The organism is Paenibacillus baimaensis, assembly GCF_025567575.1.
In genome coordinates this window covers 1-115,343 of record NZ_JAOQIO010000116.1, presented here as the reverse complement: position 1 = coordinate 115,343, position 115,343 = coordinate 1, and the positions used below count along the sequence as shown (strand labels likewise).

The following is a 115,343-nucleotide window of genomic DNA, read 5'->3' as shown; positions in this document are numbered from 1 at the left end:
GATCAAAGCCGCGAATACGAGCACATTTTTGGTCCACTGTTTAGGCCGCATTAACGTAAAGAACATCCCGAGAAACGGTTTGTTCACCTCTTCCTTAAGCTTAATATCTGCTTTGGTAGGCGCCATAACTGAATTCTCCTTTGTTCGTTCAAGATAAGCGAATACAATCGCATTCGTTCTGAAATTCATTATAACGAACAAATATTCTGTTATAAAGAACGGTATTATGGAGTTTTGTGGAGTATATCGGCGAAATAACTAGGATATTGTTCTTTAAACCGAACTAATCCAAGTTCAAACATTTTTATTTTCGATAAATTTGCGTTATAATCCATTTTAATGTTCGTTATTAAGAATAATGGGTAATGGTACTTGTTGTCACCACAAGGTAAGCTGGTCAAAAAGGAACTAAGGAGGAATCATAAATATGTGTGGTATTGTCGGATATATAGGAAACAGGGACTCACAGCTTATATTGCTCGAAGGTTTGAAAAAATTGGAGTATCGTGGTTATGACTCTGCGGGAGTTGCTGTACAAACTGCTCAGGGTCTTCATATTCGTAAAGCTAAAGGCAAAGTTTGCGAGCTGGAATCACGGCTCGCAGACTACCCATTGACTGGTTACGCTGGGATAGGCCACACACGTTGGGCAACACACGGCAAGCCCTCGGATACGAACTCTCACCCACATGCAGATAACGAAAAGAAAATATCGGTTGTACACAACGGTATTATTGAGAATCATATGGTTCTAAAAGAAGAGCTCGAGCAGCTTGGTCACCACTTCCTATCGGAAACGGACACAGAAGTCATCTGCCACCTCATTGCCCATTACTATAAAGACAACTTGATCCAAGCCGTGCAGCAAGCGGTAGCCCGAATTAAAGGTGCTTACGCCATTGTCGTGTTATCTGAGCATGAGCCAGATAAATTGATTGCCGTTCGCTTGGCAAGTCCTTTGATTATTGGTGTAGGCGAGGGTGAGAATTTTATCGGCTCGGACATACCGGCTATCTTGGAGCATACGCGGAATGTATATGTATTGGGTGATGGAGAAATGGCTGTGCTTTCACGGGAAAGCGTTGAATTAATGACATTGGAAGGGAACTTTATCGCCAAGCAGCTGCTTTATATCGACTGGGACATTTTGATGGCAGAAAAAAATGGTTATGATCATTTTATGTTAAAAGAAATTGAGGAACAGCCTCGTGCATATCGGGACACACTTCGTGGGCGGATTGATGAGGATAGCCAAAGTATAACACTGCCCGATATGATGATGAATCCTGAACATATTCGTGAAATTAAACATATTCAGATTGTTGCCTGCGGAACCGCCTACCACGCAGCATGTGTCGGTAAATCCATTATCGAACGGATGACACGAATCCCCGTCGAGATCGATGTAGCTTCTGAATATCGGTACCGTCAGCCCATTATTCAGGAACATACACTCGTCATCGCTGTCAGTCAATCCGGAGAAACCGCCGATACGTTAGCGGCAATTCGCGAGGCCAAGCTGAGCGGTGCCCGGGTACTGGCGATTACCAACGTTGTTGGCAGTTCAGTAGCGCGAGAAGCCGACCATCTGTTAATGACATGGGCAGGGCCCGAAATCGCAGTAGCTTCTACAAAAGCTTACACCTCCCAACTAATAGCCTTCTATTTACTGGCATTGTACATAGGTCAAAGCATTGGCTCTATGGACCTGGCTGCACGCGCGCAACTGCTGACACAAATCAAAGAGCTTCCGGATCAGGTGCAAAATATGCTTGGGCATATGACACAGATTGAACAGATAGCCGAACACATTGCAGGTTACCATGATCTTTATTTCATCGGTCGCGGACTCGATTATACGATAGCCATGGAAGCCTCACTGAAACTAAAAGAAATATCTTACATTCATTCAGAGGCTTATCCAGCCGGTGAGCTGAAGCACGGGTCACTGGCCTTAATTGAAGATGGAACGCCGGTCATTGCGCTGGCTACGCAGGAAGTTGTGCTTGAGAAAACCATCAGTAATATTCGAGAGGTCAAGGCACGCGGCGCTTATGTGATCGGGGTCGCTTTCGAAGGTAATATGGAGCTTGCCCAGGCAGCTGATGAAGTCATTTATGTGCCTCGTACAGATGCTCTGCTAGCACCGGCTATTGCCATTATTCCTTTACAGCTGCTTGCTTATTATGCAGCCTTGGCTCGGGGCAATGATGTCGATAAACCAAGAAATTTAGCCAAAAGCGTTACCGTCGAATAGGTGATGTGATAAAGCTGACTGAATAACTAGCGGAAGGAGATGCCTGGATGCTCACGAATTCATTGCAACCCATGATTGTGATAACATCGATACTCGGATTACTCATTATGGTAATGCTTGTTATCTTGTTCACATTACGTGCAAGGAGCCTTTCCTTAGACCAGCAAACCGCTGCATGTTTGCTCCAACATCAGGAGTATTTCCAATATCTCAGCATCAATATGGACAGCCCGGAGGCATTATTACCTCCACCCGGTAAGCTTACCATCAATGAACTCAAAGCCATACAACAAAAACTATTGGAATGGATCGAGGTGCTTGAGGGTTCACACCGCGATAAGCTAAGTGAATTATGCGAGCAAATGGGGCTTGTCGAGCTAAATCGCAATCGTCTGCATAGCCATATACACTGGGAACGCATAGATGCCGTATATCATCTTGGTGTTATGCGAGCCAAAACATGTACAAGCGAGTTGCTTTCCCTTCTGGAACGCGAAACGGATGAATCCACTGCTTTTGTGATCGGCCGCGCGGCTGCCAAATGCGCACAGCAGCCAGGTGAATTGCGCAAGCTCATATTGAGACTAGTCAAGCATCACCCGCAGAGCCAGCATTTGATCATGGATATCATAGGTTCATCCACCTTGGATCCAATCCCTGTCTTTCTGGAAATGCTGCTGACTCAGGAGGAAGACCTGATCATCGTTGCTTTGGTCGGACTTTCTGGGCGTAATGTACCTGAGGCCATTCCTTATCTGAACAGCCTTGTCCAATCGGAGCACAAAGAGGTACGTGTTAAAGCCTCCAAGCTGCTGCTCCAGTACACTCATTTGCTGCTACCGGATCAGCTTCTTGCTTTTATGCAGCATTCGGATTGGGAGATCCGGGTTGCAGCAGTAAAAGTCGCAGGCCAGCAGCCTGTTGGCGATTTCACAGATATGTTGAAACACGCCATGTTGGATTCCGAGTGGTGGGTACGTCATCACGCTATTGCAAGCTTGTCCAAGCTGGGTATGAACGGTTTCCAAGCCATGTGTGAAGCTGCTATGGCTGCTGATGAAGAGCTGCATCGTGATATGGCCAGAGCTGCCATACATGAACATATGGAATCGGCGGAGTCTTTGGCCGCCCAAGACATCAGGCAGCTTCTATATTTCAATGAATGTTCCCACCTGTATGAAAAAATGTTCAATGCGTCTTATGTTGACCGCAATGTGACACAACTGCGAATCAGTTCGTAGAAAGGAGAACGAGATGAGAGCTTTTTTACTAGAATATGGGCTGTTCGCCACCTTCCTGATCGCAGGTTCCAGCTTATTGTATTTTTTGATTATGGCACTTTCATCACAGCGGATGCGGACACAGATCAAAAGCACGATGTATTCACGATTTCGCGAATTATCAGGCTCAGAGCATGTACCACCTGTTTCCATTCTCGTCCCTTCCTACAATGAGGAACTGACCATCATTGATAATGTCCGTTCCTTGATGGCACTGGAATTCCCCCAATACGAAGTCGTCGTTATTAACGATGGCTCTCAGGATAGCACCCTGCAGGTGCTGGTGGATGAATTTCAGCTCACAAGGATCCGTCCAAGCTCCATCCGCAGCCTTGTGCAATCGAAGTCTATAGAAGAAATTTATCACAATCCGCAGTACCCCAAGCTGGTCGTCATCAACAAACAGAACGGTGGCAAGGCCGACGCGCTTAATGCCGGTATCAATGTAGCCCAATATCCATTGGTTGCTACCATAGATGCTGATTCGATGCTAGAAAAGGATGCGCTGATCCGTTTGGTCCAGCTGTATATGGAAAATCCGGAGCAGCACATCGCTATTGGAGGAAATGTGAGGATTGCGAATGGCAGTACGATACAGGGTGGGCGTGTGACCAAACATCGCTTATCCCGTAAATCATTGCCGGCTATGCAATATGTAGAATATATGAGAGCCTTCCTTGGAGGACGCATCGGCTGGAGTGCCTTAAACGGTCTGTTGATCGTATCAGGAGCTTTTGGTTTATTTCGTAAAGACTATTTGGTTGAAGTCGGTGGATATGAGGCGGATTGTCCGGGTGAAGACATGAATATCGTCATGAAGCTGCACCGTTATATGCTTCAGCAAGGGCTGCCTTACCGGATTCTTTTTTGCCCTGATGCGGTGTGCTGGACACAGGCACCGGATACGTTAAGCATACTTGGATCACAGCGAAAGCGCTGGATTCGAGGTAATTTGTGGAATGTTATTCATTTTAGAGCGATGCTGTTCGTGCCCAAATATAAAATCATCGGATGGCTAGCCCTGCCCTACACCATCTTGTACGAAACGTTAAGTCCGTTTATTAAGCTCTCAGGCTTGGTCGCACTACTTGCTTATGTGGTGATGAATATGACGCAATGGCCGATTTTGTTAGCTTTTATATTGATCAATCTGCTTATCAGTCTGTTGTTCACGACCGGGTCGCTCATCATCGAGGAAATTGCTTTTAAACGCAGCACACAAACCACTGACATTTGGAAAATCATTGGGTATTCGATGCTGATGACTATCGGTTATGACCAAATGAATGCACTGTGGAAGCTGCAGGGTCATGCAGACTTCCTGCGCCGTAATAACAGCTGGGGCACCATGGTACGTCGCAGCTGGAAAGAGGATGTCACTGAGAAGCCCCTACCTCAGACGCAGCTATCACCAGGACAATCGTCCAAAGCGACTGTTATGTAACCTATATGCCCAACCATAATCAAAAGGAGTGTTCCCATTATGAATATGTCAGCTATCATCCATAACGATTTATCTTACCATCTATATGAGCAGGTCACCGAGCAGCTGCCAGCTTCCGGGCAGGCCAAATGCGGTCTCATCCTCGCACATATCAGTAATCCAGGATTGATCGAGATGCAGGATTTGGAGACACGAATCAGTATGGAGGATACGACGCTTAACATCCTAATGAGCTATGAACCCAGGGAATCACTTCTCGTTGTTGTATTACCCGGGCAACCTCTCGCCCATACACACTTCCTTTCCCTGTCCATCAAGGATATCTTACAGCAGTCAGGCCTCTTGACCGGACCTATAACCGCAGCCAGCTTTCCTGAAAGTGCAGTGCTGAATGCACCCGCAATGTCAGAAATGATCGCTATGACCAATAATCAGGATACGGTAGATCGCGAAATCCGTGTATTTCATCGTCATATTCAAGTCGAGACCGCATCCTCTATTGTTATGATTGATCAAAATACCGATCTGCTCGATTTCCTGTCAGCACGACTTAGTCACCGAGGCTATGATGTTCGCCCAGCTCAGGACGGTATGGAAGGTCTCCAATTAATTAATGAAACGCCACCAGACCTGGTGATTACAGAACTCAATCTACCCGCACTTGACGGTTATCAGTTAATTCATCGAATTCGCCAATCTCGCACATTAAAAAACCAATGCAAAATCATGGTGCTTACCGATCTCGGACTCGAGCAGGAGTTCAGCAAATGCTTTGACCTGGGAGTCTCAGATATCCTTACAAAGCCATTTTCCCCCATTGAGCTGGAGGCCCGAATTCACCGGCTGCTAGCATAATGAGTTAAAGGAGCACACCCGATATGGATGCGAAAACAACCGTATACGCCAAATGGCTGATCCGTATACTCATAGGACTTGTTGTGAGTTACCTCATCTGGCATTATTGGCCCGCCAAAAAAGTGGAGACTGTTCTGGCCGCCGACGGAACTCACTTAAAATTCCGTACACAGCAGGATCATATCGAACTGTATGATCAGCAAGCCTGGACCCCCTTCTTTGTCAAAGGGGTTAATCTGGGTGCTGCCCTCCCAGGATACGACCCCGGGGATCTTCCAATCACGAAGGATCACTATCTGCGATGGTTCGCCCAGATTCAGGACATGGGTGCGAATACAATCCGGGTGTATACGATTCTGAAGCCAGTCTTCTACGATGCACTGGTCGAATACAATCAACAGCATGCCGAGAAACCACTCTATTTCATACAAGGAATATGGACCCCGGAAGAAGAGCTGATTGAAAAGAAGGATGCCTATATCGAACAAATCTACAATCGTTTTAAAAGTGAGATCACTGATGCTGTTGGGGCGGTGTATGGAAGCATTGATATCCCTGAGCACTTTGGGCAAGCCAGTGGCATTTATCGGTCCAATGCAGGTCCTTACCTGCTGGGCTGGCATATCGGGACCGAGTGGGACCCGGCAATGGTGAAAAATACGAATGAACAACATAAGGATAAAAAAGATTTTATCGGTACTTACCTGTCTGCCAAGCCTCAAGCAAATCCATTCGAGAACTGGCTGGCAGAAATGCTGGATCATCTTGCCAATGCGGAAGCTCCATTCGGTTGGAAACACCCACTTGCTTTTACGAATTGGGTAACGACCGATCCGCTGACCCACCCTGGTGAGGTTCTGATCGAAGAGGATATGGTCAGTGTGGATGCGACACATCTTCAGGTCAAGGACTGGGCGGCCGGTTACTTTGCCACTTTTCATGCTTATCCGTATTACCCCGATTTCTTTCGATTGGATGATACGCTGCAGGATGTTCGTGAAGCAGATGGTACGGCTAATACCTACAAAAGCTATCTCCGTAAGCTGAAAGCCTATCATGCAGGCATGCCCGTTATCATTAGCGAATTCGGTGTCCCCTCTTCCATGGGTGTTGCCCATCTTGGATCGATGGGGCGCGACCAAGGCGGTCATGACGAACAGGAGCAAGGCCAAATTGACGCCTCTTTGCTGCAGGATATTTATAGTGAAGGCATGGCGGGAGCAGCGGTATTTTCCTGGCAGGATGAATGGTTTAAACGCACCTGGAACACGATGCATTTTGAAATTCCAGCGACTCGGCGTAAGCTATGGCACAATGTATTGACTAATGAGCAGCATTTTGGACTGCTCGCCATGCTGTCCTCCAAGGATGGTCCGCTTATTATCGATGGCGCCACCCGTGATTGGGATGCGTTGAAATCGTCAGACAAGCAGAAGCTGGATATATCCTATCCCGGCTTGAAAGAAATCACGATGACACATGACGAAGCGTATGTCTATATTAATGCCAAATTGGAGCAGCCATTTGATCCAGAGCGAGAGCTATTATACCTTGGCGTAGATACACTGCCTGGAGGAAACAAACATGCCAAAGAGCTAGGCGATAAAACGCTCGATGAAGGCTTGGAAGCATTGATTGTATTAGGTAAGGACGGCGAGTCCGATGTGCGGATCGCATCTAATTATGATATGCATACTCGGGTATATGGAAAGCAATATGGGATGAAGGCTTGGACACCGGAGGAATTCGTTGACGATTCGGGGGTATTTAATACTTGGAAGCTGGCAGTTGGTCTGGAATTCAGTCCTCCTGATTCCAAGAAATACGGTCCTTTTGAAGAGGTTTCTGTTGGGGCATTACGACGCGGCACTACGAATCCAGATTCGCCACAATATAATTCGTTATCCATGTGGCAAGCACAAGGAGATACGATTGAGGTCAGAATTCCCTGGATGCTGCTTGGCTTCACGGACCCTAGCTCACTGCAGGTCATCAGCTACGAGGATAAGGAGAAAAGGTTGTTTGCACAGCCTACAGAGGGTATTCGTCTTGTTCCATGGATTGTCAATCGTGCTACAGGCAAGATTACCGGTTTGGAAGGCACCAGAAGCTATCCGGTTTCCCAACTGCCGATTTACAGTTGGAAACCCTGGGATCAAGTGACTTATGTCGAACGTGTCAAGCAAAGCTATAAGCTGATGCAGCAAGCCTATCAATCGTTAGGTCAAAAGTAAGTGCTAGTGCTGCACCGTATCCTTATTGCTGATTATCTTTACGCCATTTATTGTATTGTAGAAACTCCAGAAACTGCTCTTTGCTAATTCCCGATGCCATAGCTTCTCGCACGAGCTTCAGCCACTCCTCATCAAGTTCCTCTTGGGGAGTGGTTTTATTATGCAAGAACGTTTCCATGGGAACCTCAAGTACAGCGCAAATCTTCTCAAGAAATTGAATGGATGGGTTGGATTGGATATCCCTTTCAATTGAACTCAGATAGGACTTTGCAACACCTGCCCTATCAGCTAACTCGGTTAACGAGTATCCTTTTTCCAGACGTAATTGCTTGACTCTTTTGCCTAACATCGCAGCTACTCCCCTATCTACTGACTGAAACGCTTTTAATTATTTTACCATATTTCCCCCACTCTGTAGCTGTGTGGACAAAAAAAATAACACAGCAAGCGATAAACGCTTCGTGTTAACAAGGTAGGTATGGACTTGGCTTTTCCTAATGCTCATCTGGCTTTACGTTTATTTTGTTTCTGTAATTGTCGGATACAAAGTAACACTTCTTGTTTGGAAATACCCATGCTGCGAGCCGCGATCATGAGTTGGACCCAGTTTTCGTCGAGGCTATTCTTGAGTGCAAGTGTTGGTGAAAAAGACATTCGCCTGATCCCTCCAGATTCCTTAAACTTAACTTGGCATAAAATAGTATTCGCCGCCAGCCTTCGATTAAAGGGGGTATAAGAAGGGATCAGCCTCTCGATCTCAGTTACTTAATCAGACGAATCGTAAGAGGATAACGGTACATTTCCCCTTTATAGGCTTTGAGCGTTGCCACAATGATGAGAACCAGAGCGGCAATACCGATCAAAGGCAGCAGCACAAAGCCGATAAAAATAATGCACAAGAATCCGGCAACAGTAGAATAAATCAAGACCGATATTTGAAAATTAAGTGATTCCTGCGCATGCTCGGCTATGTAGGCTGATTGATCCTTTTTAAGCAGCCAAATGATCAGCGGGGCAAGAAAGCCTCCAACCAGGCATAACACGTGTGATAGTAACGCGATTGTTTTCTCTTCTTCCGTTAACATAAATCCGCCTCCTGCGTGTTTTATTGGATACACCTTAGCACATTTATTTAATTCCGGACTAGAGTCATTGGAACTAAACCGGCCCAGGTCCTTAACTAGTCTATTACGCTGACATGAAAAAAAGAAACGTTCATCGTTACCGATAAACGTTCCTGTTCGATCAAATATGGTCATTACGGCAAATTCGATGATCCCATCAGGAACCGATCACATTCGCGGGCAGCCTCGCGTCCTTCATTAATCGCCCATACGACCAGGCTTTGGCCGCGCCGCATATCTCCAGCCGCAAATACACCTTCTACATTGGTGGCATACTTGCCGTAATCGGCCTTGGCATTGGAGCGTGCGTCTTTTTCAACTCCCAACTGATCAAGCACCGTGGACTCTGGACCCATAAAGCCCATCGCAAGCATAACCAGTTGCGCCGGATATACCTTTTCACTGCCTGGCACTTCTACCGGTACAAACCGACCTTGCGTATCCAGCTGCCATTCGATCAGAACGGTATGCAGTTCCTTCACATGGCCGTTCTCATCACCAACAAATTTCTTCGTATTGATTAAATATTGACGCGGGTCCTGTCCCTGAAGCTGTGTGGCTTCTTCCTGACCATAATCGACTTTGAGTACCTTCGGCCATTCTGGCCAAGGATTGTTAGCAGGACGCTTTTCCGGTGATCGCGGCATGATCTCGAATTGGGTAACGCTGCGACATTTATGGCGGATTGAGGTGCCTACACAGTCTGTACCTGTATCGCCACCACCAATCACAATCACATCCTTGCCTTCTGCAGAAATAAATTGTCCATCCTGATGCCTGGAGTCGAGCAAGCTTTTCGTATTCTTGGAGAGAAATTCCATAGCAAGATGAACACCCTTCAGCTCACGGCCCTCAATGTTCAGATCACGACCTTTGGTCGCACCACCGCACAATACTATGGCATCAAACTCTTCCTTGAGCTGCGCTGCCGGAATATCCTTGCCAATCTCGGTATTGGTAATAAAGGTAATGCCTTCTGCCCGAAGCAGGTCAACCCTACGCTGCACATACTTTTTGTCCAGCTTCATATTCGGAATACCGTACATCAGGAGGCCACCAACCCGATCCGCTCTTTCGTAGACGGTTACGGTATGACCCGCTTTATTAAGTTGTGCTGCACATGCCAGTCCGGAAGGACCTGAGCCTATTACTGCCACCTTCTTGCCTGTTCGAATAATCGGAGGCTCGGGAACAACCCAGCCCTCTGCATAGCCTTTATCGATAATCGACTTTTCAATGTTCTTGATGGTGACGGGTGATCCGCTCAAGCCCACGGTACAGGAGCCTTCACAGGGAGCTGGGCAAACACGACCGGTAAATTCGGGAAAATTGTTCGTTTTATGCAAACGCTCCAACGCTTCACGCCATTCACCTTGATAGACGAGATCATTCCATTCGGGAATCAGGTTGTTGACCGGGCAGCCAGCTGCCATGCCGCTAATCAAGGTGCCTGTGTGACAAAATGGGATTCCGCAGTCCATACAACGTGCACCTTGTTTTTGCAGCTTGTCTTCCGATAACGGAACACTAAATTCGTTCCAATGACTAATGCGCAGCAATGGTGAAATCTCGCTTGGTGTTTGGCGCTCATATTCAATAAATCCGGTTGGTTTACCCATTCCCATACCTCCATATTGGATTGTGAAAGCGCTTTAAATATTAATGTGATTAAAGGGTTCATGTCATTTCAATCGAGGAGCCAAGAGCTGCCCATCCTCTGTACCCCTATCCACACAGGTGCGGTAAAGGTACAGAGGATGGAGCCGACTCGAAGCAAACCTTATTTGCAAATTACGACATGAACCCTATCAAACCTACTGATGTTAAGGATTAGTTACCGCCTACACGGGATACATCCTTCATATTTTCTTCAAACGCCACTAGCATCGCTTCCTGTTGACTTAAACCGGACCGTTTTACGCGTTCAATCGCTTCAAACATCCGTTTGTAGTCCCTCGGAATGACCTTGACGAATTTCCACACGTACTCTTCCCAGTTTTTCAGGACACGTTCAGCTACCGAGCTTCCAGTAAAGGTAGCATGACGCTGAATCATATTGCGCAGCTCCTCAGCCTCGAAGGTCTCTTCAACCTGCTCCAGATAAACCATATCCTGGTTACATTGGTCTTTGAAGGTGCCATGCTCATCAAGTACATAAGCAGTACCACCCGACATTCCTGCTGCGAAGTTACGTCCGGTTGGACCCAATACGACTACACGTCCACCCGTCATGTATTCGCAGCCGTGGTCTCCTACACCTTCAACTACTGCACGAACGCCGGAGTTCCGTACGCAGAAGCGCTCCCCTGCCATACCGCGAATATAAGCATCTCCATCGGTTGCTCCGTAGAAAGCAACATTCCCGATAATAATGTTCTCTTCCGCTGCAAAGCTCGATTGCTCGGATGGGAATACGATAACTTTACCGCCAGATAAGCCTTTGCCGACGTAGTCGTTAGCATCGCCTTCCAGCGAGAGCGTAATGCCCTTAGGTACAAAAGCTCCAAAGCTTTGACCTGCAGAGCCATTAAAATGAATGCGGATCGTATCGTTCGGCAATCCCTCACGTCCATAACGGCGCGTAACCTCACTACCCAAAATGGTACCAACAACGCGGTTTACGTTATGAATCGGAAGGATCGCATGCACGTTCTTTTTCTCTTCCAGAGCAGGCTCACAAATGCTTAACAGCTCTTTCATATCCAAAGAATTCTCAAGTCCATGATCCTGAGCCATGGAGCAGAAGCTGCCCACATCTTCGCCAACCTCTGGCTTGTGTAGTAGCGGTGTCAAGTCAACGCCCTTGGCTTTCCAATGGTCGATGGCTTGCTTCGTTTCCAGAAATTCCGTGTGACCCACCATTTCTTCAATGGTACGGAATCCAAGCTCAGCCATCAGCTCACGAGCATCCTGGGCAACAAAGTTCATGAAATTCACCACATGCTCAGGGTCCCCAGTGTATTTGGCACGAAGCCGCGGGTTCTGTGTTGCGACACCGACCGGACACGTATCCAGATGACAAACTCTCATCATAATACAGCCAAGTGCAATCAAAGGTGTCGTTGCAAATCCAAACTCTTCGGCACCGAGTAGAGCAGCAACCACAACATCACGGCCTGTCATCAGCTTACCGTCAGTTTCAACCACAATCCGACTTCTCAGATTGTTCAGCATCAGCGTTTGATGCGTTTCAGCCAGACCAAGCTCCCATGGAAGTCCTGCGTGACGAATACTTGTTTGCGGTGAAGCACCCGTTCCTCCGTCATAGCCACTGATCAATACAACATCGGCTTTACCTTTGGCTACACCGGCAGCAATCGTGCCGACACCTACCTCGGATACGAGCTTGACGCTGATTCTTGCACGCGGATTGGCATTTTTCAAATCATGAATAAGCTCAGCCAAATCCTCGATCGAATAAATATCATGATGCGGTGGCGGCGAGATCAGTCCTACGCCTGGTGTAACACCGCGAACCTCGGCTACCCATGGATAAACCTTCGTACCCGGAAGTTGGCCGCCTTCACCCGGCTTGGCGCCTTGCGCCATTTTGATCTGAATTTCATCCGCATTCACCAGGTAGTTGCTCGTTACGCCAAAACGGCCCGATGCAACCTGCTTGATCGAACTGCGGCGTGAATCGCCATTCTCGTCCGGAGTGAAGCGATCATAATGCTCTCCGCCTTCACCTGTGTTCGATCTACCGCCGATGCGGTTCATCGCAATCGCCATATCCTCATGCGTCTCTTTGGAAATCGAGCCATAGGACATCGCACCGGTTTTAAAACGTTTGAACAATGATTCTACCGACTCAACTTCATCAATAGAAATGGGTTCACGGTGCGATTTGAACGAGAACAAAGCACGAAGCGACATAAATTTCTCATCTTGACCTTGTACCAAACCTGCAAATTTTTTGTACATCTCATAATTGTTCGTTCTTACCGCCGCTTGCAGTGCATGAATCGTTTCCGGGTTGTACAGATGCTCCTCGGCATTCTTACGCCATTGCAGCTCTCCGCCTGTATCCAGTCCACGATCACGACCCTCCTGCTCGGAGTAAGCCCGTTCATGGCGTAAAATCGCTTCCTGGGCAATCGTATCAATCTGAATACCGCTCACTGGCGTATACGTCCATGTAAAATATTTATCAACCACGGATTGATCCAAGCCAACAGCTTCAAAAATTTGTGCGCCGCGGTAGCTTTGAATGGTGGAAATCCCCATTTTGGCTAATACCTTAACGACACCTTTTGTTGAAGCCTTCACGTAGTTGTACAGTGCTTTTTCGATAGTGAGATCTTTCAATTTGTTCTGGCTGGACAAATCAATCAGAGTTTCCATCGCCAGATAAGGATTAATTGCGCTCACACCGTAGCCAAGCAGCAGAGCAAAATGATGCACTTCACGCGGTTCGCCGGATTCCAGCAGCAAGCCCACTTTGGTACGCGTGCCTACGCGGATCAAGTGATGATGCAGACCCGATACAGCCAGCAAAGCAGGAATTGCAGCGTTATTCGCATCCACGCCACGGTCGGATAAAATGAACAGGTTAGCCCCATCAGCAATAGCCTCGTCGGCAGCTGTATACAAAGCTTCCATTGCTTCTTCCAGTGCTTGTGTTCCGGAAGTTGGATTGAATAAGATCGGCAACGTTACGGTTTTAAAACCATCACGCTTGATCTCACGCAATTGAGCAAGCTCAGCATTGGTCAAAATCGGTGTAGCCAAACGGATCTGACGACAGCTTTCCGGTTCCGGCTGAATCAGATTGCGTTCTGGACCTACCGTTGTACCTTGTGCCGTAATGATCTCCTCAAAGTTGGAATCGATCGGCGGGTTGGTTACTTGGGCAAACAGCTGTTTGAAGTAGCTGTACAGCAGCTGTGGTCTGTCAGAAAGAACGGCAAGCGGCGCATCATACCCCATCGATCCAAGTGGATCAACACCTGTCTTGGCCATAGGCTCAATCACTTTACGAATGTTCTCAAAGGTATAACCAAACGCTTGCTGACGCTGCAGCACGGTAGCGTGGTCCGTCTGAGGAACAACTTCGGCTTGTGGCAGCTCCTCAAGTGAAATGAGGTGCTCATCCAGCCAAGCACGGTAAGGCTGCTCAGCAACAATCCCTGCTTTAACCTCTTCATCCGGTATAATACGTCCGGCGACCGTATCGATCAACAGCATCTTGCCCGGCTGCAGACGTTCTTTGCTGGCAATCCGCTCAGGAGCAATGTTCAGTACCCCTACCTCGGAAGCAAGTACAATCAAATCGTCTTTGGTTATATAATAGCGGCCTGGACGCAATCCGTTACGATCCAGAACAGCACCGATCATGCGGCCATCCGTAAAGGAAATGGCTGCAGGCCCATCCCATGGCTCCATAAGGCAGCTATGGTATTCGTAGAAAGCCTTCTTCTCGTCGCTCATCGTCGCATGCTTGGACCATGGCTCAGGAATCATCATCATTGCTGCATGTGGCAAGGAACGACCGGAGAGCATCAAAAACTCCAACGTGTTATCAAACATTTGGGAGTCGGAGCCATCTGCATCGATAATCGGCAGAATTTTTTTGAAATCATCACCGAACAGATCGGTATCGCACATCGCCTGGCGCGCATGCATCCAGTTCACGTTACCGCGAAGTGTGTTGATTTCGCCGTTGTGGATCACATAGCGGTAAGGATGGGCGCGTTCCCAACTCGGGAAGGTATTCGTACTGAACCGGGAATGGACAAGCGCAAGCGCCGTCTCAAACTTCGGATTTTTCAACTCAAGGTAATAATTGTCCACCTGTTCAGGTGTAAGCATACCTTTGTATACAATGGTACGGTTGGACAAGCTTGCAAAATAAAAGGCCTGCTCCTGATCAAGCGCACGAACTGCATTTTCAGTCAGCTTGCGAATGACAAAAAGCTTACGCTCAAAAGCCAGTTCCTGCGACGCCTCAACTGTCGATCCAATGAAAACCTGACGAACGAACGGCTCTGCCGATACGGCGGAAACGCCTAATGATGAGTTGTCAGTAGGAACCGTTCTCCATCCGATCAGACGCTGGCCGGTTTCCTTGATTTGCGCCTCAAGCACCTGCTCACAGGCTGCACGCTGAGCTGCATCCTGTGGTAGAAAGACCATACCGACACCATATTGGCCCGGCTCCGGTAATTCAATATGTTCAAGGGCAAGCTCCGCTTTAAAAAAGCTATGTGGAATTTGCAGTAAAATACCGGCTCCATCCCCCGTATTGCTTTCACTGCCTTGGCCACCGCGGTGATCCAGATTGCAAAGCACATTCAACGCTTGACCCACAATTTCATGGGATGGCTTCCCTTTAATATTAGCTACAAAACCGATGCCGCACGCATCATGCTCAAACTGTGGGTCATAAAGACCTTGTTTGACTGGTAATCCTTTTCTGCTCATGTTGTACAACCTTTCTTCCTGTAAGATTAACTTCCATGCTTGCAAAATCATGCCGATTCTACGAACGTTATAAATGATAATATGTTTTATATTAACACCTGAGACCTAACATATCAATTTAAAAAATATCATTTTTTCGATAAAAAGCTATCTTTTTTCGCAACGATTTCACTTAATATTCGGTTTTTACTACGCTTAAACCGCTAAAAGCTAACATGAGACCCCCTAAAAGCAGGCTAAAATGCTCAAAATCGTGATCAAGCGAGCAATAAATCCTGATACATAAATTGTGCATTCAATCGCTTCTTTGTGCCTTCTACAAATGCCTATTAAATTCCAAATGATTAACGAAAGCTTCCATGTAGGCATAGACCTATACATTTATAGGGCATCCTGTGCTATGATATTGGACATATTTCAGCGGAGAGGACTGTCTATCTCAGTGGCCAAACTTTATTTTCGATACGGCACCATGAACAGCGGCAAATCTATAGAAGTATTAAGAACCGTCCATAACTATGAAGAGCAGGGCAAGAAGGTATTGCTGTTCACTCCATCCGTCGATGATCGACACGGGATCGGTACGGTAACGTCAAGAATCGGGATGCAAAAAAAGGCGATTATCATTGATGATCGCATCGATATGGTGGAGCTCGCCTCGACAGAAAAGCCAAACTGTATTTTATTGGATGAGGCACAGTTTTTAACAAAGGCTCAGGTTCAGCAATTGGCAGACATTGTGGATACGCTGGACATCCCTGTTATTGCCTACGGCCTGCGTGCCGACTTTATGGGCGTGTTATTCGAAGGCAGCTATCATCTGCTGGCGATGGCAGATAAAATTGAGGAAATCAAAACCGTCTGCTGGTTTTGCGATAAAAAAGCGATTATGAATATGCGCTGCAAGGATGGGGTTGCCCTATTCGAAGGGGAACAGATTCAAATTGGCGGTAATGAAAGCTACTTGCCTGTGTGCCGCAAATGCTATGCATCAAAACGTAAGGCAGCTCATAAGCTGTAGCAGGGATGTCCACACAAGGGGATGAGGCAGTCGGAGCGTTCGACCTGCCTGGTCCTCTTTTTTGTACAAAAAAACCGGTCTACAGGCGCCTGCATGAGCAGAGCTTACCTGTTGACCAGTTCCTTGACCTTCTTTAAGGAAAGACCAGTTTGATGAACCACGTCCATCATATTGGCATAGGGATTTTGATTCAGAAAGTTTTTTACCGTGTGTGTATCCTCGATAAATTGCTTGAAGCAATCCAGACATAACGCTTCTGCTTGTTGGAGCTGCAGCTTCCCGCAGCTGCTGCAGTTGGATAGAATCATTACATCTCACATCCTATGTCAGCTTAATCAACCCTAAACAGCTTCCTTATTATCGAATAATCATCAATCATTACCCTTCTATTCGACATAAGAAACAAAAAAACTGTTGTAGTCTCTTTGAACATGAACTTATAATAGACCATTTCGGTGATCAAGCTGATTTTATAGGGGTAGAAATGAAATAAATTGTTAAATATTGTTTTTATTTGCCTCGTAATCGACAGATTCAGCCAAAAAGTCGATCACATGCACGGCTTTTCTATGCTGGCCTTGCTCGGAACGCAAAATTCCCCACTGCATTTGCAGTAAGCAGCCCGGATTGGCGGTAACAATCGTTTGAGCCTGGGTCTGATCGACCAGCTCCATTTTATGATCAAGCACCTGTGTCGACATTTGCGGCTGTGTGAGATTGTAAATGCCCGCTGATCCACAGCACGTATCCGCACCCTGAAGCTCGTTAAGCTGTACACCGGGAATCGACTTCAACAAATCACGCGGCTGCCGATTGACCCGCATCACATTTCGCAGGTGGCATGAATCCTGATACGTTACAAGCTTCACGGGAGCATCAGGTGCAGCCGGCTTCAATACCAGTGGTCGGCCATAATCGATCAACAGCTCTGACACATCCTTCAATCGGTCCACAAAATCCTTGGCAGCGGGAACAAGTGACGCCTCCGCATGCAGCAGATGGTCATATTCCTTCAAGCTGGCACCACAGCCTCCCGCATTGCTCGCGATATAATCTACCTGGGCATGAGCAAATACATCAATATTGGTGCGGGCAAGACGACGGGCGCTCTCCGCTTCTCCGGCATGGGCATGCAGAGCACCACAGCAGGTTTGAGCCTCAGGAATCGCAACCTCAAAGCCTGCTTCGCAAAGCAGCTTGACGGTATTAATATTCGTAGAAGTAAACAATACATCCATGATACACCCGCGGAACATGCCTACGCGAGCTCGCTTGTCACCAACCTGCGGAATGACCAGAATCCGCTGTCCATTGGCTGCAGTCTCCCAGGCTGCCGGAAGTCCCAGCTTCTCCCACGCTGCAATAACGCCATCGGAGGAAGCCGGCGGCAGTATCTGCTCCATCTCCCGCATATGCCGGGGGAACAGCTTCATCACACCGCTTTTTTGCGTTAGAGTCTGCATACCGGAACGTTGGTACAGCTTAAGCAATCCGCCTACCATCCGCATACGACCATGATTCGGAAACAATCGTTCCATGAATAAGGTACGAACCGCTTTGACATGCCAAGGGAACTCGGTTTCTGTAGCTATCGATTCTCTGGCCTGCTCGATCAATTGGCCATATTTCACATCCGATGGACAGGCCGGCTCGCAAGCACGACAGCCAAGACATAGATCCATCTGCTCCTTGAACTGCTGACCTGGCTCCATGAACCCATCGGCGACCGCCTTCATCAGTGCGATCCTTCCCCGGGGCGAGGCCGCTTCAAGTCCGGTTTCATTAAAGGTCGGACAGGCAGTCTGACAGAAGCCGCAGCGCATACAATTCGTCAGCTGGTCATAATCCAAGGTGGCAATCAATTTATCCTTGAGCGCTTGTTGTGTAGTTTCCACCTTTTACCCCTCCCCATGGGTCTTTTGACCATTATGCTCGTTATGGATTGGATCGACGGCCTGCTTGGTCCCTGAGTGGGGCTCATGCGGCGTTGTATCGTCTGCTTCGTTCTTATATACAATCCGCTTACGCGTCTCGGCGAACAGCTTGCCGGGGTTGAGAATGTTGTCTGGATCAAATGCCGCCTTCAGACGTTTCATGATATCAACACCGGAAGCACCTACCTTCCATTCCAAAAAGGGTGCCTTGACCATACCGACACCATGCTCACCAGTAATCGTCCCACCCATGCCGATAGCCGCTTCAAAGATTTCCTCAAAGGCCAGCTCGACCCTGTGAAGCTCCTCCTCGTCTCGCGCATCCGTCATCGCCGTCGGATGCAAATTGCCATCGCCTGCGTGCCCGAAGGTACAAATTTGAACATCATGCTTGCTGGCGATCCGCTGTATTTCCAGCACCATATCAGCAAGCCTTGAACGCGGTACGGTGGCATCCTCGAGAATCGTCGTCGGACGCAAGCGCGACAAAGCGGCAAGTGCCGTCCGGCGGGCCTCCATAACCTTGGCACCCTCCTCAGGAGTTGCTGCAACCTTAACCTGAATCGCTCCCTGCTGCTTGCAAATGTCGGCGATTTTCAACAAATCGCGCTCGACCATGGCTTCGTCCCCATCCTGCTCAATGGCCAGAATCGCTTCTGCATCCACCGGCAATCCGATCTTGGAAAAGTCCTCAACGACGCGAATTGTCGCTTTATCCATAAATTCCAGCGTACAGGGCGTAATCCGGCTGGCTACAATTTGTGATACGGTTCGAGCTGCCGATTGAAGATCACTGAAGATCGCAATCATGGAACGTCGGAAGTCCGGCCGCGGAACAAGCTTCACGGTAGCCTCGGTCAAGATGGCCAGCGTACCACCAGAACCAACAAGCAGCCTCGTCAGATCGTAACCCGCCACATCCTTGACCAGCTTGCCACCTGTACGTAAAATCTCGCCATTGGCCAACACAGCCTCCAGGCCGATAACATAATCCTTGGTCGTTCCGTATTTCAGTCCGCGCAAGCCCCCTGCTCCCAGCGCAATATTACCGCCCATCGTACAAATAATCATGCTGCTCGGGTCTGGAGGATAAAATAAACCAGTTTCTTCGACCGCCAAATGGAATTTCTTCGTATTCAAGCCGGTTTGAAAGGTGGCGGTCAAATTGTTCTGGTCGATCTCGATCAGCTTGTTCATCCGCGTCATTACCATCACGAGACCGCCCTGCATCGGAACGGTGCCTGCGCACAGATTACTGCCTGCACCACGTCCAATTACAGGAATCCGATTGGCGGCGCATATCTTCATCACAGCCGACACCTCTGCGGTTGAAGCCGGAAATACGACGCCATCAGGCATCGCCTGGTAAAGCGGGGTTGCATCGTAGCTGTAGGAAACAAGCGTTTCATTATCATATTTGTACCAGCCTGGGCCTACAGCAGCCTTCAGCTCTTCATGTACGGATGGTGATATCATCGATATAAAGCCTCCCCGTTGCATATTGAATCGTTCTGATTTACAATCATAAATAGCAAATAATAATTAGTCAGGTCATCTGATGACTTTAATTATAAGAGGTTGCTTTTACCTGTGTCAATATCGAATTAACCTATTAATGAAAGGATCGATATTATGCTGATTCCAAAAGCTTCTGCTGTAGTCTCAGAAGCTCTACGCGAACAAATTATGAAGGGGGATTGGCTCGTTGGCTCACGGCTTCCTTCCGTTGAAAAGCTGGCTGAGCTCTTTCAGGTCGGGCGCTCCACGATCCGCGAGGCATTGGCTTCGCTGAAAGCCCAAGGCTGGGTGGACGTACGCCACGGTGGAGGTACCTTCGTGCTTAAAGATAAAGAGCCTGCCATTGGAATTTGGCAGGCTCCTGAAATTCAGGATATCAAACAGCTCAAAGCCTGGCTTGAGCTGCGTTATATACTCGAAACGGAAAGCGCAAGCCTGGCAGCTGGGCGCCGCTCGGCTGAGCAGCTCGCCTTGCTCAAACAAATCATCCAGGAGATGATGACGCTCCAGGAGGAAAACCAGCTTGATCAGGCTGACATCCGCTTTCACGTTGCGATTGCACAAGCCTCAGGAAATCCGCTGCTTGCGGGAACGCTGGAGTCATTGTTTTCTTCCATGGGACCCATCATGCGTGAAAGCCGACGTCTCTGGCTATTCGCCGAACAGAGTGAAGCGTCCAGACTGTCAGACGAGCATTTTCAACTGGTAGAAGCGATAGAACAAGGCTCTGCCACACTCGCCAAAAAACGTATGGCCTCCCATCTACGCAAAGTTGAGCAAACGCTGCAGCGGCTTAGCAGCAGTTGAACGAAAGCTACAACACTAGACTGTAACTCGGCTCCGCTCCAGCTCCTGCCTTGCCAGCACTAAAGAACCACTCAAACCGGCATTGTCCCCCAAAGCGGGTGGTACAATATATTGGCCGATTTTCTCAGCTGTCAGCTCTTCCTTCTGGACATAGCCGTTCAATATACTAATAACATGACGGTGGATTAACGGAAATAATTGCTTTTGCTTCATGACACCGCCGCCAAGGATGATTTTCTTAGGAGAAAGAATATAGATGAAGTTCGTCACAGCCTGCGCTAAATAATAAGCTTCGAATTCCCATACTTGCTGGTTCTCCACCAGATCAATCCCTTTGCGGCCCCAACGTTTCTCGATGGCAGGTCCTGCAGCCATACCCTCCAGACAATCACTATGGTAGGGACAAGATCCAACAAACGTATCCTCCGGATGACGCTTTACCAGAATGTGTCCCATCTCTGGATGAAGCAGGCCGTGCAGCAGCTTGCCCTCTACCACGGCTCCTGCGCCGATTCCGGTACCAATGGTCACATATACGCAGCTGTCCAGTCCTTTGGCTGCTCCCCACTCCGCTTCCCCAAGAGCTGCAGCATTCACATCAGTGTCAAATCCCATCGGCACATGAATATGCTTGCGAAGCTCGCTCAGGATCGGGTACTGACTCCAATATGGCTTCGGCGTAGTCGTAACGCTTCCGTAGGTAGCACTCTCTTTATTCAGATCAATCGGACCAAATGATCCGATTCCTATCGCTTCAACCTGCTTGTCTGCATAATAACGAATCACTTGACCCAAGGTCTCTTCCGGTGTTGTTGTCGGAAAGCTGATCCGATCCATGATTTCACCGTGCTCGTTGCCAATCCCGCAAACAAATTTAGTGCCTCCTGCTTCTATTGCTCCCAAAATCATAATCGTAGGTCTCCTCCATCAATAGCAATTAATTTGATTCTTAATATACAATAACACCTTTGTTCACATTCATTTTAGGATAATCGCCCATCACCTGTGGTATATCTGCAAGCTTGAATTTGTGGCTGATTAACGGCTCTATACTGACGATTCCCTGTTGAATAAGGGCAATGGCTTCCTCGTGTGTGTGCGGATTAATAAATGAACCTAATACACGAAGCTCCTTGGCAAAAATCGCAAACGGCGACACCTTGATTTGAGTGGCTGGTGAAGCAACGCCAAACAGCAGCACCTGACCACCTTTTCCCGCAGCTTCAAAAGCCAGCTCCATCGATTCGGGGCGTCCTACGCATTCAATAACGACATCGGCCTGGCTCTTCAACTGCTCCACAACGTCCGCAGTCGGGCTTACGACCTCGTCCGCTCCTAATGCGAGCAGTGCCGCATGCTTCTCAGCTGCAGGGTCACTGACGATGATTCGAGCTGCTCCCTGCTTCTTGACCAGCTGCAGGAACAATTGACCGATAAATCCGCCACCGATCAAGAGCACGGTATGAATCGGACGAATGTCGAGCTTCTTAAAACCATGAAGCACACAACCGAGCGGCTCAACCATAGCTCCTTCCACAAAGCTCATTGAATCGGGGAGCAGGTAACAATTGGCTGCAGGCGCTACACAATATTCACCCATCCCACCGTCTCGCGTAACACCGACTGCCTGAAGGTGATCACACAGGTTCAGCTGACCATTGCGGCAATATCGGCAGCTACCGCAGTAAATATTCGGATCAACCGATACCCGATCCCCCACTTTAAGCTGGGTGACACCTTCCCCGCATTCCGTGACTTCACCAGCAAGCTCATGTCCCAGCACGATTGGAGGTGTAACGGCTGCCGAACCCGGATTTCCGTGATAAATATGCTGGTCCGTACCGCAAATACCACAGCCTTGAACACGAATTCTAACCTCTCCGGGCATAAGCTCGGCTGGCTCCCATGCGACTACTTCAATATGATGCTTGCCTTGCAATACCGCTGCCCGCATGTCACTATCTCTCCTTTAATTTATACTTCTCAAATCTTAACAAAAAAACAACAGCCCCACAATACAAAGCAAGTCACATTGACTGCATAGTATGGTGAGGCTGGTTATTCAACGCTTTTAAGGTGTGATATTCAGATGCGGCCGCCCTCCGATATCGGTGCTTTCTTTTGAAGCATAGGAAACATTCCCATTGGAATTCACAGGTGATGTACTATAAACCCGAATTGAAAGCTTTTTGCCGCTCGTCATAGCCGCTTGCACCTGAGAGGTCACATTAATCGTAATCGGTGTGCCGCTAGTAATGGTATACGCACCAAGAACGGTGCTGGACGCTGGCTTGGTGTTCCATGTAATGGCCCCTTCTGTCCAGGTATTGTCGCTAACCAAGGCTACCTCATTCTGGATGCCGGTTGAGGCCGCAGCTGTAGGGGTGAGTGTAATCGATGCCGCCGATACGGTTCCGCTATAGCTGCCAAAATCAAATTTAAAATAACCGTCACGCTTATAGCTGGTCAAGTCATTCTTGGTATCTATGGTGACTGCAGTAGTTCCCGCCTGATTGGTTCCGGCATAGGTTCCATCACGAACCGTGGCATCATCCACAGCCGTCCATACATTCGGAAGGGTCACCCCAGTTCCATTATAGGCACCGCGGTTTGGAGCAGTCGAAGCAGATACGGTGTTCCCCCAGTAGTCCTTACCACCATTGTTGCTTATAAGCAGACCCGACCCCAGAGCAGGTGAACCCGATCCCAGCTTATAGCCATTTACTGAGTTGAGGCCTGTTCCTCCGCTGCCTGCGCCCGCCAAGAGAGGATCGGTGGTAAGCTTGTGAGCATCGGTGGGTTCACTCGCAGGATGATTGCCATAAAAGAGGTTATAATCATAAACATCATTGGCTTTTACCGTATACCCGCCACTTCCCAAATTATATACGATGTTGTTTTTGAAATAGATCGGATTGCTGCCGCTCAATCCAGTCGTAATACTCGTGCCTAAGCCTGAGCGAATATAAAAAGTGTTGTTATAAATGTTCGCGTTCAACGGTGTATAGCCGCTGTTAAACTGAAAAATTCGTGCACGATCATTTTGGCTAATATTATAGCGAACGACCATATTATCATTACGGATCGATCCGTTACCCATGACCAGGAGAAACCCGCCTTCATTGTCATGGCTGTAATTGTATTGGACCGTGCATCCAGTTAGATTATAGTCGCAATCGAAGCCTTGACCGTCATTCGTTGTTTTCGTATTATAGGCTTCATTAAATTGCATCACCGAATTGGTGCTGTTAATAGCCCATATCGCCACATTATAATGGGTGTCCCGCGCATGTACTGTGTTCACGACATTATATTGGATCAGGCCGTTAATGGATGCACGCATCACAATGCCGTCCCCGCCAATATCATTCAGTGTATTATTGCTGATGACGAGATTGGTATACGGCTCGAAATTTCCACTGCCGTCATTGTTGCCCCAGGAGCTGCCATTGCTTATACCGGTGCGGTCGGCCCTTTCCACCGTATTGCCGTCGATCAATACATCATTCCATTTCGTCCGCACAGCAGTCCCTGACACCGTAACGAAGATACCTCCGGTAACCTTGAGTTCATCCGTATTGGTACCCTTAATATCGTGAATGTACAGGTTTTTGATATAAAAATGATTATAGGTCCCCACATCGTGCGCTTCGACCTTAACCCCGTATCGATCCCCTTCCGCCGCTGCAGTATTGGTTACCTCCAGATTGTTAATTTCCCAATATTGCTGGTTGTAGAAGTAGACGGTCGCCCCGGTCAAACCATTACCGTTAAAAATCGGCTTATTCCCTGTACCGTACTTGTCTATAATAATCGGAGAGCCAGCAGAACCGGACCCCAGCGGATGCAATTGACCGGACCATGTGGAGCCTGACTTAAAAAGAATTTTATCACCCGGCTGAAAGGTCGTACCGTTGACTTGGGTCAAAGTTTTCCATGGTGCCCCCATGCTTAGACCATTGTTGCTGTCATTGCCGCCAACAGAATCTACATAATAGGTTGTATTGTTGGCATAGGTGGTAGTCGTCCAGGCGGGTATGGACACAGCGAAGGCTAACATGAGTAAGAACATCAAACCGAGCGACCCACAGAGACGAACTGCCTTGATTAACTTCATTAATCATTCTCCTCATCAATTAAAATATAAGCGCTTACAACAATCATCTGCTGCAACAACTTCTCTTATTGCATCTGGATTTGTTGATAAATTGGTTCCATCACCACCACCTTTGCTGCTTCAAGCTCCTGCTTTACTCTAGCATCGTAATTGGCGTCAATCAGACGCTGCTTTACACTATCCTTGACCTCACTGTACGGAATGTAACTGCCAGCTTTTCGCTCTCCCGGCTCTTGATAAAGCTTGCCCTTCAGCTGCTCATAAAGATTGATCAGCTCTTGTTCAGATACGGCCTCTTCTCGCTCATTCATAACGGCCTTTAATTGGATGATCATCGTTGATTGCACGTAAGTGTAGTAACCCCATTCCTCGTATTGCCGTGGACCATAAATCACACGATTGTTAGCTACAGCCTCCTGTCGCCTTTGGTTCTCCTTTGCCCATTTATCAAGAAACGAAGAATAGCTGGTATCCTCCAGCAGACCGAATTGCTGTGCCAACAACTGCTGCACCTTTACCTGTTTAATTTGCTCCAAGGCCAGCTGCTTGGCCTTTATGATAGGTACCTCCCCCTGAAAGCTCGTAGTCCAAAATGTAGAAGAGTCGTCTGCATCGAATTTTTGTTTGAAATAACTGGTAACCTGGGCCTTTACCTGGGACAAAAACAGATTGAATTCCCGTTCCTCTATGACTGCTCCATTGATATAAGCAACCGTTGGACTAGTTAAATTGGATGAATAGGTTGAATTTCCCCGTTCCGTATGCTGCCAGGAGATATAGCCAGTGCAAACAATTGCCGATACAAGGATAGCAATTGCACAAATAAGAATTCTGCCACCTGCTTGTCTCATGAGCTCCCTCCTATAGTTGTTGGCACAGAACCAAAAGACTGCCCCATCAGTAGTTGATCTACGATTGTGACAGCCCCTGGTTGGACAATGAACTTATTTAATAACATCTGTATATTGCTTCTCGATTTCGTTGGCACCCGCTGCCCTTGCTTTTTTTACATATTCATCAAAGGAATCAATCGGCTGATCGCCAGTAATGATCTTGATATAATTTTCGGTGGTCAGCTTCTGCATGTCAGCCGTGTATTTCCCTGAGGCTTCTACGCTTGGCAGGTAAGAAGGTGGCGTGCCTGTGCCCTTTACTTTGTCGGCAAGCTCATATTTGGCTTTGAAGATATCCTTTACAACCAAAGGGTTGTTCGTGTACATGCCGAAGGTACTAACGCCGCGTTGGGCCGTTTCAGTTGGATTCTTCAGCTTGGAGGCAATGGAGCCATCCTTGTTGACCGTATAATCCTTATCCTTGACTCCGTAATTGACCAGCATATAGTAGTCTTTGTCGGTCACCAGCGTATCGAGCATTTTCAGAATCGTATCCAGCTTTTTCGGGTCTTTGGCTGCATTTTTGGTAATCACCAGCGTTTCGTTGTTATAACCCCAAATATTGGCCCCAAATGCTTTTCCATCCGGCCCCTTGATTGCTTTGCCAAGCGCCCACGTTTCCCCATATTTGGCATCCGGTTTAACTTTCATAAATTCCTGGTAGACGGGTCCACCCAGGTCTCCTTCCGTAAGCGGCGGTGTCCAGTGGTAGTACATCACATTGCCCGTTACGCCAATCCGGTTGTTAATGAATGCGTGAGAGGTTGCCCAGTAGCCGCCTTTATTCTCGCCCGTGACAAATTCGGGATCAATCACACCGTCCTTATACCATTTGGCCAGCAGCTTCAAGCCTTCTTTCATTTCCGGCTGAATGGCGTCCATCAGCACTTTTTTATCCTTAACGGTATACCAGAGACCCGAGTAAGGGGTAGTGCCTTTGATAACATCCGTAGGGATCGGACCAAAAGCTCCGAGAACCGTTTGCATCGCAGTGCTCGAAAGTCCGTAGGTGTCCTTCTTGCCGTTTTTATCCGGGTCATTGTTCGTGAACTTGTAAATCGCATCCTCAAATTCGGCCAGTGTTTCCGGCACTTTGGTAATGCCTACGTTGTTCAGCCAATCCATTCGCCATACAAGACTGGTTGGATAAGTGCCATCCAGTTGGAATGCCGATAAGCCGTAGTTTTTGCCTTTATACATGCTGGAGCGGAAGGCCGAGCCTGAAGTATCGTTATCCAATATCAGCTTGTAATAATTCGGTGCCTTCTGTTTGATCATATCAACCGGAAGCTCTGCCGCTACTCCGCTGTCTACCAGCTTGGAAAGCTCAAAGCCCTTCAGTCTGAGAATGTCCGGTATTTCGCCAGAGGCCATTCGCACATTGAACACTTCACTATATTTCTGGGAATCCGCAGTCCATACATTAAGCTTGGCATTAAACCGTTTGGAGATTTCTTGCAGCACTTCCGAATTGGGATCGGGAGCTACGTCATTGATGTTATAGCCTGCCCATTCGATCGTGACAGGTGCCTCATTCTTCGGCTGTGCCGTCGCTCCTTTATCTGCAGCGGTCGGGGCTGCTGCTGGAGACGCTGCCGGGGCTGCTGTGCTGCCACCACTGCTGCATGCAGCCATCGTTCCTGCTAACAAGGCAGCGCTCACCCAACTGCCTACATGACGAACTACTTTTGGATTCATCTAAGACCCTCCTATAATGGATATGATAAGCCGTCCCGATATGAAAGTTATCTACTTCTTCAGGAACGGGGTTAACCTTTTAATGAGCCGATCATAACGCCCTTAACGAAATACTTTTGCAGGAACGGGTACACGGCCAGCAAGGGCAGCAGAGATACCATGAGCGCAGCCATTTTCATGGTGTCGGTGTTGGCATAGATCGTATTGGCAGCCTCAACAGCCTGCGGCTCGGAGCCCTCGAATAAAATCTTGCGCAGCACGAGCTGCAGTACGGCCTTACTGGAATCCTTAAGATAAATCATCGCATTAAACCATTCGTTCCAATGATAGACCATCGTCCATAAGCCGACTGTGGCAAGAATCGGAATCGATATCGGCAGGATGATCCGCGTCAAAATGATGAACTCGTTGGCACCGTCAATTCTGGCTGATTCCTGAATTTCCTCAGGGAGCGACATAAAGTAGTTGCGGATGATCAGCATCGTAAACGTGTTGATCGCTACTGGCAATACCAGCGCCCAGATGCTGTTGTACAGCCCAATGCCTTTGACAATCAAATAAGTCGGGATCAGCCCTCCACTAAAAAACATCGTGAATACCATGAAGATCGTCCAGAACTTGCGATGCACCAGATTTTTCTTCGATAAGGGATAGGCAGCCAGGATCATCAAGGTCATGGATACGACAATCCCGATGATCACCCGCAGGATCGTATTCATATATCCCGTCCAGATTTGCTGATAAGCGAGTACCTTGCGGTAGCCATCAAAGTCAAATTCCAACGGAATTAAATGAACCCCATAGCTGCTGACCACATGCGGCGGACTCATTGAAACGGTTACCACCTGCATGAAGGGGATGATCGTCATTATACTGAGCAGGATCAACGTGACATACACAATCGTATCCACGATAAAATCTTCAACTGTTCGTTTTCTTTTCTTACGTACCGTTTCCATTACTTCCGTCACCTACCATAGAGAATAGTCGTTGGTTTTCTTGGCTACATAATTCGTGAGCAATATTAGCAGGAAGGCGATGATGTTTTTGAATAGTCCGACAGTCGTCGCAAAGCTGTAATCACCCTTAACCAAACCAACCTGATACGTATACGTCGATATGACGTCTCCAACCGAGAGAACCGAAGCGTTCAACAAATTGTATACCTGGTCAAAATCATCATTGATGATACCGCCGACCGCAAAAATAAACATGATCGTAACCACAGGCATGATTGATGGCATCGTAATATTCCAGATTTTCCGCAGCCTGCCCGCCCCATCCATATCGGCTGCATCGTACAGCTCTGGATCGACGCTCGTGATAGCGGCTAAATAGATGATCGTGGACCAGCCGACCTCCTTCCAAATCGAAGAGAGCACGAGAATAGTTCGAAACCAGGTTTCGCTCGTCACGAAAAAAATCGATTTGTAGCCGAGTGACATGATGATCGCATTGATCAACCCTCGGGTCGGGGAGAGGAATTCAATCACAATGCCACCGAGAATAACCCACGAAATAAAGTGCGGCAGGTAGGTGATCGTCTGCACCGCTTTCTTGAACACAACAATCCGTACCTCATTCAGAATCAAACACAGGATGATGGGTGCAGGAAATCCAAAAATCAATTTATAAGTGCTGATGATGAGCGTATTCTTCAATACAGGCAGGAAATACAGCCCTGTGAACAGCTCCCTGAAATGATCCAGCCCGACCCATTCGCTTTCCGCAACCCCCTTGAGCGGGTAATAATTTTGAAAAGCGATCACGATTCCATATAAGGGCGCATAGTGAAAAATAAGATAATATGCGATGACCGGAATCAGCATGAAGAAAAAATATTTTTGTTTCCAGTATAGCTTGATGAAGCTTTCTTTCTTTGCCTGACGCTGCAAGCGATTGTTCAGTTCTGCTGCGGGAGCGACCGAATTGCTCTCCATGCCCATTCCTCCTGTTCCAATCTGTTGTCTGTGCCTGATGCCTTTATCGTACGTCCTGGGGTCTGCCACCGACAAGCGTCAATAACTTTACACCGGTGCTGTTTTTTTTACGTCTTTGATTGCAATAGCGCCTTGCTCCCTACTCCAGTCGTGCAGCTGTCATTTTTTTTACCTGTGCTGCTATTTTTACTTTTCACTAGCTCCCTACCTCTAGAGCCTGATATTCCAGGTTTTTTAGCTGATATAACAAAAAGCCGCGGCGACTTGCTCACCACAGCTTAAAACACTCGGATTCGATTAAAGGATTACCCACCCAGGCTATCCCGATAACTTTTGGGTGTGAAGCCAAACTTTTCTTTGAATAACTTGGCAAAATATCTCGGGCTCGTATACCCAAGCTTCTCGGCAATGTCTTTGATCGATAAATCTGATTCCCTGAGCAGACTTTCCGCATGCTTCATCTTGATCCCCGCCAAATGCTCCGAAAAATTCGACCCCATTACAGATTTATAAATCCGGCTCACATAGCTGGAATTCATATGTATGCCCTCGCTTAAGGAGGAAAGCGATATTTCATTGTAAATATTTTGTTCGATATAGGCCATAATCTGCCGTTCCAGCGCAGAGCCGGGATCGTTATTGATATCCGCTGTATGATAATCCATGATTTGCACCGCTACTTCTGACAACCAATCCGTTAAGCTTGCGACATTATCCAATTTTCTTCCATAATCCCGAATGTCGTAGCCGAGAAAACGCTCCAGATCAATGTCCATAGCGATCGCCGTAGTACGTATAACCGAAATAGCATCAAACACCGTGTTGCGGCAAAAATCAATGTGATACCTGCCAGAGACAAGTCCCTTTAGCAAAATATCGAGAATGGAACCAACCATATCTTTATTCCGGCTGCGAACCGCTGCAGACAGCTGCTCCATAATCTGCAAGCCACTGCCGAATTCCTTGCGGCTTGTTATTGCCAGTTCCTCATATACGATTAATGATTGGGCAGGCATAATAAAGGCATAATTCAAGCACTCGCAGGCTTCCGTATAGGACCGGGCAATATTGGCATAACTATGCTCATATTCCTGACCGAAGCCAAGTACATATTTCCCTTTGATCTGAGCACCAATGCTGCTGCAAATCTCCTCCTTATCGATAGCTTTGGAGTAATTCAGAATGGCCACTATGTTGCCCGCATTATCAATGGTTGAGCAGAGCCAATATTCCTCTTGGGCCTCCAGATTGTGCAGCATACTATAAGGAACGATCATTTCATTCCCAAGACCTGTACCCTCCGTATCGTAAATCTTTAAGGCCATACAGGCTGTTTTGTTTTGATGAAACTGGATGTCGAGCATCTGCTCCATGTGTTCGACCTGTGGATCATTCTGATCCATATCCCCCTGCAGGAGCCTCATAATAAATTTATCACGGATAATGGGCTTGTTAGCTTCCATCTGATGATGCAAATCATGTATGGTTTTGGACACCCGATCGATTACATTGTGAAGGAGCGTGTATTCGCTTTTCGTCCCTTTCTCCAGCTGACCTTCGGCATTTCCCAGATTGAGAATGGTCTGAATGACTCTGCGCAGTGGCTTATTCGCCCGATGCGTTACGTAGATAGACAGCAGCAAGCTTACTGTGAGCAGAATGATCGTCGTAATAATTAAATAATGAGTCAGCTGCTGTGACTTCTGATATAGTTTATCAATCGAAATAACGGAAACATATTTCCAATTATTGTATTTGGATTTTGAGTAGCTCACGACGCTTTGGACACCTTCAACTGAAGACTCAAAAGTACCATCGTCCGTTTGCAGCAGGGTTTGAATATAATCCTTTTGATTGAAATTATGGCCGATCCACTGCTTATCGCTATGAACGAGCACATTGCCTGCTTCATCGAGAATAAATAAAACTTCACCGTCTGTGGGTGAGGATTGAATCAAATTATGGATTGCACTTTCCTTAATATTAATGGCAACGACTGCTTGTCTATTGGAAATTTTATCGATTAACGGGATATTGGATAAATAAGTGATCACTGGCATATTCAAGGGCATCGATATTCGTGGGGCCAGCCAACGATTGGGCGTTTCCTGGTTCCTTAATACGTCGATCCACGCATCATCCAGACTTTTTCTGGAGCTTGCGGAATCAAGGTAAGAGTTGTACTTATCATTGATATATACATTTCCTGCTGTATACCAGACTTCAACGGACTGCAGGAAGTTCAGCTTATACGGGATATCCGTCAAATAGTTGCTGACCTCAGCGATCTTGAAGCCATTGCCGCTAATATCGTGTGTAAGTGGGTAGGCTAGAATTTCATTGCTTGGAATATCGGAGAAATAAATATTGACCAGTCTGATGACGCGATCGAGAATGGTTTCATCCACTGCGTACTTGAGCTTGTTGACATCTTGCGTGCTTTGTCTCATGATCTCCTCATTATAAGCCGTTGAAAAATAATGAATATACAGCACCTGGGGAACCAAGGAAATAATGATCACGAGCAAGATGTTGAAGATGAGGATCCGTGAATAAACTGTATTCATCTTGGCTCGTATATTAAACACGGAACACCCCCTTAGGTTATTACCTGCTAATCCGCACAAACACATACGTCTATAGGCAGCAGAAAAGGCTTAACATTATCGCATTTAAAGCGTTTACATGAAGTGGAATCATGAATACTTCCAATATATCACAAAACCGATATCCCTACATGGGCCGATAAAGAAAACCGCCTTTAATGACGGCTCCTCCTTGCGTTCCCTTAATAGTTTAACAGCGTTAAAAGCTAACAGTGTTCAACAACTGGATATCGACAGCTTATTTCATCAGCTTGCCCATTGTTTTCAACAACTCATCAATGACATCCGTATCTCCCTGCTCCAGCCGCTCGACCAGACAGCTTTTCATATGGCCCTCCAGCAAAATTTTGCCGACACCATTAAGTGCGGATTGAATCGCTGCGATCTGGTTAAGCACATCATCACAATAAGTGTCGCGCTCAATCATTCCCTTAACGCCACGAATCTGGCCCTCAATCCTGTTCAGCCTCGTTGTCAGACTGCTCTTGACCTGATCGGAATGGTGACTTTGACGTGCTCCATGGATTGTACAGCCAACTGCTTCTGTATCACCCACACCATTCCCAGCGGTCACAGATCCTTCCTGAGGCTGTTGAACGGCCTGATCATCAGGTATGTTCCCACTCATATTATTCACTTCACTTTCCACGATGCGGGTCATGCGCCCGCAGAATTGTATGTTTATTATACAATATTTCCTCATCCAGCAGCAGCAAAAAACCTTTCGCATAACGCGAAAGGCTCGATAGAGTACAAGTTTAACCAATTAATAAGCAGCTTACAGTTCAGGAATAAAAATATCGACTTCCCGCTTCAGCTCGCTTGAACGCAATATACCGTCAATAATTGCCTGATTACGAATAATTTCTGATCCTGGAATTGGAGCAGGACGGCCCTCCTGGATCGCAGTAACAAAATCGCGGATTTTCTCATAAAAAATGTTGATCTGGTGCTGCTTGACAGGAAAAGCGCTCTCCGTGTTGTGACCCAAAATATCATGAAACAGCGATACCGAAGTAATGCCGCCATCCCAAGCCCCGTTACCGGAAGGTGTGACCTTCAAGCCAGCGTCCGTACCAAGAAACAGAGTAGGTCCTAGCGTATCCATATGCATAGCCCAACCAATTTTGAAATTGACGACAAGATCTCCTTCAAAGCGGATCATCGCCATCCCGAAGTCTTCGACCTCGAACGCGCTGGCCTGCGGATGATAGTGAGGATTCGTGCCAAAATGATTGCTCGTCATCGCTGAAACTGTCAGCGGCTTCGGATACCCAAGAGCATTGAGCACCATATCGAGCGAATAACAGCCAATGTCGGCCAGTGCCCCGGCGCCAGCCAGCTGCTTGGAAATAAAGGTGCCCTTCGGCATGCCTCTGCGCCGTCCGCCGCCTGTCTGTACATAATATACGTTGCCAAGCTGTCCGGACCGAACGATATCACGGATCATTTGCATGTTCGGATCGTAGCGGGGCTGAAAGGCGATGGATAACATTTTGTCGGTCTGTTTGGACGTTTGCACCATTTCTATGGCCTGCTCCATCGTGACTGCCATCGGTTTTTCCACAAGAACGTGCTTACCTGCACGCAAAGAGTCTACGCTGATCGAGTGGTGCGAGACGTTGGGCGTACAAATACTGACTCCATCCAGCTCCAGTTCCAGCAGCTTGTTATGGTCGTCAAACGCCTTTACACCTTCCAGCTCGTGCCTCGCGATAAACTCATCAGCTTTGCCTGGAATAATATCGGCTACCCCGACAATTTCCACATCATCCATAAGCCGATAAGCCTTCAAATGCGCGCCTGCAATGTTGCCACTGCCGATAATACCAATCTTTATTGTCTGTGCCACCCTTGTCGCCTCCTGTACTTATAACCAAGCTTGTATGATTAGCCAAATTCTATCATGTTCCGGGTAGGCTTCCTACTGCGAAAAGGTGACATACCGCTTCAACATTGCGACTACACCCGATGCATTTTACGATATTGGGAGGGACTTGCCTTCATCCTCCTCGTAAACACGCGGCTTAAATAAAAACCGCTCTCATACCCGCATCGTTCAGCGATCTGCTCCAGAGTCATATCGGTTTCAAGCAGCAGCGTCTGTGCTTTCTGCATACGGAGGGTCGTCAAATAATCGATTGGGGTTGTCCCATGAGCCGCATGAAACTTCCTCGTAAATTGCACAGGGCTTAAATCCTGACTAGCACTCAGCTCTTTCAGACTGACCGGTTCGAAAGCATGCTGCTGCAGCCATCGGGTTGCTTCCACGATCTTGGGGTCCTTGTCCTGCTGCCCGCTCGTCTGTTGGGAAAAACCGCTCTCGACCACATGCTGCTGCCACAGATCGTTCAAATAATGGTCCCACAGCAGCAGCCGCTGCTCATCCGGCAAACGTGTCAATTGGTGAATGTAGTAGTAGGTGGAAGACAGCCGATTATGGTCCATATAGGTAAGCTGAACCGGCGGGGTGAAGTCAGATGTCCCCTCGCTCCTATACGATGCTGCATTGGGCAGCATCGATGGGAAAGAGTCCGTCGGCCAGCCAAGCCTTATAAAATGGAACGAAACCGGCTCCAGCACCTCCCGTTCAAACACAACACCTGGCGGGCATAGGATGGCATCGCCAAATATCGCAGTTCCAGCCGCCTCTCCGATTCGGTAACGAAAAGAGCCATTCTCGACAGCAAACATCACCCATTCCGCATAGCTGTCCTGTACGAACTGGAATTTGTCCTTCTGGTGCCAATAGGCATAGCTAATAAAATAAGGCTTCCATTCCCATAACGGTGCGTGCATACGGTTCCTCCTCTGGAATCACTTGTTCCCGTCTGGTCAGGCAGCAGCGGCTTGATTCCCGTATTATGAAATAAAGTATATGTCTGATGTATAATCCGTGCATGTTCATCGCAACTATCCGATTTTATAATGAAATTACAGATATTAACCATTATACTACTGAGGTGATCCTAATGAAAAATGAAACTGTGCAAACCGATATTACCGTCATCGGTGGCGGCCTATCGGGTGTGAATGCGGCGATCGCGGCAGCCCGCTTGGGGCAAAAGGTAGCTCTGATTCAGAACCGCCCTATGCTTGGCGGCAATTCCAGCAGTGAGGTCCGTGTCTGGGTATGTGGAGCCACTTCGCATGGCGTTAACCGCTATGCGCGCGAAACGGGCATTATGGGTGAAATGTTCGTTGAGAACCAATACCGCAATCCCGACGGCAATCCGTATTTATGGGATATGGTTGTGCTGGAATCCGTGCTGGCCGAGCCCAATATCCAGTTGTTTTTGAATACGGATGTGCATGAGGTCGAAGCGTATGGAGATGAGGACGATCGACGGATCGCTTCAGTCACAGGCTGGATGATGGGCTCTGAGCGGCGGATTCGTTTTGAAAGCGAGCTGTTTTTGGACTGCACAGGCGATGGGCTGGTAGGGTTCCTTGCCGGAGCGCAGCACCGGATCGGCCGTGAAGCCAAGGATGAATACAATGAGGATTGGGCGCCTGAGGTCGCTGACAACATCACGCTGGGCAGCACGCTATTATTTTATACCAAGGATGTCGGTCATCCGGTTCGATATGTACCACCCAGCTTTGCCAAGGATATTGCGGCCACAACGATCCCGCTTAAAAGGGTGATCCGCAGCGGCGACAACGGCTGCAGCTATTGGTGGATCGAATGGGGTGGCGAGCTGGACACCGTGCATGAGAACGAACGCATTCGCGATGAGCTGTGGTCGGTCGTATACGGTATTTGGGATTATATCAAAAACTCCGGTAAATTCGAGGCCGAGACGATGACACTGGAATGGGTCGGCTCGATTCCCGGCAAACGCGAATACCGCCGTTTTATCGGCGATTACGTGCTGAACCAGAACGATATCCTCGCGCAGCGGGAGTTCGAGGACCGAGTCGCCTTCGGCGGATGGTCAATTGATTTGCATCCTCCCGGAGGCATGTACGCGACGGAGAGCGGCTCGAAGCACCTGCATCCTGACGGCATCTATCATATCCCTTTCCGCTCGTTATACTCGGTGAATGTATCGAACCTGATGTTCGCCGGGCGCAATATCAGCGCCTCGCACGTAGCCTTTGGCACGACGCGCGTGATGGCGACATGCGCGGTCATTGGCGAGGCCGCGGGTACCGGCGCGGCCCTGGCTGTGCAGCACGGCGTGACGCCACGCGCCGTGTATGAGCGGCACCTGACGCAGCTGCAGCAAACGCTGCTGCGTCAGGATGCCTCGGTCATCGGCCTGCGCAGCAGCGATGACGAGGATCTCGCACGCCGTGCGAAGCTCACGGCGTCGAGCACACTGCGACGGCTGGCGGTCGAAGACGCCGCGGAGCCGGTGGCTCTGCAGGGCGGGGACGTCGCCCTGCTGGTGCCGGTGGCGCCAGAGCTGCAGCGGATTGAGCTGCTGCTCGACGCCGCAGCAGCAACTACGCTTGAGGTCGAGGTATGGAGCACTGGTCGTGCGGAAAATTATATCCCGCATCGACTGGAAGTAAGCGGCCTGGCTGCCCTCACACCCGGCAAGCGCCAGTGGGTCAGCATTCCACTAGCATGGAAGCCGCCGACGGCACAGCATGGCTTTATTATTGTCAAAGCCAATGAGCATGTGACGCTGTATGTATCCCATCAGCCACAAACCGGTGTGCTCTCATTCGTTAAAAATACGTCTACGACCGTATCTGCTGATTTTAGCAATCAGGATCCGGAACAACCGGTCGTATTGTGGAGTATGAAGAAGCTGGTGCGTAAGCCCTTCTGCTTCCGCATGTACCCGGATACGACCGCCTTCGAGGCCGAGCATGTAACGGATGGCTTTGTCCGAACCTATGGTGAGCCGCACATGTGGCTGTCGGAGGCTCGGGACCCGGCTGTGTCTGAGCCCGCTTCCCTTGAACTGCAGTGGCAGGAGACTGTGCAAATTAGTGAAATTCATCTCACCTTCAATGACGATGTGAATGAGGATCTGATTAATCTTCACCATCACTATACCCCGTTTCCGGTTATACCTGAGCTGGTTCGGGACTACCGTCTGGAAGCCTATGTGGAGGGGCAATGGGTCAAGGTCCATGAGGAAACAGCCAATCACAAACGCAAGCAAATCCACCGGCTGCCTACAGCGGTAAGTACCGATCAGCTGCGCCTGGTCATAGAAGCAACGAACGGGAGCCTCCACGCAGAAGTAATTGAAATACGCGTCTACGGGTAATCACAGAGTCGTAGCGGTGGCGCAATCAGCGAATCGTAACCACTGATGTGGAGGGTTCAAATAGCAACTTAGTCATCAAGTAGGCCCATACACACAAATGGCTGTCCTCCCTGCAAATAATGCCGGGGGACAGCCTTTTCTTCAATACATAGATCAGCAACCATTAGTCTAAATCACAATTGGTTCCTGACCGTATCCTTTCTCTTACTCCTCGCTCTCTGTTTCCACCTTAAACAGCTTCTCAATATATAAGGATGGCTCCTGACTAAGATCAATAAAGCCTCCCTCAACTTCAACTAACGGATTTACCGGATTTTTATCATTTAACATCACGATTTTACCGAGCTGTCCATCCGATAGTACAACCTCGCAGCCTATTAAATATATCATCAGCTTTTCCATAAAGCTGTGCACGACAAGGGGATCCATAGCCCCATAGGCATGTACCCACATGTTTCTTAATACCTCATACAAAGGCAGTTCTTCCCTGTAGGCCCTTTTCGAGGTCATCGCATGAAACACATCCGCAACAGCTACAATTTTGCTCCACGGATCCATCTCTGAGCCCTTGATTCCGAGCGGATAGCCACTGCCATCTTCCCGTTCATGGTGCTGCAAAGCGACGAGAGCAGCTCGTTCATCCACTTCCGGCTGACGCATCAAGCACGCGTAACCAAGCTCCGGATGCAGCTTCATTTGTTCATATTCCTCACTCAGCAAGCGGCCGGGCTTCTGCAAAATAGTCGGTGAAATAAACAGCTTGCCCACATCATGCAGCATCCCAGCCATTGCCAGGCGGGGGATTTCATCCTCAGGAAGTTTCATCCAGCGTCCAATCATCGCAGCCATCATCGCCACGCCCGCACTATGTCGGTACGTATAATCATCTACCCGCTGTATCGTGAGCATAAATCCGATAATTCCAAAATCCTTGGACAGGTCACAAAGCGTAGGCAGTATGGTTTGCTTGATTTTCTCGAATGGAATGTTCCCACTGTGCTCAATTTCCGAGAAAATCTGTTTGACTTCCATGACCGACTGATCCATAATCTGCTCCATCTCGTCTAATGCCGGTTCCAGATCCTCCGGGCTGAGGTGAATACAGTGTTGCGACAGCAAACGGCTTGACTTCTCATTCAGCAGTGTCGATGCGGGAAGTAGCAGGGCGCTTTGGGATGTATAGATATTTTTGTTAATTCGCCGACCCTTAAACACATCGAAAGCATTCAATTTCTTCTTAGATATGACTTTTCCCCCTCTTTAACCGTCATAGGTCAGATTAACTTTCGCACAGCGTTCACTGATTCTCTTACAGTTAAGAAGTTCGAAGCTGCCGCATGATCCAGACCTTGTCTATGGTCTGATTCTCGATCACATCTACTATATCAACACAGAAGCTATCGACACATACGCGCCCCGAATACATTTTGCGAAGCATGATCTTATCTTTCGCTTTCAATTGCGACAAGGAGCCTGTGACGCCCCCAATAATAGAAGCCGATATCATGCCGTCCGCCTCCAGTCGAGATCCTCTGCATACCGCATCATTGTGATAAAAAATAATGTTGTCTGTTGATCGGAGGTCGCTTTGCAGCACACCCTCCTTGCGGATCATAATGTCTCCTTGCGACTGCAGTGTAGAAAGATGACATTGACCGATATCAATTTTTATGTTGGTTTCCTTCATGTTATCAATTTTTTCGACGGTTTGTTTCAGATCGTAGAGCAGACTCAGCCATAACGCTTCGGACCCCTGCGAATAAACCTTGGATACATCGCTGAACATGCCCAGCTTATCCATCAAATACTGCCAGGCTTCATGATCCTGCTCCGGTACGCTATGGACATGGACAAGCAGCTTATGGATCAACTTCGGAATTTCCTTGAATTTATTATCTACCAGCAATTTGACAACTTGTCCAAAAGCAGCATTTTGACCTTTCTGCCTGACCTGATCGGTTAGCAGCTTGGCGGCTTCCATCAGTTGCACCAGTTGCACAGACAATGCCTGCGAGCCTTCCTGAATACGAACGACCTTTTCACCGCAGTAGCCTGCATACAGCTTACTTTTCACAACATTGCCTTTCACAATAATACTTCCCGTAGCGGTCAATACGGCACTGTACACACAGCCAACCACATAAATCGTACCGAGCGCTTCAATCGTCATATTTTCCGTGACATCACCATACACCATCACATCACCTGAGAAAACAATATTCCCCGTGCTTAGATTCACGTCACCCGAAACAATGTAAGCGGTTGAAATATCCAAGTACAAGGTATGGGTACCTGTTACCCGCGGCCTGCCCTCCTTCATCGCGATAAAAGTATCACCTTGCTGTTCCACGTGTTCCCTGGCTATAACGTTCACATCCTGCGGCTTGGGGGGAATCACCAATTGACGGTGCACATTGTAGCCTGTAATACCATCGACAGCCTTGATTTTTTTGGCAATAACCTGACCTTTGCGAACTGAAGGAATCTTCAGCGAGTTTCGGTAATCGATTCCACCGCCGACCTCCATGAAGCCCCTTTCTACCACTTCAGTGAAAAACAGCTCCATACGCGCATCCTCACCCGGAACGGGGTAGCTGCCCTGTGCAACGAGAACAGGCTTAAAGGTAGGCTCCTGCAGCTCCTGATATATATTCCCGATATCCAGATTGTATGAAATCGATAACTGGGAAAGCTCCTGAGTCACCTCAGCCAGTTCCAATTTGCGGATCAGCTCCCCTGCTTCCCGATCCAGCTCAAGCGTCACTTTAGAGGCCGGCTCTGTGTTTTTCAACCTAGGTTGAATGAGCTGTGTATGGCGTACAATCAGGAACACTTTCATCTGATCCTCGGATACAAGAATCTGGAACAAGGGCTCATCTTCAGCCTTCCATTCCATTCGTTCATTGCCCTTGACGGTATAAGGGCCTTCTACCAACTCACCGTCAATGATCAGGCTTATCGGATGTCTGGCTTCGATAACAGGCAGTGACCCCTTCGCCGTATCCACCTGAACATGAATGTGATCGTTGTGGACCCAAATCCAATTATGCTCGTCATTACCCCCTTCAGAAACCCTTATCGGCTTGGAGGAGGATTTATCCACTTTGGGAACCGCTGACGACGGTTGAGACAGTTTCATGATCTCAGTTTCTTTGATAGGAATGGTCATTCTCGTCTTCCTTTCCATTATCCGGATTCACAAAAAAAGACACCTTCCCCATGTAACGGGAAAGATGTCTCATATCACTAAGCTCATCCGTATTCTCCCATTTTCGGTGGCATGGCGACCATAGAAATATCTTTAGGTCCATTGCTTTGCGTCCTTGCCTTTCAGCAAGTTTGCCTTTATCGTATGTGAGTGATTGTTGCAAAAAATGTAAGAATATAGATTTTATTGATTAGAACTAAATGCCTGTAACATATGGCTAAGCCTAATTCGTAAGTACCATGAAATCGATAATTATATGACTAAATAGTAACATTCTTACATCACTTTTACAATTGATTTCTACAAGTATCGGGATTTTTTTGTCGATTTCACGCGATAAAATGGAAGTCCCTAAGAGCTCCTGTCGAATCCCTGGAAACCATTAGTGGAATTGTTCACTAATCCTCCATTCCTTCAAGCTCCTCCATCGTTGGCAGAGCAGCAAACACACCACGACGCGTTGTTGTCATGGCACCTGCTTTATTGGCAAAAGAAAAAATCGAGCGCACCTGCTCCTCGTCGTTCAAGATGGTTTCAATTTGCTCTGCAGTCGCTCCACGCTCCGCAAGCTTGAGCAGCATCGCACCGACAAAGCTGTCACCAGCGCCTGAGGGATCTACCGATTTGACACGAATACCAGGAATCGATGTCATTGCCTGGCGTGTAACCACACAGCAGCCGTATTCACCTAGTGTCACGACAATTACCTTTGCCCCCATATCCAGCAGCTGCTGGACGGCTTCCGCGGGTTCCAGACCGGTAAGGGCGGCTAAGTCCTTCTCATTGATCTTCACGATATCGGCCGTCCCGATATGGTTCCGCAGGTCCTGCCGCATCGTTTCTTCATCCGGCCATAAAATAGCACTCGAATTAGGACAGCAGCAGGTCAGACCGCCTGCTGCCTTGATTCGGCGTGCCGCTGCCAAGGCCGAGGTCTGTGAGCGCCCTTCACTCAGAGGCGCAGAACCATAATGATACACGGCAACGTCATCGAGCCAGGTTTCATCGAACTCCGCCCTCGTCAGGTTGTTACCGTTCACCCTCGTCTCTCCGTCAGAATCGAGCTTGTTTCCAGACTTATCGTCATGGTCCTCACTCCACTCCGTCCATGCCAGACTCGCCATATCCATCCCTACGAGCGCAGCCTCAACCCCGGCAGCCTCCAGCTCGCTGCGCAAATATAAACCGGACGCGTCGCTCCCGATCTTTCCTATATAACGGGAATCACCGCCGAGCTTTGCTATTGCCGCTGCCACATAAGCAGGCGTTCCTCCACTTGCGGTCTGACTACAGGACGCCACCCCATCTGATTGCTCCTGTTCCTCCAGCCTATATCCCGTCAATAACTCTCCGTAGCACACTATTTTTTTGGGTCTCAATGTAAACATACAGATGCGCACCCTCCAATATTACTTTTTTCCATAAATTAATTAGGTCTTAAGAACCTTTTGTTCATATAATCATAGCACAAATTGTTACCAAAGGTACAAGACATTCCTCTCTTCTTGATGTTCATAAATCCTCCACAAGATGAGTAGTGACCACATTGACAACCGGCTGAAACCATAGTACGATTTGGACTAACCAAAGTCACAGGTAGACCTTACCTGCATTTTCGTAAAAATAAGGGAGACCGACAGCATGCCTTATTTGCGCTTCAAAGGATTTTCCAACGAATATTTACACTCCGTCGCACCTCGTCTAATAGAAGAATTTGCCCAGCTTGTTCAAATTGACAAGAGTATGGTCAAGATCGAAACCCTGCTCACTGAAGCTATCTCGCAGGTGCCGCTCAGTCTGGAAATTCTGCTATTTCCCAGAAAGCAAGAGGTACATGACGCCGTAGCAGCCAAGTTTAATCAGATCCTGCGGGAGTCCGGCTATGAGCAGGTTCATATCTTTTTTATTTTGTTGAGTCCCTATGTTTATTATAAAAACGGTGAACCTATAGCGCATCGTCAAGCTGATGAAGATACGGAGCCTGCCTTCAAGCACAAATTAGAGCTTTCCTGAATGTCAAAACGATTGCCCCTTCCTATTCAGGAGCGGCGCAATCGTTTTTTATTCGTTTACGGATTCGCTGTTGGCAGACCTGTACCTCCAACTATTTCGCCTGCGCTTGCAGCCACAGTACAAGCTGTTGACTGGTAAAGCTCCACTGATCTGTGGCCGTTATCCCAGCAATCCCATCGCCATTCTGGGATCCATAGCTGCCAAACTGGGCATGATTGCCACCTGGGATTTCCACATACTGTGTCTGCACCGGTAAATAGGCTTTCGCCTGCTCCAGGGCTGTTCGATTCAGCACGCCGTCCTCTGAACCAAATAGCGACAATACGGGTAGCCCCGCTTCACGTAAGCTTCCTGCTTCATCAGGATACGAAGCGAGGAAAAACACCCCCTTCAGCTGTTGGTTATGCTTCACCGCATAACGTGCTGCCATCACACCGCCAAGCGAATGACCTCCTATTACAAAGGTTCGATCTGGTACCGCATCTATAATCCCGTCCGCCTTATTCGCTCCAAGCACAGCCAAATTCAGTGGCATTTTCACTATCCATGTACGTAATCCTTCCTGTGCAAGCAGCAGTGCCAGAGGTGCATAGCTTTCCGGACGAACACGTGCACCCGGGTATAGGAGCACATCCGTCTGCTTAACCATAGATGGCTCGAACTGGATCCAGCCTTTATGCTCCGTAACCGTTACCCCACTGCCACCCTTCATCGCTTCAAGTCCTGCTAACGCTGGTGGATATGGCTTCAAGTAGATGCCAACGGCTAGTACAAGCACCGCGAGCAACACCATCATGGTGGTCCATATCGCTTTTCGGGCTCCTGGCTTCATCGGCTAGCCTCAATTCATTATGTATGTTTACGTTCTATCCTTTACTTTACCCAATTCATTCGGACTTTTAGCAGACAACGCAAATAACCGGATACCTGAAGGTTCCGGGTTACGCTGCTCACACTATGCTCCTATACACGCTTGCAATTTAGCTACTGCACATACTGACCCATTTTGCCACTCCACCTGACTTACCGAACCGCTGTTGTCGCACCAGCTAGTCCAGAATACGCAGCTCTCTTGCCTTTGCGATCGCCTGAGCTCTTCGTTTGATGCCCAGCTTGCTGTAAATGTTAAACACGTGATTTTTAACTGTTCCTTCTGTCAAGCCAAAATGAACTGCGATTTCCTTGTTCGATAACCCGGAAGACAATACACGTAAAATCTCGGCTTCACGGTTTGTCAGCGAATCGATCAAGGGCTGCATGGCCGAGTGAATCGTCTCATTATAGTTATCCTCCACATCTTCCACGGCAGCAACCTCCATGCGAGGCATACCCAGCGATTCCAGATATACCATTCGAGAAAATAGCATATCGAGTACATCTAACCTATCCTCTCTGAATATACCTGATACCAGATTGTTTTCCAGATAAAGGATGTAAGGGTGCCGTTTTCCCGGATGCGGAAGTGTCATGCACAGTATGGATTGCGGCTGACTGTCACGAATGTAGGGATCGGTCATGTATGGGCTTAATGAAGCATTAGCCAGAATGACTCGCTCTGCCGTACGCACCACATAACGGATAATCGAAGCAGCAAAGTCAGCCTTCTCGGATTCATCGACTGTTTGGCTTCCCACAGCTGCCTCTATGGTAAACAGTGCCTCCTCCGCACTGCTCATACTCAGCACATACCCTTTACCCGCACCTGCATAACGGATCGCCGACTCCAGAAAACGTTCCATAAGACTGCCCTCTCCAATGCCACCCGGCCAGCCAGCTGCCTGCTTCATCACGGATTTGTCGATGTCTCTGAACAGTAAATATTCCCGTTCATCCTCGTCCAAATCGTCGACACTGTGTATATCCGACATATATTCACCACGAGCAATCCACGATTCCAGCAGCTCAGAAGAACCAGCCTTCTCGAGAGTTACCGAAACGTCGGCATAGGCAGACAGTCCTGAATAATGCTCACGAAGCTGCTTGGCCTTGGCAGTCGCGCCCCAACGTGCATAAGCAGAGTAAGCCTCGGCAAGAATCGCATCGGCAGCAGTCAATATCCCGGACACCCGGTACCAGCTGGACATCCGTTCGCAAACCAAAGCTTCTATCATCACGTTTCTTTCCTCGCGCGCAGCTGTCAGAGCTTGCTCATAGCCACTCGTCACAGCCAGCTTATTACTGCCCTTGATCCGCATGGTTTCCGCCAGAATCAGCAGGTAAGCTGCTGAACGCTGAACATCACCCTCAGTCCATTTTTTCATTGAGCGGAGCTGCTTGCCCATTTCTGTACGAATACTGCGCTGCTCATCCAAGGTCGCCTCTTCATATAGCGAAGCTAACGACAGCGACTGGTAAAAATGCTGCTTGCGAACCTGAAACAAAGTTAATTGATGGGAGTTGAATTTCGTAAGCTCTACCCAGCTCAGCGCTTCGCGATAAGCTCCATTTAAGTAGGCAATCTGTATTTTTGAGGTACAAGCATAGAAGGCCTGATTTTTCTGTGTCACATTGGTAAGATCTCCGTTCATCAGCTCATCCAGCTCCATGTGGACACCAGGCTTACCTTCCATTTCATCTATATAACTGCGTGTAATTCGCAGCAGGTTCCGTGTAACCTCGTCCAGTAGCGGCCAAGAGCTTGCTTCGTAAACCGAGACGCATGCTGACAGATCGCGCAGGTCCCCGGTATGATTGAGAATACGCAGAGATACTGAAAATCCGGCAAAAGTCAGGTCCCCTGATTCCAGACCATAACGAGCTGATTTTTCAAAATGCTCTGCGGCTTTAATGGGGTCGCGGTATTGCTCAATGAGACCTGTTGCAAAATGCAGCCGGCATTTAAAGCTCGTGTTCTCAAATTGAGCCGATAACTGAAAAGCGACATCCAGCAGTTGATAAGCAAAGCTGTAGCGATTAAGCGCTATGCCCTGGATCATTGCAAAAGCAACGAGCATAAACGTAAAAGCTTCGTTATTCCCATGCTGCAATCCATATCGAACGAATTTGGCATACAACAAAGCAGCAACCTCAGGGTTTGAAATAAAAGCGGAGGCTGCGATGGCCATGACCAGATCGGACAAAGCGCGATGCATAGGATCGGTATTGATAGGCAGCTCCTGCAGCTCTGCGCCTTTACGCTTCAAGGCCCAGAACGTTCTAATCATTTCACGTCCGATAACGGCTTTGGACGGCTTCGCGGAAATGCTCCAGCCCAGTTCTTCCAATCCTTGTAGTCCGACGGCTACAGCTTTATCTTCCTTTTTCAGATAGGCATACATGGCGACTCGGATCAAATAAATACCGGAGCGCTGCAGCGGGTCCACGGTACGATCCATCAAACGCTGGAGCAGTTCCTCCGCACGGTCAGAACGCCCACCAACGTATTCACATTCAGATAGCTCCAGCAGCAGCCTGTAAAACAATGGATCTGTTCCTGATTCATCCTCACCGAGCAGCAGCAGGCCGGTTTCCAAAAAATGCTGTGCCACCACATAAGCCGTCGTCGCCTTTGACTTCAAACCTGCCTGTAGATTATATTCAGCCAGCTTTCTTCGTTCTTCCTGGTCCTTAACCTCACTAATTCCTAAATTCAAGTGATGAATAATATCAAAAAGTGCTTGATCCTCATAACCGGGCTCGGTCTGAAGCTGCAGCATATATCCGATGTTCCTATGCAGACTAGCCCTGTCCTCTTCCGGAACTACGGCATATGCCGCTTGTTGAATCCGGTCGTGCATGAAACTGTACAATCGGTCTTCAGCCTGATCCAGCAGCGTGTCCGATTCCATAAACAACAAGCCTTCATCCAATAACGGCTGTATAATCTGATGCAGCTCCTGAAGCGGCTTGCCACTGACCAAAGCAGCTGATGATAAACGAAACCTCTGTCCCATCGCCCCTGCTATACCAAGCAAATCAATCGTATCTGGTGGTAAGGTACGGATACGAGCGCCAATAAGCTGAAGCACATCCAGATCATCAGGCAGCTCCTTAATGGCCTCTTCATTCCATGTCCAAAAGGCCTGCTCGGCATCAAAAACCAGCTTTTTCTCACGATACAGACTGTCCAACAGACGATGCAGGTATAAGGGGTTTCCGCCTGTTTTTTGATACAAAAGTTTAGCCAGTCGACGCGAACGTTCCAGTTCCCCACCCAGCACAGAGGCTACCCATAGATTGACCTGTGTGAAGGGCAGAGGCCCCATCGTGATAAACTTCAACCGTTTGGTATCTTCCATAGACTGTAACAAGAACTGCTTCAGCCATACAGCGACATGTTCTTCTCCATCCTCATTACCGATTGAATTGGATTCCACCCGATGCGTACCAATGAGCATAAAACCCTGAAGGGTGGAATCCTGCATCCACTCTCGCAGAATGTCCAGTGTAGCCGGATCAGCCCACTGCAGATCATCGAGAAACATCACAAGAGGATGTTCGGTATCAGCAAATATTTGGAGGAAAGCGGAAAATAACCAGCGGAAACGGATAACAGCTTCAGCGGGCTGCAATATCTCTACAGGAGTGAGTTCTCCCAGAAGAGGCGTAGCCTCAGGTATCAGTTCAGCAATAATGCTGGCAGACAAGCCCAGATCTGTGCCCAGCCGGCTTTTCCATGCAGTAATTTGTTCGGGAGATTCCTGCCAGATTTGCCGCACCAGACTTCGAAGTGCCTGTAGAATCGGCTCATAAGGTATATCCCGATTCATTAAATCGCATTTGCCCTCAACAAATCGCCCTCCCCAACGCATAACAGGAAGCTGCAATTGTCGAATCAATGTGGTCTTACCACTGCCTGAGCGACCTGTTACCCAGACAAATGCCGGGCTGCCGCCTTGAGTCTGCTCGTAAGCATTCCACAGCTCCGCCTCTTCCGCCTCACGTCCGAAGAGGGTCCTGGGCAGCTGAAAACGGGCTGCATCATCCGTTAAGCCGATTTTAAACGGAGGAATTCCTCCTGTCTCTTCCAATAAAGAGATACATTGCTTCAAGTCTGCCAGCAGTCCTGATGCACTCTGATAACGCTCATCCGGAGCTTTGGACAGCAGCTTCATCACGATGTCTGCGAGCGGCCCCTTAACGTCTGGACGCACGTCACCAAGCGGCTTGGGTACCATGGCCAGATGTGCATGCAGCCAATCCTCCGCTCGATCTGCTTGCAGAGGTAGGCAGCCTGCAAGCATTTCATAATAAATAACACCCAGCGCGTACAAATCACTGCGAGCATCTGGCGTCCGATTCATCCTGCCGGTTTGCTCAGGTGACAGGTACGCATACTTCAGCCTGCGCTCCTCTATAAGTGCTGCCTTATTGGAATCGTGCAGCAGCATGATTCCATCTGGACTCAAATCGCGGATGACCAATCCCTTTTTATGCATCGGCTCAACCATCTCGATCAAGGCTACAGCTGTATATATAAAAGGTTGGACATCCCATTTCATTCCTTCCAACCTATTGCGCAATATTGTGTTCTTAATATTCGTCATGGAGCCTCCCTTGTAGTCCTCACATAACCTGAACTCTCTTCAAGTCCAATTTAAATCCAACCTGTCTTTCATTTATTTTACCACCTTTTGATGCACCCTGTAACTAAAGTTATAGTCAATGTAATTGTTTCTATCATCGAATATATAATAAAATTAACCTAAAACCGATACATAACCTCCCGGTCTGCAGGGTCCTTACGGCTAGAAGCGCCGCACGCGAATTGGAACAGCAAAAAACCGTAGCTCTCTGCCTGAGTAGAGCTACGGTCTTTTGCTGTCCCGATATTTATTTTGCTTTTTGCAGGTCCTGGATCTCTTTCATTGCTTTTTCGCAATCCGATTTGGAGACACCGCTTTTCACACATTCATTAACATCGTTGCTGGATACAGTCGTTCCGCAAGCCGTTGCCATAGCAACCAACAAAGTAAGAACCATGAATTGTAATAATGATTTCTTCAACATCCTATCCATCCCCTTTTGTATAATACGCCTTAATACGCACAATATGCTGCACAAAGGCTAGTATAATGTCTAAACATGCAAAAGGAATGTAACCAAAGTACTAAAACCGTGTAAAAATAAGCATATTTCGAAAAATCTTCGATTATTTTCGATAAATTTATGCTTCTATAACTTTAGTTAGATGTGCTTTAAGAACTAGTACGATAAGATGAAAATAACTTGCAAGGGCAAGAAAAAGAACGATAAGGGAGCGAAATTAACATGAAATCAAAAACAACTGCTGGAATACTCGCGATTCTACTGGGAAGCCTTGGTGTTCACAAATTTTACTTAGGTAAAATTGGTTTAGGTGTTGTCTACATCTTGTTCTGCTGGACTGGTATTCCGGGAATCATCGGTTTGATCGAGGGTATCCTTTACCTGACTAAAACCGAAGAAGAATTTCAAAGCAAATACGTTAATGCTTAATTTGTAGGGAGTCAGGTCCCGAAGGCTTGGGTATATACATGATACGTTACATATGAAAAAAGCTTGGCCGTATGCGACGGGGCATACTTGGCCAAGCTTTTTTTGCTAATAGTGCGTGTTCAAAAAGTCGGCTTTTCAGTACCGAGAAGGTTGCAAGAAGGTAAAGAAGGAGGAGCGGAGTTTAGGCTATGCCTAAATGAGCACCGCACTTCGAGCCTGAATGCAAGATTCGATGCCGAGTAAGCAACGTGTATGACTTCGTGATCAAAAGATGACTTTTTGAACAACCTCTAATATTCAATTTCATACTATTTATTATAAGAAGTGATACACACTCGGATCTTTACCTTTTAAAACGTAGCGCTGATAGTGCTGATAATGCGCCTTGTAAAGCTGACCATTCTTTGCCGGTGAGTAGGTCAGGTAAAGCTGCTTGCGGCTAATTTCAGAGTTATTAGCGCCGCTCTGATGCGGGGTATAGGAGTGGAATATAATGATGTCACCAGGCTCGGTTTCGACAATCTGACCGGTCGACGGATCAATCTCATCGATCTCCTCCTGATTCATATTCCGCAGCTCGCCCGGCTTTGAACGAAATCGGTCATGGTAGCCAGGGAAAAGCTCCAAACCACCATTTATTGTGCTCGCTCCGTCGATCGCTACCATAACCGAAATCAAGCCATCGGGTTGAAAGCCCTGCCAATAGGCAGCATCCTGATGCATGGTATATCCATTTGCCCCGGGGAGTTTAAAAATCAATTTATCCTTGAACAGCAGCGGCTCATCCAGATAAATATCACGAATCGGGTCCAGAATGCGCTCATCCCTTACCAAGGAGGCAAAGACAGGTGACAGATCGTGCACGGGGTCCATCTTTTCAATCATGACCTTGCCGTCCGGGTAATTACGGTGTGCAACACGAATGTTCCCGTGCGTGGTATACGGCTCCAACTCGAGCAGATGATCGCATTCCGCTTGAAGTACTTGTGCCTCTTTTTCGGTAAATACATGCTTAAGTACGAGATAACCTGCTGCATTGTAGCTTTCCAACTGCTCATGGGAAAGAAAATTTAGTCGCTTTTTCATGGTCCTACCTCCGCTGTTTCAGCTTATTCGCTGATGAATGATTTTATATTATTCACGTGCCTTGTGTTATTTTTGTAAGTAGGCATCGCTCAATGCCTTCAGCACTTCTTCACCACCGGCTTTTTTCCAGTTCGCCACATACTCGTCATAAGCGCTAAGCGGCAGTGCACCCGAAATGATTTTCAGGAAATACTCCTTTTTGAGATCGGCAAGCTCCTTCGATTTTTTGTCGACGACTTCAATTGGTGGAACCAGATCGATCACATTTTCATGCTTTGAATATTTGACAACCGGTTCAAAATAAGGTGCAAAGCCCTTTTGCTCCATCCGCTGCAAGCCGAGCTCTATCGTATCGAACATGTTGTAATAGACACGAAAGCGGATTTTTTCAGCTTCTGGTGTGGCGATAAATTTGCCATCCTTTTTCGTGTAGTGCTTCCCTTCCACACCGAAGGAAATATAATCAATCAAATCCTTGTTGGTCATTTTATTCAGGAATTCAACAGCGGCTTTAGCATTTTTACTGAACTTAGGAATGATGAAATATTTGACAGTCGTCTGGCCTTTGGCCACACCGGACATTCCGTTCTTGCCCGTAGGCGGATCGATATAAATTAAGTTGGAGCTCGGGTCCTTCGTTTTTATCGCATCGCCAATGACCTTGGCATCTGCCCAACCAATGGTTGACATAGCCGCCTTACCGCTGACCAGCTTTTCCTTCACATTATCATTTTTGTTAACCAATGCTTCTTTATCCAGCAATCCTTCGTTGTACAGCTTGTTAGTGTAAGCGAGAAACTCCTTAGCTTCTGGCTCTACGGCATTGTACACAACCTTGCCATCCTTCGCCGTGTAATCGACAGCCTGACCGAAAGCACCAGCTATAACCTCAAGACTGGACAAATCCCCTCCACCCTGCGCCAACGCACCTGCATAAGGAACTGCATCCGGCTTTTTCTCCTTAACTGTCTTCAGCATGTTGTAGAACTCATCTAGTGTCTTCGGTTCTTTGATGCCTAATGTATCAAGCCAATCTTTCCGGGCAAGCAATCCTTTAGTGCCCACTCCGAAATTAACAGTACGTACCGCGTAAATCTTCCCTTTGTAGGAAGCTGATTTCCATTGATCCGGTGTCAGTGTGGCTTTGACATCTTTACCGACTTCATCAAGCAGTGGATCGAGCGGTGTTAACAGTCCCTGCTGCAAGAAGCTGCCGAATGTCGCCTTATCGTTAAGAATAATAATGTCAGGGGTGTCTCCCGAAGCCATCATGACGTTAAGCTTCTGCTTGGCTGCCTCAGCATCCTTCGGCTGGAGCTCCCACTGAACGTTAAAACCGGTTTTTTCACGGATCGCGCTGATCATCTCATTGTTGTTCACATCGCTCCCCGTCGGAAATTCCTCCATATTGTTGGGTCCGAGCACCTTGATTACCGGCTTATCCTTGCCTCCACCGGCTGCTGCTGTCCCACCTGCACTGGGTGCTGTATTTCCTCCGCTGCAGGCCGCCAAGGCCGTACAGAGCATCAAGGTGGATACAACACCGCCAACTCTCTTTTGGTTCATCATCTTCATGTTTATGCCTCCCCATTTCATTGTTTCAAGTCGCATTTATGATTGCTTATATTAGCCTTTTACGGCTCCAAGCGCGATGCCCTTAACAAAGTATCTTTGCAAAAAAGGATAAACAAGCACAATCGGCAGTGTTGCCGTTACCACCGTAGCTCCACGAATCGATTCCTGGGATACATGAACCTGCGACAGCATATCGATATTGTTGCTTGCATCCGAAGCACTCAATAGCATCTCGCGTAAAAACACCTGAAGCGGCAGCAGCTTACTATTATTAATGTACATCAAAGCATCAAAATAACTGTTCCAGTATTCTACCGCGCAGAATAGTCCTATCGTTGCGACCACAGGCATTGCGAGCGGCAGCATAATGGAGAACAAAATTCGCAGGTTGCCCGCTCCATCCATTTTCCCTGATTCCTCCAGGCTGTCAGGTATATTGAAAAAGAACAAACGGACGATAATCATATTAAAAGGGCTTACGAGAGTCGGAATAATTAATGCCCACAAGGTGTCCAGCAGCCCCAGGCTCTTGATGACCAAATAAGTGGGAATGAGTCCCGCTCCAAACAGCATGGTGAATACATACAGCATCATGATCACCTTCTGCCCTCTTAACCTGCTGCGCGACAACGCGTAGCCTGTAAACACGGTCAGTGTGACATTAATCAAAGAGCCAACCACGGTAATAAATACCGAGTTCGAAAAGGAGCTTACAAACTTCTGGCTGCCGAGTACTACACTATAAGCATCAAGCTGGAACCCAATCGGCCAAATAAACACGTCTCCCGCAAGTACATGGGCTTCGCCACTGAACGACTTGGCTACAATATTCAGCACCGGGATCAGGCAAGTCAGGATGATGCAGGTTAGCAGGATATAATTCAACAGTTCGAACATGACTTCGTTTCTGGTTTTCAAGCGCACGGTTAACCGCCTCCTTTCCTTACCACAAGCTGCGCTCGCCAAATTTTTTGCTTACTGCATTGGCGGTTATAATGAGGATCATGGCGATCAACGACTGGAACAACCCAATGGCCGTTGTGAAGCTGTACTTCATCTCTCCAAGCCCGACACGGTACACAAAGGTTCCGATAACATCACCAACATTGTAGACAAGCGGACTGTAGAACATCAGCACTTGCTCCAGATCATTCGATAAAGCGTGGCCGATCCGCAGCATAATGATGAATACGATAACGCTACGAATACCAGGCAAGGTTACATGCCAGATTTGCCGCAGCTTGCCTGCCCCATCCATCTTGGCTGCTTCATACTGCTGCGGGTCTATCGATACGATCGCTGACAAATAAATGATCGAGGACCACCCCGTCTCCTTCCAGGCTGCCGATACCACCAGCAAGCTGCGGAAAAACCGCTCGTCTGCGATAATTAATACATGCTGCATGCCGAATAAGGCGAAGACTTCTCTTAATATTCCGGTCTCCGGTGAAAGCAGGTTGATGAATATCGCGCTGATAATAACCCATGACAAGAAATGCGGTAAATACGTAATCGTCTGGGTAACCCGTTTGAAGGGCAAATGACGTACTTCATTAATCATCAATGCAAGGATGATCGGCAGCGGGAACTGAAACACCAGCTTGTATAGATTGATCAGTAACGTATTGACCAGCACGGTGTAAAATTTAGGGTTAGCAAAAAGCTCTTCGAAATACGTGAATCCCGCCCAGGGGCTGCCCCATATGCCATCGAACAAATTGTAATCCTTGAACGCAATCACAACACCGAACATCGGTGTATATTTGAAAAGCAGCAATACGATCAAGCCTGGCAGCAGCAGCAAATACAGATCGTAATCCTGCCGCAAATCCTTCCACCACGTTCTGGGTCGGACCCCTGTTCCCTTCCTTGTTTCTTCCTGCTGCAAATTGGCGTTCACACCTTCCATATACGGTAACCCTCCTCTCTATCTTGTAGCTGTACATTAGTTGGTACCGCTTACATCAATTATCATACACAAAAAGAAAAGCCCCCGTAACGGGGCAAACCTACGAATAGGTGTCTTATCTTACGCTCTTTCCAATGGAAGTGCCTTTCTTTCCTTGCGCAGAATCAGCTTGACAGCCGTGCCCATACCAGGTTTGCTCCAGACCCTAACCCCACAATCCGGACCATAGGTAAGCACCAATCGCTGATGGACATTACGTAGGCCATATCCGGTAGTGGAGGAAGTAAATAGACGATCCCTTGCAGCCGCATCCATGCCTACCCCATCGTCAATTACCATAAATTCGATGAATTCCCCGACAATAACCCCACGAATGACGATATTACCCTTCTTGTCGGCTTTTCTGTTCACGCCATGTATGATGCCATTCTCAACTATAGGCTGCAGGATCAGCTTGATGATTTCCAAGCCCAATATCTCGGCATCAACAACAGGGTGATACCCTAACTGGCCGTTAAACCGTACGTTCTGGATATCCATGTAGGCAGCCACATGCTCCAGCTCCTTATCCACTGTCAGCACATCATTCCCTTTATTCAGACTGATTCGGAAAAACTTGGACAGGCTTGTCACGATCTGAACGATATCCGGCTCCTTATTGCGAAAGGCCATCCACTTGACCGTATCTAAGGTATTGTATAGAAAATGGCTGTTAATGCGGCTTTCCAGCACCTTCATTTCCTCCTGCTGCTTGCTGATCGTGATTTTGTAAACCTCCTCAATGAGGCTGTTAATTTCGGTCGACATCCGGTTAAATCGCCTTTGCAGCAGCGATATTTCATCATGGCCAGTGACCTCCACCATTTCTCCGAAGTTCCCCTGCTCAATGCCTTTCATTTTATCAGCCAAAATATGGATGGGACGCGTAATTCTGCCCGACAACACGATCGATAATAAAATGGCAGCCACTACCAGAATTAAAGTCAAAATCGAAATAAAAAAACCGAGCAGTGTACTTTGATCCGTAATATTTATCGTAGGTATGAGTACCACCAGCCTCCAATCCAGCTGATCGACAGGATGGACCAGGTACAGATACGATTTGCCATCCATTTCGAGTTTCTCATAACCCTTGTATGGAAGCGGGTGGCTCTGCAGCTTGTTCCTCAGCATGTCCCAGCTGATCGATAACTGATCCGACTTGTTGTTCGTATAGGTCGTAATCACCGTATCTTTATTGACCAGCAGCGCTTGGTAAGGAAGTGACAAGCTCATATCGCGCAGTACCTCATTCAACGTATTCTCGTCAACATCAATCGCAACTGCACCCAATACATTATTCACCTGTTCAAAATCCTTCATCAGCCGATTGAGCGACAGCACTGATTTGATGCCGTTCGATAAGTACGCCTGTTGACCGACAAAGCTCCATTTCATAAATCCCGGCTGGTTGAGCAGCTCCTCATTCAGCTTTTCTGCATCTACAGCATGAATAGGAAAAATATTACGGTTTTCTGTTGCATATAAGGGATTGCCTGGAACGAACAGGCGGATTCGAAATATATTGCGATTTTTTTCCAGATTCGTTATGATTTCTGTCAGGCTTTTATAATCCTCATACACTTCAGAAATGGAAAGCTCCTGCGCAGCTGCCCTACGGACAATTTTTTGCAGCTTTTCGTTCGTATAAATAAGCTCTGAAATATTTTCGACTTCCCTTAGCCGGTAGGAAATATTGATCGTTGTTTGGCGAAGCGCCTCCAGATAGGCATGGCTCGTCTGTTCCTGTATGATGGAGGATGATTTTTTATACGAAAAAAAACCAATGCTAAGCGTTGGAATCAGCACGATCAGAATGAAGGCGATCAACAGCTTATGCCTTAGTTTAATGCGGGCGTCAAGCAGCAGCAATCGGCGTAGAAGTGTAGGCCTGATCATTGCTCGCGGTACGCTCTCGGACTGCGTCCGACCTCTTTTTTGAACAGCTTCGTGAAATATTTGACATCCTTATAGCCGACTTTCTCGGCAATTTCCTGAATGAGCAAATTGCCCTCCGAGAGCAGACGCTTGGCATGAGAAATACGGACGGCAGTGACATAATCGTTGAGCGTCGTTCCCACTTCCTTCTTGAACAGTGTGGCTAAATAATTGGGGGACAAGTGAACCTTGGCTGCAATATACGAAATCGTTAGCTCCTCCATATAGAACGATTGAATAAGCTCCATAATACTGCGTATGGTTCTACGTTGGTCCGGCTTGCTGTGTATGAATTCAGCCAAATGGTCAAGCAGATTGACCATAAACTCCTCCAGCTCTTCATCGGTGATACAGCCTTTCATCGCTTCTATCCCTTCGGCCACAAAATCAGTGGAGCCCGATTCGGCCAATTGTGTGAAACGCTGCTTGATCTGCATCAACAGTATTCCGCAAAATGCCTGCAAATAAGGTACGGCATTCCGCTCGAACTTACGAAACCAATCAAAGTATAATCGGACCGAATAGATCCGGTTCATCCGCTCATTCTGCTCGAGCTCCACGATGATCGCCGTCTCCAATGCGGCCTTACGCTCCAGAAAATAGTCCTGCTCTGCCTGCAGGTGAGGGGGAAGCCCCTGCTCCCACAGTCTGCGCTCCCGTTCGGCATCGCAAGCCTTCCTTGCTTTATGAATCACCTGCTCCAGCTCTGCCGTATCAAATGGCTTTAACAAGTAGTCCGTCACCTGCAGCTGCAGCGCTGATTTGATATAGGACCAATTTTCATGCCCGCTGATCAGAATCACCTGCACCTGCTTGTCGCTGAGTTCCTCGCGTAGTCTGCTTACAAATTCAATACCGTCCATCCCGTACATCACCACATCGGTCAACACGATATCCGGAAGCATCGCTTTAGCGAGTTGGAGAGCAGCCGCCCCATCAGCCGCTTCCCCGATAATTTCAATGTCGAGCGAGTGCCAATCCAGACAACTCTTCAGCCCTTCGCGAATAATCGTTTCATCCTCTACAATCATCATCGTATACAACTGAAGTCACTCCTTTTTAAACGCTTACACTCCCTGCATCGTAAAAGATTTATCCCACTTCGTCAATTGTAACATCCAGGGACTCACTTCAGGCTGACAGCTTTGGATTATTAACAGCGTACACCGATCCGTATAGCGGGACCATACACTTCCTGCGCATCGTACATATACTTTTTTTCCAAAAAAATTGTTCATAAATATTCATAACATCAAAAAACCTCCATCACCGGAAGCGGCGACGAAGGTCTTCAAAGGATAGCGATGATTCATCCAGCACTTTATTAACAGCATCAATGATTTCTTTCTTTTCAAAAGGCTTCACGATATAATCCTTGGCGCCTGAACTGATCGCGTCCACGATCAAGGCATTTTGCCCCATGGCGGAGCACATAATAATTTTGGCTAATGGATCGAGCTTACGAATTTGCCGGACAGCCCCGATCCCATCGAGTTCGGGCATCGTCACATCCATCGTGACCAGATCAGGCTTGTATTTCATATATGTATGAACGGCTTCCCTACCGTTCGTAGCTTCAGCAATTACTTCATGTCCAGCCTCAACCAGCAGCAACTTTAGCATCATCCTCATAAAAGCAGCGTCATCAACGACCATGACCTTTGCCATTATACGCCTCCAATTTTTCTTATTGATTTATATCCTTAGTATAACAGGTAATTATTAGGTAACTTTCAGGAAACGATCTTCTATCTATTAATATTCCAAACGCTTTTTTAATGTTTATGTTGAAACAACGAAAAACCTCCTATTGTCTAAATACAATAGGAGGCGGATCTTCATGCAGTGGATAATCGTGACAATCCTCAGCTTACAGGACTACCCAGTACTTTATTGACGGACTCGATGACACGATCCTTCTGGAAAGGCTTGACGACAAAATCCTTTGCGCCCGCGGTGATCGCTTCTACAACCATAGCCTTTTGTCCCATCGCGGAGCACATAATGATTTTGGCTGCTGCATCAAGCTTGCGTATTTCCCTCACCGCCTCGACCCCATCCATCTCGGGCATCGTAATGTCCATCGTTATGATATCCGGTTTTATTTTCATATACGCTTGCACGGCTTCCAGGCCATTGGCCGCTTCTCCCACAACTTCATGACCGCCCTCAACCAGCATTGTTTTCAGCATCATTCTCATAAAAGCCGCATCGTCTACTACCATCACTCTTGCCATGCTGTAACGCCCCATCTCCATATGTTCCTACTTGATAATGTTACTATAGCAAATCGGAGTTAGAGGAGTTTTAGACACTTGTTGTACCCAGGTTAAATTTCATAACAGTTTGTTAACAATTTGAGATTTTACCTGATGGCACCTAGCATGCTAAAAAAGAACAGCCAGCCTGTACCGCAGCCTCATTCGGACTCACGGCGTGCTGACTGCTCATCAATTGAAAGACAAGAAGCCTATTCATTTATTCCTCAGGCTTTTAAACTTCCTCACCTGCTCGGTAATCGCAATCTCCGTAGGCAGCCGTTCTACGCTGGACGCGCCGAAGAAGCCGGCAATCCCTTGTGTTTGACCAAGTACATAATCAACATCCTCCGGCTCGGAAATCGGTCCACCGTGGCAGATGACGATAATATCTGGATTTACACTTTTCCCGGCATCATAAATACGCTGCACCAGGTCGGCCGATTCATCTAGCGTCAATGCCGTTTTGGCTCCGATACTTCCTTTGGTCGTCAGGCCTACGTGAGCAACAAGTACATCTGCCCCAGCCTTAGCCATTTGTATGGCATCCTCTTCATTGAACACATAGGGAGTCGTAAACAGGTCGAGATGATGTGCTTTGCGGATCATCTCCACTTCCAAATGATAGCCCATGCCGGTTTCCTCCAGATTTTGTCTGAAGACGCCATCAATCAAGCCGACTGTTGGGAAATTCTGCACACCGGAGAAGCCCATATCCTTCAGCTGTTGGAGATACACGTCCATCAAACGAAACGGATCGGTACCGCATACACCCGCCAGCACCGGAGTATCCTTAACGATAGGAAGTACCTCACTCGCCATGTCCACAACGATCTGATTTGCATCACCGTAAGGCATCAAGCCCGCAAGGGAGCCTCGCCCAGCCATCCGATAGCGACCAGAATTATATATAATAATCATATCGACGCCGCCCTCTTCAGCACATTTCGCCGATAGCCCGGTTCCCGCTCCTGCTCCTACAATAAAATGCCCCTGCTCCAATTGCCCCCGCAGTCGGCTTAATATGTCTACTCTGGAAATTGCCATCTCTGCTTTACCCTTCCTTCTTCTGTGTTAAGAGCTCCAGTAAATAGCCAGCAATCGACTCTGCTACCACTGTATCGTTGATATGCGTCTCCAATTCGACCAATCGAATATCCGACCGCAAATGCTGCTTCATACCCTCGTACAAGGCTTGACGCTCTTCTGTTCCTGAAAAAGGTTTGTCATCCATATCAAGCAGTGAAACCCCCTTCTTCGGAAACACAACGATAGTTGGGCCGGTGGCGTCACTCAGCTTGAGAGCCAGTCTGCGACCTAATTCCCGATTCTCATCAACCGTTGTACGCATCAGCGTGGTTGTCGGGTTATGCTGATAAAAGGTGCGTTCTTTGAACTGTATCGGAACCGTATCCGGAGCACCAAAGTTAACCATATCAAGTGCTCCTACCGAGACCACCTGTGGAATACCTACTGCACCCGCTGCCTCCAGACGGTTCGGCCCGGCGCTGAATACGCCCCCTACCAATTCATCAGCAAGCTCGGTGGTCGTAATATCGGCAACGCCCTTGATATAACCTGCCTTGATTAATTCCTCCATAGCCAAGCCGCCTGTACCGGTCGCATGAAAGACAAGCAGATCATAACCCTGCTCCTCCAAAATTTCACGAACCCGGGTAGCGCAAGGAGTTGTGACACCAAACATCGTTATGCCCAATGTTACTTTATCATCCTCAACCTCATCCACCATGTTCAGCACCATACCCGCCAAGGCATGGGCGGCATTACTCAATATTCGCCGGGACAATCGATTCAAACCGGCAATATCGACAACCGAATACATCATCGTAATGTCCTTAACACCGACGTACGGCCGTGTATTTCCGGATGCTACCGTTGATACAAGCAGCTTTGGAATACCTATCGGCAGTGCCTGCAGCGCAGAAGCGGCGACTGTCGTACCCGCTGTACCCCCCATGCCGAACACGCCACCAACCATCCCCTGCCGCTCCAATCCGATTATGATCTCGGCAGCACCACGGGTCATCACTGCAATGGCTGTCCCCCGATCATTCAGCTGCCTTAATTGCTCAATGCTGGAGCCCCCTGCCCTTGCTACTTCATCTGCCGTTATATCTGGGGGAAACAGTGGTTCTCCCAATACACCGGTATCGATGACAAACGCTGCTGCACCACATGCCTCCAACTGATCTCTGACAAACTGAAACTCTAAACCTTTTGTATCCAAAGCCCCGAGCACAACCACCTTTTTCATCGCATGTATCCGCTCCTTTAGTTCATAACCTGCAGGAAAGCTTCATGAATTGCCAGCAAATTGAGCGATTATAACAATCCGTTGTGCAAATACGCATAACAATCCTTCATGCCTTGAAGAATATCGCCACCACTTTCCTCATCAGCCGAGATCCATCCGGTATAGCCAATATCCCGAATACTGGCAAAGATCGGACCAAAATCAATAGCCCCTTGACCCAGCACCCTCCACTCTCCCTGCTCATAATCCTTCATATGGAAGTTATCAATCACATGACCAAAGCTGCGAATAACCTCAGCGACATCGTCAATACCGGACTTAACCAAATGGGCCGTATCAATCGTAAGCCCTACCGAGCCTTCCTTGATTTGGTTAAAGAAAATGTCAAAATCATCGCGGTACATGACCGGATTATTATGATGATGATGCAGCGACAGCTTAACCCCTTGCTGCTGCGCTTCGAGGCCCAGGTCCGATAACACGTCTGCATACTGGCGAATGTCAGCAGCTGTCACATCAGCTCTTGGAATACCATGACAATAAACAATTAATTCCGTACCAATCGCTGAAGCAAATTGAATCGTGCTTTGCAGCTTCTCGATACTGCTCGCATCCAGATTACCACCTGCAATCAGAGCCGAGCCGATACCCGGCAAATGTCCAAATGCTTCTTTAAATCGGTTCGGTTCATTCAGATAAGGCAAATATTGCACTGCTTTTAATTGAAGTCCGTCATAGCCAACAGCACCAAATTGTTGAAAAAGCTGTTCCTGCTCCTCAACGGTTGCCGTCAGTCTTGAAAAAGCCAGCTTATTGCTCATCTCGATTACTCCCTTGTCACTATATATTCGTGAACGTATTTAATCATGTCGAGAACATCCCTCTAAGCAGGTATAACCGGGAGAAGTCGTTCATTCCCCTGGCTATGCTGCCTATCCTTTATTCGCCGATCGTCTGACGGTCCGGGGCCGAGTAAGCAATGATCATCCGGCAAGGCTCCCAGCTTGTTGTTGTTGCATTATGCGGCACATTGCGCGGAATCCGCAGCATCATACCCGGCTCCAGATGGTAGGTTTCGTCACCTAAAGTATGGTCGCATTCCCCGGATAAAATAAAGATGACTTCCTCGCAATTCGGGTGTACATGCCTTGGATTCGCCTGGCCTGCGTTAATATAGACCATTCCGAATGTCATTTCACTGGCTGGATCAATATCCTGCCCGCACAGCCATTGAATTTTGCCCCAGTTCTCGTTTAAAATGCGTGTTGCTTCCTGCTTTCTCAAGTCAGTAATGGTAGCCATACACTCTCAGTCTCCTTTATATGTTTACTTAGCTGCTAATCGCTCTTTATATGCGGTATTCATTTCCTGAATAATCTTCTGGTAGTTGGCATCTGCCTTCAGATCGGCAACCAATTTGTCCCATGCGTCAATACCGACCTTGCCCATCGTAACCTGGGTTTTCATATCGTTGATTTTCTTGGTGTAATCGGCACCTAATTTATTGTTGGTTTCGGATACCAGCCCAATCACAGGTATTGGTGTGCTGATTTTGGCTTTGGCATCAATGATTTTTTTGTTCTTTTCAAAAATTTCCTTCGGCATGCCCGGGGCAAAAGCATACATATACGGATCATGTTTCATAAAGAGCTTGCCAAACGATCCGGTACCCAGGTTATCTTTAACCGCTTGCTCGTTGGTTATAAAGAAACCGTCTTCTTTCTTGTAATGGACACCTTCGATACCATATTGCGACAGGGTGCTGCCTTCCTCCGAAGCCCCGTAATCGAGCAGGGCCAGGATTTTACGCATCTTCGCTTCCGGAACGCTCTTCGGAATCGCTGTTACGCCAATAAAACCGCTGTTTTGCTGCTGGAACGGTCCTGTCCCTGGGCCGGATAAGGAAACGATCGGCTCCCAATTTACCTTCGGATCGCGCTTCCACTGATCATAGGTCCAGCGCCACATCGCTTCAATGGTTTCAGTCGTAACTCCTACTTTACCGCTTGACGCCATATCAACCCAGTCATCGTTCTTCATCACCGAGTAATCCGGTGGAATTAACTGCTCATCGAACAGCTTTTTCTTATACAACAAAGATTCACGCATTGCAGGTTCGAGCGTAATATCGATAAGCCCGCCATCCTTAACCTTCCATTTGTTTGCAGCGCCAGTATAAATGAATTCAATTTGATCGTTGGTACGCATCGTATAACCGTAAGTGCCTTTTTTCCCATCGGGTTCCTTTTCCTTAAAAACTTTCATGACCTGATACAATTCATCGAGGGTTGTTGGCATCTTCAACCCCAGCTTATCGAGCCAATCCTTGCGAATAAAAAAGGTAGTTCCACCTTCAAGTGGACGAACAATCGGAACGACGTAATTTTTACCGTTAATCTTCGAATTTTCCCACATGCTTTTGGGTGAATCCATCAAGTTTTTGTAATCCTTTAAATAGGGGGTAAGATCCCAGAAAGCACCTTGCTTAACCATCGTTAGAAACTGTGGAACGGTCGTATCCGGTAGTTTAATCGCATCCGGAAGGTCGCCCGAGGCCAGAAGTACATTTAATTTATCATTGAAAACCGTATCCGAAACCCAGGTAATATTCAGCTTGGTATTCGTTCTTTTTTCAAATTCCTTGGTGACCGGATTATCCGGCGACGGCGGCTGGGCAATGGAAAAGTTACTGAAAATATTCAGGGTAACCGGTGCTTCCTTCTTGCCTTCCTCTCCCTTTGGTGCTGTCGCTGCCGGATTGCTGCCGGAGCAAGCTGCAGTTAAGACGGCAACAACCGACAACATCGCGATCAATGCATGTTTCCTTGAGCGTTTTTTCATAGCCGAACCCCCCATTAAAATGAAACTGCGATCAACCTTTAACTGAACCGAGCATAACTCCTTTGGCAAAATGCTTTTGCAGAAACGGATATACAGCCAAAATCGGGACTGTCGCAATGACGACTGCCGCCATCTTGATCGTTTGCTTCGGAAGCTGATTCTCTGACACCATCTCGGCTGCCGATGCCCCGCCTGTAGAGGTTTCTGAATCGATCAGCATCGTTCTGAGCACCACCTGCAAGGGCACCTTCGTATAATCATTAATAAACAGAATAGCGTTAAAGAAGGTGTTCCAGTAGCCTACCGCATAGAACAAGCCGAAGGCAGCCAAGGCAGGGGCCGACAACGGAAGCACAATACGAAAGAACGTGCCGATATCGTTGCAGCCATCGATCATAGCCGCATCCTCAAGCTCGACCGGGATGCTGTCAAAAAAGCTTTTCATCAGAATGGCATTCCATCCGCTGATAAGTACAGGAATAATAAGCGACCATACGCTGTTGATCATCCCCAAGTCACGAACGACGATATAATTGGGAATAATACCGGGATTGAACAAGATCGTGAGTAATATCATCAGCATCAGGATACGTCTGCCTCTGAGTCGCTTGCGGGATATACCGAACGCCATGGCTGAGGTGAAGATCAGACTTAATCCGGTGCCGACCGTGGCCAGAAAGGTACTGACTAACGTGGCATTTTTAAACGTATCCGTATCTAATAAATATCGGTAAGAACCGAGCGACCAGCTCTGCGGGAACAAGACGAAGCCGCTTTTTTGAAGATATTCATAAGGGTCGGTAAAGGAAATAATGAACACATAATATAAGGGGAAAACCGTAATGATTCCGATTACGACTAATGCAACCGCATTCACAATGTTAAATATACGTCCTCCGAAGCTTCCCTTCATTGTCCTGACCACCTTTGTCGCTTGTACTTAATAGACGCCATCCTCGCCAATTTTCTTGGCCAGCTTGTTGGCCACGATAACGAGAACAAGACCTACCAAGGATTTGAACAAGCCTACCGCTGTACTGTAGCTGAATTGTCCACTTTGGATACCATTCCGGTACACATACGTTTCAAAAACATCTGCATATTGGGCGACAGCACCATTACTCATCAGAAATACTTGCTCGAACCCGACATCCATAATATGCCCAAGCCTCAGTATGAGCAGGACCAGAACAACACTCCGGATTCCAGGCAGCGTTACATGCCAAGCCTGCAGCCATCGATTGGCCCCGTCTATTTTGGCTGCTTCGTATAATTGCGGGTCAACGGCTGTAATCGCCGCCAAAATGATAATCGTACCCCAACCGGTTTCTTTCCAGATGTTTTGCAGCACGAGCATTCCCCAAAAGGTATCGGTATTCGTCAGGAAATCATACTTGGGCAGTCCAATTGAGCTCATCATCATATTGACAATGCCCGAAGACTGGGACAAAAGTAAAAACGAGATCCCCACGATAATGACCCATGACAGAAAATGTGGAAGGTAAACAATCGATTGAATGACACTTTTAAAAAATTTGTTATTTACTTCGTTCAGCAATAATGATAAGACAATAGGCAGTGGGAAGAAAAACACCAGGTTTAAAAAACTGATGACCATCGTATTACGGAACAACAGTATGAAATCGGGATTAGAAAAAAAACGAATAAAGTGCTCCAGTCCAACCCAATCGCTATTCCAAACGCCTGCGTATGGGGAATATTCCTGAAAGGCAATCACGATTCCCCACATCGGAAAGTACTTAAATATGATGAAAAAGATAACGCCGGGTAAAATCAACATATACAAATATTTATCACGCCGGATATCGGACACAAGTGGCCGCCGCACTTTTTTCTTCTCACTGGTGATGGACGATTGCATCGCAGATGATTGTGTTTCCATATTCACTACCTTCCACTTCCATCATTATGGTCAAGATATCGAACAGGCTGCACGCTTACACCAGAATCCCGTGCTTTAATTGAACGATGCGCTGCTCATTGGCCGATACATAGGCTGCGTCCAATATGGAAATCGTTTTGAGATTGTCCTTCGAGCTGTTAGGCGCTTCAACGCCCGTTTCCAGTGAGGTCAGCAGGTGATTCAGGCCCTCGTATGTAGCGATTTCTCTGGATAGATTGTTTTCCCAGGTCTCAGCAGGCGTCTTCTCGCCTTTACGGTAAAGATCGGCACGGTTATAGCCGGTTACGATTGTTCCCGTCTCACCAATCACGATCATCTCGGTTCTGTTAAAGGTGGAAGAAAAGCTCTGTACATAAGTAGCCACGACGTTGTTCTCAAAAACGACCTGAACGGTTGCATCGGTCTCACCTGTACATTGAATGGCGGAGGAGGAACGATTCTGACAAACGACTGATACGGCATCGCAGCCCAATATTTGCCGGAACCCGTCAAACCAATGTATCCCCATCACAGACATTGCATTACGTTCGCATTCCTGACGCCAACCTACGTCCTGTCTAAAGAAAATATTCGTGAACACAATCGACGTAATTTGACCAATTACACCGTCCGCCACCTTGTTCTTGACGAGCTCAAACGGATAATGGCGTCTGAAGTTCTGATTGATCGATATCGGTACGCCCTTCTGTCTCGCTTGTTCAGTAATCTCGGTCGCTTCCTCCAACGTATCGGAGAACGGCTTTTCAACAAATACAGGAAGACCAGCCTCAATCAACGGCAGTACAATTTGCTTCCGGATGGAGGTAGGTGTACACACGACTGCCACGTCGATACCGCTATTTTGTATAAAATCGTGCAGATCGGTAAAGCGTTGAGGCACTCCATATTTATCCGCTTTGGCATGCAAGGCTTCGGGATTCGGATCGCATAAGGCTACGATCTCAATTCGCTCGGGATGCTCCTTATACCCTACAAAATGCAATTCCGTGACGCCGCCAGCACCCACAATACCTACTTTGTACTTTTTCATCGTCCCACTCCACCTCTTGAAATTATTGGTTGACCCAGCACACTGATTCGACAACGAGATACACGACAAGTTCATTTTCAACAAAGTTTATTTAAGATTAACTAAGTTGTATTTAATTCAACTATGTTGAACAAGATTTATTTTACACCATCATTATGAATAATGCAATCGCTTTCTTTCAAAAAAATGACAAATAGTTACCCGTCATCTTGTCCATATTCCTTGAGATGGAAATTATCGATAACATGACAAAAAAGCCTGAGGATGTACCTCAAGCTTTGGATTAAATAAGTTGGACAAGCTTCTCTACGATGGTGCGTCAGGTAGTCCACTGTTGGCTTTGGACTGTGTGAATACGCCTATATACTTCACTTCATCTGTGATGGGGCACAGCATATGTTTTTCAACCGAATCGAAGTACAGACTGTCGCCAGGCTTTAACGTATACTCAACATTGCCAACCTTATAGCGCATTTCGCCTTCCAGAATAAAAATAAATTCCTCGCCATTATGGCTATATACATTTTTACTGTCGTGCTCGTCCTTACGTGAAACAAAAAGAAAAGGCTGCATCAGCTTTTCACCACGTTCAACAGCAAAGGCAAAGAAGGAGTAGCCCTTCTCTGTCTTGACAAGCTTTGATTCGCTCGTTTCCAATGTTGTATAAATCGTACCGGACTGCACTTGATCATCAAGTAAAAAAGAAACCTTGGTTCCCAGAGCATCGGCTATTTTGATTAAAGTGGCAATAGGAGGAACCGTTTTCCCGTTTTCAATCTTCGACAAGAGACTTTTGGAAAAGCCGCATATGTTGGCAATCTCGGTCAAATTGCGGTTCTGCTCTTTTCGGATTTTCATAATTTTGTTCCCAAGATCCATATGTTCATTCTCCTGTCCTCAAGGTAAACCATGTTTATCATAGCTAAACCTTGTGGAACAAGTCAAGTGTTACATGGTTATCCTTTAACCGATCCGAGCATGACACCCTTGGCAAAATGCTTCTGCAAAAACGGGTATACGATGAGAATTGGCACAATTGCGAGTACAATAGAGGCCATTCGTATCGTTTCCTGAGGAATGACCCGATCGTCTCCACCCCCGCCAGCTGCGCCTACCCCATTCGAATCCGAATCGATAACAAGTGATTTGACCAGCACCTGAAGTGTCCATTTTTTGGCATCGGTCAAATAGATCAACGCATTAAAATACGTATTCCAGTACGACACCGCGAAAAACAACGTAAAGGCAGCGATGGCCGGCATGGACAAAGGAATAACAATCCGCCAAAATACACCGATATCGGAGCATCCGTCGATATGGGCTGCATCCTCAAGCTCCGGAGGCAGCGATTCGAGGAAGCTTTTGATAACGATCAGGCTCCATGCGTTGGTTAAACCTGACAGGATCAGCGACCAATAGGAATTCAACAGCCCAAGCTCCTTGATCAGCAGGTAATTAGGCAAAATACCGGCATTGAATACCAGTGTAAAAATAACCGCGCTGAGCATAAACCGCCGTCCAGGAACAACTTTCTTGGTCAGCACATAGGCAAACGTGAACGAAATGATGATACTCAGCACTGTTCCGATGCCCGTTACGAATACCGTACTTTTTAAAGCGTTGATAAAGCTGTTGGTCGACAAAATATACTTGTACGCCGACAATGACCACTTTTCCGGTAATAAATAAAATTGCAGCGGCACATAGACCTCGGGGTCTGTGAAGGATACGCTGAACACATAAATAAACGGAAAGATGCAGGCTAACGAAATCACGCCCAGCAGCGAGTAATTTATATAGTCAAAAAGCGTTAATTTTTTAGTCGCTACGAAACTCACGGGGTGTACCTCCTTTATTGTACGTGTTAAACAACCTCTAGTAGATGCCCTCTTGTCCCATTTTCTTGACAACATAGTTGGACAGCATAACGAGAACCAAGCCCACAACGCCCTTGAACATGCCTACGGTCACACCTACACTGATTTTTCCTCCGAGAATTCCGATGGTGTAAGCATACGTATCAAACACCTGGGACACCGAAGTAACCAGCGGGTTGTTCATGAGCAGCAGCTGTTCAAATCCGACATCCGCCATATGGCCGAGCCGCAAAATCAATAAAATAATAATGGTCGGACGAATCGCCGGCAGGGTGACATGCCAGATTTGCTTGAAGCGTGATGCCCCATCTATAACTGCGGCCTCGTACTGCTGAGGATCAACGCCAGCCATCGCGGCTAAAAAGATGATCGTTCCCCAGCCGACCTCCTTCCACATGCTTTGCAGGGTAATCAGTCCCCAATAGTAGTTCGGGGTCGATAAAAAGGATACCGTCTCAAAACCCAAGCTGGATATCATTTTATTGACAATCCCCACATCTGTGGAGAGCATGAAAAAGGTCATACTGGCTACAACGACCCAGGACAGAAAATGCGGCAAATATACGATCGATTGATTAATGCGCTTAAATACCTCATGTCGGACCTCATTAAGCATCAATGCCAGCAAAATAGGTACGGGGAACATAAATATAATACCAAAAATATTAATCGCAAACGTATTTCGCAGCATGATATAAAAGGTTTGACTGGCAAACATTTCTGTAAAATTGGTCAAGCCGATCCATGAGCTGCCCCATAGCCCTTTATACGGGTTGTATTCCTTAAAGGCGATCAACAAGCCCCACAGGGGCGCGAATTTAAACAAAATAAAGTACAGGATTCCCGGCATTGCCAGTACATACATCCATTTTTGCTGTACCATCGTTGACCACAAACTACGCCGTGATTGTTGTTTGGTTTGCTTCTTGATAACAGCCGTTTGCATAAAGTCACCTCATTATTTTAAAAGCCTCTGAATGATGCCTTTGAAGAAGATATTTTCGTGTTATAGATGATGCTCATATCGCCTTATTCACTGATCTGATAGTCCGCATTAGCGAGCCACTCCGGTCTAACCGTCACACCCCAGCCTGCTCCTTCGGGAACCTGCACTTTACCGTCACGCACCACCAAGGGCTCCATAAAAAGGTTGTTCGTCCATGCGTCCTGCTCGATCGTATATTCCATGTGTGTCCCCGCATTCGGAATAGCCGCGACCATATGAAGGGTAAATATCGTAAGCATCGACAGGTTGGCAGCATGTGGTGTGCAGGTCATCCCCACTGCCGCGGCCATTTTGGCTACCTCCAGCGCACGGCTGAAGCCGCCCACATAGCATATATCCGGCTGGACGATATCAACCGCACGCATGTTGATCATGCGCCTGAACTGCGCCAGATCGGTATCCTGCTCACCGCCAGTGACGGGAATATCGAGAGCGTCTGCCACCTGCTTGGTCCATTCCAGCTCCGTATACGGACAAGGCTCTTCAAAATGACATACGCCATATTGCGCCAGCATACGTCCGGTTTCAATTGCTTTGCGCGGCGTTAAGCCGCTGTTGGCATCGACATACAGTGGCGTCTTATCGCCAATGGCTTTTCTAACCGCCTTCACCACCTGCTCCGAACGACCCGGATAGACATCCACGTCATTACCGAAATTGCTGGCGATGCGGATTTTAAAAGCACCGTACCCATACGTATCCTGAAGACGCTTGATCCGCTCGGCCTCGTCTTCTGGGGAAATGTCCCGCTTCATACTGGAGCCGTATACCTCTACCTGACGCGGTTTTCCGCCCACCAGCTCACATACGCTTTTTCCTAATCGTTTCCCCTTCAAATCCCATAATGCCGTATCCAGTCCGCCAACCGCCCTGCATATATAAGAACCTGGAAATTTGTGCTCTTCCCAGATGCAGGCCGCAGTCAAAGCCTCGATTGCATCACAGTCGGCTCCGAGCGCATGAGGAGCAATTTGCTGATGCAGCACGAGCGCTGATATATTGGCATGGTAGGGGGCAATTTGTCCATATCCCTGTAAGCCGTCCTCGGATGTGACACGAACGAAGACTAAATTTCGGGTCGTAAAGGTTTCTATACTTTTAATCTTCATCACTTGGCCTCCATCTTGATTCGAATCTAACGGTGGTTTGATCTGTAGCCGCCTGGCGTGATCTGGACATGCCGCTGAAAAATCCGGATAAAGTTTCGTTCCGAATATCCAATCGCTGTGGCAATCTCGCCGAGTCCCTGATCCGTATCCCTTAGAAGCCGTTTGGCCTCATCGATTTTGCTTTCCACGACATACTCCAGAAAGTTTTTGCCCATGCTTTTTTTGAACAGTCGACTCAGGTAGGACGGACTCACTCCGACAATTTCCGCACACTGCACCAGTGACAAATCATTCCCGCAGTTTTCACTAATATAGGTGCAAATTGTTTGAATAATCGACTCACCGGCTGACTCCCGATCGTTCCGTGTCAACCATAGGTACAGTGGGAACAGTGTATCCTCAAACCATTCACAAATTTCCTGAGAGGTCTGTTTGTCGCCCAGCTGTCCAAACAAATTGTGCTCCATAACGTCTACGGCATTGGCACCCTGCTTTTCCAAAGAGACGATCAATGAAGAGAGCAGTACATGGTAGCTCTGATAAATAAATACATAAGATTGGGAGCTTTGCAGAATCTCCGTGAATCGTTTGAAATTTTGAGTAGCGAATGGAATATCCTCCTGTTCGAGTGCAGCCACAACAGCTGCCTCCTGCTCACGAGGGTATTTGATCAAGGCCTGCTTCTTCACAGGCTCCACATCTTCAATAAATAATATCGTTTCCGAGTCCCGGAATATCCGATATTGCAGTGCGGTTTCTGCTTCCTTGTAGGACACTGGAACGTCAGCCACATGCGCATACAATCGTCCAATACCGACGGTCACCTCAAACGATAAATAGTTGTGGAAGGCTGCGGAGATGGCTGCGGCATATTCTCTAGTGAGATCCAGCATCGCTTGCTGCACCATATCGGGCTTGAATTGCAGAATTGCCGCCCCTCTCCCCTGGTAAGGAATCACATAGCCTTGCAGCGTATGACTGCGCAGTATCTCCTGCATCACATTCGCCAACGAAAAGGCCACGATCCCTTTTTCCTCAGGTAAAAACCGCTTCTCTTTGTATATGTTTTCGGCTTCAACAATCAGCACGACATTCGTCGAGGTCACTTCAATCCCATACGTTTTGCAATCCTGAATCAGCGTTTCATTTCTCGTATAATCGCCGCTCAATAGTTGAAAAAGAAACTTTTCCCGTAAAGAAGGCTCCATTTTGTCCATATAGGCACCAAGCTTTTTCGTTTCCTTGCTCAAATAATCCAGAGATTCCTTAATGATATCCAGCTCATTTTCCTTATCCTGAATTCCGTCTACACGGAGCGAACGGCTTTGATTAATCAATTGCTCTATAGGGTTATAAGCCCGTTTGGAGGTGAAGTAAGTCAGCAGGACCCCAACCCCCACAAAGAGCACAAGAATGAGCACCATGATCCTGCGAATCCAGTCCAATTGATCCGTAATCGCTTGCTCCGGTATGACGGAAACATAGGTTCTGGCAAACACGTTTTTCACATAACTATACTGCGCCGGCTTACCGTCAATACCTTCGGCCACAAACCGACCGGAGTTTTTGTCCGAGGCTTGAATCATTTCTATACCCTTTAAGCTGCCGGTCTGCTGCAACAGCTCAGCATCGGATTTCCTGTCCAAACCAAAGGGATCGTGCAATTTGACGATGATCAGCTCATGGGCACTGGTCACAATGACCGTATCGGTCTCTAAAAACTTGCTGAGCGCCGACGTCTCGATCTCAAAGCCGAGTAAGCCCTCGGGTCCACCATTTCCAATTAACGGAAGTAATCTGGCAAAGGTAATATATCCTTCCCTTTTGCTGAGCGGGGACCATTGAGTCAAATACTTGCTTGCCAGCAATCGGTCGATATCTTCCTTATATTTATACTCTTCCTTCGGAATGGGGCCATATTCGTTCGATAGAATCACGCTGCCTGGGCTGTTATATAAAAAGATTTCATTAATAAAGCTATTCGAGTTTTTAACCAACGCAATTTTTTTCAAGATTTCGATATTCCAGATGGTACTATCACTAGATGAGCCTGTGTAGGCTTCCTGTAACATGGGATCCTTGGCTAGCTGGAGCGAATCCTGCTCGATTTCTTGTAACACCCTTTCAGCACGGTCCTTCAGAATGGTCAAGGACGAATCACTTTCGGTCTGAATAAAGGTCTCCATCCGATTCATCGAAAGCTGGTAATAGACCGTGCTTGCCAAAATAACCGGAACACATACGGATATGCAGCCGAGCCAGATCAGCTTGTATAAATATTTATTGGGGTTAGTCAGTCGCTCGATTCCCAGGTATTTCAAAAATAACTTGCTCCAGTTCGCCATAAGTCCTCCCATTTCTAGAGCTCAACATCTTAAGTATGAGCTGTGTGCTGGCTTTAATGATAGGGAGTGAAGCACAATACATCAAGTGCCAGCAGAAGATTCCCATAGATGCTGTTCTAGCTGCCGATCTTTTCCTTGTATTCCTTGGCAAATTCCTGATACGCCTTCTTGAACTCCGCGCTGTTGTTCAGCTTGTCCACATAGGCTTTATACTCGTCCATGGAGATTTGTCCGACGATAGCTTTCACGACCATCGATTGCCATTCGCTATTGTATTTCGGCCAGATCGATATCCACGTATTGGAATTGATAATCGAGAAGAAATCAATTTTGCCGACCTTGCTGTACGATTCTACAGATGCCGCTTTGGCGTCGTTGTACACTTTCGGGGCCGCCGGATTAATAACTTTCATCTTATTGTTGTAAGCAAGCGGGAAGATTGCGCCTGTCCCGTTAGCCGTTACCTGCTTCTTACCAAGATCGGTCAGCTGTTGCTGGCCCTCGACCATCGTATAATGTACGCCCTCAATACCATAGTAGTTATAGTCTGTTTGCTCCATCGTTGTTGTTCTCTCGAAGAAATCGAGAATTTGCTTCACTTTCTCTTCAGGCACTTTTTTGGAAATATAGAAGGCGCCGGAGAAAGGTACGGATAACTGAACACTGACCCCTCCTGGACCTTTCATAGGTGGCAATGAAATGATTTCACCTTCCGGCTGTACTTTCTTGATCCCTTGCTCAAAGGTGAAGTCCCGCCAAACATTCCTGGCATATGAAGCCGCGCGTCCGGTCGTATACATTTCTTCTGCCTGTGTTTGCTTGATAGCCGAGAAATCCTTAGCCAAAATGCCATCTGTATACAATTGACGGAAGTAGGTGATCATATCCGTATAATTCGCAGTTAAATTTTTATTAATCAGACCGCCTTCCTTGTCGTACACCGGGTCCAGACCACCAAAGGCAGACAGGAAGCTGCCATCACCATCAGCAAGCAAAAACCCTTGCCCGATGAGACCAATTGTGTCCTTTTTCCCGTTGCCGTCAGGATCGCCGTTGACTATCGTTTTTAATGCGGCGGTGTATTCATCCAATGTAGTTGGCACTGGCAATTTGAATTTATCAAGCCAGTCCTTACGCATTTTTAAGCTGATGTCGATTTGCGGACGATTTCTCGGCACACCATAAATGCCGCCTTCGGACTTCATATAGTTCCATACTTCCTTGTAGCTGTTATTCTTCAAATTTGGATATTTGCTGAAGTCCCCAAGAAATGGTGCCAAATCCCAAAATGCACCTTGCTTAACTGCGTTTTGCAAGGTCGGACGTGTAATGTTGCCCGCTACAAGAACCTCCGGAATGTTACCGGAAGCAAGCACCAGATCGAACTTGGTATCATAGTCACCGGAAGGAATCCATTCTACCTCCAACTGAGATTTGCTTTCCTTTTGAAATTTGGACCAGTACTCATCATTCATGTTTGGAACATCGGCGTACGATGGGACCATGAATTGAACCTTAAGATCAGTAGGAGCCTTAGGTTCGCTTCCTGCTGCTTGTGGTTGTGGATTGTCGCCGCCGCACCCTGCGATCACACCTAAAGAAAGTGCCATTAGCAGGGACGAGCTGACTGCTTTACAAGATAAAACCTTCATGTTCATAAACCTCCCTATATCTGCTCAATATCTTTTCGTGACGATCCCGATTGCCGAGCCAATTCGGCTCATATGGGTCGTTTGCAGCTTAATTGTAGTGCGATCTTCGACTGCATGTAAGTGACAGTTTTTGAACTGGCTTTCAAAAAACACTGCAACATCAAGTATTGTCACCCAATGATGAATAATTTTGGGATGAACTGTAACCGGACAGACTATTAGCAAAATATTCTGAAAATTTAATAAGATTCTAAGCTTAGCTTAAGCTTTCTCTTCGGCAGGCGGCGTATAATGAAGCACATACCAACAAATGGAGGGATCGCCATGAGTCACGTTAAACATTTTCTGATTGGTTTTTTCTATAGCTTTATTGCCATTGCTGCCCTGCCCGTTCTGCTTATTCAAAGCTTGCTGGAGTTATAAAATCAGCTGCATCCTGACATCATTTTCTATCATTATTGCCATAAAGGAGCCGTCATTTCCGTAGCTGCTGCTGCTGCTGATGTGACGGCTTCTTCTCAGCTGTATATAGCTGACTCAAGTGGAGGCACCCAAACCCATCCATTATCGCTAAATGGCTGCTATTGCTAAATGCGTTCGTGTACGGTAAATTGATAGTATATTCATTAAGCTACAGGCTTTAACCAAGGACATACGGTTAACGGTATGATTGCTCAGAGAGGGTGCACTCGGCTGCAAGGCGCCCCAATCATCGTTCAACCCTCCCACCTTGCAGCCGCGATGGGGAAATCCGTCGCCGGGGAAACCCGTTATTCCGTTTAAGGACTGCCGTTGTCAAACGGTGGTTAACTATAGGGTGGTACCACGAAACCGCATTCGTCCCTAACGAATGCGGTTATTTGATTTGGAGGAGGAGCTTGATCATGAGACAACGACACGCATTAATTCCTACACTACGAGAAACCCCATCCGATGCAGAGGCCGCCAGTCACCAATTGCTGCTGCGGGCAGGCTTTATTCGCCAACTGGCTGCCGGCATCTATACCTACCTGCCTTTAGGTCGAAAGGTTCTACGCAAGCTCGAAGCTATAGTCCGGGAAGAAATGGATCATACCCAAGCCCAGGAAATCTTAATGCCTGCTATGCAGCCTGCAGAGCTATGGCACGAATCAGGACGACACTCGGTGTATGGACCAGAGTTGATCCGTTTTCAAGACCGCAATTCCCGAGAGTTCACCCTTGGACCGACTCACGAGGAAGTTGTCACATCGCTGATTCGCGATGAAATCAATTCCTATCGCAAGCTTCCTGTGATTGTGTATCAAATTCAGAGTAAATTCCGGGATGAACGGCGTCCACGGTTCGGACTGCTGCGCGGAAGGGAATTTGTGATGAAGGATGCCTACTCGTTTGATACAAGCTGGGAAGGTGTCGATCAAGCTTATCAAGCTATGTACAGCGCCTACCACCGCATATTTGATCGGTGTGGTCTGAAATTCCGTGCAGTTGAAGCGGATGCTGGAGCCATCGGCGGCGAGGGCGGCACCCACGAATTTATGGCATTAACAGATATTGGCGAAGACACGATCGTAACTTGTGAGAGCTGTGGGTATGCCGCTAATCTGGAGCGAGCCGTATCACGGATGCCTGCTGAAGGCTTCAATGGTTCAGATCCGTTAAATCATTTGGATCGCTTGGATATCGAAAGGATCGCAACTCCCCATATGAAGACAATTGACCAGCTTGTACATTTTCTGAACGTGTCGGCTGATCAACTGATCAAAACCTTGATTTATATAGCCGATGGCCAACCAGTAGCCGTGTGTGTCCGCGGCGATCACGAGGTTAATGAAACGAAGCTCAAAAACTTCCTGAATGCCGATAGTCTTGAGCTTGCCGACGCCGATACAGTTGCCCGCGCCACCGGGGCGCCCTCTGGTTATATTGGACCCATGCAGCTGTCCATTGCCCTATATGTGGACCAGGAAGCTGCTCGCATGGACTCGGCGATTACCGGAGCCAATCTCACAGGCTTCCATCTACGTCATGTACGGCCAGGGCGGGATTTCACTCTGGAGCATACAGCGGATCTGCGCAACGTAGAGGAAGGTGACCTCTGTATACATTGCGAAAGCTCCTTAAAGCTGACTCGCGGCATTGAGATTGGTCATATTTTCAAGCTCGGTACCAAATACAGCGAGCCGCTGAAAGCAAGCTTCGTTGATGCTGAAGGTAAGGAACAGCCTATCCTGATGGGCTGCTATGGAATCGGTATCTCACGGCTGCTGTCAGCTGTGGTGGAGCAGTCTCATGATGCGTTTGGTATCGTATGGCCGTTCTCCATCTCTCCCTTTCATGTCCATATCGTGCCCGTTTCGGTGCAGGATATGACCCAGATGCAGCTGGCCGAGAGCCTGTATGCGCAGCTTGGCCAGCTTGGTGCCGACGTACTGCTGGATGACCGCGAGGAAAGACCTGGCGTCAAGCTTAAGGATGCCGACCTGATCGGCATTCCTATACGTATCGTTGTTGGCAAAAAGGCTGGCGAAGGATTGATCGAATGGAAGGAACGTGGCGAGGCAGAAGTGCTTGTACTCACCAGCGAGGAAGCCATTGAGCTTATTACTCTCAAACTACGCGGTGCAGTTAACTAAAGAACTGGATAACCTGCTTTTTCAATAAAGGCAAGTTTGTCTTCAATTGTTGAAGCCGGTGTCCGTTTGCTCCAGATGGGTGAGGAAAACCGGACAAGCAGCTCTGACGCTCGATGACTCCTTGTGAGACGAGGAGATTCAAAGCATCCTCCACCATTTTCCCCAACGGTATGATGAGTGGATTTGCGAGCTGTTTCAGTTCATTGTTCAGGGTGCTGCACATATATGCCGATAAAAATTGTGATTTTACCAGCTGTGGATTGTGCCCTGTATAATTAAGTCCGTGTGAAAAAACAGGATATTTAATAACCGACGACGTATGGAGCCATTCATCCTGATCTTCAAATAATCGCGTGCACGATGAAAGTCCGAGCACTGTGTCCAGTTCAATCTGATCGAGCATGCTGCACAGGTTTTTCCTCATCGTACCGGCAAATCTCGCAGCTTGTTTAGACCTGTAGGCGATTTGTTCGAGCGACAGCCCTGCATCCACATCCTGTTTGGCTTGTCTGAATGCCAGCTCCATTTGTGTCCAACCCGGAGTAATGCCAAGTATGACCAGCTTCGCAGCTTGATTGATATACTCGTTATGAGGAGCATAATACATCTCCAGCCCACCTTCCCTGTGAAGAAGAAAATCGGGAATAAGCAGATCCTGCTTCGTTAAAGGCTTATCGGCAGGCAGCCGCTGGATTGCATCTATATAATGGTGAAGCTGATTCCAATCCTGCATATAATCACCATCCTGGTAAAAGGTAACTTTCTTTTCATGCTATCAAAGGTTTAGTATATCAAATATTCCTAGAGTCCGGTGAAGAACGAGCGCAGCGGCCAAATGATCCTGGAGAAGCGTAAGCGTTCGCCTTTGAAATCGTGAATAAACCGCTTAATCTCATCCAATTTCACGATTTCAACAGCGATCGGAAGGATATTTGGCCGCGCAGCGAGACTTATTCATCGGACTTCTAGAGATACCACGATTCATCGCAAGAAAATCAGAGTAACTGAAAGAACAGTTCATTTCCATACAACGGAGGCGAAATCGGCTATGTCAATAAATGAGTTTGCTCCCAAGGCACCTTTATTCAGAGATCCGATCTATGATGGCGCGGCTGATCCGGTCGTGATTTGGAACCGTCAAGCTGCCGAATGGTGGATGATTTATACGAACCGCAGAGCTACAGCCGGAGGCCTTGGAGTCCAGTGGGTGCATGGGACCGATCTGGGGGTGGCTTCCTCTGCAGATGGCGGACAAAACTGGCTGTATCGGGGAACACTTACCGGACTTGAGCTGGAATGGGGTCGTAATACATTCTGGGCTCCGGAAATCATCTGGCATGAAGATCAATATCATATGTATGTGAGCTATATTCAAGGAATCCCGCAGCAATGGGCAGGCCACTCGCGCCATATCATTCATTATACAAGCCCTGATTTACTGAAGTGGACTTACCAATCCCGCTTACAATTAAGCTCGGAGCGTGTGATCGATGCCTGTGTGCACAAGCTTCCAGACGGCAAGTTTCGGATGTGGTATAAGGATGAAGACCATCATTCGCACACCTATACTGCGGATAGTGATGATTTGTACAATTGGACGGTAGTCGGACCCGTGATTACAGGTCGCGGTCATGAAGGACCTAACGTATTTATCCTTGGCGGCAGCTATTGGATGCTAGTCGATGAATGGCGGGGACAAGGCGTGTACCAATCAGAGAATGGTATAGACTGGGTGAACCAGGGGCTTATCCTTGATCAGCCTGGACAGCGTGAGGATGATCAGGCAATTGGCCTTCATGCCGATGTCGTGGTCCAGGGCGAGCATGCCTTTATCTTTTATTTTACTCATCCGGAACGCAAACCGGGTCAGCCGGAACGTACCTATCAGGATCGCCGGACCTCGATTCAGGTCGCGAAGCTTACGGTTAACGATGGCAGGCTGATTTGCGACCGGGATGCACCTTTTGATTTTCGCATGATAGCCCCTGAATCCTGAAGCAAGATTACTTATTATCCGGAGGCCGGTGCTACTTGCACCTTGAGCTTCTATTCAATGGAGATGAAACGATCCGATGAGCAACATAGAACCACTGCCCTATACTTATGGAATGTACACGATGTGCCTCGTTCAGGACGGAGACCGTGTATTGCTGGTAAATCGCCCAAGCGAAAAAGGATTTCCAGGTTATATCGGTCCTGGCGGCAAAATCGATTTTCCGGAAAGTCCTACTGATGGAGCTATTCGCGAGGTGCTCGAGGAAACCGGATTAACCGTTACGAAGCTGGTCTATAAAGGAATGGCTGAGCATGTCGAGCCACAAACCAATTACCGTTACATGGTATTCAACTATGTGGCTACGGCTTATGAGGGTACCCTGCTGCACAACCCGCCCGAAGGCGAGCTCCTCTGGGTCCCGATCAGCGAGGCTTTGAATCTCCCGATGCAGCCGTGGTTCAAGGAGCGATTTCCTTTGTTCTTCGAAGAAGGAACCTTTGAAATCCATGCTGTATGGGACGGAGAAAGCAAGCAGACACTGGAGAAAACGATCAAGAAGCTGTAGACGTTCTGAGCCTGATCCTCTCCATATCGGCCATTTATTGAAAGTTAGTAAAACTGTCAGTACCCATCTATCAATTTAAATCATAGAGTATAGTGCACTTAAATCTACTTATGAAAGGAGTGCATTCATATGTCTGACAAAGTGACTCTATCAACCGGTGTGCTGACCAGAGAGCCTGGAACTATTACTGCCGTCATCAATCTTGCAAATGTGGACAAGGACGATTCACACCGTATTACTGTCGAAGTACTGGATTGGTCCTCCTATTCCGACCCTGTACTACTTCCAGTGCTTATCGGCGATAACGTTCCAGTAGTATTTCCCTACCGCCTGGCAGGCAATAATTTGGCTGTGATGTATGCTGATTTAGATGAAACTGTCGATCTCTACGAAATCCGGATTATATCTCATAAACACAAAAAAATTATCGCCAACTGTTTTGGAAGAAGTCTTCCTCCTTATACCAGTCAGCAAGGAAATACCGTTCTTCAAAGCCAGCTCATCAAAATTAATTAACCACTGGTACAAAATGCTGCCTCTTAACCTTGAGAAGACAACAGCCGCCCAGCATAGTTTATGCTGGGCTTCTTTTTTTGGAAATGGATTAGCTGTTGTTGGATTGGAATCCAGTCCCCCAGTGGACCGCAGGCTCCGCATAATGCAGCAAGCCCCGTAATAAAGCCAACTGGATCGTTAGCTGCACTACGGGGCGAGCACTTTTACAATCATTTATTTACTGAGCTCAATAATTCTTTTTTCCAAATACTTCGGCTCAATGACATGGAGCACTTCCAACACGGTTCCGTCCTTGTCAATCAGATAGTTCGTCGGAATCGCCTTATATTGGTAGGCGTCCATGCTTCTTCCCTGATAATCCAGCAGCACCGGAAATTTAAAATCAAATTCCTTGACCATATCCCGGGCATTGGCGATCTCATCCTGTACAGTGACATTCACTGCGTACACATCAAAACGATCCTTATATTGGTTATACAAGCGTGCTAAATCGGGAGCCTCATCACGGCAGGGCGTGCACCAGGAGGCCCAGAAATTCAACAGCAAGGGCTTATCCCGCTTGCCCCCCACCTTGTAAGTCTGTCCGTCAAAAGCAGGAAGCTCCAGCGCTGGAGCAGCCAGACCGGGCTGAGGACCGACTCCCTCCGGCACAGCAGCCTTATTCTGTTGGGTTTGGACTGCCTGATACACAGCAAAGCCAGCCATAATCAGGATAACGCCCATAATGATCCAGTTACGCTTCATAACTAACAGCTTCCCCCGATACCTGGCAGCGCTTTGAGCTGAATACCGTGCGGCTGCGCCCCGACTTTAATATGCTCCACGACCTCCTGCTTGACGGTATCGATAACGACAACCTCATCAGAGCCGCTCAGCGTCACATACGCTTTGCTTTGCTGACGATTAAAGGAGATATGTCTGGCACCGGACAAGCCCGTTAACGATTTGATCACCTTGCCGCTTGGCAAATCAACAAAGCTGACCGCATTGCCTTCCATACTGGTTACAATAGCGGTTAAACCATCTTCCGTAACAACAACATCTGTCGCACCCGGGGCTACGCTAATTTTACTAAACTGCTTGCCGTCAGCAGTATCGTAAATCTCCAGCGTATTATCGCCTGCGCTCGGAACGTACAGCTTTTTCCCGTCATCGCTGACCTTGATCGCACGCGGCACTTTACCGGTCGGAATCGTCTGCTGCAGCTGCTTGGTTTTGACATTGACAACATATACTTTATGGTTTTCATGATCGCTTACATACAGCTTGTCACCGAAGAGCACGAGATAATTGGTTTTGGCACCTGCCCCCAAATCAATCGTTCCGGCCTCCTTGCCTTCCTTCGTATCGACCAAATAAATAAATTGATCAGCAACAGCTGCCACATACAGCATTTTATTATCAGGCGACAGCACCATGCCGTGCGGCATCGGTCCGACCGGAACTTCCTTGGTCACTTTCAGCGTTTGTGTATTAATGAAGGAAACTGTGCTGCTGTTCATATTCGCGGCATAGGCTTCCCGCATGGTCGAAGAAAAAATAACGGTAGACGGAGCCTCTGCAAGCGGAATCTTGCCGACCACCTTACTCGATACGACATCGATCACCGATAGGCTGTTGGTTTTTTCACTGGGCACATAAAATTGGACGCTCGTTAATTTGCCGGCAGAGGATTGTTCGGTATTTACCGATTCACCACCAGCTCCGGGTTTGGTTTGCAGGCGCTGTGCGGCCTCCTCCTTCGTCTCCATCGCGCAGCCGCCTAATAAGACCGACATGGCAATAGCGATAATCATCATCTTTTTTGAGTGTATCATTGCAGGCTCTCCTCACAACTTGGACAATTTATACATAAATAAATCATTGTATTTATATCGGAATTAGTGCTATTATACAGGAAGAAAAGCTTTAAAATCAACAATTCATTTCATCATGGGGGGAAATTAAAAAATGAAAAAACCGGTCGTTATGATTACATTATTAGCTTTAGCCATTGTATCCGCAGCATGCGGAAGTAAGGATGCCGCCAAACCAGCAGCCAGCACACCAGCAACTACCGCGGCCGCGAAGCCTGAAGCTGCTGCAGCCTCTGCTTCCATCAAGGCAACAGACCCGTATCCGAACGCACAGCTGTTAGCTGATGTGAAATGGACTGAGGAGCATCTGAAGGATGCTAAAGTAAAAATACTGGATGCTCGTGCCAAAGGCTATGAGCAAGGACATATTCCCGGTGCATTATCGCTGAATTCCGGTCTATTGAAAGATGCCGCGAATAACACCATTGTAGCCAAAGATAAATTTACTGAGCTATTTCAAAATCTCGGTGTAAGCAGCGATACCACTGTTCTTATCTATGATGAAGGCAATTCCTTGAATGCTGCTCGTGTTTTTTACGCATTGGAGTATTACGGACACAAGGATCATGTTAAAATACTAAATGGTGGTTATGCTGCTTGGGCTGCAGCCTCCAAGGAAGTATCAACCGACACCCCTGCTGCACCTGCCAAGGGTAATTTTGCAGCCGCACCTAATGATAAGCTAATTACTACAAAGGAGCAACTAAAAGCATTGGATATTCAACAATGCACGCTGCTTGATGTACGCTCTGCCAAGGAATTCTCCGGCGATGACCTGCGCGGCAACCAAAAAGGCGGTCACATCGATAAAGCTGTCAATCGGGAGTGGAGCGATGCTATCGATGCTAACGCCAAGGACGGCGTACCTGTGTTTAAAAGCTATCTGGATTTGACTAAAGCATTCGAGCAAACCGGTGTCGACAAGGATAAGAGCAAAACCGTTATTCCTTATTGCCAAACCAATATCCGTGGAGCACACACTTACTTTACGCTTCGTCTGCTGGGTTACACGGATATTCGTCCTTATGAAGGTGCGTTTGCAGAATGGGGCAATGCCGCTGATACAACTGTTGTAAAATAGAAAGGAGTCAACTCCATGGCACAAATTATTGAAGGTGTATCCCACATTAGCTCACAGGAGCTGCAGGATATTGTATCCGATACAAACAGCTCTGTCATCATCATCGATGTTCGTGAGCCAGAGGAATACGAAGCAGGTCATATTGAGGGGCTTCCATTAATTCCGATGGGTGAGATTGCCGACCTGATGGATCGTTTGGACCCGAGCAAAGAATATATCTTCGTCTGCCGGAGCGGCCGCCGCAGCTATGAGGTCGCCAAGTTTTTTGGTAATAACGGCTTCGAACGCGTGCATAACCACTTGGGCGGCATGCTGAATTGGCAGCAGCAGGGACACGATATTGCGTTTGGACCTGCCGAGGACATCATCGAGAACTTCAAACCTGAGCAATTGGAAAGGAAGCGTGGATAATGAGCTTGAACGAACAGCAACTACTTGAAATCAAACCGGATCATATTGTCGATGCTATCGGCGAAGTATGCCCTCATACCTTAAATCTGGCGCTGGCTGGCTTGAAAAAAGCCAAGTCTGGTGAAATTGTCGTTGAAATTACCGATCATTCGATTGCAACCAAAACCATTCCAGCGGCCGTGAAAATGAATAAATACGGAGAATTCCTCGGTGTCGCCAAAAAAGGCGGTAACTATCACATTTTTATCAAAAAAGCTTAAGCTGCACGATGAGCAAATCCTGATGCGGATTTGCTTCTTAATTTATTAAAGGTTAGGACGGTTTACATCATGGCTTATACTTGGGATGTCTTTTTAATGGCTGCTATCTTTGGATTTCTGTACGGGTTTCTGCTGCAAAAGGCGGACTTCTGCTTTGTGGCCTCGATTCGTGACTGGATCAGCGTCAAAGATACCCGAATCCTGAATGGCGTGCTTGTACTGATTGCAACAGCTTTACTTGGCTGGGGACTCGTGCTGACCCTTGATATCAAAAGCGTGTCCGACATCTGGACTGTACCGCTTGGCGGCGCTAACCTGCTCGGCGGCATTTTGTTCGGTATCGGTATGACGATTGCTGGCGGCTGCGGCTCGGGAACGCTGTACCGCTGCGGTATGGGCTATATCCAATTTTGGATCGTGCTGTTGTTTGCCATTGCCGGTAATCTGCTGTTTGCACTCATTTATGATCCTTGGGCGCGCGATGCGCTTAAACCTCTTACTGTACTAGAAGGCGGATATACGCTGTTCTCATGGCCTTTGCCCTATTATTTACTTCCTGTAGTTATCGTAGCGGTTATGTTGGCTATAGCGATTTATCGCTTCGGGCTGAAAGGTTTTGTTGGCGGCATCAAGTCGTCCTTGACGGATTGGGAAGTAAGCCCTCTGAAGCAGTCCCACTGGGATATTCGGTTGGTCGCTTTCCTGATCGGAGTGGTAGCTACCATTCAATTCGCATTGATGTCCAATGTCAGTATTACCGGGCCTGAAACGAGAATCGGAGCGGTTGCACTGGCGCAGCTGTTGGGAAATGATTTTGTATTTAACAATACGTACCTGAATGCGATGTTTGCCGATTTTCCGCGGGTTGGACTTGGTCCAGAAGAAACACTCATTATTTTTCTGGTGATCGGCTCATTTGTCGCATCTCTTCTAAGCGGCAGCTTCAAATTCCGTATCCCGAGAGCGTCACGGCTTCCTTTTGCCATTGGCGGAGGTCTGTTGATGGGTGTATCCTCACGGATCGCACCTGGCTGCAATATTGCCAACGTCATTACGGGAATCGGCGGTTTATCCTTGAGCAGTGTGATTGTCGTTATTGGCATGATCATCGGAATTGTCATCGTCGTCGCGTTTGTATTCAAAATGCCGCTGATGCTGTTCCAGCGTAGTGATGCTTTGGATGACTGACCACCTGCATGTGAACAACCTAAAAACGTCTAACCTCTTATTACTCGGGGCTAGACGTTTTTTGCTGTTCCAACATCCATGTCGCCATAACCAATCTGCTTAAAAATGCTCCAGGACGATTTTTCCAATCGTACGGCCAGACTCCACCAACTCATGAGCCTTCCGCAGATTCGCCGCGTTAATCGGCGTAAGCCGTTCTGTCAACGTGGTACGGAGCTCTCCGGCATCAACCTTGGCCGCAACCGCATCCAACAACCGATGCTGCTCAATCATATCTGGCGTCTCATACATCGCTCTTGTAAACATAAATTCCCAGACAAAGGTCGCGCTTTTATTCTTCAGCGGCATCAGATCGAGCTGCTCGTCGGTCTCTACGATTGAGCAGATTTTACCCTGTGGGACAATGATATCTAACATTTGCTTCCAATGCTGCTGCATTTGATTCAGACAAAAAATATAGTCGACGCCTGCAAAGCCCAGCTCCTTAAGCTGCGGAAGAAACGGTTCATAATGGTTGATCGTATAATCGGCTCCGTGTTCTTTGACCCATGCCACCGATTCTGGACGTGAGGCTGTGCCAATGACCGTTAGTCCAACTCCCTTTGCGATCTGCGTTGCTATCGAGCCTACACCTCCGGCAGCACCTATGATCAAAATCGTTTGACCGGCATTATGTTCAGGACGTTGAGAGATACCGAGTCGATCGAAAAGTCCTTCCCATGCCGTAATCGTCGTTAATGGCAGGGCTGCCGCTTCAGCATAATCAAGCGTCTTCGGCTTGTGGCCCACAATTCGTTCATCAACCAGATGAAATTCGCTGTTGCCACCAGGACGGGTAATACTCCCCGCATAATACACTTCATCTCCGGGCTTAAACAGTGTGCACTCCGGTCCAACAGCCTCCACTACCCCGGCAGCATCCCAACCGAGCACGCGTGGTGATGCTTCTGTACGATCCTTCGGTGCCCTCACTTTCACATCAACGGGATTAACGGAAATCGCTTTGACCTGTACGAGCAGATCGCGCCCTTGCACAGTCGGTTTTTCCAGCAACACATCCAGCAGACTTTCCTTATCTGCAATAGGTAAATATCGGTGTAAGCCAACAGCTTTCATTTGAATCATCACATTCAACCCTTTCGTTTATGTTACCATGCACTCATTATATGTGATAAAATCGTTTTGCATAAGTACGCACATTAATGTTGTATAGGTACATTCTGTATACTATGGAGAGTGAAGCTATCATGAGAAATCGCAAAAGCGGCTACGGACCCGCATGTGAAGACGGATGTCCGGTCGAATTTACACTGGATGTCATCGGTGGCAAATGGAAAGGCGTTCTGCTCTACCATCTGATTGACAGCACCAAGCGGTTCAACGAATTCCGTAAGCTATCCCCCGGCATAACCCAAAGAATGCTTACCTTACAGCTCAGGGAGCTTGAGGAGGATGGTATCGTACACCGGGAAATCTACCGTCAAGTACCGCCAAAGGTAGAATACTCGTTAACCGAGTTCGGACGTACACTCGTACCGATCATCCTGCTCATGAAGCAATGGGGTGAAGCCTATAAGAGTAAGAAATAGCTTTTTTTCTTGACAATTCGCTTGATAATCATTATCGTTTAAATGATCTTGATAATCATTATCATGATAGTGGTGGATCGTTGTTGAACAACGTCCCTAAATCTCTATAAGGAGTTGTCATTGTGCAAAATATGTTCAAGTCTGTTACAGCCATATTAAGTTTAATCCTCCTATTTCTGATCTCAGCATGCGGCTCTGTCCAAAACCCGGGAGAACCTGCTTCCGCTCCAACCGCTCAGCCCCCTGCCGCCTCTGCTGCCACCAAGACGATCAAGCATGCGATGGGTACCGTAGAAATTAAGGGTACACCCAAGCGTATCGTAACCCTGGAATGGGTGTATGCGGAGGACCTGCTGGCACTTGGTGTTCAGCCAACAGGCGTAGCCGACATTGCCGGATATAAAAGGAATTTCAGTATTCAGCCACAGCTGGCTGCCGAAACGGTAGATGTCGGAACACGACAGGAATCGAATCTGGAGGCTATTGCCGGTCTTAAACCTGACCTTATCATTACCTCTGCCAACCGTGCCAAGCAAAATTACGAACAGCTAAAAAAAATCGCACCCACGATCGTATTTGACTCGTATCCGGCTGAAGGTGCAGGTGATCAATATACGGAGATGGAAACGACCTTCAAAACAATCGCCGACCTCACCGGTAAAACAAGTGAAGCCGACAAAGTTTTAGCCGATTTGCAAAAAACGTATGCTGACTCCAAAGAAAAGCTGAAAGCAGCGAATAAGGAAGGCGCCGAGTTCGTATTAACCCAAGCCTACAGCAACCAGAATGCGGCACAGCTGCGGTTGTTCACTGACAATTCGATGGCTGTACAAATTTTGCAGCGGGCCGGTTTGAAAAATGCTTTCAAATCGAGTAAATTTGAAAGCTTCGGTTTTACAACAGGCTCGGTTGAACTGCTGCCTTCTGTACAGAACGCCAACTTTCTATACATTGTTCAGCCGGAAGATAATGTATTCGAGAAGCAGCTGAAGGACAACGCCGTGTGGAAAGGGCTCAACTTTGTAAAAGAAAACCGTTCTTACATGCTGCCTGGAACTACGTGGGTATTTGGCGGTCCGCTATCTGCTCAAGTATTCGTCCAGCTTGCGACCAAGGCCATTGCGAAATGACAACCCGTGAAATCGCCGCACCTCTGACATCGACAAACACGGTAGGCTGGAAGCCGGTCCTTGTATTCGGAGGCGGCTTTCTTGCGCTGATCGTGCTCCTGTTTGCCAGTCTGACCCAAGGTGAAGCCAGCGTCACGATGCAAACAGTCATCGATGCGCTGCTGCATCCGCAGGATATCCCTTCCCACCACCTGGTACTCGGTCTTCGTATGCCCCGGGCCTGTATCGGAATGCTTGCAGGTGCCGCACTGGCTGTGGCCGGGGCTTTGCTGCAAACTGTAACACGCAATCCACTCGCTTCGGCATCCACACTCGGACTTAATGCAGGCGCCTACTTCATTATCGTATTGGCTGCCGTTTATTTTCCGGGCCTAAAGGCTAGCATGCCGCTGCTGCTCGCGCTCATTGGCGCTTGCGGCGCGGCTGCTATGGCGTATCTGATGGGTGGAGGCCGCAGAAGCACACCGGTACGGATGGCACTCGCGGGACTGATTGTTTCCCTCGTGCTGTCCTCGTTCACCAGCGCGCTGCAGCTCATTTATGAGAACCAAACCTCCGGCCTGTTCGTCTGGGGGTCCGGCTCACTTGTACAGAATGACTGGGTCGGTGTCCGTTATGCTTGGCCATGGGTCACGCTCGGTATAGCTGGTGCTATATGGTTTGCCCGTCCACTCGACCTGCTGGAGCTGAATGAAGAAACATCGGCTTCACTCGGTCAAAGCGTCGCCTTTACCCGGTTTGCTGCTTTAGGTCTTGCTGTTCTGCTGGCAGGTGTGACAGTCAGCGTAGTGGGACCGATTGGCTTTATCGGACTAATAGCCCCGCATCTTGTACGATTGATCGGGCTGCGCCGCCATCGTATGCTGCTGCCTGCAAGCGCCCTATGGGGTGCTGTCATACTGGTGGGCGCTGACACTGTAGCCCGCATGTTCCACAGCACGCTTGGTGAGCTTCCGGCAGGTGCAGTGACCGCATTGATTGGCGGGCCATGGCTCATCTGGCTCGCCATTCGGGGTATCCGCGAGCAGCGGTCGGCAGAAGGCTCTTCGTCCATGAGCGTCGGCAATCTGAATAGAAAGATTCCGTATAGTGTGCTTGTCCTGACCGTCAGTGTGGCACTCGTCCTGCTGATCACAGTCAGTGTGATGGCTGGCTCGATGAGGCTGTCATTCTTAGAGGTGTGGTCGATCTGGAGCGGCGGAGGTACGGAACTTGCCCGTAATATTGTCTTTAACCTGCGGCTGCCACGTATCCTTGTTGCTGCCATGGCCGGTGCAGCGCTCGCTGTCGCCGGCGTGATGATGCAAGGCGCACTACGCAATCCGTTAGCCGATTCATCGATTGTCGGCGTTACCGCTGGTGCAGGCTGCGGCGCTCTGCTGCTGCTGGTCGCCTGGCCGCAGGCTTCGGCAGCGTGGCTTCCTGTCGCTGCATTGGCTGGAGCTTTTGCCGCAGCCGCAGCGGTATATGTGCTTGCCTGGAAAAAAGGATTGAATCCGGTTGTTGTCGTGCTTGTCGGTATCGCTATCTCCGCGATAGGATCGGCCGTTATTCAATTCCTTGTCATCAAATCGGGGGTTACTGCCGCCGGAGCCATTGCCTGGTTGGCAGGAAGCACATATGCCAAAGGCTGGGAGGACCTCATCGGCCTCACAATTGCCAATATTATCTTGCTGCCGCTTGCCTGGCTGCTGGGTCGCAGGGTCGATCTACTCGCATTTGGAGATCAGGTATCGTTGGGTCTGGGCCTTAAGCTGCAGCGTACGCGACTGATCACAGCCGCGATTGGAGTGGCGCTTGCCGCAGCTGCAGTAGCCAGTGTAGGGACTGTAGGCTTTATCGGATTGCTTGCCCCTCATGCCGTACGTTTGTTTACTGGTCAACATCATCGTCACTCTGTTATACTGTCCGCGATGATAGGCGCCTTATTGCTCGTCGGAGCCGATATGATTGGCAAATTGGTTTTGGCTCCCAAGGAAATTCCTTCTGGAATCATTGTAGCGCTCTTGGGAACTCCCTATTTGCTGATACTCATGTACCGAAGTGCTGTACGACGCTAATCATTAACCCTGTTAATCATAACGCTCTTTACTTCAGCACACTTTCGCCTCTTCCGCTTTTGATTCACCAAACTTCCAAAACCGCTGTTACGGCACATGATTCAGTGACGTCCCAGCGGTTTTTACATTTTTTTCAACAAAAATACGGTATGAGTGGATAAACAGAAGCAATCTGGGTAATAAAAAAATGGAGCCTCGGCATATCAAAGAAGCTTACAAAATTCATAAAAGGAGGGACTGACATGCTTGTCTCGCAAATCCATACGGATCATCTGACCAAGGAACACATACATAAGCTGCTCTACGCTAATATGGACGATGACGGGAAACAGGGTGATTGTATCTTCGTATTCGGAAGCCGCAATGCCGTCACCTACCGCGTTCCCAAAGCCGTCGAGCTGTACAAGCAGGGACGCGCCAATAAAATCCTGTTCACAGGTGGCGTATTCGACACCCCTGAGGCCAAGACGATGAAAAGCAGTGCCATTCAGGCCGGTGTATTAGAAAAGGATATTATTATTGAAACCCGCTCCAAGCATACGAAGGAAAATGTACTGGCCGCGTTATTCGTGCTTGATCGGGCGATCGGACTCCATAAGATCAAAAGACTGCTTGTCGTCACGACCAATTATCATATGAGACGCTGCCTGCTCACGCTGCAGACCTATATGCCGGACTGGATCGAATACACCATATGCAGTGTAGATGATAAAGTGACCCGGGCTGACAATTGGTGGCTGCATGAAACGGGCACCAAACGGGTTCGACAGGAGATCAATAGCCTTGTCAAATATATTAGACAAGGCCAAATTCGTGATTTTGAATGTTAGTAGTCCTCTTACCCTTTCACCAGCACCTTGAGCATCGCTTGGATCATTCCCGCATGGTTGTTCTCATGAAGCAGATTGGTCAATAGAATCTCTTCCACATTGTCAGCTTTGGCAAAGTTTTCTTTAACCGAAGCTTGCAATTTTCCTGCAAAAACTTCGCGTATCCGAATTGGCTGCTGCTTCAATTGCTCAATGATCGCTTCCCACGTCGGCGGTTCCTCCGTCCAATCGGCAGGCTTCGTGCCACTACCGAAGAAGGCACGGTACTCCGCAGGAATCTGGACAGCTTCTCCGGAAAATCCAAAGACAAGGCCTTCCGTTATCGTTAGAATATGACCGATCTGCCATAAGATCGAATTGTTAAATCCCGTCGGGACTACATTACGCTGCTCTGCTGGACATTTATCCACCAGCTGCAGCAGGCGGTTACGGTATTTGTCCACCGCGTCAAACATAAAAGTTTCTCTCATCGATTAGCCTCCCAAATTTTGCGCATATTTTACACATACATCTTATCATAGCTTTGAAATTTCGGAGGATCAAGCAGGTCTAACGGGATTTTTCTTCATACGCTGAAAAGCCCATACCATAGCACCAACTCCAATCATGCAGCCTCCTGCGGTACAAACCCCATTCCATTCTCCGATACTCCAGGCATAGCTGCCAAGCGCCGAGCCTATGGATCCACCAATAAAGGTACTCACCATAAATACAGTATTAATCCGGCTTCTGGCCTCTGGAGCCAAAGCATAAATTCTCGCTTGATTGGAAATTTGAGAGCCTTGCACACCCAGATCAAGCAAAATCACACCCAAAATCAAACCCCACAGATGAGAGCCCACTGTCCAGAAGGAAAGGTAGGATAATAAGGCCAAACCAATAAAGATACCTACCATCCCCGTCGCACTGAACCGGTCGGTTAAACGGCCTGCCGCCGGAGCCACAGCAGCTCCCAATACGCCCACCAATCCAAACAAGCCCGCGATCTCACTGCCATAATGATAAGGGCTCCCCTCTACATAAAAGGCAAGTGCCGTCCAGAACACACTAAAGCCGCCAAACAATAAAGCCCCCAGTAATGAGGCTTCGCGAAGGACGGGCTGTGTCCGGATCAGCTCTGCAATCGACTTCATTAGCTGCCGATAGGTGATAGCAACCTGCGGCTCGGCTTTGGGCAGCACCTTCCATAGCACAATCGCCAGAATTAACATAAGAGCCGCGGCAATCCCGTACATGGAACGCCAGCCCATAAAGCCGCCGATTACACCGGAGACCGTCCTTGCCAATAAAATACCGATCAACAGTCCACTCATAACCGTGCCGATCACTTTGCCACGCTCTGCGGGAGGAGCCAAATGTGCAGCAAGCGGAATGATAATCTGTGTAGTGACGGCTGTGAAACCGACGGCCAGGCTGGCGATATTAATCCATAGGATCGTTTGAGAAGTCGCCACTCCGATAAGCGCAATCATCTCGGCAAGCAGGATCATCACAATCAGTCCGCGGCGCTCCTTCATATCTCCGAGGGGCACGAATATAAACATGCCTACTGCGTAACCGATCTGCGTTAACATGGATACGCTTCCGACTTCCCTCGCCGTTGCATGAAAGGTACGGCCTATATCAGCAAGCAGCGGTTGATTATAATACAAATTAGCTACAGACAATCCGCATGCCACAGCCATTAAAAGAATAAGTGCTTTTGTCATTATCGGCTTGCTGGATTGTTCCCGGGTTTCCATTGCTAGTTCACTCATAACCGTTATGCTCATCCCATTCATCGTTTACTTCGGCTATTAAACCTTTTATTAGTATACTACGATCTCAGGTTCAATACCGCAATATAAACAGGACGATTAAGTATCAAGATGTGCCTAATCCGTAATCGATTTTCTATAGCAGGCTGGTGATGCTCCTGTCCAACGTTTGAACTGCCTACTGAAATGAGCGAGCTCCCGATATCCGATCAGCTCAGCGACATGATCAATGGAAAGCTCCTTTTGCATGAGCAGATGCTTGGCCTTTTGAAGCATTAAGGAGGATAAATATTGACGCGGAGAGATCTGATATCGTTTTTTGAAGATTCGGTTGCAATAAGCGGGACTGATGCCAAGCTCTGCCGCGATATCGTCGATGCCTATTCTGTCCTCATCGACAGAACCGTGTATATGCGTATTTTTAACGAGATTCTCGATTTTTTCGGCAATAAGAAAGGCTAGCTGCTCGTTCATCTTCGGATCAATTTGTCTTTCTTTCTCCGAAGTCAGCTCATCGGCTATCGTCCCAAACAATTGAAACAGCTCGGAAAGCATAAACATACGGTCACTTACCTGCAAGGAAACGTTTTTTTTGGAAAACTCGATCAGTCGGTTCAGGTGGGGCAGCACTTTGCTGGTCATTGGCGAATCACTAGGATAATACGTTTGATTAGAGCCGTTAAGCACTGGAAGCAGTTGACCATCATCGATCTGAAAATGCAAACAAAAATAAGTGAATTCCTTTTCGTTGCCTGAACGATTAAAGTGAACTTCACCCGGCTGAATCAACAGCAGATCACCAGCCTGTTGAGTATATGAATTCCCATTTATTGTAAATTCCTGACAGCCTTCTATCAAGTAATTGATCTCATATTGAAAGTGCTCGTGCGATGGAAAAAACCACGTTCCTTTGACATGGCGTACATGCATGCTGAATAAATGCAGGTTGGTTTGAACATCCTTGGCGAAATATTCCTCCAATGTAAAATCACTCGTTTGCGGTCTTGCCGAATTCACCAAGCTGCTTCACCGCCTTATGGATTAATAGTACGGTTTGTTCACCTCAAATTGCGGCGAAGAAGTCCCGCTGCGCAGCCGAAGTATGGCCAAATTTCCGATTATTCACGATTTCAAAGGTGAACATTTCGCTGCTACAGGATCATTTGGCCGCTTCGCTCAAGCTTTAAAGTTATTATAACCTAGCTGCTGCAAATACTTTTTGCTTATTTGCACAGCGTCCAGAGAAGGATACATCGGACGACCCTTACGGGTCTGGCTCCACTGATTTCCATCTAATTCTACATGAGCATAGCCCTTGTACCCGATCTCCTCCAAGTATCCGAGAATACCCTTGATGTCCACCGTCCCTTCTCCAAGAGGGGTGTATCCCAGGAATCCGGTTGTATCGACCTCCCTGCCTTCGGCATCCTGTTCGACAGGCCCTCCACTATAATCCTTTACGTGAACAATCCCAATCAGTTCATGGTAAGCTTTGACGATAGTCAGCGGATCAGAGCCGCCCTTGGCTATTTGACCCAGATCAGGCGCAAAGCTGACAACACGTCCATCCACAGCATCCATCACACGGTTAATTTCCTCTTCGGTTTCTACAGGCGTGCCTGTGTGCGGATGGAAACAGCATAGCAATCCGTGATCCGTGATCCGCTCGGCCAACTCATTGAGGGTTGAGATCACTTGTGGGATATGCTCTGTCAAAGAAAATTGCTGCCGATTCAGCATTTTACCTCCGATAATAACCGCAGGGCCGTTATATTTTGTATACAGCTTTACCCATTCCATCACCTTATTGATTTCAGCCTCGCGATGATCCGGATTTAATAAATCCAAATGGCAGTACAGGGACGTCAGTTGAAGCTGATTGCGCTCGAAAACCTCCAAGAGATCTCGATTCGCTGCCTCCCACTCCTCCAGTACCCAGCCAAACGTCTCCGTCCCCCAGTAACCGCAAGCTGCAATGGCTGGAACCGCCGTTGCAATATCTTCATCGGCCCAAGTAATAGCCGTGTGTCCAAATCGTATTTGTTTATCAGTTTTGTCTAATTTGTCCATTCAACATCCATCCTCTCTATTCCTGATCCGATTGGTTGCGCCAAGAAAACTGCGGCTTGTAGCCAAGCTTGTTCCGCAGCTTTTGGGCTGTAATGAGTCCCTCCGTCCCTTCCAAATCGGTTGCCATTTCGACCAGATCGGGCCACACCTTGGCGACCACATCCTTCGTATCCTCTACATGACGGCTGTCAGTCAATAAATGAAAAACCTCGAACATCTCCAGATGCTCAGCCTCGATAGCTAAGGTAAAAGCTTGCGCTGCATCACGCGGATCGACATATTGATAGGTGGTACCTACAGGGCCGCCGACATGGTCGGGCCGTGCTTCCAGCGTAATTCCATATTTGTAGTCATCCTTGCGAAACGGCCAATCAATCCCCTGCAGACGAAAAGCGACCGCACGAATCCCATACGCTCTGCTATAGGCGTGCAATATTTCTTCTCCGAACACCTTGGACAACGCGTACGAATCCTCAGGTCGATTCGGATGGTCCTCATCAATCGGCAAATAATCGACCTGGAAAGGAGTCCCGCTAAGTCTTCGTCCCATACCCAGAGCATAGTAGGAGGAGGCAAACGCAACGGTCTTCACATGCTTGAATCGGCGGGCGGCGTCCATCAAGTAATACGTTCCCATTGTATTGACCTTCATGCACTCGTCCTCCGGCAGCTTTTGAATTCGCGACTGGCCTGGATGAAGCTCGGTATCATAAGGAATCGCAGCCAGATGAATGATCGCTTCCGCTTCGGATAAGGAAATCGCCCGCATGCAATCCTCTAGAGTTGTCAAATCTCCTTTGACAAACTGCACACCCTTGGGATAATCAGCTGCATTCGGTGCAGCACAATCAAAGCCGGTTACCCGGTAATCCCGTTCCACTAAATACTCAATGACATACCGTGCCAGTCTACCGCTTCCACCTGTTACCAGAACACTTTTCATCTGCTTACCCTCTCCCTGATTGATTTTGCAGCTCTTTCAAATAAGCTACGCTTTGCGCATAAAATTCAGCTACCTGTACACTGACATCTCGCTCCGGGTCCCACCTCATCCAGCCGGGCTCTATAATCAGATGCAAGCCTTCTGCACGAGGGCTGCGCTCAGCCAACAGCTGAACCGCTCTGGGCAAATCGACATGCCCTTCACCAAAGGCACAGCCGAATGCCGTAAACGGGAGATGGCCTCTTATCGGAGAATCGACCACAACCATGTCCTTCATGTGCGTAGTAAAAGCATAGGGTGTCAGCGCTTCAATATCTTCATTCGGATCGCAAAATACCGTAAACCCATTCGCCGTATCCAGCGCAGCGCCGACATGAGCGGAGTCAACCTTATCGAACAGCCGGGCCATTTCGCGACCGGTAAAATCACAATGATTTTCCACAGCCAGTAATATATCTGCATCCTTTGCGATGGCAGCCGCTTCCTGTAATGAGGGGAGCAAAGACTCGATATGATCGTGGATGTTCACACTCCGATTGAAACGGCTGCTAGTGATCTTCAACCGTCCATAACCGGCTCGAACGACAGGCATGTTCAGCAGCTTGGCAGTATCAATAGCCTGCAGAAATTGGGATTTAGCCTCCTGATCTACGTTCACGCCAGCCAATTGAAATACGCCGGGAACAGATGTCTCCAGTTCAATTCCCAGTGTCTCTGACAGCTTTCCCAGTGCCTTCAATAACTCTAAGTTTTTGGGAAGATGACGAGTCTGCAGCACCGTACATCCGAGCTCTGCTGATCTGCGCAGCAGCCACTCAGCGGAACATTCCTCTCCCACTTCCGTGGGAACGGGATAAAAGCCCCCCTGCATCCCGATTTTCATCGAACGTACTGTAGAGCTGATGGCTGTATCCGATGGTAGCACCAATAAGCTCATCCCCTTTTAAATGATCAACAGGGAAAAGGAAATCTTTCCCCGCTGCCTATGATCCTTGATTTTCGATTCAGCTGCTTTGCTTATTTCTTGCTTCCTTTCCATTTGGCATCGTATTCCTTTTGCATGATGGAGATATATTCATCGTTCCCCATGTTCTTCAGCTCAGCCTGGAACTTATCCCAATCCTTCTCAATGTCACGGTTGCCTACAATAAAATCCGCGATATCGGCTTCCAGCTTTTTAGAAATTTCCGTCTTTAATTCATTAAATCGGGTTGCCGTCTTCGGTTCAAAGAAAAACTTCGGCACCGAAACCTTGCCAGCCGTCTTGTCGTACAACTTGGCTGCATTGTACAGCACCTTTTCCAGGTCGAATTTGCCGTCTGGGAGCACTTCCCTTGAATCCGATCCGAACGGAGGCCATGTGGAGTTCGCCCCTGACCAGTGCGCATTTTGCGGCTCCCCCCATAAATCCTTGCCTACCAGCTTGAATTTGGCCGGTTCTCCATTCGCCGCAAGCGTACCCTTCGGCACTTCCCAATTAACACCCTCTACCCCGTAGCGGCTTCGTAAATAGGCTTCCTTGGAATACATAAAGTCGACCAATTTCATCACAACATCCGCATTCTTGCCATTGGCTGGTATGGCGAATTGGTAAGAACCGACAACGCCAAACTCATTGAAATACGAGGTTTGGAATCCGCCAGGTCCTTTTAACGGGGGCACAATCTCATAATTTAATCTTGTTGCATCATTAGCCGCAAAGGCATGAGGGCCGCCACTCGGAACCGCAGCCACATTATTGCCGTTGTTCAGCTCGACAATTTGCTTCAACTGCGCCTCATCGTTAGTGAATGAGGTCTGATCGATCAAGCCTTCCTTGGAGAGCTTGTTCAGGTAGCGAATGCCATCTCTCCACGCAGGTGTCGTATACGCAGCGATGACCTTGTCATCCTTCACATACAGACCATTGGCGTCCTGATAGGTGAACGCGTTCATAATAAATTGATCGGCCTTGGCGAACCAGCTCGTTTTTGAACCGACAATTCCGATTTCATCTTTTTTGCCATTGCCATTCGGGTCCTTTTCCTTGGCAGCCTTCAAATATTGGTACAGCTCATCCGTCGTTGTCGGCACGGACATATTCAGGCTTTTCAGAAACGATTTATTGACCCAGAACCGCATAGCACGGTCGCAGTTATAGCATATGCCCGCCTGTGCGAGTCCATAAATATGACCATCAGGTGCTGAGGTAGCTTGTTTGATATTGGGGTATTCGGTATACATTTTTTTAATATTGGAACCATGCTTGTCTATCAGATCTTCCATTTTCCGAATAATGCCTTGTGATCCATAGGTGGCAAGCGAAGAATTGTCCAGAGAAAAGTTGCCCATGATCAGATCACCGAGGTCGCCACCCGACGAAAGCTCCAGATTCAGCTTGGTTTTGGCATCAGCCGCCGGATAAAAATTCCACTTGATATGAACGTTGGTCTGATCCTCCAGCCATGTAGTCAGCTCATTTTTGCCATATTCCCAGGATAAGACGTATGGGCTCGAGGGGACGGTAATCGTGACCGTGACCTTTTCCTTGGAAATAGGCAGTACCCCTTCAGCCGATAAGTTGGTGTCCGTCGATTCTTTCTTTGCCGTATCTGCCGGTTTCTCTGAGCTGCATGCGCTTAACACGATTGCCATACACAACAAGACCATGGCCATACGGTTATATAACTTTCCTCGCATAAACATTCTCCCTTCGATTTTTGTGTCCTTCGAACCTGTTTATCTATATACAATCAAATCGGCCTTTTATCTAAATCTCTCTGAGGACCACTTCCAGGGCCGATGTACAACCACTTATCCTTTGATGGATCCAATCATTACGCCTTGAACAAAATGCTTTTGCACGAACGGATACACAAGCCACACGGGTAAGCTGGCTACAATGATGATCGAATATTTGAGCAGATCGGCCAGCCCCTGCTTTTTGGTCATCAATTCCGGATCTGTGATCGAAGCAGGATCTACCTCATTTTGAATCAGAATATCCCGCAGAATGATCTGTAACGGAAAAAGCTCCTTGCTCTTCAAGTAAATAAAAGCGTTAAAGTAAGCATTCCAATGAGACACACCATAAAAGAGCACCAGCACCGCGATAATCGCTTTGGACAAAGGCAGCACGATACTCCACAAAAATCTCAGGTGCGAGCATCCGTCCATGGAGGCGGCTTCAAAAAGCTCATGGCTGATCGTCGATTGAAAAAAAGTACGGGCGATAATCATATTCCAGACAGCAAGTGCGCCCGGAATGATTAAGGCCCATCTCGTATCGATCATCCCTAGCTGTTTAATTAACAGGTAGTTCGGAATCAAGCCGCCTTGAAAGATCATCGTAAAAGCGAATGCATACATAATGAGGTTGCGGCCAATCATCGTCCTTCGGGATAAAGGATAGGCAGCCATGATCGTGAGGACGACATTGATGCTGGTACCTACAACCGTATACAATATCGTGTTTGCATAAGAAGGGAGTATTCTCGGGTCCTTCAGTATTGCCGTATAGCCTTCAAAAGAGAAATTGACAGGCCATAAAAACACTTTGCCTGACACGACAGCCAGTCTGTCACTGAAGGAAGCGCTGAAAATATATATGAGCGGATACAGCACAACCAGCAGCGCAAGCAACAGGATGAAGTCGTTCAGCATATAAAATATTTTGTCCGCATTCGTTAGCCCTACTCGATTGGATTTCATTGTGCAGCCTCCTTGGTTACCACAAGCTGGTTTGTCCTACTTTTTTGGCAATCTGGTTGACGGTTAAAATGATGATCATATTTACGACCGAGTTAAATAGGCCGATAGCTGTCGCATAAGAATAATTAGGGGCACTGGAAGCTAGACTGACTGAATATACATAAGTGGAAATGACCTCTGAGGAAGAAATGTTCAACGGATTTTGCATCAAATAAATTTTTTCAAAGCCGATGCCCATAATCGATCCGGCATGCAGGATCAAAAGCGTCACGATCGTCGGCAAAATACCAGGAATATCCACATGCCGGATTCGCTGCAGCCGGGTGGCTCCATCAATAGTGGCAGCCTCATGGATTTCTGGACTGATACCCGATAACGCCGCCAAATAAATGATCGTTCCCCAGCCCGTCGTTTGCCAGATGCCTGACCACACATAAATCGATTTGAACCAATTCGGATCACCCATGAAATTGATCGCGTCCATGCCGAATAAGCCAATGCCCGTGTTCACGATCCCTACTCTCGGATTTAAGAACTGCAGGATCATACCAACCATTACGACTGTAGAAATAAAGAAGGGCATGTAGGTGACAAACTGTACGGTTTGCTTGAATTTGGTACGGAGCGTTGCATTGAGCGCCAGAGCCAGTACAATTGGAAGCGGAAATCCGGCAAGCAGCTCATAAAAGCTGATAATTAACGTATTCCCGACAATTTTGGTAAACTGGTAGGAATAAAAGAACTTCTCAAAATATCCAAGACCGGCCCAAGGACTTCCCCATATGCCATCCGTAATCCTGAAATTTTTGAAGGCCAGCTGAAGGCCAAGCATCGGCACGTAGTGGAAAAGAATTAACCAAGCAACCGGCAAAAGAATGATGACGTACAATTGATAATCATGGCGCATTTGTCTGAGCCGTATCCTATAATCTTTTCGGGCTGTGGACATGGCTCTGACTGCAGGCTTCACGGTTGTAGATTGCATAATAATTAACCACTCCTTTTCAGGACACTAAATATTAAAGCGTTTACATTGTTTAATAATAAGTCCAACCGCCCCGATTAATTATCAGTTTATACCCATTTCGTGAAAGGCAACATATCCAAATCGACTTCCATATTTACCCAAATCAATACAAGCTAAAAGGCGGCTTGATTAAGCTCTCCCCTATCATTCACTGCAAATGCAAACATCCCTCACCATGGCTGGCAAGGGATGTTTCGTAGCTTCTGTGTGGTTGGTTATTAACGTGATAGCAGATGCTGCAGGTTATATACAGCTTGTGCGGTTTCTGCGCGATTCGCCAGCTGATTGGGCTGGAACTGGTTATCTCCTCTTCCCTTCATTAAACCGATGGATGCCGCAGCCTGCACGGAGCCAAGAGCCCAGCCCGATGCGCTGTTAAGGTCCGATAAGGAAACATCAACTGTCGATGGCTTTGTTACTCCCGAGCCTTCGTAAGCTCTTACCAGCATTGCGGCCATTTCTTCTCGGCTTATCTGATCCTGAGGTGCAAAGCTCTTCTCCGTACGTCCTCCAATCAGCTTCGATTCGTATGCTGCTGTCACTGCCTCCGCATACCAATCTGCCGGAGACACATCCTGGAATGGCGCATGGCCTGAAGCCTTCAATCCAAGCGTACGAACCAACAGAGTCGTAAATTCAGCTCTGGTTGTGAAGGCTTGCGGCGCAAAGTTTATATCATTAATGCCATTAACGATATGTCTGGCAGAAAGCACCTGTATGGCATTCGCTGCCCAATGGCTGGACGGAACATCAGAGTAAGACTTGTTGTATTCAAGAACTGTGTACTTGCTGAAATGAGCCAGCTGTACGTTGATCTGCTTGGCAGCAGTATCGATATATCCGCCTATATATTCCCATTGACCCGTTTGTTCATTGAGATGGTACACACCGAGCAGCTGTTCATTAAGGTCAGAACCGCCTTCATAGGGTAACGAAACCTCAACAGGCTTATCGAACAAAGCTAACTTCTTAACCGTTCCATCCTTGGAGATAATTGATAAATCGAGCTGGAGCACTGGCGCTGCTGCTTTAATTAGAGCTTCCGTACTGCCCAGAGCTGTAGCAAGCAGGGCTTCCGTGTCCTTCTCTCCTGCCACACTCAGCTTGAAGGAAATCTGTGCGCCCTGTAACGTTTCCTTACTGAGCAATCCGGTTAACGACTGGATCACAATTGAAGGAAAACGGATAGTCGCTGCTCCTTTTTGGATTTCCAGCCAGCTTTCGCCCAGGAGTGACAAGGCATCAGCTGGTATTAGCAGCTCGTTGGCGCCACCGTTCATGCGGATCGTCAGCTTACCGTCCCTGATTGTCCCAAGATCACTGGCTTGAACAATTTGCTTGTCTTCGCTCTTGTCAGCCTCCTTGTTCATACTGGCATCGACTCCGGCTGCGGCTCCACCACCACTATTGCTCGCGGACTGGTTACCACCGCTTGTTTTAGCCGAAATACTGGCACCTTTCGACATATTGCCAGCGGCATCTCTGGCTTTTACGATGAGGATATATGTTGTATTCGGATGCAACCCGGTTACAGTGTAGCCGAGATTAGCATTTGCTGTCAGAGAAACCAGCTTGTCGTTTCCATTATAAACGTCATATCCTGTAACGCCGACGTTATCCGTCGCTGCTGTCCAACTCAAAGCTATACTGTTCGGCGTCCTTCCTGTCACGCTAACAGTCGGATCACTCGGAGCCGACGTGTCCGGCGGAATTATCGGGGCCTCATCAAATGTAACATTTATACCGGGCAACACAGCTTTTGTGATAGTATTCCCAGACGCAGAAGTCACGGCTACGTTGTTCACCTGTAAGCTGGTGTTCTGACTCGGGTTCAGCACTTTAAAGAATAGCGTAACATAGGGCTTGGTTCCACCTGTACCAGCTCCAGCTTGAGTAGCACCATACGAGAGGTGTCCACCTTGTAAGGCCAAACTTTGAAACCCTGTGAGTATACCGTTGTTCGAATAGATCGTATTGTGACTGTCCAGCATCTCAGGTGTACCGCTGAAAAGTCCCGATACCACTTGTTGCAGCTGCAGTATAGCAGGGTCAAAATCGATATCCGATTGTGCTGCATACACATTGTCGATCCCTTGTGCCCATAAATGAACCTGAATCGTGTCCTTTCCAACACTTGGTACGGTGAATTGCGATGAGGCTCCGGTTGAACGCACAGTCACGTTGGCTATAGCCCGGCTCTCTCCGTACACAGCGGTAATAACTGCAGTGCCCTCAGACCTTCCGGTGACTTGGCCAGTGATATCTACCTGGGCCACAGCAGAATTGGATGAGCTAAAGCTGGAAAAACTCGTAACCGGGCTCTCCACTCCATCTGCCGATAACTGCAGTACAGACGTCAAGTGTGTTGCATCCGGTTGCAGCTCATAAACATCCGAATCCAGTCTAATAGAGCTGACCGATACATGGGCTGCTTTAGATTGACCGCCATAGGTTGCGGTAATAACGGTATGTCCCGCACGAATACCTGCTACATTGCCTATACGATCGACCGAGGCTACGGAAGCATCCGAGCTCGTATAGGTGGCAAGCATCGTAGCGTCAGCAGTGGTTTGATTCGAATATACAGCTGTTACTACGGTCTGATGCACCGATCCTGCCTGCAGATCGTAAGCAGCTGAATCCAATAGAAGCTCAGTAAGAATCGGTGTGACAGTGACCGCTACCGAAGCGATTTTCCCGCCATATGTGGCCGATATGACTGTTGATCCTGCACTTTTTCCAGTCACCAGTCCACTCTGGCTAACTGAAGCAATCGACGGGTTACCGGATGTATAAGCGGTATTCGCAGTTACATTACGGGTACCGTTGGAATATACAGCTGTTACCACTGTAGCATGCTCCGAGCCTTGTGTTAGGCTATAAGCAGTTGAATCCAGCTGCAGGCTATTCAAAACAATACCGTCGGTAACCTGTACGGTTGTAGTCGTTGCCCTGCCTGCATAATGCGCAGTAATGGTGGTCGTACCCATGGATCCTGCCATAACGACTCCTGCCGCGTCCACTTGAGCCACCGATGGATTGGAAGAGTCATACCAGGAAGCCTTCGTCACATTGCCTTTGGTCGCATCGGGATAGATAGCCGTGACGGTTGATGCATGGGTGTGCCCTATAGCCAGCTGGTAATCATCTCCCATCGATATCGAAGCGGGCAGCTGTGCTACTTTTAAATCATCAAAATATATCGTTCCGGTCTGGTCGGTGCCCAAAGCGAACCGCAAGAGCGTAGATTCTGCAGCATTATTACGAAAAGCAAATTGGTCTGCCTTCAATTTTCCATCAATATACATATCGTATTTGTTGGTGCTGGTATCCAAAATAAGCTGTATCCGATACCAGGTGCCAGGCGTAAACGATTGAAGCTTCGTGTTCGTTGCACTATTATATGCCTTGATAAAACCTGCATCGAACAATACACTCACCAGGTTAGTCCCGCTCGTGCTGCCAAACACGTAGGGAGCTGACTTGCTTCCAGCGATCTCATCGCTTTTCACCCGATAATCAACAACAAATTGACCGTATTGTGCAAGGTTTTTACGATCCGTATTTACCGTACCGGAGGTATTCGTTTTCGTTATTTTGACGCTTTTATCGCTTGGATTACTCGGGTCTTCCACGACCATTATCGAGCCCGATGCCGCTGAAATGGTCCAGTTTGAGCCGGATAAAGCGGCCGTCGGATAATTATCAAAGCTCTCATCGACAGTAACAGAAGCCGCTGCTGCTACAGTTGAGACCAACCCGGACACACTAAGCAGCAGTAGTCCGACTGCCAGTATGGCCGCAGCTGCCCTGAAACATTGTATTATTTTGTTACCCATACAAAATCCCCTCCCTTTCCTTTCTAGTTATTGATATAAAGTCCCAGCAGGGACAGATCCGTAAGATCGATAATGCCGTTGCCATCCAGATCATGTTGGTAAGGAAAACTCGCCTTGTCTCCAGCAATCGTCCGTCCCCGCTCCTGCCATAAAGCTGCCAGATCGGAGGCAGTCGCCTTTACTCCATTCAGCCTTACGCTTCCAGCCTGCTTATCGACGAACAAATCACTGCTGCCGTTAAGTACGAATTTCATACCACTGTCTTCAATTGTGATGGACTGGAGTACATCGCTGCGCGTTGAATATGTCTGAACTGGTGTCACGGTTAAGCTGTCCGTATCACTATCCGGCGCATATTTGGCCACAAAATAAACCCACTCACCTGCTTTATAGTTAACAGGCGCTGCCGAGTCCGTCAGCTTGACCATGATCTTATCCGAATTGGCAAACTGAACAGTAACTCCATTATTGTCGGATACCCGGACATTTGTCGGGTCCCATAACGCCTTCGTGTACAGATCATCCATAACCTTACCATTCGTTGTGGTAAAGCCTGCGTTCAACTGATTGATGTCGGCAGTCGATAACCATGTTGGTTTTGCCGTACCTCCAGCTGGCGCATTGACCGCCTTAAGTATGGGCCAACCGCTGACTTTGGCCGTACCCATTCGCATCTCAGGAGCTGTCGCTTCTCCGGTATCCTTGGTCAGATCGAGCAGAGGTGTACCATCACTGCCATAAATTCCATTGATCCGTACCATTCGCGGATCTACACTGGCTGGAACATACGGATAATCAGGCACCGACATATAGGGAAGACCGATCAATTGATTCAACGATTTATAGCTCTGATCCGAGCTGAATTGAACGGCCAGCACATTGTAAAGTGATTTGCCATTCGTAATATAGTACTGCTTGGTGACGTTCGATTTGGCTGTAGTCACCCCTGTATCCTTGCGTACAAAGTAACCGGGTGTCGACATGTTCGCTGTAGTGGATTTGACATCGTCATATTGCCACTTATCATTCCCATCCTTGAAATACATGCCCATGATCCGATCAATCTTTGGACCCTTAGACGTCGTGGTACCGGAATCAACCAAATTCTCGATAAAATCAGTACCGGATACGGAAATATGAAGTGGCTGCCTGTTTTCATTTTTGTAATATGCGGAAACCTTTCCTTTACGAAAGGTGTAGTCCTCCAGCTTCTGCTGCTCGCTTGGCACCCACGGATACTGCTGGATCGTACGATGCAGAGCTGCAGGTCCGTGAACCGCAATATGCCCCAGATTTGCTGTTTCCCCATAAGAAGGAGTTACCGCACTTGGCCCTTTGATCAGAAATCGCCCCAAATCGGAATTCAAAGCTTGTGCCCAATAAGAGAGGCCCGAAAAATTTCCCATATTAAAGCTGGAGCCGCCGCCTTCATTATGACGTGAGCCTGCAAAAATCCAGCCATCCGCCGCAAGCCTTGAGTTAAAATATTCGGCCATCTCCATACCGTCGGCATGAATAATCGCTTTCAGATCCTTAAACGATGCATCCTGATCAGGCATCTCCCCTATAATCTCGGCAAGATCACTTAGAGAAACCCCCGCGTAGCTGACGTCGAAGCCTTTGACCTCGTAAAAAATAGATTTTCCATCCACTACCTCCCTGGCTTCATCGCGAAATGCCTTATCAGGCAGGTTCGTCCCGGGAATACCTTTGGTATAGTAATCATAAATTTCAGCTTTTAAAGCGGCATCGTCATAGAGCATAGCAACCTCAATTCCGCCCAGCAAAGCAACCAAAGCCTGATTTTGAGATTTTTGCGTACTGAATTGGACGACCCTCGTCAGCCACTTCCACATAGAGTAAGCCTGTGTCTTTCCTTCTGCAAGCTGAGCCGATGTAAACAGTTCCTGTCCATACTTCAGCGCGCTGGCCAGATTGTGCAGACCAAACGCCGTTGTCGGGTAATCCGCACCCGTTGTGCTGCCGCTTACATAGTAAGGCACATAAGCGGCACCGCTGTTCGCCGCACCAGTTAGCAGTTTGTCGGCATTCGCAGGATTATCGATGGTTTGCACACGGTTATGCATATAAAAGTCGAGCGTTTTTCTCGCCTGCTTTGCTAGCAGCGCATCTGTTTTTCCGGTAATTTCCCACATATAGGCGAACAGTCCAGCCGCACCAAACCCAGCCTCCGTGCTGCTGCTCTGCTGATCGATCCCGATAAATGAAGCATTGTCAAAAATAACCGTACCGACCGCATGGTCCAGCAGCAGCTCAAAGCTCATCGTATACACCGGGTATTCCGTATCAAAAACCCCGCTGATTTCACCCCAGTTGCCGTCAGTAGAACCACCGTAAAAAGTTCGATTGCCGATGACTTTGCCGGATTTATCCTTGTAGCTGATTTTGGCGGCAACTCCCCTGCCATCCGCTGCGATAAATCCTGGCAACGTCTTGTACTTGACTGAAAAAATTCGGTAATTGCCACCAAACTGCCGCGTGCCATTAGAGGAAGCCGTTGCATTCATGGTGAGCGAAGCCACCGTATCTGCTGAAGTGGAAACAATCTGCCCACCTTTTCCAGATACGCCATTAGCTAAAGTCTGGTTGATCGCCGCTTCGGGTCCACTTGCATTCAATTGCTTGTTTGCCGTCCATGCAGGTGTCGCGTCAAAATTCGCATTTGGAATCGCTGCCGCTCCTTTATTGCCCACCTGCACTCCTGCGGACCCTGCAGCCGTCGAAATCGAGCTGTCGATCCGCATGAGACGGATGCCGTCCAGATATGCAGTACCCATTGCCCCATCCAGTCCGGCTTCGATCACGATTAGGGTAGGCTGAGTCGAAGGAACCGTGACAAGACCACGCAGCTCCTTCCAGTCCTGTGTGCCTTGATTTACGGCAACCATAGTCGAATTACCGAGATCCGCTCCGCCAGCATCCTTGAAGGATACTTTTACATAGACGCCTTTCCCCGAACCACTTAGCTGCTCGGTCTTGACGTAAGCGCTCAGCAGCAGCAGACTGTCCTGCTTAACGACTGCGGTTGCAGGCGTTACATAATCTACAAGCACATCTAGTGGATTGGAGATCGTCTGTTTAAGTGAACCATCGCTTTCTGATAGCGCTTCCAATTTAAGCATGCGTGCGCCTTCATAGGATGCTTCCAGATCATGTATCCAGGTTAAATTTGATGTACCTGTATAGCTCCAACCATCAGGCGTACTGGATGTGCCCTGCTCAAAACCCATATTGGTTGTTATGTTGCCAGTAACCAGATTACCGGCGCTGATTGTCACCTTTTGCGGAAAATTATCGATTCTGCCGTCAGGCTGCTGGTTGCTTAACAGATTGGTTTTGAAAAACTGCAGCTGTTTTTCCGCGGTGGCGACGTCGGGATACACCCGGTCCACGCGGTCCAAAAATAAATTTGCGTCCGGTGTTATTGCTGATGATTCTGCCATTATTGGACTTGTCATAGTGGATACGGACACTAGCATGGCCAGCGCGGTTGCAATAATTTTTGTTTTCATTGGTTTATCCTCCTTTAATGTTATGACCCTCCCAAACCCTCCCTATAGGGAGGGCCCCAAAGGGCGCTGCCCTCTGGACTCCCTTGGCACGTGTGCAAGGCTTTTGTGTTCTCGGGGCGCTTATCGTCCCTGCGGGACACGCTTGGTATGGTGCTGCATCGTGGGGGGCAGGGTCTTTGTGTTCTCGGGGCGCTTGTCGTCCCTGCGGGACACGCTTGGTTTGGTGCTGTGCAGTGATTCAGAGATTGGTTTACAGTGAATGGGGCGCGTTGGATTCGTTCCTGCGGAACATCATGACTTTACCTTAATACAATAATGAGCTATAGCTTAATGCTTGCGCTTCAGTAACGCGCTGATTAGTAGAAGGGCTAAAGCTTGGCCGTATGGGGTTGGGGTTATTTTCACCTCGTTATAGGCCTCGATCGTTGGCATAACGGGGGTACCGCCGGAAACACCATGAACGGCGCCGTATACGTCTACGTGAATCATGACAGCTTCGGCTGCCTTGCGTACCGACTCTTGAAGCTGCGAACGCAGGATATCATCGGTGATAAGACCTGTACGTAAGGCTACCTCGAAGCCATACGCGATACCGGCTGTGGCTGAGGTTTCCAGATAAAAGTCTGGTCGATCCATGACGGTATGCCACATGCCATTAGCGGTCTGAAGCTTAAGTAAACCTTGTACCAAGGCGGTGTAGCGTTCCCCGATTTCCACCGGAATCGGGATCAGATGCTGGATCTCGGCGACAATTTCCGGCACACCGAACGTCACCCATGCATTCGCGCGTCCCCATCGTGCAGCTGACATGTGATTGCGATTATGGCCATCGAAGCCATGGAACAATACGCCTGTCGCTTCGTCCTGAAGCATCTGCAGATGAATGACAACCTGCTTAACGGCTTCGCGTGCCATCGCTTCATCTTTAGTTAGCGACGCCAGACGCGCCAAAAATAAAGCGCCAACAACAAGTGTATCCGCCCATAGCTGCTCCGGGAAATCGACACCCTCGGTTACCGTATGCTCAAAGCCGCCTTCCTTGGTGCGCGGCGCTTCGTTCATCAGCCATTCGCCGTGCTCACGTATGAGCGGCATCCACTCTGCTGCCGCTTCCGGCTGCTTGCGCAGCAGCTCGATCAGCGCTGCGAACGGTGCCGTCGAATTAATAACACGCTGTTGTGCCGCCTTATGTCGATTGTCCCTCATCCAACGCCACAAGTACTCATCTACCTCATCCGAGCCTATCGCTTCACCGTAGGCAACGGCAGCAATGAGACCGACGCCAGGCTTCCAGTCCCAATTGCCCATATTGCGCTGCCAATCGTTCTCCGGGGCCGTTACCATGTACGCATAAACCTGCTGCGCTTTGTCCAACAGCTTTTGGGTATCCATCCTTGTTTTCCTCCTCTCACCATTTAAGGCAAGCTCTTATATTCACGGTACATCATCAAACGTTTACCTATTAACCCTTTACCGAGCCAATCATCGCGCCTTTGGCAAAATATTTTTGCAGGAAAGGGTAAATCAGCAAAATCGGAACCGTTGCAATAATGATCATCGCCATTTTTACGGTAACGCCGATTTTCGGAACCTCTCCGGCCATTGCCGCATCAACGGCATCGCTGGTCATTTGCATCAATATTTGCCGCAATAACACCTGCATCGTCATTTTGCTAATATCACTGTTGTACATAACCGCTTGAAAAAACATATTCCACTTGGATACCGCATAAAACAGCGTCAACGTCGCGATAACTGGCAGCGAGATCGGAATGACGATACGCAGCAATACGCCGATATCATTACAACCGTCTATTTTGGCCGATTCCTCCAGCTCCGTTGGCAGAGATCGGAAAAAGCTGACCATAATCATCAAATTGAACACGCTCAGCGCACTTGGAATAATCAACGACCACAAGGAGTTCAACATCCCAAGCTCCTTGACCAGCAAATAGGACGGAATGATTCCCCCATTGAACAGCATCGTAAAAAAAGCAATAAACAGCATGACGCCCGTACCCTTGATCGTTCTTTTGGAGAGTGGATACGCAAGCGTCGTAGTGAGCAGCATGCTTACTGCCGTACCGACAATGGTAATGAAGACCGTATTTTGAAAGGTTTGAATGAATTGACGGTTTTGAAATACAGCGTTATAGGCTACTGTCGTCCACTGCTTGGGCCAAAATAACAGCTGTCCCTCGTAAACCAGATGCGGTGTGGAGAATGACATCACCAGCACGTTCCAGAATGGAAACACCATCATCAGCGCCATCAGTCCGAGCAGCGCATAGTTCACTAACTCAAACCCTATTTTTGTTTGTGATTTCATGTGCAATCTCCTTAAAACAAATAATTGTCGCTCGTTTTCTTAGCCAAATAATTCGATCCCAGTATGAGCACCAGACCCACAACCGATTTAAACAGTCCGACAGCGGCAGCAAAGCTGAAGTTACCCTGAAGCACACCCGCCTTGAACACGTACGTATCGAATACTTCGGCCACACTGTTGACCATCGGGTTACCCATAATGTACAGCTGGTCGAATGACAGGCTCATAATATGTCCAATCCGCAGCAGCAGCAGTACAACTACCGTACTCATCAGTGCCGGAATGGTGATCGATCTCATCTGCTGCCAGCGGTTGGCACCATCTACACGCGCTGCTTCGTACAGCTCAGGATTAATTCCGGCCAGCGCGGCGAGAAATATTATCGTACCCCAGCCCGCTTCCTTCCAGATGCTTTGCAGCGTAATCATTCCCCAGAACAGCTTGGTGTCCAGCAGCAGCTGCACTTTCGGAAATCCGAGGAAATGAACCAGTTGGGTAACGAGTCCCTCCGAGTTCATCAGTGTTATCGTGAGCGAGCAGATTACGACCCAGGATACAAAATGCGGTAAATAGACAATCGTTTGCACCGTCCGTTGAAACCAATGAGAACGCACCTCATTCAGCAGTAAAGCAAGCACGATCGGCGTAGGGAAAAACAGTACCAGATTGAGCAGGCTGATCACGAGTGTATTGCGCAGCACCAGCCAAAAATCCGGATGCTTAAACAATCTCGCAAAATGTGCAAACCCTACCCAATCGCTATGAAGGATACCTCCGAATGGGTTGTAGTCCTGAAAAGCCAATACAATCCCGTACATCGGGACGTAATCAAATAGTAAAATAAAGGCCATACCAGGCAGTGCCAGCAAATACATATAGCGATCCGACCATAATTTCTTCCTTAGCTTGCTGCCGGAACGGACTGCTGCTTGGGGACTCCTGCTGGTTGGAACCGATTCCGTTCTCATTGACATCATAATCACTCCCTGTAGAAAGCTCGGGTACGTCCCGATGATCCAGAACGTACCCGCTTGTCATCTTACTATGCATTCCATTCCTCGTTGTTACTACGACTGTGACTGCGACATTACGAATAAAGCAGCCACATTCACCATGTCTGAGCTATTTTCCGTCAGTCGCAGCAATTTCCTCAATCCACTTCGCACCCTCGAAACGGTCATACCACTGCTTCACGATACCATCCCATTCCGACACGTTGATGTTGCCCATAATGACTTTGACAATACTTGTGTTAATAAAAGCCTCTGCTTCCGCATTGTACTTCGCACCAGTCGGTGAGAATGCAAAATCGAGTGGCTTTGGAATTTTCAAAAATTTCTCCAGCATTTTATTGCCATCGGCGACAATTTTTTGCGCTTCCTCGGAATTTTTCTTGCTGACGAATACTTCCTCTGTCGGCTGCAGCGGCAACGTAGCAATGAATGTACCTGGCATATCGCGGGAAATCAGGTCGCTTTTCACTTCAGTTTTGCCGTCTTTCTTCACAGAGTGGATACCTTCTACCCCATATAAACTAAAGTTTTGTCCCTCAGGGCTGGCTCCAAAGTCAAACCATTCCATCAGCTTTTGCATTTTGGCCGGGTCTTGACCTGCCTTTTTGGATACGAACATACCGCCATAATTTACACGTCCTGTAGCTCCTTGCAGGCCTGTAGTACCTTTGACAGGTTCAAAAGGCAGCAGCTTTGCAGTAGGGTTCGCTTTTTTGAAATTATCCTCAAAATCATTAACACGAGACATATAATGGAAGAAAATTCCTGCCTGTCCTTTGCCGACTACCTTTGATTCAGCTGTTCGGCCATCGGTTACCGCGAAGTCGGGGTCGATCAGACCGTCCTTGAACGCTTTGTTCATCCATGTTAAATATTCCTTAAAAGCCGGTGTCGCAAAGTTCGGCACATATTTGCCATCCGGCTGCTTTACCCATTTATCCTGAATGCCAAAAGGCTTCTGCAAGCCGCCTATTCCAACAAAAGCATTGTTCGCATAGCCAAGCTGTATGCCATAGGTATCTTTTTTACCATTTTTATCAGGGTCGTTTAAGGTGAAGGCTTTAGCAACATTGTAGAGATCATCCAGTGTTTTGGGAGTCTGCAAGCCCAGATTATCGAGCCAGTCCTGACGAATCAACGGCGCATCACCTGAGGCTACAGGGTTGCGGACGTTGGTCACAGCCCAGATCTTATTTTGATATCTTGTGATATCCAGATCCTTTTGCTTTTTCAGGTTCGGGTATTTATCAATGTAATCATCTAGTGGTACGATTTCACCGGCTTTGATCATACCGACAATAAAATCGTCCATCGTCCGCCAAGCGAACGCATCCGGAATATCCCCTGAGGCAATTTGCACACGGATTTTTTCCTTGTAAATCTCATAAGCATTGACATTGAATTCGAATTGGACGCCCAATTTGTCTTGTAAATACTTCATCGCTTCATTGCTGTCGGCAGAGGTGCTTGGAATTGCATTACCGACGTCATACGCAAGCTTCAGCTTCACTGGACCGCTTGGCGCTTTGGCCGGTGTACTTCCATTAGCAGCTGGAGCGGGTGGATTGCTGCCGCAGGCTGCCGTTACCCCTACTAAAGCAGTCACGAGCATGGTGCTTGCCGTACGTTTCCAAATACGATTATTCATGTTAGTCCCTTTAGTCATCGTTGTTATTCCCCTTTTCGTTAACTATTCGATTGGCTGTGGATCTGGTGCTGCTTCGTTAACAATGTACAGCTGCATGGATTGTTCAAGCAATGATCATTAACATCAAATCAACCAAATTTCAGTAAATGACCATTAGAAAGCTATTGATATCGGGGTTTTCCTGCCAATTATTGGTGGGTATCTTTATGCTTAAATCCGCTTTTTACGCGAAATGACACTTTCCATGCTATAATTTTACGGTTATATTTTTAATAGAAAGGGGAGAACCCTATGCAGCTGCAACGCTCCAAGAAGGTTCAAACGCTGATCATCATGCTGCTTTTGGCCTCCCTCTGCATCACGGCTATGGGTTACACCGTGTACATTGTTGCCACTAACACGTTAACACAAGAGGTGCAGAGTGCCTACCACGTATCTTTGCAGCGCACGCAGGATCGGGTCGAAAGCTATTTCCGACAGATCGATCAATCCGTCCTTCAATTTGAAAAGCTTCCTGCTCTTGAATCGCTCATCACAACGGGGAAGGAAGAAAATAATCTTGAAATATTGACCCTTCTCGAAACGATGCTCCGCATCCAAACGTCGATTGACGACGTCGATAATATTGCGCTCTACCGTCTCAGCAACAAACGGCTGTACAGCACCAATCATCAGGTCACCGACTTTCAAAATGATTACGAGTCCGTGATCACCAAGTTTGAAGCGATGAACAAAGATACAGCCTTTTTCAATACAACCGTCAAGAAGGCACCCACCGCTATCTATATCCGCAAGCTGCCGATCTTTCAGGCGTCGAAGCCACTCTATATGATCCTTCATTTGAATCAGCAGTTTTTCGATCACATACTGGGGTCCACGGACGAAGTGAAAGGCAATTATTTTATACTCGATGAATCCGGTCAAATGCTGCAAAACCGTGGCACGCTAGACAGTGCAAGTCTGATGTTGAATGTGGTGCCGGAGATTACACACGGGCAGTCCTCCTCCAGAGAGCTGTTCGTCGCTCACCTGCCTCCCTCTTACAAAGGTTGGATCTTTGGCTTTGCGATCCCCAACGATGAGCTGTTCACCAAAATCAATCGGATTCGCAATGTCGTGTTTATTTTGGCGGGGATTTTACTAGCAATGGCGGCCCTTGTGACTATTCTTTCCACCAATCGGCTGTGGCGGGGCTGGAGTGATATTGTGACCTTGCTTGATGATGCCACAGTTCAATCGGACAAAGAAGAAGGGGCAAGCAAGCGTGCACCTCGGGATGATGAATTCCGATCGATTTACGATAAAATGCAGCACATTAAAGAGACACGGGATGAGCTCAAAGAGCAGGTTAAGGTGCTTACACCTGAAATCCGTGAGGCATTTATTCGTAACATGCTGCACAAAGGACTTCGTTCCCAAGAAGATCTCGACAAATGTGAAAGGTATCAAATTCCGCTGCTGGCGGGCGGTTACGGTTGCTTGTGCGTTGAGATCGATCAGTATAAAAGTATGACCGGCCTCTATTCAGAGGTGGATCTGTATTATTTTGGCTATGGGTTGTCCATGGTGATCCAAGAGGTTATTGACGGTAAGGGCAAAGGGGTCGTCAGCAGCTGTGGCGAGGGCAGATTTCTGGCTCTGATTTCCTTGCCGGACGATGGTCTCGGACAGGGTGCTGTGAAAGCTTCTGTGCAGGACGCCGCAAGTACGATACGCGATTTTATCGAGCAATACTTTCCGTTCACGGTTTCTATCGGAATCAGTCTGGTGCGCAAGGATTACGCTTATTTGAGCTTGTCGTCGCAAGAAGCAGAAGATGCCCTCAAGCATAAGCTTGTAACCGGCACGAACGAGGTCATCCCCATTGATGAGTTTCAACAAGAGGATAACGAGGGGCAAACCACCGCACTGCCTGTCTCCTTTCGCGAGCTGGAAAATGACGTCATCTACGCCATTCGTTCACTTGACCCGGCACTTGCTTACCGTTATACGGATCAATTGAGTACACTTCAAGGCTTGCGATCCCTTAACTATCAATGGCTGCAAAGCCAACTGACAGAAATGGTGTTCTCTATCTACAGGACGATAGGCAGCTCACTGCGCAAGCCCCCTGTCGAGCCGTTAATGGTTGAGCTAATGCAGCTCTCTACGCTTGAGGAATGGATCGGCTGGCTCAAGATCAACGTCATCGACCTGCTCTGCGCCGATCTGCAGCAGGAGCATATGGAGCATATGCATAAGGTGGCGAGCCAGCTCTCCATCTACATTCACGAGCATAATGAAGCCGATCTGCGACTGGAAGGCTGCTGCAAAGCACTGAATGTGCCTACCTCTATCGGTAAGCAAGCGTTAAAGGAGGTTCACGATACAACATTTTCGGATTACCTGCTGCACAGTCGCATTGTCAAAGCACAGAATTGGCTGCTGCACAGCGATATGAGCGTGGACGAGATGGCTTCGCGGCTTCAATACAGCAACGCGCAAAATTTTTCGCGTACATTTAAGAAAACCGTCGGCGTCCCTCCGGGGCAATATCGTAAAGAGGTAAGGGAGCAGTCTAACGGAATTTAGAATCCCGGTGATGAATGAAGAACTCATGATGGACACAAACAAAAGCAGCCCGTTCCCCAATGGAATACGAGCTGCTTTTGTTACGTTCATCGCTAACCCTATCTTACGAGACCTGGGCAATAAACTGCAGGGTCTCAAGTGTAATCGGTGTCCCTGCATATATCGTACTGCCATCCGCGAATAAGGTCAATGTATGGGGAGTTACGCTATATGCATTGCCTTCTTGCAGCATCCCGTTGATGAAAAGATTATTATAGCTATTGGTACCCAAGCCTGAAAAAGAGTTGATTAAATTCCCTGCATCATCCCTGAACAAATTAGCTGGAAGCACAGCAGGGTCCGTAAGTACTAAATCTGAGGTTACTATATAATAATAACGATTGGCTACAGGAATGATGGTTACGATCGGGAGAGGGCCAGTTGGACCCGTTTCACCCGTTGCCCCTGTTGGACCTGCCGATCCAGTTGCTCCTGTCTCTCCCGTCGGACCCATTGCTCCGGCTGATCCCGTCACACCCGTCGAACCGGTCGCACCAGTTGCTCCCGTCGAACCCGTCGCTCCGGCTGATCCCGCCTCTCCCGGCAGTCCCGTTGCTCCTGTCGATCCCGTAGATCCCGTAGATCCCGTAGATCCCGTCGCACCCGTCACACCTGCCGTTCCGGTTGCTCCTGTCTCTCCCGTCGGACCTGTTGCTCCGGTTAATCCCGTCTCTCCCGGCAGTCCCGTTGCTCCTGTCACACCCGCCGTTCCGGTTGCTCCTGTTTCTCCTGTCGGACCCGTTGCTCCGGCTAATCCCGTCTCTCCCGGCAGTCCCGTTGCGCCTGTCTCTCCCGTTGGACCCACCGCTCCGGTCGGTCCTATCTCTCCGTACTCACCCGTCGCTCCGGTCGGCCCTGTCTCTCCGTACTCACCCGTCGCTCCGGTCGGCCCTGTCTCTCCGT

Annotated in this window: 90 protein-coding genes and 1 riboswitch (1 of these 91 running past the window's edge); of the genes, 23 read left to right on the top strand and 67 right to left on the bottom strand. The window is 47.9% G+C overall.

Going from position 1 to position 115,343, the window contains the following annotated elements:
- Positions 1-126 carry the start of a decaprenyl-phosphate phosphoribosyltransferase gene (locus OB236_RS34880; protein WP_262688165.1) on the bottom strand. Its footprint begins 789 nt before the window's first position, so 126 of the gene's 915 nt are visible here — the first part of the coding sequence; the start codon lies at positions 124-126; its stop codon lies off the left edge, out of view.
- Between the two features lie 301 nt (positions 127-427).
- Here OB236_RS34880 and glmS point away from each other — a divergent pair, with 301 nt between their 5' ends.
- The 5 genes from glmS to OB236_RS34855 are packed head-to-tail and all read left to right on the top strand — an operon-like array spanning position 428 to position 8,070.
- Positions 428-2,257: a glutamine--fructose-6-phosphate transaminase (isomerizing) gene (gene glmS / locus OB236_RS34875; protein WP_262688164.1), complete on the top strand. Its 1,830-nt coding sequence runs from the start codon at positions 428-430 to the stop codon at positions 2,255-2,257.
- 47 nt (positions 2,258-2,304) lie between these two features.
- Positions 2,305-3,498 carry a HEAT repeat domain-containing protein gene (locus tag OB236_RS34870; protein ID WP_262688163.1) on the top strand — a complete coding sequence of 398 codons (1,194 nt, stop codon included), beginning with the start codon at positions 2,305-2,307 and terminating at the stop codon, positions 3,496-3,498.
- 13 nt (positions 3,499-3,511) lie between these two features.
- Positions 3,512-4,981 carry a glycosyltransferase family 2 protein gene (locus OB236_RS34865; RefSeq protein ID WP_262688162.1) on the top strand — a complete coding sequence of 490 codons (1,470 nt, stop codon included), beginning with the start codon at positions 3,512-3,514 and terminating at the stop codon, positions 4,979-4,981.
- Positions 4,982-5,020: 39 nt separating this feature from the next.
- Complete coding sequence (locus tag OB236_RS34860) at positions 5,021-5,836, top strand: response regulator transcription factor (RefSeq protein WP_262688161.1); 816 nt, start codon at positions 5,021-5,023, stop codon at positions 5,834-5,836.
- 23 nt (positions 5,837-5,859) lie between these two features.
- Positions 5,860-8,070, top strand: a complete 2,211-nt coding sequence (locus OB236_RS34855; protein ID WP_262688160.1) for a glycoside hydrolase 5 family protein — start codon at positions 5,860-5,862, stop codon at positions 8,068-8,070.
- Between the two features lie 22 nt (positions 8,071-8,092).
- Here OB236_RS34855 and OB236_RS34850 read toward each other — a convergent pair whose 3' ends face one another.
- The 4 genes from OB236_RS34850 to gltB form a co-directional block, all read right to left on the bottom strand.
- Entirely contained in the window at positions 8,093-8,419 is a 327-nt protein-coding gene (locus OB236_RS34850) for a helix-turn-helix domain-containing protein (RefSeq protein WP_076231280.1), read from the bottom strand.
- A gap of 412 nt (positions 8,420-8,831) precedes the next feature.
- Positions 8,832-9,155, bottom strand: a complete 324-nt coding sequence (locus OB236_RS34845; RefSeq protein ID WP_076231277.1) for a DUF4870 domain-containing protein — start codon at positions 9,153-9,155, stop codon at positions 8,832-8,834.
- A 173-nt stretch (positions 9,156-9,328) separates the two neighbouring features.
- Positions 9,329-10,813, bottom strand: a complete 1,485-nt coding sequence (locus OB236_RS34840) for a glutamate synthase subunit beta (RefSeq protein WP_262688159.1) — start codon at positions 10,811-10,813, stop codon at positions 9,329-9,331.
- 211 nt (positions 10,814-11,024) lie between these two features.
- Positions 11,025-15,617: a glutamate synthase large subunit gene (gene gltB, locus OB236_RS34835; protein WP_262688158.1), complete on the bottom strand. Its 4,593-nt coding sequence runs from the start codon at positions 15,615-15,617 to the stop codon at positions 11,025-11,027.
- Between the two features lie 442 nt (positions 15,618-16,059).
- Here gltB and OB236_RS34830 point away from each other — a divergent pair, with 442 nt between their 5' ends.
- Entirely contained in the window at positions 16,060-16,638 is a 579-nt protein-coding gene (locus OB236_RS34830; protein ID WP_262688157.1) for a thymidine kinase, read from the top strand.
- Between the two features lie 104 nt (positions 16,639-16,742).
- Here OB236_RS34830 and OB236_RS34825 read toward each other — a convergent pair whose 3' ends face one another.
- The 3 genes from OB236_RS34825 to OB236_RS34815 form a co-directional block, all read right to left on the bottom strand.
- Positions 16,743-16,946 carry a hypothetical protein gene (locus tag OB236_RS34825; RefSeq protein ID WP_076231268.1) on the bottom strand — a complete coding sequence of 68 codons (204 nt, stop codon included), beginning with the start codon at positions 16,944-16,946 and terminating at the stop codon, positions 16,743-16,745.
- A 189-nt stretch (positions 16,947-17,135) separates the two neighbouring features.
- On the bottom strand, positions 17,136-18,533 hold the full coding sequence (locus tag OB236_RS34820; protein ID WP_262688156.1) for a (Fe-S)-binding protein: 1,398 nt from the start codon (positions 18,531-18,533) through the stop codon (positions 17,136-17,138).
- Positions 18,534-18,536: 3 nt separating this feature from the next.
- The gene (locus OB236_RS34815; protein WP_262688155.1) at positions 18,537-20,048 is read right to left on the bottom strand and encodes an FAD-binding oxidoreductase; all 1,512 of its coding nucleotides are present in this window, start codon (positions 20,046-20,048) and stop codon (positions 18,537-18,539) included.
- A gap of 156 nt (positions 20,049-20,204) precedes the next feature.
- Here OB236_RS34815 and OB236_RS34810 point away from each other — a divergent pair, with 156 nt between their 5' ends.
- The gene (locus OB236_RS34810; RefSeq protein ID WP_262688154.1) at positions 20,205-20,897 is read left to right on the top strand and encodes a FadR/GntR family transcriptional regulator; all 693 of its coding nucleotides are present in this window, start codon (positions 20,205-20,207) and stop codon (positions 20,895-20,897) included.
- Positions 20,898-20,912: 15 nt separating this feature from the next.
- Here the strand turns inward: OB236_RS34810 and OB236_RS34805 are convergent, their stop codons facing one another.
- From OB236_RS34805 to OB236_RS34755, 11 genes are all read right to left on the bottom strand, one after another.
- Entirely contained in the window at positions 20,913-21,806 is an 894-nt protein-coding gene (locus OB236_RS34805) for an ROK family protein (RefSeq protein ID WP_317259414.1), read from the bottom strand.
- Between the two features lie 40 nt (positions 21,807-21,846).
- Complete coding sequence (locus OB236_RS34800; RefSeq protein WP_262688153.1) at positions 21,847-22,851, bottom strand: zinc-dependent alcohol dehydrogenase family protein; 1,005 nt, start codon at positions 22,849-22,851, stop codon at positions 21,847-21,849.
- A gap of 117 nt (positions 22,852-22,968) precedes the next feature.
- Positions 22,969-25,014, bottom strand: coding sequence for a CBM96 family carbohydrate-binding protein (locus tag OB236_RS34795; protein ID WP_262688152.1), 2,046 nt, complete (start codon positions 25,012-25,014; stop codon positions 22,969-22,971).
- 65 nt (positions 25,015-25,079) lie between these two features.
- Entirely contained in the window at positions 25,080-25,865 is a 786-nt protein-coding gene (locus OB236_RS34790; RefSeq protein WP_262688151.1) for a hypothetical protein, read from the bottom strand.
- A 93-nt stretch (positions 25,866-25,958) separates the two neighbouring features.
- Positions 25,959-27,605: a type 2 periplasmic-binding domain-containing protein gene (locus OB236_RS34785; protein WP_262688150.1), complete on the bottom strand. Its 1,647-nt coding sequence runs from the start codon at positions 27,603-27,605 to the stop codon at positions 25,959-25,961.
- A gap of 71 nt (positions 27,606-27,676) precedes the next feature.
- The gene (locus tag OB236_RS34780; protein WP_262688149.1) at positions 27,677-28,564 is read right to left on the bottom strand and encodes a carbohydrate ABC transporter permease; all 888 of its coding nucleotides are present in this window, start codon (positions 28,562-28,564) and stop codon (positions 27,677-27,679) included.
- 12 nt (positions 28,565-28,576) lie between these two features.
- Positions 28,577-29,545 carry an ABC transporter permease gene (locus tag OB236_RS34775; protein WP_262688148.1) on the bottom strand — a complete coding sequence of 323 codons (969 nt, stop codon included), beginning with the start codon at positions 29,543-29,545 and terminating at the stop codon, positions 28,577-28,579.
- Positions 29,546-29,850: 305 nt separating this feature from the next.
- Entirely contained in the window at positions 29,851-32,133 is a 2,283-nt protein-coding gene (locus OB236_RS34770; RefSeq protein WP_262688147.1) for a helix-turn-helix domain-containing protein, read from the bottom strand.
- 256 nt (positions 32,134-32,389) lie between these two features.
- Positions 32,390-32,725 (bottom strand): metal-sensitive transcriptional regulator, encoded by a 336-nt coding sequence (locus tag OB236_RS34765; protein WP_408638553.1) that lies wholly within the window; start codon positions 32,723-32,725, stop codon positions 32,390-32,392.
- A 204-nt stretch (positions 32,726-32,929) separates the two neighbouring features.
- Positions 32,930-34,003, bottom strand: a complete 1,074-nt coding sequence (locus tag OB236_RS34760) for a Gfo/Idh/MocA family protein (RefSeq protein WP_262688145.1) — start codon at positions 34,001-34,003, stop codon at positions 32,930-32,932.
- 110 nt (positions 34,004-34,113) lie between these two features.
- Positions 34,114-34,950, bottom strand: a complete 837-nt coding sequence (locus OB236_RS34755; protein WP_262688144.1) for an AraC family transcriptional regulator — start codon at positions 34,948-34,950, stop codon at positions 34,114-34,116.
- Between the two features lie 173 nt (positions 34,951-35,123).
- On the opposite strand from OB236_RS34755, the gene OB236_RS34750 reads away from it, so the two are divergent.
- Positions 35,124-37,382: an FAD-dependent oxidoreductase gene (locus tag OB236_RS34750; RefSeq protein WP_262688143.1), complete on the top strand. Its 2,259-nt coding sequence runs from the start codon at positions 35,124-35,126 to the stop codon at positions 37,380-37,382.
- Positions 37,383-37,586: 204 nt separating this feature from the next.
- On the opposite strand, the gene OB236_RS34745 is transcribed toward OB236_RS34750, so the two are convergent.
- The 3 genes from OB236_RS34745 to OB236_RS34735 form a co-directional block, all read right to left on the bottom strand.
- The gene (locus tag OB236_RS34745; protein ID WP_262688142.1) at positions 37,587-38,597 is read right to left on the bottom strand and encodes an HD-GYP domain-containing protein; all 1,011 of its coding nucleotides are present in this window, start codon (positions 38,595-38,597) and stop codon (positions 37,587-37,589) included.
- A 100-nt stretch (positions 38,598-38,697) separates the two neighbouring features.
- Positions 38,698-40,551, bottom strand: a complete 1,854-nt coding sequence (locus OB236_RS34740) for a FapA family protein (RefSeq protein WP_262688141.1) — start codon at positions 40,549-40,551, stop codon at positions 38,698-38,700.
- Positions 40,552-40,653: 102 nt separating this feature from the next.
- A riboswitch (cyclic di-GMP riboswitch) is annotated at positions 40,654-40,736 on the bottom strand.
- 252 nt (positions 40,737-40,988) lie between these two features.
- Positions 40,989-41,978 (bottom strand): carbohydrate kinase family protein, encoded by a 990-nt coding sequence (locus OB236_RS34735; protein WP_262688140.1) that lies wholly within the window; start codon positions 41,976-41,978, stop codon positions 40,989-40,991.
- Positions 41,979-42,231: 253 nt separating this feature from the next.
- Between OB236_RS34735 and OB236_RS34730 the strand changes: the two genes are divergently transcribed.
- Entirely contained in the window at positions 42,232-42,603 is a 372-nt protein-coding gene (locus OB236_RS34730; RefSeq protein WP_076231240.1) for a DUF1904 family protein, read from the top strand.
- A gap of 91 nt (positions 42,604-42,694) precedes the next feature.
- On the opposite strand, the gene OB236_RS34725 is transcribed toward OB236_RS34730, so the two are convergent.
- From OB236_RS34725 to OB236_RS34710, 3 genes are all read right to left on the bottom strand, one after another.
- Positions 42,695-43,435, bottom strand: coding sequence for an alpha/beta hydrolase (locus tag OB236_RS34725; RefSeq protein ID WP_262688139.1), 741 nt, complete (start codon positions 43,433-43,435; stop codon positions 42,695-42,697).
- Positions 43,436-43,652: 217 nt separating this feature from the next.
- Positions 43,653-48,089: a helix-turn-helix transcriptional regulator gene (locus tag OB236_RS39890; protein WP_317259413.1), complete on the bottom strand. Its 4,437-nt coding sequence runs from the start codon at positions 48,087-48,089 to the stop codon at positions 43,653-43,655.
- 286 nt (positions 48,090-48,375) lie between these two features.
- Positions 48,376-48,552 carry a hypothetical protein gene (locus OB236_RS34710; RefSeq protein ID WP_179097486.1) on the bottom strand — a complete coding sequence of 59 codons (177 nt, stop codon included), beginning with the start codon at positions 48,550-48,552 and terminating at the stop codon, positions 48,376-48,378.
- Positions 48,553-48,813: 261 nt separating this feature from the next.
- Between OB236_RS34710 and OB236_RS34705 the strand changes: the two genes are divergently transcribed.
- Positions 48,814-49,020: a TM2 domain-containing protein gene (locus tag OB236_RS34705; RefSeq protein WP_076231234.1), complete on the top strand. Its 207-nt coding sequence runs from the start codon at positions 48,814-48,816 to the stop codon at positions 49,018-49,020.
- A gap of 315 nt (positions 49,021-49,335) precedes the next feature.
- On the opposite strand, the gene OB236_RS34700 is transcribed toward OB236_RS34705, so the two are convergent.
- The 22 genes from OB236_RS34700 to OB236_RS34595 all read right to left on the bottom strand — a co-directional run bounded on the left by OB236_RS34700 (position 49,336) and on the right by OB236_RS34595 (position 73,884).
- The gene (locus OB236_RS34700) at positions 49,336-50,106 is read right to left on the bottom strand and encodes a phytanoyl-CoA dioxygenase family protein (protein WP_076231231.1); all 771 of its coding nucleotides are present in this window, start codon (positions 50,104-50,106) and stop codon (positions 49,336-49,338) included.
- Positions 50,107-50,172: 66 nt separating this feature from the next.
- Positions 50,173-51,681, bottom strand: a complete 1,509-nt coding sequence (locus OB236_RS34695; RefSeq protein WP_262688138.1) for an extracellular solute-binding protein — start codon at positions 51,679-51,681, stop codon at positions 50,173-50,175.
- Positions 51,682-51,732: 51 nt separating this feature from the next.
- A complete protein-coding gene (locus tag OB236_RS34690; protein ID WP_256711312.1) occupies positions 51,733-52,605 on the bottom strand; it encodes a carbohydrate ABC transporter permease in 873 nt (290 codons plus the stop codon).
- Positions 52,606-52,624: 19 nt separating this feature from the next.
- Positions 52,625-53,590, bottom strand: a complete 966-nt coding sequence (locus OB236_RS34685) for an ABC transporter permease (protein WP_262688137.1) — start codon at positions 53,588-53,590, stop codon at positions 52,625-52,627.
- Positions 53,591-53,710: 120 nt separating this feature from the next.
- Positions 53,711-55,528 (bottom strand): cache domain-containing sensor histidine kinase, encoded by a 1,818-nt coding sequence (locus OB236_RS34680; protein ID WP_262688136.1) that lies wholly within the window; start codon positions 55,526-55,528, stop codon positions 53,711-53,713.
- On the bottom strand, positions 55,525-56,601 hold the full coding sequence (locus tag OB236_RS34675; protein WP_262688188.1) for a response regulator transcription factor: 1,077 nt from the start codon (positions 56,599-56,601) through the stop codon (positions 55,525-55,527). Before OB236_RS34675 ends, OB236_RS34680 begins: the two co-directional genes overlap by 4 nt.
- 232 nt (positions 56,602-56,833) lie before the next feature.
- On the bottom strand, positions 56,834-57,235 hold the full coding sequence (locus OB236_RS34670) for a response regulator (protein ID WP_076231219.1): 402 nt from the start codon (positions 57,233-57,235) through the stop codon (positions 56,834-56,836).
- Between the two features lie 197 nt (positions 57,236-57,432).
- Positions 57,433-57,804: a response regulator gene (locus OB236_RS34665; RefSeq protein ID WP_317259412.1), complete on the bottom strand. Its 372-nt coding sequence runs from the start codon at positions 57,802-57,804 to the stop codon at positions 57,433-57,435.
- Between the two features lie 237 nt (positions 57,805-58,041).
- Positions 58,042-58,872 (bottom strand): phosphoenolpyruvate hydrolase family protein, encoded by an 831-nt coding sequence (locus OB236_RS34660; protein ID WP_262688134.1) that lies wholly within the window; start codon positions 58,870-58,872, stop codon positions 58,042-58,044.
- Between the two features lie 7 nt (positions 58,873-58,879).
- Positions 58,880-60,100, bottom strand: coding sequence for a Tm-1-like ATP-binding domain-containing protein (locus OB236_RS34655; RefSeq protein ID WP_262688133.1), 1,221 nt, complete (start codon positions 60,098-60,100; stop codon positions 58,880-58,882).
- A 68-nt stretch (positions 60,101-60,168) separates the two neighbouring features.
- The gene (locus tag OB236_RS34650) at positions 60,169-60,921 is read right to left on the bottom strand and encodes a sugar phosphate isomerase/epimerase family protein (protein WP_262688132.1); all 753 of its coding nucleotides are present in this window, start codon (positions 60,919-60,921) and stop codon (positions 60,169-60,171) included.
- Positions 60,922-61,039: 118 nt separating this feature from the next.
- Positions 61,040-61,402, bottom strand: coding sequence for a cupin domain-containing protein (locus tag OB236_RS34645; protein ID WP_076231207.1), 363 nt, complete (start codon positions 61,400-61,402; stop codon positions 61,040-61,042).
- Between the two features lie 24 nt (positions 61,403-61,426).
- On the bottom strand, positions 61,427-62,941 hold the full coding sequence (locus OB236_RS34640; RefSeq protein WP_076231205.1) for an extracellular solute-binding protein: 1,515 nt from the start codon (positions 62,939-62,941) through the stop codon (positions 61,427-61,429).
- Positions 62,942-62,972: 31 nt separating this feature from the next.
- On the bottom strand, positions 62,973-63,854 hold the full coding sequence (locus tag OB236_RS34635) for a carbohydrate ABC transporter permease (RefSeq protein ID WP_262688131.1): 882 nt from the start codon (positions 63,852-63,854) through the stop codon (positions 62,973-62,975).
- 27 nt (positions 63,855-63,881) lie between these two features.
- Positions 63,882-64,844: an ABC transporter permease gene (locus OB236_RS34630; protein ID WP_408638551.1), complete on the bottom strand. Its 963-nt coding sequence runs from the start codon at positions 64,842-64,844 to the stop codon at positions 63,882-63,884.
- Between the two features lie 55 nt (positions 64,845-64,899).
- A complete protein-coding gene (locus OB236_RS34625; protein WP_262688130.1) occupies positions 64,900-65,895 on the bottom strand; it encodes a Gfo/Idh/MocA family protein in 996 nt (331 codons plus the stop codon).
- A 306-nt stretch (positions 65,896-66,201) separates the two neighbouring features.
- Complete coding sequence (locus tag OB236_RS34620) at positions 66,202-66,774, bottom strand: helix-turn-helix domain-containing protein (RefSeq protein ID WP_262688129.1); 573 nt, start codon at positions 66,772-66,774, stop codon at positions 66,202-66,204.
- Between the two features lie 77 nt (positions 66,775-66,851).
- Complete coding sequence (locus OB236_RS34615) at positions 66,852-67,733, bottom strand: carbohydrate ABC transporter permease (protein ID WP_262688128.1); 882 nt, start codon at positions 67,731-67,733, stop codon at positions 66,852-66,854.
- 37 nt (positions 67,734-67,770) lie between these two features.
- Entirely contained in the window at positions 67,771-68,655 is an 885-nt protein-coding gene (locus OB236_RS34610) for an ABC transporter permease (RefSeq protein ID WP_408638552.1), read from the bottom strand.
- 146 nt (positions 68,656-68,801) lie between these two features.
- Complete coding sequence (locus OB236_RS34605) at positions 68,802-69,887, bottom strand: mandelate racemase/muconate lactonizing enzyme family protein (RefSeq protein WP_262688126.1); 1,086 nt, start codon at positions 69,885-69,887, stop codon at positions 68,802-68,804.
- 26 nt (positions 69,888-69,913) lie between these two features.
- Positions 69,914-72,232, bottom strand: a complete 2,319-nt coding sequence (locus OB236_RS34600) for a helix-turn-helix domain-containing protein (protein WP_262688125.1) — start codon at positions 72,230-72,232, stop codon at positions 69,914-69,916.
- Positions 72,233-72,348: 116 nt separating this feature from the next.
- Positions 72,349-73,884 (bottom strand): extracellular solute-binding protein, encoded by a 1,536-nt coding sequence (locus OB236_RS34595; protein WP_262688124.1) that lies wholly within the window; start codon positions 73,882-73,884, stop codon positions 72,349-72,351.
- A gap of 884 nt (positions 73,885-74,768) precedes the next feature.
- Between OB236_RS34595 and OB236_RS34590 the strand changes: the two genes are divergently transcribed.
- The gene (locus OB236_RS34590; protein WP_262688123.1) at positions 74,769-76,499 is read left to right on the top strand and encodes a proline--tRNA ligase; all 1,731 of its coding nucleotides are present in this window, start codon (positions 74,769-74,771) and stop codon (positions 76,497-76,499) included.
- On the opposite strand, the gene OB236_RS34585 is transcribed toward OB236_RS34590, so the two are convergent.
- Positions 76,492-77,232 (bottom strand): hypothetical protein, encoded by a 741-nt coding sequence (locus OB236_RS34585; protein WP_262688121.1) that lies wholly within the window; start codon positions 77,230-77,232, stop codon positions 76,492-76,494. The genes OB236_RS34590 and OB236_RS34585 overlap by 8 nt on opposite strands.
- 315 nt (positions 77,233-77,547) lie before the next feature.
- Between OB236_RS34585 and OB236_RS34580 the strand changes: the two genes are divergently transcribed.
- The 3 genes from OB236_RS34580 to OB236_RS34570 all read left to right on the top strand — a co-directional run bounded on the left by OB236_RS34580 (position 77,548) and on the right by OB236_RS34570 (position 79,576).
- Entirely contained in the window at positions 77,548-78,495 is a 948-nt protein-coding gene (locus OB236_RS34580; RefSeq protein WP_262688120.1) for a glycoside hydrolase family protein, read from the top strand.
- 76 nt (positions 78,496-78,571) lie between these two features.
- A complete protein-coding gene (locus tag OB236_RS34575) occupies positions 78,572-79,060 on the top strand; it encodes an 8-oxo-dGTP diphosphatase (protein ID WP_076231176.1) in 489 nt (162 codons plus the stop codon).
- 129 nt (positions 79,061-79,189) lie between these two features.
- Positions 79,190-79,576 (top strand): hypothetical protein, encoded by a 387-nt coding sequence (locus OB236_RS34570; protein WP_262688118.1) that lies wholly within the window; start codon positions 79,190-79,192, stop codon positions 79,574-79,576.
- A 213-nt stretch (positions 79,577-79,789) separates the two neighbouring features.
- Here OB236_RS34570 and OB236_RS34565 read toward each other — a convergent pair whose 3' ends face one another.
- Both OB236_RS34565 and OB236_RS34560 read right to left on the bottom strand, forming a co-directional pair.
- Positions 79,790-80,320, bottom strand: a complete 531-nt coding sequence (locus tag OB236_RS34565) for a TlpA family protein disulfide reductase (protein WP_262688117.1) — start codon at positions 80,318-80,320, stop codon at positions 79,790-79,792.
- Positions 80,321-80,322: 2 nt separating this feature from the next.
- Positions 80,323-81,393, bottom strand: a complete 1,071-nt coding sequence (locus OB236_RS34560; RefSeq protein WP_262688116.1) for a YVTN family beta-propeller repeat protein — start codon at positions 81,391-81,393, stop codon at positions 80,323-80,325.
- A gap of 133 nt (positions 81,394-81,526) precedes the next feature.
- On the opposite strand from OB236_RS34560, the gene OB236_RS34555 reads away from it, so the two are divergent.
- From OB236_RS34555 to OB236_RS34540, 4 genes are all read left to right on the top strand, one after another.
- Positions 81,527-82,513: a sulfurtransferase gene (locus tag OB236_RS34555; RefSeq protein WP_256711309.1), complete on the top strand. Its 987-nt coding sequence runs from the start codon at positions 81,527-81,529 to the stop codon at positions 82,511-82,513.
- 15 nt (positions 82,514-82,528) lie between these two features.
- Positions 82,529-82,924 carry a rhodanese-like domain-containing protein gene (locus tag OB236_RS34550; protein ID WP_076231166.1) on the top strand — a complete coding sequence of 132 codons (396 nt, stop codon included), beginning with the start codon at positions 82,529-82,531 and terminating at the stop codon, positions 82,922-82,924.
- Positions 82,924-83,184: a sulfurtransferase TusA family protein gene (locus tag OB236_RS34545; RefSeq protein ID WP_076231163.1), complete on the top strand. Its 261-nt coding sequence runs from the start codon at positions 82,924-82,926 to the stop codon at positions 83,182-83,184. The genes OB236_RS34550 and OB236_RS34545 overlap by 1 nt, the downstream gene beginning before the upstream one ends.
- A 69-nt stretch (positions 83,185-83,253) precedes the next feature.
- A complete protein-coding gene (locus OB236_RS34540) occupies positions 83,254-84,372 on the top strand; it encodes a YeeE/YedE family protein (protein WP_262688115.1) in 1,119 nt (372 codons plus the stop codon).
- A gap of 99 nt (positions 84,373-84,471) precedes the next feature.
- Here the strand turns inward: OB236_RS34540 and OB236_RS34535 are convergent, their stop codons facing one another.
- Positions 84,472-85,497 (bottom strand): zinc-binding alcohol dehydrogenase family protein, encoded by a 1,026-nt coding sequence (locus OB236_RS34535; protein ID WP_262688114.1) that lies wholly within the window; start codon positions 85,495-85,497, stop codon positions 84,472-84,474.
- Between the two features lie 122 nt (positions 85,498-85,619).
- Here OB236_RS34535 and OB236_RS34530 point away from each other — a divergent pair, with 122 nt between their 5' ends.
- The 4 genes from OB236_RS34530 (at position 85,620) to OB236_RS34515 (ending at position 89,981) form a co-directional block, all read left to right on the top strand.
- Positions 85,620-85,961, top strand: a complete 342-nt coding sequence (locus tag OB236_RS34530; RefSeq protein WP_076231156.1) for a winged helix-turn-helix transcriptional regulator — start codon at positions 85,620-85,622, stop codon at positions 85,959-85,961.
- 131 nt (positions 85,962-86,092) lie between these two features.
- A complete protein-coding gene (locus tag OB236_RS34525; protein ID WP_262688186.1) occupies positions 86,093-87,091 on the top strand; it encodes an ABC transporter substrate-binding protein in 999 nt (332 codons plus the stop codon).
- Positions 87,088-89,151, top strand: coding sequence for an iron ABC transporter permease (locus OB236_RS34520; RefSeq protein ID WP_262688113.1), 2,064 nt, complete (start codon positions 87,088-87,090; stop codon positions 89,149-89,151). Before OB236_RS34525 ends, OB236_RS34520 begins: the two co-directional genes overlap by 4 nt.
- A gap of 242 nt (positions 89,152-89,393) precedes the next feature.
- The gene (locus OB236_RS34515; RefSeq protein ID WP_076231151.1) at positions 89,394-89,981 is read left to right on the top strand and encodes a YdcF family protein; all 588 of its coding nucleotides are present in this window, start codon (positions 89,394-89,396) and stop codon (positions 89,979-89,981) included.
- Between the two features lie 8 nt (positions 89,982-89,989).
- Here OB236_RS34515 and OB236_RS34510 read toward each other — a convergent pair whose 3' ends face one another.
- From OB236_RS34510 to OB236_RS34440, 15 genes are all read right to left on the bottom strand, one after another.
- Complete coding sequence (locus OB236_RS34510) at positions 89,990-90,451, bottom strand: DinB family protein (RefSeq protein WP_262688112.1); 462 nt, start codon at positions 90,449-90,451, stop codon at positions 89,990-89,992.
- Positions 90,452-90,520: 69 nt separating this feature from the next.
- Positions 90,521-91,738: an MFS transporter gene (locus OB236_RS34505; RefSeq protein WP_262688111.1), complete on the bottom strand. Its 1,218-nt coding sequence runs from the start codon at positions 91,736-91,738 to the stop codon at positions 90,521-90,523.
- Positions 91,739-91,855: 117 nt separating this feature from the next.
- Positions 91,856-92,755: an AraC family transcriptional regulator gene (locus OB236_RS34500; RefSeq protein WP_262688185.1), complete on the bottom strand. Its 900-nt coding sequence runs from the start codon at positions 92,753-92,755 to the stop codon at positions 91,856-91,858.
- 159 nt (positions 92,756-92,914) lie between these two features.
- On the bottom strand, positions 92,915-93,808 hold the full coding sequence (locus tag OB236_RS34495; RefSeq protein WP_262688110.1) for a sugar phosphate isomerase/epimerase family protein: 894 nt from the start codon (positions 93,806-93,808) through the stop codon (positions 92,915-92,917).
- Between the two features lie 16 nt (positions 93,809-93,824).
- Positions 93,825-94,751 carry an NAD-dependent epimerase/dehydratase family protein gene (locus OB236_RS34490; protein ID WP_262688109.1) on the bottom strand — a complete coding sequence of 309 codons (927 nt, stop codon included), beginning with the start codon at positions 94,749-94,751 and terminating at the stop codon, positions 93,825-93,827.
- A gap of 4 nt (positions 94,752-94,755) precedes the next feature.
- A complete protein-coding gene (locus tag OB236_RS34485) occupies positions 94,756-95,676 on the bottom strand; it encodes a sugar phosphate isomerase/epimerase family protein (protein ID WP_262688184.1) in 921 nt (306 codons plus the stop codon).
- A 92-nt stretch (positions 95,677-95,768) separates the two neighbouring features.
- Positions 95,769-97,430 carry an extracellular solute-binding protein gene (locus OB236_RS34480; protein WP_262688108.1) on the bottom strand — a complete coding sequence of 554 codons (1,662 nt, stop codon included), beginning with the start codon at positions 97,428-97,430 and terminating at the stop codon, positions 95,769-95,771.
- A 114-nt stretch (positions 97,431-97,544) separates the two neighbouring features.
- Positions 97,545-98,441 (bottom strand): carbohydrate ABC transporter permease, encoded by an 897-nt coding sequence (locus tag OB236_RS34475; protein ID WP_262688107.1) that lies wholly within the window; start codon positions 98,439-98,441, stop codon positions 97,545-97,547.
- Positions 98,442-98,457: 16 nt separating this feature from the next.
- The gene (locus OB236_RS34470) at positions 98,458-99,426 is read right to left on the bottom strand and encodes an ABC transporter permease (protein WP_262688106.1); all 969 of its coding nucleotides are present in this window, start codon (positions 99,424-99,426) and stop codon (positions 98,458-98,460) included.
- Positions 99,427-99,686: 260 nt separating this feature from the next.
- Positions 99,687-103,307, bottom strand: coding sequence for an S-layer homology domain-containing protein (locus OB236_RS34465; protein ID WP_262688105.1), 3,621 nt, complete (start codon positions 103,305-103,307; stop codon positions 99,687-99,689).
- 23 nt (positions 103,308-103,330) lie between these two features.
- A complete protein-coding gene (locus OB236_RS34460) occupies positions 103,331-106,840 on the bottom strand; it encodes a cupin domain-containing protein (protein ID WP_262688104.1) in 3,510 nt (1,169 codons plus the stop codon).
- Between the two features lie 327 nt (positions 106,841-107,167).
- Complete coding sequence (locus tag OB236_RS34455; protein ID WP_262688103.1) at positions 107,168-108,232, bottom strand: glycoside hydrolase family 88 protein; 1,065 nt, start codon at positions 108,230-108,232, stop codon at positions 107,168-107,170.
- A 70-nt stretch (positions 108,233-108,302) separates the two neighbouring features.
- On the bottom strand, positions 108,303-109,169 hold the full coding sequence (locus OB236_RS34450; RefSeq protein WP_076231119.1) for a carbohydrate ABC transporter permease: 867 nt from the start codon (positions 109,167-109,169) through the stop codon (positions 108,303-108,305).
- An 11-nt stretch (positions 109,170-109,180) separates the two neighbouring features.
- Positions 109,181-110,143: an ABC transporter permease gene (locus OB236_RS34445; RefSeq protein ID WP_262688102.1), complete on the bottom strand. Its 963-nt coding sequence runs from the start codon at positions 110,141-110,143 to the stop codon at positions 109,181-109,183.
- A gap of 148 nt (positions 110,144-110,291) precedes the next feature.
- Positions 110,292-111,848, bottom strand: a complete 1,557-nt coding sequence (locus OB236_RS34440; protein ID WP_262688101.1) for an extracellular solute-binding protein — start codon at positions 111,846-111,848, stop codon at positions 110,292-110,294.
- Positions 111,849-112,121: 273 nt separating this feature from the next.
- On the opposite strand from OB236_RS34440, the gene OB236_RS34435 reads away from it, so the two are divergent.
- Positions 112,122-114,401 (top strand): helix-turn-helix transcriptional regulator, encoded by a 2,280-nt coding sequence (locus tag OB236_RS34435; protein WP_262688100.1) that lies wholly within the window; start codon positions 112,122-112,124, stop codon positions 114,399-114,401.
- Positions 114,402-114,504: 103 nt separating this feature from the next.
- Here the strand turns inward: OB236_RS34435 and OB236_RS39885 are convergent.
- Positions 114,505-115,343 (bottom strand): DUF4183 domain-containing protein (locus OB236_RS39885; RefSeq protein ID WP_317259411.1); only part of this gene is annotated, 839 nt, incomplete at its 5' end.

What these genes read in the sequence shown, in the direction of transcription:
- glmS (WP_262688164.1), top strand. Translation starts at nt 428, where the DNA reads ATGTGTGGTATTGTCGGATATATAGGAAACAGGGACTCACAGCTTATA.
- OB236_RS34870 (WP_262688163.1), top strand. Translation starts at nt 2,305, where the DNA reads ATGCTCACGAATTCATTGCAACCCATGATTGTGATAACATCGATACTC.
- OB236_RS34865 (WP_262688162.1), top strand. Translation starts at nt 3,512, where the DNA reads ATGAGAGCTTTTTTACTAGAATATGGGCTGTTCGCCACCTTCCTGATC.
- OB236_RS34860 (WP_262688161.1), top strand. Translation starts at nt 5,021, where the DNA reads ATGAATATGTCAGCTATCATCCATAACGATTTATCTTACCATCTATAT.
- OB236_RS34855 (WP_262688160.1), top strand. Translation starts at nt 5,860, where the DNA reads ATGGATGCGAAAACAACCGTATACGCCAAATGGCTGATCCGTATACTC.
- OB236_RS34850 (WP_076231280.1), bottom strand. Translation starts at nt 8,419, where the DNA reads ATGTTAGGCAAAAGAGTCAAGCAATTACGTCTGGAAAAAGGATACTCG.
- OB236_RS34845 (WP_076231277.1), bottom strand. Translation starts at nt 9,155, where the DNA reads ATGTTAACGGAAGAAGAGAAAACAATCGCGTTACTATCACACGTGTTA.
- OB236_RS34840 (WP_262688159.1), bottom strand. Translation starts at nt 10,813, where the DNA reads ATGGGTAAACCAACCGGATTTATTGAATATGAGCGCCAAACACCAAGC.
- gltB (WP_262688158.1), bottom strand. Translation starts at nt 15,617, where the DNA reads ATGAGCAGAAAAGGATTACCAGTCAAACAAGGTCTTTATGACCCACAG.
- OB236_RS34825 (WP_076231268.1), bottom strand. Translation starts at nt 16,946, where the DNA reads ATGATTCTATCCAACTGCAGCAGCTGCGGGAAGCTGCAGCTCCAACAA.
- OB236_RS34815 (WP_262688155.1), bottom strand. Translation starts at nt 20,048, where the DNA reads ATGATATCACCATCCGTACATGAAGAGCTGAAGGCTGCTGTAGGCCCA.
- OB236_RS34810 (WP_262688154.1), top strand. Translation starts at nt 20,205, where the DNA reads ATGCTGATTCCAAAAGCTTCTGCTGTAGTCTCAGAAGCTCTACGCGAA.
- OB236_RS34805 (WP_317259414.1), bottom strand. Translation starts at nt 21,806, where the DNA reads ATGATTTTGGGAGCAATAGAAGCAGGAGGCACTAAATTTGTTTGCGGG.
- OB236_RS34800 (WP_262688153.1), bottom strand. Translation starts at nt 22,851, where the DNA reads ATGCGGGCAGCGGTATTGCAAGGCAAGCATCATATTGAAGTAGTCGCA.
- OB236_RS34795 (WP_262688152.1), bottom strand. Translation starts at nt 25,014, where the DNA reads ATGAAGTTAATCAAGGCAGTTCGTCTCTGTGGGTCGCTCGGTTTGATG.
- OB236_RS34790 (WP_262688151.1), bottom strand. Translation starts at nt 25,865, where the DNA reads ATGAGACAAGCAGGTGGCAGAATTCTTATTTGTGCAATTGCTATCCTT.
- OB236_RS34785 (WP_262688150.1), bottom strand. Translation starts at nt 27,605, where the DNA reads ATGAATCCAAAAGTAGTTCGTCATGTAGGCAGTTGGGTGAGCGCTGCC.
- OB236_RS34780 (WP_262688149.1), bottom strand. Translation starts at nt 28,564, where the DNA reads ATGGAAACGGTACGTAAGAAAAGAAAACGAACAGTTGAAGATTTTATC.
- OB236_RS34775 (WP_262688148.1), bottom strand. Translation starts at nt 29,545, where the DNA reads ATGGAGAGCAATTCGGTCGCTCCCGCAGCAGAACTGAACAATCGCTTG.
- OB236_RS34755 (WP_262688144.1), bottom strand. Translation starts at nt 34,950, where the DNA reads ATGCACGCACCGTTATGGGAATGGAAGCCTTATTTTATTAGCTATGCC.
- OB236_RS34750 (WP_262688143.1), top strand. Translation starts at nt 35,124, where the DNA reads ATGAAAAATGAAACTGTGCAAACCGATATTACCGTCATCGGTGGCGGC.
- OB236_RS34740 (WP_262688141.1), bottom strand. Translation starts at nt 40,551, where the DNA reads ATGACCATTCCTATCAAAGAAACTGAGATCATGAAACTGTCTCAACCG.
- OB236_RS34735 (WP_262688140.1), bottom strand. Translation starts at nt 41,978, where the DNA reads ATGTTTACATTGAGACCCAAAAAAATAGTGTGCTACGGAGAGTTATTG.
- OB236_RS34730 (WP_076231240.1), top strand. Translation starts at nt 42,232, where the DNA reads ATGCCTTATTTGCGCTTCAAAGGATTTTCCAACGAATATTTACACTCC.
- OB236_RS34725 (WP_262688139.1), bottom strand. Translation starts at nt 43,435, where the DNA reads ATGAAGCCAGGAGCCCGAAAAGCGATATGGACCACCATGATGGTGTTG.
- OB236_RS39890 (WP_317259413.1), bottom strand. Translation starts at nt 48,089, where the DNA reads ATGACGAATATTAAGAACACAATATTGCGCAATAGGTTGGAAGGAATG.
- OB236_RS34710 (WP_179097486.1), bottom strand. Translation starts at nt 48,552, where the DNA reads ATGTTGAAGAAATCATTATTACAATTCATGGTTCTTACTTTGTTGGTT.
- OB236_RS34705 (WP_076231234.1), top strand. Translation starts at nt 48,814, where the DNA reads ATGAAATCAAAAACAACTGCTGGAATACTCGCGATTCTACTGGGAAGC.
- OB236_RS34700 (WP_076231231.1), bottom strand. Translation starts at nt 50,106, where the DNA reads ATGAAAAAGCGACTAAATTTTCTTTCCCATGAGCAGTTGGAAAGCTAC.
- OB236_RS34695 (WP_262688138.1), bottom strand. Translation starts at nt 51,681, where the DNA reads ATGAAGATGATGAACCAAAAGAGAGTTGGCGGTGTTGTATCCACCTTG.
- OB236_RS34685 (WP_262688137.1), bottom strand. Translation starts at nt 53,590, where the DNA reads ATGGAAGGTGTGAACGCCAATTTGCAGCAGGAAGAAACAAGGAAGGGA.
- OB236_RS34680 (WP_262688136.1), bottom strand. Translation starts at nt 55,528, where the DNA reads ATGATCAGGCCTACACTTCTACGCCGATTGCTGCTGCTTGACGCCCGC.
- OB236_RS34675 (WP_262688188.1), bottom strand. Translation starts at nt 56,601, where the DNA reads ATGATGATTGTAGAGGATGAAACGATTATTCGCGAAGGGCTGAAGAGT.
- OB236_RS34670 (WP_076231219.1), bottom strand. Translation starts at nt 57,235, where the DNA reads ATGGCAAAGGTCATGGTCGTTGATGACGCTGCTTTTATGAGGATGATG.
- OB236_RS34665 (WP_317259412.1), bottom strand. Translation starts at nt 57,804, where the DNA reads ATGGCAAGAGTGATGGTAGTAGACGATGCGGCTTTTATGAGAATGATG.
- OB236_RS34660 (WP_262688134.1), bottom strand. Translation starts at nt 58,872, where the DNA reads ATGGCAATTTCCAGAGTAGACATATTAAGCCGACTGCGGGGGCAATTG.
- OB236_RS34655 (WP_262688133.1), bottom strand. Translation starts at nt 60,100, where the DNA reads ATGAAAAAGGTGGTTGTGCTCGGGGCTTTGGATACAAAAGGTTTAGAG.
- OB236_RS34650 (WP_262688132.1), bottom strand. Translation starts at nt 60,921, where the DNA reads ATGAGCAATAAGCTGGCTTTTTCAAGACTGACGGCAACCGTTGAGGAG.
- OB236_RS34645 (WP_076231207.1), bottom strand. Translation starts at nt 61,402, where the DNA reads ATGGCTACCATTACTGACTTGAGAAAGCAGGAAGCAACACGCATTTTA.
- OB236_RS34640 (WP_076231205.1), bottom strand. Translation starts at nt 62,941, where the DNA reads ATGAAAAAACGCTCAAGGAAACATGCATTGATCGCGATGTTGTCGGTT.
- OB236_RS34635 (WP_262688131.1), bottom strand. Translation starts at nt 63,854, where the DNA reads ATGAAGGGAAGCTTCGGAGGACGTATATTTAACATTGTGAATGCGGTT.
- OB236_RS34630 (WP_408638551.1), bottom strand. Translation starts at nt 64,844, where the DNA reads ATGGAAACACAATCATCTGCGATGCAATCGTCCATCACCAGTGAGAAG.
- OB236_RS34625 (WP_262688130.1), bottom strand. Translation starts at nt 65,895, where the DNA reads ATGAAAAAGTACAAAGTAGGTATTGTGGGTGCTGGCGGCGTCACGGAA.
- OB236_RS34620 (WP_262688129.1), bottom strand. Translation starts at nt 66,774, where the DNA reads ATGGATCTTGGGAACAAAATTATGAAAATCCGAAAAGAGCAGAACCGC.
- OB236_RS34610 (WP_408638552.1), bottom strand. Translation starts at nt 68,655, where the DNA reads ATGGTACAGCAAAAATGGATGTATGTACTGGCAATGCCGGGAATCCTG.
- OB236_RS34605 (WP_262688126.1), bottom strand. Translation starts at nt 69,887, where the DNA reads ATGAAGATTAAAAGTATAGAAACCTTTACGACCCGAAATTTAGTCTTC.
- OB236_RS34600 (WP_262688125.1), bottom strand. Translation starts at nt 72,232, where the DNA reads ATGGCGAACTGGAGCAAGTTATTTTTGAAATACCTGGGAATCGAGCGA.
- OB236_RS34595 (WP_262688124.1), bottom strand. Translation starts at nt 73,884, where the DNA reads ATGAAGGTTTTATCTTGTAAAGCAGTCAGCTCGTCCCTGCTAATGGCA.
- OB236_RS34590 (WP_262688123.1), top strand. Translation starts at nt 74,769, where the DNA reads ATGAGACAACGACACGCATTAATTCCTACACTACGAGAAACCCCATCC.
- OB236_RS34585 (WP_262688121.1), bottom strand. Translation starts at nt 77,232, where the DNA reads ATGCAGGATTGGAATCAGCTTCACCATTATATAGATGCAATCCAGCGG.
- OB236_RS34580 (WP_262688120.1), top strand. Translation starts at nt 77,548, where the DNA reads ATGTCAATAAATGAGTTTGCTCCCAAGGCACCTTTATTCAGAGATCCG.
- OB236_RS34575 (WP_076231176.1), top strand. Translation starts at nt 78,572, where the DNA reads ATGAGCAACATAGAACCACTGCCCTATACTTATGGAATGTACACGATG.
- OB236_RS34570 (WP_262688118.1), top strand. Translation starts at nt 79,190, where the DNA reads ATGTCTGACAAAGTGACTCTATCAACCGGTGTGCTGACCAGAGAGCCT.
- OB236_RS34565 (WP_262688117.1), bottom strand. Translation starts at nt 80,320, where the DNA reads ATGAAGCGTAACTGGATCATTATGGGCGTTATCCTGATTATGGCTGGC.
- OB236_RS34560 (WP_262688116.1), bottom strand. Translation starts at nt 81,393, where the DNA reads ATGATACACTCAAAAAAGATGATGATTATCGCTATTGCCATGTCGGTC.
- OB236_RS34555 (WP_256711309.1), top strand. Translation starts at nt 81,527, where the DNA reads ATGAAAAAACCGGTCGTTATGATTACATTATTAGCTTTAGCCATTGTA.
- OB236_RS34550 (WP_076231166.1), top strand. Translation starts at nt 82,529, where the DNA reads ATGGCACAAATTATTGAAGGTGTATCCCACATTAGCTCACAGGAGCTG.
- OB236_RS34545 (WP_076231163.1), top strand. Translation starts at nt 82,924, where the DNA reads ATGAGCTTGAACGAACAGCAACTACTTGAAATCAAACCGGATCATATT.
- OB236_RS34540 (WP_262688115.1), top strand. Translation starts at nt 83,254, where the DNA reads ATGGCTTATACTTGGGATGTCTTTTTAATGGCTGCTATCTTTGGATTT.
- OB236_RS34535 (WP_262688114.1), bottom strand. Translation starts at nt 85,497, where the DNA reads ATGATTCAAATGAAAGCTGTTGGCTTACACCGATATTTACCTATTGCA.
- OB236_RS34530 (WP_076231156.1), top strand. Translation starts at nt 85,620, where the DNA reads ATGAGAAATCGCAAAAGCGGCTACGGACCCGCATGTGAAGACGGATGT.
- OB236_RS34525 (WP_262688186.1), top strand. Translation starts at nt 86,093, where the DNA reads ATGTTCAAGTCTGTTACAGCCATATTAAGTTTAATCCTCCTATTTCTG.
- OB236_RS34520 (WP_262688113.1), top strand. Translation starts at nt 87,088, where the DNA reads ATGACAACCCGTGAAATCGCCGCACCTCTGACATCGACAAACACGGTA.
- OB236_RS34515 (WP_076231151.1), top strand. Translation starts at nt 89,394, where the DNA reads ATGCTTGTCTCGCAAATCCATACGGATCATCTGACCAAGGAACACATA.
- OB236_RS34510 (WP_262688112.1), bottom strand. Translation starts at nt 90,451, where the DNA reads ATGAGAGAAACTTTTATGTTTGACGCGGTGGACAAATACCGTAACCGC.
- OB236_RS34505 (WP_262688111.1), bottom strand. Translation starts at nt 91,738, where the DNA reads ATGAGTGAACTAGCAATGGAAACCCGGGAACAATCCAGCAAGCCGATA.
- OB236_RS34495 (WP_262688110.1), bottom strand. Translation starts at nt 93,808, where the DNA reads ATGGACAAATTAGACAAAACTGATAAACAAATACGATTTGGACACACG.
- OB236_RS34490 (WP_262688109.1), bottom strand. Translation starts at nt 94,751, where the DNA reads ATGAAAAGTGTTCTGGTAACAGGTGGAAGCGGTAGACTGGCACGGTAT.
- OB236_RS34480 (WP_262688108.1), bottom strand. Translation starts at nt 97,430, where the DNA reads ATGCGAGGAAAGTTATATAACCGTATGGCCATGGTCTTGTTGTGTATG.
- OB236_RS34475 (WP_262688107.1), bottom strand. Translation starts at nt 98,441, where the DNA reads ATGAAATCCAATCGAGTAGGGCTAACGAATGCGGACAAAATATTTTAT.
- OB236_RS34470 (WP_262688106.1), bottom strand. Translation starts at nt 99,426, where the DNA reads ATGCAATCTACAACCGTGAAGCCTGCAGTCAGAGCCATGTCCACAGCC.
- OB236_RS34465 (WP_262688105.1), bottom strand. Translation starts at nt 103,307, where the DNA reads ATGGGTAACAAAATAATACAATGTTTCAGGGCAGCTGCGGCCATACTG.
- OB236_RS34460 (WP_262688104.1), bottom strand. Translation starts at nt 106,840, where the DNA reads ATGAAAACAAAAATTATTGCAACCGCGCTGGCCATGCTAGTGTCCGTA.
- OB236_RS34455 (WP_262688103.1), bottom strand. Translation starts at nt 108,232, where the DNA reads ATGGATACCCAAAAGCTGTTGGACAAAGCGCAGCAGGTTTATGCGTAC.
- OB236_RS34450 (WP_076231119.1), bottom strand. Translation starts at nt 109,169, where the DNA reads ATGAAATCACAAACAAAAATAGGGTTTGAGTTAGTGAACTATGCGCTG.
- OB236_RS34445 (WP_262688102.1), bottom strand. Translation starts at nt 110,143, where the DNA reads ATGTCAATGAGAACGGAATCGGTTCCAACCAGCAGGAGTCCCCAAGCA.
- OB236_RS34440 (WP_262688101.1), bottom strand. Translation starts at nt 111,848, where the DNA reads ATGACTAAAGGGACTAACATGAATAATCGTATTTGGAAACGTACGGCA.
- OB236_RS34435 (WP_262688100.1), top strand. Translation starts at nt 112,122, where the DNA reads ATGCAGCTGCAACGCTCCAAGAAGGTTCAAACGCTGATCATCATGCTG.